The organism is Glycomyces artemisiae (assembly GCF_003002955.1).
In the GTDB taxonomy this organism is placed as follows: Bacteria; Actinomycetota; Actinomycetes; order Mycobacteriales; family Micromonosporaceae; genus Glycomyces; species Glycomyces artemisiae.
The window spans coordinates 1-115,021 of the sequence record NZ_PVTJ01000007.1 but is presented as its reverse complement, the minus strand read 5'-3'; the positions used below and the strand labels follow the sequence as shown (position 1 = coordinate 115,021).

Here is a 115,021-nt window from a genome sequence, read left to right as displayed (position 1 = left end):
CCCGCGTAAGTCTGGAGGGTGCGCCGCAGGTGGCCGGGCTCGCCGTCGTCCCAGATCGCCTCGCCCAGGCGCCCGTAAGGCACCACGCGCCCCGGCGTGAGCGCGAGGATCGCGAGCAGCGAACGGAGCCGCCCCGCCGTCACTTCGACGGTCGCACCGCCGCGGCGGACCGCGAGCGGACCCAGGAGTCCGATCGTGAGCTCGTCTTGGGAATCGTCCATGGTGTCCGCCAAGCCTAGGACCGCAGCACGAACTGCGTACAACGTACCCCCTAGTGTCGCGAACAGCGGCCGGGACCAGGCATGAGGCGCCCGTGAGAGCCGGATGACGCGCGCCGGGGGTCCCATTGGTCCCGATGAACGGCAACGGTACCGGCGCGGCTCCGCCCGAGCGGCGACACGAGGGGCGCACAGGCCCCGGCAGGACGGGGTTCCGCGAGGTCTTCGCGAGCGGCGAGTTCCGGGTCCTGTGGCTGGCGCAGGCCCAGTCGCGCATCGGCGACCAGCTCGCCCGCGTGGCGCTGGCGCTGCTGGTGTTCGACCGGACGTCCTCGGCGGCGATGACCGCACTGGTCTACGCGCTCACGTTCCTCCCGCCGCTCCTGACGGCGCCCCTGCTCGCCGGGCTCGCCGACCGCTACTCGCGCCGCACCGTCATGGTCGCGGTGGACCTGATCCGCGCCGTCCTCATCGCCCTCATGGCCGTGCCCTCGATGCCGCTGCCGGTCCTCATGGTCCTGGTGACGCTCGCGACCTGCCCGCAGCCGCTGTTCTCGGCCGCGCGCAACGCGACCCTCCCGCAGGTCCTGCCCGACGGCCGCTTCGCGGTCGGGATGAGCGTCATCACCGCGACCGACGGCCTCGCCCAGATCGCCGGGTTCACCGTCGGCGGGCTCCTCGTCGCCGCCACCGGCGACCCGCACCTCGTCCTCGCACTCAACGCGGGCACGTTCGCGCTCTCGGCGGGCCTGCTGCGCTGGGGCATCGGCCCGCACCGCCCCGAGCCCTCCGACGAGACCGGGCGCGGCGGGTTCGCGCTCGCCGGCGTGCGGTTCGTCTTGCGCGACCGCACGCTCCTCGGGCTCGCCTCACTCATGTGGATCTTCGGTTGCTTCGTGGTCCCCGAAGCGCTGGCGGTCCCCTATGCGGCCGAGATCGGCGCCGGCGAGGAGGCCGTGGGCTTCCTCATGGCCGGCGACGTGATCGGCATGGCCGTGGGCGCGGTCGCCTTCGCCAAAACCGGGGTCCGTTGGCGACGACGGCTGCTCGTCCCGCTCGCAGCGGCGACGGGCCTGCCGCTCATGGCGACCGCGCTCACTCCCGGCGTCCCGGCCACGGTCGCCCTGTGGGCCGCCGCCGGGTTCCTCGGCACCTACATGGTGATCGCGCAGATCGCGTTCACCGGCCTCGTCCCCGACCACATGCGGGCCCGCGCCATCGCGTTCGCCTCGGCGGGCCTCCAGACCGCGCAGGGTCTCGGGGTCCTGTTCGGCGGCCTGCTCGCCGAGGCCCTCCCGCCGTCCTCGGCGATCGCGGTCAGCGCCGCGGTCGGGACGGCCGCCGCGCTCACCGTCGGCATCGCCGCCCGGCTCGGCCGCGTCGACCACGAAGCGCCCGAACCTGCTGCACCGGTCCGCTCATGAAGGCGCGCGACGACAGCGGGGACACCGGATCTGCCGCACCGAGACTCCCGCCCCGAACCCGGGGCGGGTCCGCCGAGCAGGGGAGGAGGTGCGCCATGCGAGGACGCGACTACTAGTGCCCGGCCGCGGGCGGCCGTCGTGGGTTGACACCGTCCGGCGGCTCCAGCTGCCGACGGCGGGCCGACGCCGCGGCCTTTGGGGACACTCGCCGTCCGCGACGCTGTTCCCGCGGACGCAGATCGGCGGCCCGCCTCGATGAGGCGGGCCGCCGATGTCGTGCGCGGGCCTAGAAACCGCCCGCGGCCAGGACCTCCCGGTGGACGACGGTCCGGTCGTAGTCGACCAGGACCGCCTGCGCCTCGGGCTCGACCACGGCCGTGTCGAACCGCTCGCCCGCGAACGAGCGGATCGCCTCGATCGACTCCCAGAACGTCAGGACGACCAGCTCGCGGACCGGATCGCCCGCGGCGCCGCCCAGGGCGAGGTGGGCGCCGCGGAAGCCGGGCTGCCTGCCCAGCTCGGCGAGCAGCACGTCCTCGAAATAGCGCTGGTAGGCGTCGGCGCCCTCTTCCGTGGCCCGCGCCGACCAGGTCCGCAAGATCATCCCGGTGCTCCGTCTCTCAGGGGGTGTGGACAGCATGATCACTCCTCGTCTCGTCTCAGGGCTCTCAGTGCGTCACGTGACGAAGACCGCCGCGACGCAAGGGCCCGTGCTGATATCGGCCGCCCCGATACTCGCGCCGACCGGTCCGCCGCCGGCGGCGCCCGCGGCCGTCGCGGTGACGCCACCGGACGCGTCGGAGGCGAACTCCTCCACGACCAGGCCGGGCGGGTCGCCGGCCAGCTCCTCGACCGCGGCCTGGACCGCGCTCTCCGAACCCTCGCAGACGAATTCCATCGCTCCGGCGGCGTCCCCGGCGTTGACCGCGTCGACCAGGTCCACGATGACCTGCTCGACCGGTGTGGACGCCGCGACGCCCGAGCCGCTGCCTCCGGAGTCGGCAGGGGCGGACGTCTCGTCGGCGGTCGCGGCCGTGGTGTCCCCGATGCCGCCGTCACTGCTGCCGCCACCGCTCTGCCCGCCGCACGCGGCGAGCACGAGGCCCGCCGCGAGCAGGCAGGCGCCGAGCGGGAGCAGCCTCGCGTGCTTCATGATCGGCACTCGCCGGACGACTACTCGGGCGCCTCTTGCAGCGCCCGGACCTCGATCCGCGAACCCAGCGCGGCCGAGGCCTGCTCCGCCCAGCCCAGCGCCTGCTCCTGGTCCGGGACGTCGATGATCCAGAACCCGCCGACGTACTCGGCCGCCGTCACGAACGGCCCCGGCACGCGCACGGGCACGTCCCCGGTGGCGTCGACGGTGACCGCCGTCGACGGCGGCTGGAGGCCGCCCGCGGAGACGAAGGCCCCTGCCTGCTCAAGGCCGCTGTTGAACGCGCCAACGGCGTCCATCATCGCTTGCAGCTCAGCGGGATCGATATCCTGCATCGACTCCATCGTCGGCTCCTCTTCGGACCCGTGCGGGACGGTGAGGAAGTACTGGGGCATGACGCCGCTCCGTTCTGTTCACTGGAAAGATCCCCGAAGCGAGTCCGAGACTCGCCGGGCTCTGAAAGTCAAGAGCCGACCGCTCTCACACCCGCCTCAAACCGACCTCATCCCAGCTCACAGGCTATATCCGGCGACGCTTGCGGCGCTGGCCCTCGCCAAGTGCGACCTCGCCCGCTGGAGCGGCGACCGCGACGAAGCGTACCGGCAGATCGCCGCCATGACGGCCCTGCTCGGCGCGGACGGCGATGGCAGCCACGTCCGCGTCGTGATCCGCGACCGCCTCGGCTACCTCGCCGAGGGGCTCGGCGAGGCCCGCGCGCACCGCGAAGCGGGCTACCGCGCGGCGTTGGAGACCGGGCACACGCCGCTGATCGCGCTGTCGCTCATCGGCATCGCGGACCTGGCGCTGCGCCGCGGCGACGACGGGGCCGCCGCCCGAATGCTCGCGGCGAGCGACGCGCTCGACGGCCTGCCCGACTACCACTCCCATCCGGACGTCGCCGCGAGCAGGCGCGCCGCCCGGACCCGGCTCGGCGAGACGCGCTTCGCCGAGGCCACCGCTGCCGGACGGCTTGAGGACTGGCGCGAGGCGGCCGAGGCGGTGCTCGCCCTGCTAGCCGAAGCGTCCTCCCGCATCGGACAGGGAGGGGGCCGAAGGGGCAGTGAAGGCGTGACACTTGTTCGTGCCACGCCTTGGATGTCTTGTTTGACCTGGTAGCGGAGCCATAACTCCGTTTGGGTAGCCCGGGAAGGCGGCGGACCCACTCTTTCATTACATTGTGGGCTGAAACAGCGTTATCCGTGTCAGTGCGTTGCGGATCGGGGGGCTGCGGAGGTTTCGTCCGACACCGCTTGTCGGCGAGTTCTGACACCGCCAGGCACGTGTCGGTGCCGCGGATGTTGGTTTGCGTCGACACCACCTGTCCGCCCCGTGTCCCTGGCGCGACGAAGATCTGCTTGCGCGGTAATCGGTCTTCCTGCAACACCTCGCGGGCCCCTCAGTGTTCGCTGCTGAAGAACCGCAGCAACAGCGGGCCGACGATCTGTGGGTCGACGACGTGATCCGGCCCCTTGAGGGTCTCCCGTTGAGCGTGGGGTAGGAGGTCTGCAAGCTCGTCGGCTGCGCGGTCGAAGAAGTCCGAGGGCAGGCCTGCCATGTAGGAGACCGTGATCGGTCCTCCGGTGGTGACCAGGACCGGTTGGGTGACCGTTGCCAGTCGATCGGCCGGCAACTGGTAGCGGTTGAGGAAGAGGCTGTCGTGGACCAGCGTGGGCGCGAGGGCGACCGAATCCGCCCAATGCTCCGTCTGCTTGCCTGCCGCTTTCCTGGCCGCAATGTTGTCGTCGGAGGCGCCGGTCATGCGCATGAACAGTTCGAGAACCTCCTCGTCTCGCCCGGCGTCGAAGGCGCGTTGGGTGTCTGCGACGTACTCCTCGAATCGCGGGCGTATGTCGTCCCCGACCGCGTAGGGCACCTCCCACACGGCGATCGTGTCGATGGCTGACCCGGCCGCGGCGGCTTCCAGCGCCAGCGCGCCACCAGAGGACGCCCCGAACAGGTGTGCCGAGCCGCCCGCCTCCGCGATCAACGCATCCAGGTCCTCGATCTCCTTTTCCACGGCGTAGGGCTCGGTGAAGCCGCTCGCGCCGCGTCCCCGACGGGCATAGTTGTAAACCGTGAAGTGCTCGGCGAGAGCAGGTATCAAGGGAGCGTTCTCGGCCCCGTCGTCCTGTGCGCCGCCTACCAGGATGACAGCCGGGCCGCTTCCCTTCCGGTCGTAGGCGATGGTGGTGCCATCGTTCGATGTCACGCGAAAGGCCATCTCGTTCATCTCACATCTCCGTTCGAGAGGTTTGTCTCAGCGCCTGAGCAGCGTGCCGACGACGACCTCGGTGCGCGACCACCGCGCCCTTGCGATCACGGCCGCCACGACGAGAAGGGCGAGCGGCATCCAAGGGCTCTGCTCGAGCACGAACTGATCGGTGATGACAGCACCGGTCAACAATGCCGCCAACCCGAGACTGGCCAGGCCCGCCAGAGCCGGGATCAGAAGGCCAACCCCTCCCGCGACCTCCAGCGCTCCGACCAGGTACCGGAGCCACTGGCCAGCCCCGATGTCGGCGAACATGTCCACCATGACCGGGTCGCCGGCGAGCTTCGAGATTCCGCCGCCGGCGATGATCGCCGCCAGTGCGACTTGCAGAATCCAGACCCCGATGCTGCTCGCCCGCCCGGGCGTGTGCGCAACGGTTTCCGAGCTGTTCTTGGGGGTGGTGCTCATTCGGCTCTCCTTGCCGCGTCCGGGTCTGGCCAACTAGTCAAGTTTGATTACTTGGTCAAAGTACACGAGGAGGAGCATCTAGTCAAGATTGATTAGGGGACCGTTCGCCACGAACCCGGATCATCGGCCATGGTGTAAGCGCCCTCAGAGAGTCGTTTGCTCAGGCTCTTCGCCCACTCCAGTTCGGTGCGTGCATGTCCCGCCCACAGTTCAGCCTGATCGCGGACGTGCTCGGGGATGTCCCGATTGGGGTGCTCCTGCCACTTGGCCTGTTGTACGAGCTCCGCTTCCAGGCGCGCGATCCGCTCGTTGACGTGCGCGATGGCATCTGTCCTGGTCAGCATGGGCAACATGGCGATGGACGCGTCGAGCATGGTGGGGTCGTGGGTGCGCCGTAGACCGTCGCGGACCAGTTCGACTATCTCGTCACGTCCCCGAGCTGTCAGGCGGTACAGAACGCGCTCCGGCCCGGAGTTGCCAGGCTCGGCATGTTCGGTGAGGAGGCCATCAGCCGCCGCCTTCTTCAGCGCGTGATAAATCGAACCGGGCTTGATCTTGGCCCAAATCTCCGCACGCCAGCTCTGCAGTTCGGACCGCACCTGGTAGCCGTGCGCGCCGCCGGAGAGGTGCACGATACCGAGCACCAGGAGCCTCGTCGCCGACATGCGCCCACCTCCGCTCAACCTGCTCGGACTCGCTCCGGTTGCGCGCCCGCCAGGATAGTGTCAACTCCCACCAACCCTAGGGTGCCCTCCTGGCCCGGGTGGTGTCAGCACTGACCTACCAACGGTGCTGGTGGAGACCTCCAAAACCAGTTGCGTGTGTCTGGGAGAACCGCACCGGCGACAGGAGCGTAATCAGCCCGTCCTCGTCGTCATCGGTCGAGCGAAGTGACGGCCCGTTCGCGACCGAACGCCTCCCAGGCGCTCTCACGCGCCCGGCGCTCAGCGCGGTGGTCCAACAGAACTTGGAGCCCACAAGCTGAACCATGAGGTTTGCGTCGTCGATACACTGCCCCGCTGCAGAAAAACCTGGCATTGCATGGTGAGTGCGCTGACCCTACAAGTGTGCTATCCGCCCGACCTGATCTCGGCTGCGATCTCGTTGCCAGTGGAGTCATATACAGCCCAAACCCGGAAATCTGGAAGATTCTCGTGTTGTTGCAGGTCGTCGGAGGGTGTGGGTCTGTGGTGGTAGCCCGGGTGGGATTCGAACCCACACTGTACGGGTTTTGAATCCGTCTTCTCTGCCAGTTGGAATACCGGGCCGGGGTCCTGCCTGTGCGGGGCGGGGCCGGTGTGAATGATACCTGGGGGGCGGTCGGGACGGGGGATGGGTCAGGTCAGTTGGGTTCTGAGGTCGGCGGCGGCGGAGAGGGTGGGGGCGAGGGCAGTGCGGTCGGCGGGGGAGAGGGGGACGGCGGCGAGGCGGTCGAGGAGTTCGAGGGCGCGGGGGCGGTCGTCGGTGCGGGCGGCGAGGTCGGCGCGGTAGGCGAGGGCTTCGGCGAGTTCGACGGCGGGGGTGTCGGCGGCGGCTTTGGCGAGGGTCGCGTCGAGGACCTTGGCGGCTTGGGCGGTGTCGCCTTTGGCGTCGCCCAGGACGATCGCCCGTTCGAGGAGCTTGCCGAGCTTGCTGACGCGCTGGGGAGCCGCCTCCTCGTCCTCGTCGGCCGGGAAGAAGCGGATCACGTTGCCTCCCGGGTCGACCAGGGAGAAGCCCGCGCGGTTGCCGGTGTTGGCGCGCTTGCGGGGGCGGGTGACGCGGGGGATGCCAGCGACGAGGAGCTTGCCGTGCTCGGCGCGCATGCCCGCGGCGAAGCGGTCGAAGAGGGCGCCGGTGTCGGGGACGATGACGATGCAGGTGCCGTAGGTGTTCTCGGGGTCGAGGTCGTCGACGCCGTAGAAGTGGAGCTGGATGTCGTCCATGACGACCACCGTGTACGGGTTCGGCCGGGTCTGGTGGAGCGTCTCGGTGAAGCCGAGCATCCGGTAGAACGCGGCGGTTTCGTCGATGGATCGGCAGGGGAGCAGGGGGATCGTCTTCTCACCGGTCATGCGGAGGCTCCTGTTCGATTGCGGCGCTGAGGGTGTCGAGGAGGGCTCGGGCGGCGTCGACCGCGTCGGGGTCGAGGCGTGCGGCGAGGCGGTCGGCCCATTCGGCATGGCGGCGTTCGACGTCGGCGAGCGCGCGCAGGCCCGCGGGCGTGGGGGCGATGAGCTTCGCGCGGCGGTGGCGCGGGTTGTCGCGGAGCTCGGCGAGGCCGTCGCGGACGAGGGCGTCGGCCGTCTGCTGGACGCTCTGGCGGCGCAGCCCCATGAGGCGGGCCGCGTCGGCGACGGTGCGCGCCTCGGTGTCGACGACGCCGAGGACCTGCCAGCGCGCGCTGGTGAGCCCCGCGGGCCGCGCGAGGTCGTCCCCGGCGGCGATGAGCGCGCCGTTGGCGCGGAACACGCCGATGATCAGCTCGGACAGCGCGAGCGCGCGCGGACTCAGTTCCTCCACGCGCGCAAGGCTAGCAGCACTTGACAGGTACCTGTCAATCGAGTCGGCGGGCCTCCGGATCGGGCCCCTGGGCGGCCCGGCCGCCGTCCACGGGAAGGACCGCCCCGGTGACGAACGAGGCGGCGTCGGAGAGGAGGTACGCCACGGCGTCCGCGACCTCGGCGCCCTCGCCCGCCCGGCCCAGCGGGTGCAGTTCCCGCATCCGCCGCGCGAAGGCCGCGCGGTCGGGCACGGCGTCCATCCGCTCGGTCGCGATCGACCCCAGCGCGACCGCGTTGACCCGGATGCCGAGCGGTCCGTAGTCCACCGCGAGCGCCCGCGTGAGCCCCTCGACCGCGGCCTTCGCCGTCGCATACGGGAGCGCGCCGCCGACGGCGCGCTGCGCCTGGTGCGAGGACACGTTGACGACCGCCCCGCCCGTCCCGGCGGCCAGGAACGCCCGCACCGCCGCGCCCGCGCCCGCCAGGCACGGCTGGAGGTTCGCCCGGATCAGCTCCGCGACCGCCGCGCCGCCGGCCTCGTGCAGCCACGCGTCGCGGAACACCGCCGCGTTGTTCACCCAGCCGCGCAGCGTCCCCAGGGACGCCGCGGCCTCCGCGGCCCGGGCGGCGACCGCGTCCTCGCCGGCGTCGCCCACGACCACCGCCGCGCGTCCGGCCGCGGCGAGCGGCTCCAGCCACGGCACCGGCGCCGTCTCCACCACCACGACCGCGTCCCCGCCGCCGAGCAGCCGCTCCGCGACCGCCCGCCCGACCCCGCGCCCGCCGCCCGTCACGACCACTGCCCGTCCCATGCGTCGAGCCTAAGCCGACGACGTCGCAGGCGATGCGGGCCAGCGTCCGCGTCGCCCAGCGGGTCACCGCGGGGTTGGACTCCGCGTAGTACCAGGCGGCGCCGATGGACTGGACGAACGCGAAGGCACGGGCGCGGTCCCATTCGGATTCGGCGGGGGCGAGGGCGTCGCGGAAGGTGCGGCGCGGGCCCGCGTCGAGGAGGTGCCAGGCGGCGATGAGGTCCAGGGCCGGGTCGGCGGGGCCGAGGCCGCCCACGTCGAGGACGCCGACGAGGCGGCCCTCGCTCAGGAGCACGTTGCCGGGGATGAGGTCGCTGTGGCTCATCACGTCGGGCGCCGTGCCGCGCGGCAGGTCCCGCATCCCGGACCACAGGCGGCGCATGAGCGCCACGTCGAGCAGCCCCTCGCTTTCGCTGAGGCACCGCTGCACCCACTCCTCATGGGTCGCGAGCACGCCGCCCCGGCCGCTCCCGGAGAAGCGGCGGCCCTCGGTGGGAATCGCCCGCACGTCGCGGACGAACTCGGCCAGGTCCGCCGCCAATCCATGGGACGCACCGGGATCGCCCTCCGCCGTCTCGCCGGGCAGCCACGTCTGCACCGACCACGGCAGCGGATACCCCGCGCCCGGCGCGCCGATCGCCAGCGGCTTCGGCGTCGGGAAACCCGTGCGGCCCAGCAGCTCCCGGGCCGCGTCGGCCTCAGCTTCGAGCGCGCGCCGCGCCTGCGCCGGGTCGGCCGGCTGGAGCGGGAACCGCGCGGCCAGGTCCTCGCCGACGCGGAAGATCGCGTGCACCGTCCCCGACGAGGCCACCGGGGACACCGGCAGGCCCCGCCACCGCGGGAACTGGGCGTCGATCAGCTCCTGAACTGCGGCAACGGGAACGAACAGCTGGTCGTCGTGCATCTGCATGCGCAGAGCCTCGCACCGCCCGGCCCGGGCGGCAACCGGGTTTCCCGGGACCGGAGGATGGCGGGCACAGTGGAGGTGTGGGAGCCTGGAGGAGTTCACCCCTGGGCGTTGAGGAGACCGGAATGTCGTCGGCGCAAGCGAAGGATGAGATCCGACACCGCGTGTGGTCGCTCCTGGAGCGCCAAGGCGCCGCCGAAGGGGACCCGGCCGGGCGCATACCCCGCTTCCAAGGCGCGCGCGAAGCCGCCGAGCGCCTCGCCGCCACCGACCACTGGCGCGGCGCCAACGCCGTCAAGGTCAACCCCGACCGCGCCCAGCACCAGGTGCGCGCGCTGGCCCTCGGCGCCTCCAAGGCCACTTACATGGCCGTTCCGAAACTCGCGCTCGACCAGCCGTTCTACCTGCTGAACTCGCTGCTGCCGAGCTACACGCCCGACGAGGCCGCCACCCGCGACGCCGCCGAGGCGCACAGCCTCCTCGTCGGCGTCGAGGCGATGCAGAGGCTCGACCTGGTCGTCTCCGGCTCCGTCGCCGTCAACCGCGACGGCGCCCGGATCGGCAAGGGCCGCGGGTACGCCGACATCGAGTACGGGATGCTCACCGAGGCCGGGCTCATCGACGACCGCACCGTCATCGCCACCACCGTCCACGACCTCCAGGTGCTCGACGAGCCGATCCCCGAGGAGCCGCACGACTTCCGCGTCGACCTCGTCGTCACCCCGACCCGGATCATCCGCTGCCCCCGCACCCGCCGCCCGCACGGGCTCCACAAAGACCGGCTCACCGCCGAGCAGCTCGCCGAGATCCCGCTCCTCGACGCGCTCATGGCGAACACCCGCGGCGGCCCCGGTGAGGGGTAGTGCGGCTCACGTTTCGGCCCTGGCGTCCGAAACGCTCGCCATAGGAACGTGCGGACGTAACACGCGGCGGCTAAGCTAGCGTCCGGACGTGCCGCGATTCCCGCACGACCCACCGTCCAGACGCGCATGAAAGGTACGGACCCGCATGACGAGCAAGGCCGCCGAGGAGCCGCGCAAGCGCGTGCTCATCGCCGAAGACGAGGGGCTCATCCGCCTCGACCTGGCCGAGATGCTCACCGAGGAGGGCTATGAGGTGGTAGCCGAGGCCGCCGACGGCGAAGCCGCCGTGCGCCTCGCCCAGGAGCACCTGCCCGACCTGGTCATCTGCGACATCCAGATGCCTATCATGGACGGTCTCCAGGCCGCCGAGAAGATCGTCTCCGCGCGCATCGCGCCGGTCGTGATCCTCACCGCCTTCTCCCAGCGCGACCTCATCAGCCGGGCCACCTCCGCCGGGGCCATGGCCTACCTGGTCAAGCCCTTCCAGAAGTCCGACCTGGTCCCCGCGATCGAGCTGTCGCTCACGCGCTTCGCCGAGATGACCGCCTTGGAGAAGGAGGTCGAGAACCTCACCGAGCGGCTCGAAGTCCGCAAGCTCGTCGACCGCGCCAAGGGCCTCCTCATGACCCAGTACGGCATGGCCGAGCCCGACGCGTTCCGCTGGATCCAGCGCGCCGCCATGGACCACCGCCTGTCCATGCGCGCCGTCGCCGAGCGCGTCATCGCCGAAGCCGAGCAGAAGGAAGCCCAGGAAGCCGAGTAGGCGACCCGAGTTCTGAGGGGCCCGCGATCCGCCGGATCGCGGGCCTCCGGCGTGCTGCGGCCACGCCGTCGCCGGACTTGCCCCGATCCTGTCGGACCCACTCGATAGGCTCGGGGGCGTGACCGCTTCGCAATCCCGCCTGCTCCTGATCGACGGCCATTCGATGGCCTACCGCGCGTTCTTCGCCCTGCCCGCGGAGAAGTTCGCCACCGACGACGGGCAGGTGACCAACGCCGTCTACGGCTTCGCCTCGATGCTCATCAACCTGCTCAAGGCCGAGAAGCCCACGCACGTCGCGGTCGCCTTCGACGTCTCCCGCCACTCGTTCCGCACCGACGAGTACGCCGCCTACAAGGACGGCCGCGGCGCCACGCCCGACGAGTTCAAGAGCCAGATCCCCATCATCAAGCAGCTCCTCGACGCCTTCGGCATCGCCTGGCTCACCAAGGAGACCTTCGAGGCCGACGACATCATCGCCACCCTCGCCACCCAGGGCGAGGCCGCCGGGCTCGCCACCCTCATCTCCTCGGGCGACCGCGACGCCATCCAGCTCGTCAACGACGCCGTCACCCTCCTCTACCCGGTCAAGGGCGTCACCGAGCTCGCCCGGTACACGCCCGAGGCCGTCGAGGAGAAGTACGGCGTCACCCCCGAGCGCTACCGCGACCTCGCCGCCCTCGTCGGCGAGAAGGCCGACAACCTCCCCGGCATCCCCGGCGTCGGCCCCAAGACCGCCGCGAAGTGGATCACCAAGTACGGCTCCCTCGACGGCCTCGTCGCGAAGGCCGACGAGATCACCGGCAAGGCCGGGCAGAGCCTGCGCGACCACCTCGACGACGTCATGCGCAACCACCGCCTCAACCGCCTCGTCACCGACGTCGAGCTCGACAAGGCCGTCGCCGACCTCGAATGGCACGGCTGGGACGTCGCCGAGACCAACAGCCTCTTCGACGCCCTCCAGTTCCGCGCCCTCGGCGACCGGCTCAACGCCAACCTCGCCGACAAGGCCGTCGGCGCCGCCGTCGCCCCCGTCGCCGAGACCGCCCAGGTCGAGACCGCCGTGCTCGTCCCCGGCGGCCTCGCCGCCTGGCTCGGCGAGCGCACCGGCGACGTCGCCGTCGCCTTCACCGGCACGTTCGCGTCCGGCGCCGGGTCCTTCGACACGATCGCCCTCGCCGAAGGCGGCCAGGCCCTGTGGTTCGAGCCCTCGCAGCTCGACGCCGAGGACGAGCGGTCCTGGACCGCCTGGCTCGCCGACCCCCGCAAGCCGAAGCTCGTCCACGACGCCAAGGCGTTCCTGTGGGGCGCCGACGCCGCGGGCTGGCCCGAGCCCGCCGGGCTCAAGGCCGACACCATGATCGCCGCGTACCTCCTCAAGCCCGAGCAGCGCTCCTACGCGCTCGGCGACCTCGCCATGCAGTACCTCGGCCGCGAACTGGAGACCGCCCAGACCGCCGCCGACGACGGCGCCCTGTTCAGCGACGCCGCACTCGCCGGCCAGCCCGCGGACGACGACACCGCCCGCGTCAACGCCGACTGCACCGCCGCCGCGGTCGTCGCCGAACTCGCCGCCGAGCAGTCGAAGCGCCTGGAGCAGCGCCACCAGGCCGCGCTCGCCGACGACCTGGAGTTCCCGATCATCGGCGTGCTCGCGCGCATGGAGATCACCGGGATCGCCGCCGACGAGGGCCACTTCGCCGACATCGAGTCCGGGTTCGCCGCGCAGTCGAAGGACGCCACCGACCGCGCCCACGAGATCGTCGGCCGCCCCTTCAACGTCGGCTCGCCCAAGCAGCTCCAGGAGATCCTCTTCGAGGAGCTGAAGATGCCGAAGACCAAGCGCACCAAGACCGGGTACACCACGAACGCCGAGGCGCTCCAGCAGCTCCTGGTCAAGACCGGCCACCCGCTCCTGGAGCAGCTGCTGCGCTTCCGCGACGTCGAGAAGCTCAAGCAGATCGTCGCCACGCTGCGCGCCACGATCCAGACCGACGGGCGCATCCACACCACGTTCCACCAGACCGTCGCCGCCACCGGGCGCCTCTCGTCCGCCGACCCGAACCTCCAGAACATCCCGGTCCGATCCGAGGCCGGGCGCGCGATCCGCGCCGGGTTCGTCGTCTCCGAGGGCTTCGAGTCGCTCATGACCATCGACTACAGCCAGATCGAGATGCGGATCATGGCGAGCCTCACCGGCGACGAAGGCCTGATCGACGCGTTCATCGCGGGGGAGGACATCCACTCCGCGGTCGCCGCGAAGGTCTTCGGCGTGGGCCTCGGCGAGGTCTCCGCCGAGCACCGCCGGAAGATCAAGGCCATGTCCTACGGCCTCGCGTACGGCCTGTCGACGTACGGCCTCAGCCAGCAGCTCGGCATCTCCAACGAGGAGGCGCAGCAGCTGTCGGACGACTACTTCGCGCGCTTCGGGAAGGTCCGCGACTACCTGCACCGCGTCGTCGAGGAGGCCCGCAAGACCGGGTACACCGAGACGATCATGGGCCGGCGCCGCTACTTCCCGGACCTGACCTCCGACAACCGCCAGCTCCGCGAGATCGCCGAGCGCGCCGCCCTGAACGCGCCGATCCAGGGCTCCGCGGCCGACATCATGAAGACCGCGATGCTCGGCGTCGACCGGGCGCTGCGCGAGGCGAAGCTCGACTCGCGGGTCATCCTCCAGGTCCACGACGAGCTCGTGTGCGAGGTCGCACCGGGCGAGGCGGAGCGGCTCGAATCACTCGTGCGGGAGCAGATGTCCAACGCCGCCACGCTCGCCGTGCCGCTGACGGTCGCCGCGGGCTTCGGCTCGTCGTGGGAAGACGCTGCCCATTAGCGGTGTCCGTGGACACCAGCCCCTGGCCCGGACTGGCGTGGCATTATCGCGCACGGTAATCTGGACGGGCCTGGGCTTGTCCGCGTCCTCAGCATGGAGCAGGACGCCGCCGGCGGCAAGGGCGGCCCGGGACTGAACCGCGAGTGCGCGCGTCCCCAGGGCGCGGGCGCGAGCCCACGAATGATACGTATCCGGAGCACCAGCCCACATGACGAGCAGCATCGAGGCCACCTCGAGCAACGCTGAGAACAGCACCACGGTCGACGAGAATCTGTCCGACGAGGAGCTCCTCGCCGCGATCGACGCGACCATCAAATACTTCAACGACGGCGATATCGTCGAAGGTACCGTCGTCAAGGTCGACCGGGATGAAGTCCTGCTCGACATCGGCTACAAGACCGAGGGCGTCATCCCCTCGCGCGAGCTGTCGATCAAGCACGACGTCGACCCTGAAGACGTCGTCGCTGTGGGCGATCACGTTGAGGCCCTCGTCCTCCAGAAGGAGGACAAGGAAGGCCGTCTGATCCTCTCCAAGAAGCGCGCCCAGTACGAGCGCGCCTGGGGCACCATCGAGAAGATCAAGGACGAGGACGGCGTCGTCCGCGGCTCGGTCATCGAAGTGGTCAAGGGCGGTCTCATCCTCGACATCGGCCTCCGGGGCTTCCTCCCCGCGTCGCTGGTCGAGATGCGCCGCGTGCGCGACCTCCAGCCGTACGTGGGCCGCGAACTCGAAGCCAAGATCATCGAGCTCGACAAGAACCGCAACAACGTGGTCCTGTCGCGCCGCGCCTGGCTGGAGCAGACCCAGTCCGAGGTCCGCACCGAGTTCCTGCACCAGCTCGCGAAGGGCCAGGTCCGCAAGGGCACGGTCTCCTCGATCGTCAACTTCGGCGCCTTCGTCGATCTCGGCGGGGTCGACGGCCTGGTCCACGTGTCCGAGCTGTCCTGGAAGCACATCGACCACCCGTCCGAGGTCGTCGAGGTCGGTCAGCCGGTCGAGGTCGAGGTCCTGGAAGTGGACCTGGACCGCGAGCGCGTCTCCCTGTCGCTGAAGGCGACCCAGGAAGACCCGTGGCGCCAGTTCGCGCGCACCCACGCGATCGGCCAGATCGTGCCCGGCAAGGTCACCAAGCTCGTCCCGTTCGGCGCGTTCGTCCGCGTCGAGGACGGCATCGAGGGCCTCGTGCACATCTCCGAGCTGGCCGAGCGCCACGTCGAGGTGCCCGAGCAGGTCGTCAAGGTCGGCTCCGACGCCATGGTCAAGGTCATCGACATCGACCTGGACCGCCGCCGGATCTCGCTCTCGCTCAAGCAGGCCAACGAGGCCTACGTCGAGAACGAGGAGCAGTTCGACCCGACGCTGTACGGCATGGCCGCGCAGTACGACGACCAGGGCAACTACATCTACCCGGAGGGCTTCGACTCGGAGACCGGCGAGTGGATGGAGGGCTTCGACGAGGCCCGCGAGGAGTGGGAGCGGCAGTACGCCGAGGCCCGCACCCGCTGGGAGGAGCACGGCAAGCAGATCGCCGAGCGCGTCATCACCGAGGCTCCGGCCAAGCCCGCCGAGGGCGAAGCCGCACCGAAGGGCGACAAGGGCGCCAAGAAGGCCACTTCCGAGAAGAAGTCGGCCCCCGCGGAGCCCCAGGGCACGCTGGCCACCGACGAGGCGCTCGCGGCTCTCCGCGAGAAGCTCGCCGGCAACTAGCAGCCGTCACTCTTTCAACTGACAGACCACTGCCCGTCCCAGGCCGTTCGCCCGGGGCGGGTAGTGTTTTATCTGTGCTTAACGTCGCATTGACCGGTGGCATCGGAGCCGGTAAGAGCACGGTCGCGAAGCAGCTCGCAGAGCTCGGGGCGCGCGTCATCGACGCCGACGCCCTCTCCCGCGAAGTCGTCGCCCCCGACACGGAGGGCCTCGCCGCGGTGGTCTCACGCTTCGGCCCCGAGGTCCTGACCCCGGAGGGCGCGCTCGACCGCGCGAAACTCGCCGAGATCGTCTTCGACTCCGCGCCCGCGCGGGCCGAACTCGAAGCGATCGTCCACCCGCGCGTCCGCGCCCGGGCCCGCGAGATCACCGACTCCCTGCCCGACGACGCCATCGTCGTCCAAGACATCCCGCTCCTGGCCGAGACCGGCCAGGCGCCCGGCTTCCACCTCGCCATCGACGTGGAGGCGCCGCGAGAGCTCCGGCTCGAACGGCTCGCCGCGCGCGGCCTCGACCGCGCCGACGCCCTCAGAAGGATCGACGCCCAGGCGTCCGACGCCGACCGCCGCGAGGTCTGCGACGTCGTCCTCTTCAACGACCACGACGTCCACGAGCTCGAACGGCGCGTGGCCCTGCTGTGGGACGAGCGCATCAAGCCGTTCGCGGAGAACCTCCAGAACGAGCGGTACGAGCCCCGGCCCGAGAAGCTCCAGCTCGTCGAGACCGACCCGGCCTGGGCGCACCGCTTCGAGCACCACGCCGCGCGCCTGCGCCGCGTCATGGGCCCCAGCGCGGTCCGCATCGACCACGTCGGCTCGACCGCCGTCCCGGGCCTGCCCGCCAAGGACGTCGTCGACATCCAGGTCACCGTGGTGTCGCTGCACATCGTCGACGCGTTCGCCGAGGCCCTCGGCGACGCCGGGTACTTCGGCAAGGTCGCCTACGACTCGCCCAAGCCCGGCCACCCGGACATCGAGCAGTGGGAGAAGCGCTTCTACGGGTCCGCCGACCCCGGCAACATCGCGCACCTCCACTTCCGGTCGATCGACGCGCCCGGCCAGCGGTACGCGCTGCTGTTCCGCGACTGGCTCCGCGCCGACGCGCAGGCCCGCGCCGAGTACGCCCGCGTCAAGGGCGTGCTCGCCGCGAAGTTCGACTCCACGCGCGAGTACACCGAGGCCAAGGAGCCCTGGTTCGACCGCGAGGGCTGGCCCCGCGCCAACCGCTGGGCCGAGGAGCACGGCTGGCACGCGCCGCTCTGCTAGCGACCGGACACGGACAGGACCCGCGAGCGTCTCGCGGGTCCTTTGTCGTGTCCGGTCCCGCCATCGGTGACCCGCGGTGATAGCCGGATGACGGAAAATGCCGTTCCTACTGCGGTGTCCGATTCTGTTACGATGAACAGTCGCGTTCGATTGCCGATCGACGACACCCCTCCCGACCCGGCCGCGGATACCGGCGATTCGCGGGCGAGTCCGGTCCGACTCTTCGACCACCACAGAAAGTCACCAGACCACAATGGATATTCCAGCAGGTCCGGCCGCTCCGACCGCCCCCGCCTCCGGCCCGGGCCGCCGCAGTCGCCACGCCAAGCCGCGCCGCCTCCGCGGCGGCGTGCTCGGAAGGATCACCTTCGGACGGCGGAGCGCCCGTTCGGAGTGCAGGCACATCGACACGAGGATCTCGGAGCCGCGCGACGTGCAGCGCGACGCCGAGGCCACCATCCGCGACATGAAGCAGAACAGCGAGGACCGCGACCGCGCCGTCCACGACCTCGCCCACGGCCCCGGGGCCGGCGAGGCGTCCCGCTGGCTCCTGTGCAACGCGATCCAGAACCACGACCTGAGCCAGGACCACCGCCTCGCACTGGCCGAGGAGTACCTCCGCTGCCTCCCCGAGGAGGCCTCCGAAGCGCTCCTGCGCTTCGCCCTCGACGTCGCCAACGACCCGTTCTCGCGCCTCGCGGCCGCCCGCCGGATCCCCGGCGAGGACCGCCGGCGCCTCGCGATCCTCGTGATCGCGACCGCCGCCGGGCTCGACGTCGAATGCCGCCTCCAGGCCGCGATCGCGCTCGTGCCCCTGGCGCTGCGCGACGCCGAGGAGGTGCTCAAGGGGCTCGCCACCGACGCCGCCCGCGGCTTCGAGATCCGGCTGGAGGCCGCCCGCCGCTGGGCGGAGCTCAACCGGATCGCCGCGATCGAGGTGCTCTGGAGGATCGTGAGCGCGACCGAGGCCCCGTGGCTCTGGCGGATCGCGGCCGCCGTGGAACTGGTGCACCTGCGCGTCCGGGCGGCCAAGGGCCTGCTCCTGGAGTGGATGGAGAACCGGGAGCTCCCCGAGGAGATGCACACGCACCTCATCGCGACCCTCCGCAGGCTCGACCTCCAGCGCGCGGCCTAGCGCCCGACGCGCGACGGGCCCGGCCGATGGCCGGGCCCGCGTCGTCTCGCCTTGCGGCTCAGCCGATCTGGTCGGCGACCTCCCACGGGACGGCGACCATCGGGTAGTCCTCGTAGGCCACCTCGGCGCTCGCGACCCCGTAGTACGTCATCATCTCGACCTCGGTGAGGCGGTCGTCGGCGAGGTGGTACCGGTACGCCGACCGGCCCGCCTCGGCCTGCGCGTCGCCGTTGACGGGGAACTCGACCACGTACTCCGGCTCGTCCTCGGTGCCGTCGGTGCGCAGCAGCCGCGCGTCGGCGGCCATCCGCTCCTCGTCGTCGGGCTCCTCCGCGGCCATCTCCAGCAGCCGGTACACCAGCGACTCGACCGGGCCGAAGCTGTCGGCGACGTCCTCGTCGCTCAGCTTGTGGACCTCCCAGCCCTCCGTCGGCGGCGTCTCGGGCAGCTCGGCGTCCTCGACCGCGAGGGTCGCGAACCCGCCCGGCCGCGCCAGCATGAGGCGCTGCCCGTCCGCGTCCTCCAGGTGCAGGTACGCGGTCATCGTGCGCCAGTCGACCGACCCGAACCCGGTCGCGACCTGCCCGTCGGCGACGGGCACGGACATCTCGACCTCCGAGGACCGCTCCCAGTTCTCGTACCTGACCTCGCTGATCGCCTCCGCGAGGTCTTCGTCCACCGCGGCGGGCGCGATTGCGGGGCCGCCGAGGAGGTCGACCGGGTCGAGCCCGGCGGGGTCGACCGCGACGTCGCGCAGGAAGTCCACGGCCGAGAGGCTCTCGGCGCCCGTGTTCACCTGGAACCGGCGCAGCACGCCCTCGCCGTCGATCGAGTACAGGGCCTCCGGGGCCGCCGCGGCGGTCTCGTCGGCGGCGGGCTCGCCCGTCTCGACCATGATGGGCGCCCGGAACGAGTCCACCGGTTCGCCGTCGATGATCCCCTCCTCGCGCCAGGTCGCGTCCTCGGCCAGCTCGGCCGGGTCGTCAGCGTCCGCCGCGGTCAGCGTGAACAGGGACGACACGAGGATGTCCAGGGTCGTCTCCAGCGGCGACCCGGCGCCCGAAAGCATCGCCCTCGTGGTCCAACCGTCTTCGGGGACGGTCGCGGCCGCGAACGCGGCCTCGTCGTCGGCGCGCGAGGCCATCAGCCCGGGCACGGCCTGGACCAGCGTGTACGAGCCGTCGTCGGCCGGGACGCGCGCGTACACCATCGGCACCCGCCAGTCCATGTAGCCGTCGACGACGAGCGTCTCGCCGTCGACCGGCAGGCTCATCCGCAGCGCGACGGGATCGGCGTCGTGGTTCTTCTGGCGCATCGACGCGAGCAGCGCGGCCTCGTCCTCGCTGACCGGGCGCTCGGCCTGCGAGTTCCCCGGACTGCACGAGACGGCGAACCACCCGGCGATCGCGACCGCGGTGATGATGGCGACGACCCACAGCAGGGCCGACTTGAACGAAATTGAGGTAGTGGAGCTCACGCAGGGACCAACGATCCTGCGCCCGAAAAGTCACCCTCGGAGCGGAGGAGTGTCGGACCCCGGGGTTACCGTTGGGCCGTGGCTTTCGATATTCCGCGCGCCGACGGGCGCTTCGAGGTGGTCAGCGAGTACGAGCCGTCAGGCGACCAGCCGACCGCGATCGCGCAGCTCGCCGACAGGGTCGGCAGCGGCGAGCGCGACACCGTGCTGCTCGGCGCCACCGGCACCGGCAAGTCCGCCACGTCCGCGTGGCTGATCGAGAAGCTCCAGCGCCCCGCGCTGGTGATGGCCCACAACAAGACGCTCGCCGCGCAGCTGGCGAAGGAGTTCCGCGAGCTCCTGCCGAACAACGCCGTCGAGTACTACGTCTCCTACTACGACTACTACCAGCCCGAGGCGTACGTCGCCCAGACCGACACCTACATCGAGAAGGACGCCTCGATCAACGAGGAGGTCGAGCGGCTGCGCCACCGCGCCACCTACTCGCTGCTGACCCGCCGCGACGTCGTGGTGGTCGCCACGGTCTCGGCGATCTACGGCCTCGCCACGCCCGCCGAGTACCTCGAACAGGCCACCGAGGTGAGCGTCGGCCAGGAGTGGGAACGCGACAAGCTGCTGCGCCGCCTCGTCGACGTCCAATACGCGCGCAACGACATCGCCTTCACCCGCGGCACCTTCCGGGTCCGCGGCGACACGATCGAGATCATCCCGGCGTACGAGGAGCTGGCGATCCGGATCGAGATGTTCGGCGACGAGATCGACCGGCTCTACTACCTGCACCCGATCACCGGCGACGTCATCCGCGAGGTCGACCGGGTCCTCATCTTCCCGGGCTCGCACTACGCCACCGGCGACGAGCGGATGCGCCGCGCCATCCGCGACATCGAAGTCGAACTCGAAGAGCGCCTGACGGAGCTGGAGTCCCAGGGCAAGCTCCTGGAGGCCCAGCGGCTGCGGATGCGCACCGTGTTCGACCTGGAGAACATGAAGCAGACCGGCACCTGCAACGGCATCGAGAACTACTCGCGGCACATCGACGGCCGCCCCGCCGGGTCGCCGCCGCACACGCTCCTCGACTACTTCCCCTCCGACTTCGTGACCATCATCGACGAGTCGCACCAGACCGTCCCGCAGATCGGCGCGATGAGCGAGGGCGACGCCTCCCGCAAGCGCAACCTGGTCGAGCACGGCTTCCGCCTCCCCAGCGCGCAGGACAACCGGCCGCTGCGCTTCGACGAGTTCCGCGAGCGCGTCGGCCAGTCGGTGTACCTGTCGGCCACGCCCGGCAAGTGGGAGCTGGAGCAGACCGGCAACAAGTTCGTCGAGCAGGTCATCCGGCCCACGGGCCTGGTCGACCCGCACGTGGAGGTGCGGCCCACGAAGGGCCAGATCGACGACCTCATGTTCGAGATCCGCGAGCGCGCGAAGAAGGACGAGCGGGTCCTGGTGACCACCCTCACCAAGAAGATGGCCGAGGACCTCACCGACTACTTCCTCGACAACGGCATCCGCGTGCGGTACCTGCACTCGGAGGTCGAGACGCTGCGCCGCGTCGAGCTGCTGGGGGAGCTGCGCCGCGGCGACTACGACGTGCTCGTCGGCATCAACCTCCTCCGGGAGGGCCTCGACCTGCCGGAGGTGTCGCTCGTGGCGATCCTCGACGCCGACAAGGAGGGCTTCCTGCGCTCGGCGACCTCGCTGATCCAGACGATCGGGCGCGCGGCCCGCAACGTCTCGGGCACGGTCCTGATGTACGCGGACAACCTCACCGACTCGATGAAGGCCGCGCTCGACGAGACCGACCGGCGCCGAGAGAAGCAGGTGGCCTACAACCTGGAGCACGGGATCGACCCGCAGCCGCTGCGCAAGCGCATCGGCGACATCATGGAGGACCTGTACGACTCCGCGGCCGAGACCGCGAAGCTCGTCGCCGCCGAGCGGCCCGTCCGCGGGAAGAGGACCGACGCGAAGGGCGCGGGCAAGGTGCGCTCCGAGATCGTCCAGCAGATCGACGAGCGCAACGAGCAGATGCTCACCGCCGCAAGGGAACTGCGCTTCGAGCTGGCGGCGGCGTACCGCGACGAGATCGCCGACCTGAAGCGGGAGCTGCGGGAGATCGACGCGGCCGGAGGCTGACACGGCGACGGGCCCGCGCGGGGAATGCGCGGGCCCGTGCCGGTGTTGTGCCGAGGGTGCTAGTCGATGTCGACTGCATGCTCCACGAACGGCGGCTCCGCGAAGAACGGGCCGATCGCCTCGCGCCATTTCGGGAACCGGTCGGTCTCGCGGAAGCCCTGCTCGTGGGCCTCGACGGAGTCCCATTCGATGAGGAGCACGAACCGGGAGGGGTTCTCGACCCCCTGGGTCATGCGGATGGAGCGACACCCGGGGGAGGCCTCGACGAACGCGCGGGCGCCGCGGTACGCCTCCTTGAAGGCGTCCTCCTGCCCGGGGGTGATCTTGATTTCAGCGACTTCCAGAACCATGCGCGGAGCGTCCCACAAGGCTCACGGATCGCCGCAGGTCAGGAGTACTGTCGAGAGAGAAGTCACAAATCCGACTGATGACAAGTCGGGTTCCGGCAGGCAGAATAAGCCTGTCTGTTCAAAATCAGGTATGTGGGGAGTATCCCGCAGCGTGCAGCGCTGTTAGCGTCGTCGTCAATGCACGGGACCGCGATCGGTCCCCGGTGACGCTGGTCCCAGGGGGATCGGGAGAGACCATGTGACCCTCCAAAGACCAAGGAAGGCAACACATTGGAACTCCCGGCCTGGGCATGGGCGCTGACCATGGCAGGACTGGCGTCGGTGGTCGTGTTCGACCTCGTGATGGCAGTCCGCAACCCCCACAAACTCTCCACGAAGGAATCGGCCACCTGGGCCGGCGTCTACGTCAGTGCCGCGCTGCTCTTCGGCGCCCTCATCTTCTTCACGCAGGGCGCGACTTACGGCGGGCAGTTCTACGCGGGCTATCTCACCGAGCTCGCCCTCTCCGTGGACAACCTCTTCGTCTTCCTGCTCATCATCCAGGCGTTCCGCGTCCCGGACAAGCTCCAGTCGCGGGTGCTGCTGGTCGGCATCGTCCTCTCGATCATCCTGCGCGGCGGCTTCATCGCGGTCGGCTCGGTGCTCATCGAGCAGTTCAGCTGGGTCTTCCTGATCTTCGGCGCGATCCTCATCTGGACCGCGTGGGGCCAGCTCAAGGGCGACGACGACCACGAGGAGGGCATGCCGCAGAACCGCTTCATGAAGTTCGCGGAGTCGAAGCTCCGGGTCGCCCCCGACTACGACGCCGGGCGCCTGACCACCCGGATCGACGGCGTCAAGTTCGTGACCCCGCTGCTGCTGGCGATGCTCGCGATCGGCTCCACCGACATCCTGTTCGCGCTCGACTCGATCCCGGCGATCTTCGGCCTGACGCAGGAGCCGTACCTGGTCTTCACCGCCACGATCTTCGCGCTCATGGGCCTGCGGCAGCTGTACTTCCTGCTCGCGGCCCTGCTGAAGTCGCTGCGCTACCTGTCGCTGGGCCTGGCCGCGATCCTCGGCTGGATCGGCGTCAAGCTCATCCTGCACGGCCTGCACGAGAACCAGCTCCCGTTCATCAACGGCGGCGAGCACCTCGACGCGATCCCCGAGATCCCGACCGCGCTGTCGCTGGGCGTCATCGCGGGCGTCCTCATCGCGGTCATCGCGACGAACGGCATCCTCCTGCGCCGCGAGGGCAAGACCTGGAAGGAGCTGTTCGAGGAGGCCGAGCGCGAGCAGCACGTCCCGGCCACCGCGGGCGCCGAGAAGGTCTGACACCAGTACGTGCAACGGCCCGCCTCCCCGAAAGGGAGGCGGGCCGTTCGCGTTGCGTCCGTTAGGCCCTGACGGGCAGGCGGCGGCACGCGGCGATGCGCGCCAGCTCGGCGTCCTTGAGCGGCTCGGCCACGACCTTGCCGTAGACCGGCGAGGAGAAGATCACCTCGGGCAGGTCCGACTGGCTGCGCTCGGCCATGATCGCCGGGGTCTTCGGGTCGCCGCCGTGGTCGAGGAAGACCAGGTCGCCCGGGTGCAGGTCCTCGAACGCGACGGCCTCGCCGGCCTCGATGAGGGCCGGGCCGAAGCGCGGCACGTCGATCCCGAGCTGGCGGTAGACGATCCACACCAGGCCGGGCGCGTCGATGCCGTAGGCGCTGACGCCCCCGTGCAGGTACGGGATCTCCAGGAGCTGCTGGGCGAGCTTGACGGCGTCGAGGCCCGCGGCGACCAGCGCGGTCGAGGGCGCGGACAGCTCCGCGGCGGGCTCGGCCGTGAGGTCGCGCTGGGGGACCCAGCCGGGCTGGCGCGGGCCCGGGAGGGCCACGGGGACCCAGCCGCGGTACGCCTCGCCGACGACGCGCAGGCGCGTCCCGAGCGTGACGCCGGGGATCGACACGTCGCCGCCCGGCTCGTCGCGCACGGCGGTCGCGGTGGCGCTCACCAGGTACTCGGTGCCGCCGGCGCTCCCGTCGGCCGGGTGCGCGAGCTGGTCGAGCGGGACCCAGCCCGAGGTCTCCTGCGAGGGGCAGGTGACCTCCGCCCAGCCGTCGGCTATGCGCTCGACGTCGACGCGGGTGCCGAGGAGGCACTGGGTCCGCACGCGTCCTTTGAGGCCGTTGGCGCGGATGTCGTTGGTGAGCCTGGCGACCCATTCGCGGATGGCGGACGGCACGCCCAGCGCGAGCCGGTCCTCGGGCCCGGCGGCGGAGGGCTGGGCCCAGAGGGTCGCGACTGCCACGGCGATCAACGCCGGTTGTCCAGGTGCGATCGGCAAGGTTGGTTCTCTCCGGATGGTTCGGGCGGTTCACAAGTCGAGACGCGAGCAGGGGGATCTCCACCAGCCCGCCGCGTCCTTCGCAGCACCGACCACCCACTGTAGCAAGTGTAGGCGGATCGCGACGCTCCGACCCGAGCGTGAAGTCGCGGGGGCATACCGCCCGATAACCCCCGCACCATCGGAAAATCCCCTTGCCGCGGCTGTGGCAGGATCGTGCGCATGACCGGACTGCACGACGCCCTCGACCGCCTCGCCACCGCCGCCGAACTCGACCGCGCCCCGGATGCGGCCGACCTGGAGGCCGTCCTCGCGAGCGGCGACGCCGAGCTGATGGACGTGGTCGCCGCCGCGGCGCGGCTCCGCTTCCGCCACTTCGGGAACACGGTCAAGCTGAACTACCTCGTCAACCTCAAGAGCGGCCTGTGCCCCGAGGACTGCAACTACTGCTCGCAGCGCCTGGGCTCGAAGGCCGACGTCCTCAAGTACACGTGGCTCAGCCCCGAGCAGGCCGCCGAGCAGGCGGCCGCGGGCGTCGCGGGCGGGGCCTCGCGGGTGTGCCTGGTGGCGAGCGGGCGCGGTCCGACCGATATGGACGTCGAGCGGGTCGGCAAGACGATCGCCGCGGTCAAGAACGCCGCGCCGGGGGTCGAGGTGTGCGCGTGCCTGGGGCTGCTCAAGGACGGCCAGGCCGAGCGCCTCGCCGACCTCGGCGCCGACGCGTACAACCACAACTTGAACACCTCAGAGGACACGTACGCGGAGATCTGCTCGACGCACACGTTCGCCGACCGCGTCGACACCGTCAACGCCGCCCACGGCGCGGGGCTCTCGCCGTGCTCGGGCCTCATCGCGGGGATGGGGGAGTCGGACGCCGACCTCGTCTCGGTCGCGCTGGGCCTGCGGGACCTGGGGGTCGACTCGATCCCGGTGAACTTCCTGCTGCCCTTCGACGGCACGCCGATGGAGGCGACGTGGGATCTGGACCCGCGCCGGTGCCTGCGCATCCTCGCGATGGTGCGCCTCGCGAACCCCGCCGCGGAGGTCCGCCTCGCGGCCGGGCGCGAGGTCCACCTGCGCACGCTCCAGGCGACCGCGCTCCAGATCGTCAACTCGATCTTCCTGGGCGACTACCTGACCAGCGAGGGCCAGGCCGCGAAGGACGACCTCGCGCTCATCGCCGACGCCGGGCTCGTCCCGCTCGGCCTTGAGGCCGCGCCGGAGGAGGTCCGCGAGGCGGTCAAGGTGCGCCGCCGCGGCGCCGGGACCGACGCCGCGCCCAACGCCTGACTCAGCGGGAGGCGCGACCGCGCGGCCGCAGCGCGAACCAGAGCGCGGCGCCCGCGGCCGGGCCGGCGGCGAGGACGAGCGCGAACGACGCGTCGAACCGCCGTTCGCCGCAGCCGGGCGAGGAGCCGGCGTCCGCCAGCGGCGTGTACTCGAAGCACGACCGGGGCGCGCCCTCGGTCCACATCCACAGCAGCGCCGCGGTCCAGACCGCGGCGAGCAGGACGAGCGCGGCGAGGCGGACTGCCGGGGCGGAACCGCGAGGGGTGTCGCTCATGGGCGCATGCTATCGAGCCCGCGGTCCGGCTCAGCCGAAGGCGGCGGTCGATTCGCGGACGACGAGTTCGGTCGCGAGTTCGAGGCGGGGGGAGTCGATCTCGTTGCCCGCGGCCATCTCCAGGACGGTGCGGGCCGCGAGGGCGCCCATCTCGGCGAGGGGCTGGCGGACGGTGGTCAGGGGCGGGGAGGTCCAGCGGGACTCGGGGAGGTCGTCGAAGCCGACGATGCTGACGTGCTCGGGGATGCGCAGGCCCGCCTGGCGGATCGCCTCGTAGGCGCCGAAGGCCATCTGGTCGGAGGAGGCGAAGATCGCCGACGGCGGGGTCTTCAGGCGCAGCAGGGCGTTGGCGCCGTCGAAGCCGGACTGGTGGTAGAAGTCCCCGTCGACGACCAGGTCCGAGTCGAACTCGATGCCAGCGGCCTCCAGGGCGGCGCGGTAGCCGTCGAAGCGGGCGCGCGAGCACAGGACCTGCTTGGGGCCGTGGATGAACCCGATCCGCCGGTGGCCCAGGGCGATCAGGTGCTCGGTGGCGGCCAGGCCGCCCGCCCAGTTGGTGGCGCCGATCGCGGGGGCGTCCATCGTGGGCCCGCCCGAGGGGTCGAGGACCACCATCGGGACGCCGAGGTGGCGCAGCTGCTCCAGGATCGGCGAGGCGAGCTGCGAGACCACCAGGATGACGCCGTCGGAGGCGCGGGTGCGGAGGTTGTCCATCCACTGCTCGGTCGAGGCGCGCCTGCGGTGCACCGCGGAGACGACCGTGCCGACGCCGGCGGCGTGCGCCGCGTCCTCGACGCCGCGGATGATCTCCACGGCCCAGGGGCTGTCCAGCTCGTTGAAGACCAGGTCGACCAGGCGCGCGCGGCTCGGCGTGCGGGTGGAGCGGCGGCGCTGGTATCCGCGCTCGTTCAGCAGCTCTTCGACGCGTCGGCGGGTCTCGGGGGCGACGTCGGAGCGGCCGTTGATGACGCGCGACACCGTCGGCACGCTGACGCCGGCCTCGTCGGCGATGGCGCGGATGGTGATCCGCCCGTGTTCGGCTTCGCTCAAGGGTCTCCTCCAGGTCCTCTGCGCAATGGTTCGCTGCACATCCTATAGCGCGCCGACGCGGCTCCCGGAGACCGCCTGAAAGTTTCGGACTCAAAGCCTGAAACAAGGGGCTGGGCAAACGCATCCCAGCGTCAGATTGACGCTAGAACTGAGGCTTCATCAATGTTATGGTGTGCGAACCTGTATCGAAAACGATCAGAAAAGTTTCAGAAACTATCGGCCCGGAACCAGCCGCCAAGGCGCGCGCTGGGCCGCTTGAGTGGAGCAGCATGGACACCGACACCCCCGCGGAGACGGCCGAACGAGCCGCCGGGCTGGTCAAGCGGATGACCCTCGAAGAGAAGTGCGCGCAGCTGTCGAGCCTGTGGCACGGCGTCGAGGCCGACGCGGGGGACATGGCCCCCCACCAGAGCGAGCAGACCGGCGGCGCCGTCGCCGCCGAAGACCCCCTCGCCCACGGGCTCGGACAGGTCACCCGCCCCTTCGGATCCGCCCGTGTCGACCCCGCCGAAGGCGCCGCCCGCCTCGCCGCCATCCAGCGCCGCGTCCGCGACACCAGCCGCTTCGGCATCGCCGCCGTCGCCCACGACGAGTGCCTCGCGGGCTTCATGGCATACGGCGCCACCATCTTCCCGACCGCCCTCGCCTGGGGCGCGACCTTCGACCCCGCGCTCGTGAAGGCCGTGGCCCGCCAGATCGGCGACACCATGCGCTCGGCCGGCATCCACCAGGGACTCGCGCCCGTCCTCGACGTCGTCGCCGACTCCCGCTGGGGCCGCACCGAAGAGACCATCGGCGAGGACCCGTACCTCACCGGCGTCCTCGGCACCGCGTACGTCACCGGCCTCCAGGACGCCGGGCTCATCGCCACCGTCAAGCACTTCGCCGGGTACTCCGCCTCCCACGCCGCCCGCAACTTCGGCCCGGTCTACCTGGGCCCCAGGCAGTTCACCGAGACCTACCTGACGCCCTTCGAGATGGCCGTGCGCCTGGGCCGCGCCAAGTCCGTCATGCCCTCCTACGCCGCCAACGACGGCGTCCCCTCCCACGCCAACGTGCGCCTCCTCACCGGCATCCTCCGCGAGGAGTGGGGCTTCGAGGGCACCGTCGTCGGCGACTACTTCGGCGTCAACTTCCTCCACTCCCTGCACGGCATCGCGGGCGACCGCTCCGCCGCCGCGGCGGCCGCCCTCGGTGCGGGCGTCGACGTGGAGCTGCCCGGCGCCGACTGCTTCGGCGAGCCGCTGCGCAACGCCGTCGCCGACGGCCTCGTCGAGGAGAAGACCCTCGACCGCGCCGTCGAGCGCGTGCTCGCCCAGAAGATCGAGCTCGGCCTGCTCGACGAGATCGCCGAGCCGTCCGCTGTGGTCGACTTCGACCCGCCCGAGGCCCGCGCGCTGGCGGCCGAGGTCGCCCGCAAGTCCGTGGTGCTCCTGTCGAACGACGGCACGCTCCCGCTGAAGGCGGCCCCCGCGCGCGTCGCGCTCGTCGGCCCCGTCGCCGACGACCCGGCCGCGTTCCTCGGCTGCTACTCGTTCCCCAACCACCACATGCGGTACGACGCCGAGAGCGGCGAGCCGTACCCGGCCGTCGACACCGGCGTCGCCATCGCGACGATCGCCGACCGGCTCGCCGCCGACCTGCCCGGGGCTGCGATCGAGCACATCGCCGGAGGCTGGGTCCGCGAGTCCACCGACGCCGAGATCGCCGCCGCCGCGAATGCCGCCGCGGCCGCCGACCTCGCCGTCGTCGCCGTCGGCGACCGCTCCAGCCTGTTCGGGCGCGGCACCTCCGGCGAGGGCTGCGACGCCCCCGACCACGCCCTGCCCGGCCGCCAGGCCGAGCTGCTCGAAGCGGTCCTCGACTCCGGCACGCCCACCGTGGTGGTCGTCGTCTCGGGCCGCCCGTACGCCCTCGGCACCGCCCCCGAGCGGGCCGCCGCGATCCTCCAGGCGTTCCTGCCCGGCGAGGAGGGCGCCGCCGCGATCACCGCGATCCTCACCGGCGCCGCCGAGCCCGAGGGCCGCCTGCCCGTGGGCGTCCCGGCCCGCCGCGACTCGCCGCCCGCCACCTACCTGGGCCCGCAGCTGGCCCGCCGCTCCGAGGTGTCCTCGGTGGACCCGACCGCCCGCTACTCCTTCGGGCACGGCCTCACCTACACCGAGTTCGCCTGGGGCGAGCCGGAACTGCTCTCCTCCGCCGAGGTCGCCCCCGACGGCGTCATCGAGGTGGCCGTGCGCGTCGCCAACACCGGCGAGCGCCGCGGCACCGAGGTCGTGCAGCTCTACCTCCACGACCCCGTCGCGAGCACCGTCCGCCCCGTGCAGCGCCTCGTGGGCTTCGCCCGCCTGGAGCTCGAAGCCGGGCAGGCCGCGCGGGCGCGCTTCGCCGTCCCCGCCGACCTCGCGGCGATCATCGGCCTCGACGGCCAGTGGACCGTGGAGGCCGGGGCGCTCGAACTGCGCCTCGCCCGCTCGGCCGCCGACACCGCTCCGTCGTTGACCGTGGAGGTCACCGGCGAGCGCCGCATCGAGCCCGGCACGAGGGCTCTGGAGACCCAGGTCACTGTCGAAACCGGCGTCGTCTAGTATTGTCCTGAACGCTGGAAAACGTTTACCGACTCTTCGTGCCAAAGGAGCCCCCTGTGTCCTCCACCCACCGCCTCGCCATCGTCGGCACCGGCGGGATCGCCAACCTGCACGCCGAAGAGCTCCGGAAACACGTTCCCGGACGCATCGAGCTCGTGGCGGCCGTCGACCCCGACGCCGCCCGGCTCGATGCGTTCAAGGACAAGTTCGGCCTCGACCGCGGCTACGCCACGATCGAGGAGCTGCTGGCGAACGAGGACCTCGACCTCGTCGACCTGTGCAGCCCGCCGGTGGCCCACGCGCCCGGCGCCATCGCGGCCCTCGCCGCGGGCGTCGGCGTCGTGTGCGAGAAGCCCCCGGCGCTGAGCCTGGAGGAGTTCGACCGGATCGCGGCGGCCGCGGCCGCCTCCAGCGCCGACTTCGCCGTGATCTCCCAGCACCGCTTCGGGTCCGCGGCCGAGCGGGTGCGCAACATGATGGCCTCCGGCGTCCTCGGCCGCCTCGCCGTCGCCAAGTGCGACACGCTCTGGTTCCGGCCCGAGGAGTACTTCGCGGTCGAGTGGCGCGGGCGCTGGGAGACCGAGGGCGGCGGCCCCACCATGGGCCACGGCATCCACCAGATCGACACGCTGCTGTCGATCGTGGGCCCCTGGTCCGAAGTGGTCGCCACCGCGCACCGGCACCGCCGCCGCACGAACACCGAGGACGTCTCGCACGCGATCGTCACCCTCGAATCCGGCGCCTCGGCGGTCATCACCAACTCGCTGCTGTCGCCGCGCGAGGTCTCCCAGATCCGCCTCGACTTCGACACGGCCACCGTCGAACTCGACCACCTCTACGGGTACGGCGACGACGACTGGCGGGTCCACCCGGTCGAGTCCGCCGCCGACGAGGTCAACCAGGCCTGGGCCGGGGAGCCGCGCGGGCAGGCCTCGGGCCACGGCGCCCAGTTCAAGCGCATCGCCGACGCCCTCGACGGCAAGGCGACCCCGCCCGTCCCGGTCGAAGAGGCCCGCCGCACCCTCGAACTGCTCGCCGCGATCTACGCCTCGGCGTTCACGGGCAAGCGCGTCCGCGCCGGGGACATCGACCCGACTTCGCCCTTCTACCAGCGGATGAACGGCTCGGGCGCCCCCTGGGCCGACCTCAAGTGACGACGCGCCAGATGCACCAGCACCAGAGCGGAGAGACACCGATGACGCTGCACCTCGACGACAGTGGGACCGCCCTCTCGATCACCACGGGCGACCTTGAGATCCTGCGCTACGTCTACCGGCCCGACAACGACCAGTTCGAGTCCCCCCGGCCCTACTTCGAGCCCCTGCGCGACCTCGCCGGGCGCCAGGTGAGCCTCTACCGGCCCCACGACCACGTGTGGCACAAGGGCATCGCCCTCTCGCTGCCGAACGCGGGCCCCGAGAACTTCTGGGGCGGGCGCACCTTCCGCCGCGGCCTCGGCTACGTCGACGAGCAGAACGACGGCGCCATGGTCCACCGGGAGTTCACCGAACTGACCGCGGACGCCCACGGCGTCAAAGCCGTCGAGCGCCTCGACTGGATCACCCAGGACGGCCGCCACTTCTTCTCCGAGACCCGCTCCTTCGCCGTGGGCGTCCTCGCCGACGACACCTGGGTCCTGTCCTTCACCACCGCGTTCACCAACGACACCGACGACACCGTCGTCATGGGCAGCCCCACCACCGAAGGCCGCGACAACGCCGGATACGGCGGCTTCTTCTGGCGCGGGCCCCGGTCCTTCACCGGCGGCCGCGTCTACACCGCCGACGGCGAAGGCGGCGACGAGCTCATGGGCGTGCGCGGCGACTGGATGGCCTTCCGCGGCGCCCACGACTCCGTCGACGCCGCCTCCACCCTCGTCTTCACCGACCACCCCGACAACCCCGGCGCGCCCGTCAAGTGGTTCGTCCGCTCGAACCCGTTCGCCGCGGTCTGCCCCGCGCCGTTCTTCGACACCGAGCTGCCGATGGCTCCCGGCGACACCGTGACCCTGCGCCACGCCGTCGCGATCGTCAACGGCGACACCGGCGTCGACGGCGCCGCCAAGACCGCCGACCTCGCCGCCGCCGAACTCGCGAAGCTGGTGGCGGCATGAGCGGCTTCCCCGGCGGCACCGCCGTCTCCATCGTCACCGTCTACGACTGGCCCACCGTGGACGGCCAGGCCGGAGGCTCCCCGCACTTCCACACCGCCTCCACCGAGGGCTACGTCGTCACCGGCGGCACCGGCGCGGTCGAGACGCTCTCAAGCAACGGCTACGAACGCCGCGACCTCGCCCGCGGCACCGTCCTGTGGTTCACCCCCGGCACGGTCCACCGCCTCGTCAACCTCTCCGGGGACCTCCAGCTCGTCGTCGTCATGCAGAACGCCGGCATCCCCGAAGCCGGCGACGCCGTCTTCACCTTCCCCGACGAGGTCCTGAACGACCCCGAGGCCTACAACGCCGCCGCCACCGCGCCCGGCGCCCCCGGCCTCACCCACGAGCAGCGCGGCGAGGCCACCCGCGCCCGCCGCGACCTCGCCATCGAGGGCTACCTCGCCCTGCGCGAGCGCGTCGAGAAGGAAGGCCCCGACGCGATGAAACCGGTGTGGGACCGGGCCGCCCGCATCGTCGCCGACCGCACCGCCGTCTGGCGCCGCCTCTGGGCCGACGGGCCCAAGGCCCAGGCCGACGCCACCGGCGCCCACCTCGACGCCCTCGCGGGCGCCGACGCCGCCCACCTCTGCGACGCCCACGTCGCCTCCGCGGGCGACGCGGAAGGCAAGTGGGGCATGTGCGGCCGCCTCGAAACCTGGGACCTCCGCCCCTGACCGACGCCGACACCGGGCCGGGCGTTCACCATGTGAACTCCCGGCCCCACGCGTACGCCCCCGCAGCGTGTCGCTCCCGCTACGATTGCGGCTGGACACGAAGGAGCGCAGTTGGCCGAGCACAACCCGGCGGAACACGGGATCATGATCGACGCCCCCACCACCGCCGACCGCGACGACGCGGTCTGGATCGAACCCCTCGGCGACGGCCCCGGCCCCGAAACCGGCTTCGACGTCTGGATCCACATCGCCCGCGCCGCCGACCACGTGCGCACCGGCGGCCCCGCCGACACCGAGGCCCGCCGCCGCGTCCACACCCGCTACCGCGCCGACCACACCAAGCACATGCTCCCCGCCCCCGTCGTCGAAGCCGCCTCCCTCACCCCCGACCGGCCCTGCGACACCTTCGCCGTCCACCTCCGCATCGACGCCGCCGGACGCGTCCTCGACGCCGAGCTCGGCCCCGGCCGCCTCACCCGCTCCTGGACCATGACCCACGCCGAGGCCGCCACCGCCTCCGGCGACCCCGCACACCCGCTCCACGACACCCTCGCGCTCGCGCTCCGCTTCGCCCAGACCATGCTCGCCGCGCGCCGCAACGCCGGAGCCCTCGCCTTCTACGACCTCCTCTCCGGCTTCGCCACCAACGAAGAGGGCCAGATCGTGCGCCTCGACAGCGCGGAGCGGAACTCCGGCTACATCATCGTGCAGGAGTTCATGATCGCCGCCAACGCGCAGATCGCCGCCTGGGCCGTGCGCGAAGACCTCCCCATCCTCTTCCGCAACCACCGCCTCGCCGCCGTCGCGGGCGACCCCGCCGAACTCCGCGGCGAACTCGACGACATCGCCGCCTCCGGCGACGGCGCCGCCTTCGAGATGCTCCGCACCCGCATGAAGATGGTCTCCCGCGCCGCCACCTACGGCCCCACCGTCCACGGCCACCACGGCCTCCAGCTCCCCGTCTACACCCACGCCACCAGCCCCATCCGCCGCTACCCCGACCTCGTCACCCAGCGGATCCTCCTCGCCGCCGCGCTCGGGCACCCCAGCCCCTACAGCCCCGAGGAGCTCACCGCCACCGCCGACCACGTCAACGAGCACCTCGACGCCGAGCGCCGCGCCAAAGCCGAGTTCTTCAAGCAGCGCGCCCACGCCGAGACCGCCCGCCAGATGGAGACCGCCGACTTCGCGTCCCTGCCCTACAAGCAGTTCGCCCGCGTCCTCCAGTTCGCCGTCGAACGCGGCGAGGCCCCCGCCGGACTCGCCGACGACACCGCCCGCCGCCTCGACGCCCGCGAACTCCAGCTCCGCGAGTTCGCCTCCGTCTACCTCTACGGCGGCGCCGACTTCCAGCCCCTGCGCGAGCGCATGAACCGCCGCCTCGCCCGCGAGCCCCAGCAGGCCCAGTCCGTCCTCAACGTCTACCTCCAGGACCGCCTCGGCGGCCCCGTGAGCAACGAGACGAACGTCCGCTGGACCGTCGAGGCCGAGCCCGCCTACGAAGGCCCCCTCTTCGGCGCCCAGGTCGCCCTCGTCTTCGACGAGACCCGCGTCGAGTCCCCCAAACGCTTGCAGCGCAACAAGAAGGACGCCCGCAACCAGGCCGCGCTGGCGCTGGCCGCGCAGCTCGCGGGCCTGCCCGACCTCTCCTCCGACGCCGCCGCGAAGCCCCGCGCCGACGCGCCGCGCAAGCTCCTCGTGGACGCCGCCGTCAACCCGGCCGAGGCCGTCCAGATCTACGCCGCCCGCGGCGTCGTCGACGGCCTCTCCTGGGACTTCGAGGTCGACGGTCCCTCACACGAACGGGTGTTCACGTGCCGCGGCGAGGGCCTCCTGCGCTCCACCGGCGAGCACGTCGCCGCCGAGGGCCGCGGCCCGACCAAGCAGGCCGCGAAGACCGCCGCCTCGCTGGAGCTGCGGGTCGTCATCGAGGCCGGGCTCGCGCTCGGGGAGACCGGGAGCCGCAGCCCGGCCTAGGGGCGCAGTAGGCGGGGCCACGCGCGCGAACGCACCGCGAAACGCGTTTCCCCCGCTAAGGCACAATGAACCCGTGCACATTCTCGACGATTTCGCATGGCGCGGCCTCATCCAGGACTCGACCGGTATCGACTCGCTCCGCGAGTCCATCGACGCCGGGCGGCTCACGTTCTATGTGGGCTTCGACCCCACCGCTGTCAGCCTGCACGTCGGCCACCTCATGCAGGTGCTCACCGCCCGCCGCCTCCAGCTCGCCGGGCTGCGCCCGCTGCTGCTGGTCGGCGGCGCCACCGGCCAGATCGGCGACCCCAAGGAAGCGGGGGAGCGGTCGCTCAACCCGCCGGAGGTCGTCGCCGGATGGGTCGAGAAGATCCGAGCCCAGGTGGCCCCGTTCGTCACCTACGAGGGTGAGAACGCCGCCGTACCGGTGAACAACCTCGACTGGACCTCCGAGCTGAGCGTCGTGGACTTCCTCCGCGATGTCGGCAAGCACTTCCCGATCTCGAAGATGCTCGCCCGCGAGGTCGTGAAGGCCCGGCTCGACGCCGGCATCTCCTTCACCGAGTTCTCGTACCAGCTGCTCCAGTCCCACGACTACTTCGAGCTGAACCAGCGGCACGGCTGCACCCTCCAGTTCGGAGGGTCGGACCAGTGGGGCAACATCACCGCGGGCGTCGACTACATCCGCCGCCGCACCGGAGACCATGTGCACGCCTTCGTGACCCCCCTCGTCACCAAGGCCGACGGCACGAAGTTCGGCAAGACCGAGGGCGGCGCGGTCTGGCTCGACCCGGAGCTGACCAGTCCGTACGCGTTCTACCAGTTCTGGCTGAACTCCAGCGACTCCGACGTGGTGCGCTACCTGAAGTACTTCTCGTTCAAGTCGCACGAGGGGATCGCCGAGCTGGAGGCCGCCACCGCCGAGAAGCCCGCCGCGCGGCTCGCGCAGAAGGCCCTCGCCGAGGAGCTGACCACGCTGCTGCACGGCGCCGAAGAGACGCAGAACGTCGTCGCCGCCTCGCAGGCCCTGTTCGGCCGCGGCGAGCTGGCCGAGCTGCCGGAGGCGACGCTGCGCGCCGCGCTCGTGGAGGCCGGCCTCGCCGAGCTCCCGAAGCCCGACGTCACCGTCGCGGAGGCGATGAAGGAGGCGGGCGTCGTGGCGAGCCTCGGCGAGGCGCGCCGCGCGGCCAAGGAGGGCGGGGCGTACCTGAACAACATCCGGGTAACCGATGCCGAGGCGGTCATCGACCGCGCTGACCTGCTCCACGGCAAGTACGGAGTGATCCGGCGGGGTAAGAAGACCGTCGCCGGGGTCGAGGTCGTCGGCTAGGACCTACACTTGATTGGTTTTGTCGCGGTGAACAGAGGGGGAGACACAAGTGGCTGAAGACGGCCGCGCCCGCAAGGGTGGAGAAGACCGACGAGGCGGCTACGGCCGTCGCGAGGGCGGCGGCTACGGCGACCGTTCGGGCCGGGGCGGTGGCGACCGCCGCGACGACCGCGGGAACCGGGGCGGCTACGGCCGCAGTGAAGGCCGCGACGACCGCCCGCGGCGCTACGAGGACCGGGACGACCGGCCCCGCCGCTACGAGGGCAACCGCGACGACCGTCCGCGCCGCGACGACGACCGCGGGGGCTACAACCGCGACGACCGCGGCCCGCGCCGCTACGACGGCGACCGCGGTGGGAACCGCGGCTTCAACCGCGACGATCGCGGGGGCAACCGGGGCGGTTTCAACCGCGACGACCGGGGTCCCCGCCGCTATGAGGGGAACCGGGACGACCGGCCCCGCCGCGACGGCGACGACCGTCCGCGCCGCTTCGACCGCGATGACCGCGGCGGCCAGCGCGGGGGCTTCAACCGCGACGACCGCGGTGGCAATCGCGGCGGGTTCAACCGCGACGACCGCGGCCCGCGCCGCTACGACGACGACCGCCCCCGCCGGTTCGAGAACCGCGACGACCGGGGCGGGAACCGCGGCTTCAACCGCGATGACCGCGGCGGCCAGCGCGGGGGCTTCAACCGCGACGACCGCGGTGGCAACCGCGGCGGCTTTAATCGCGACGACCGCGGACCCCGCCGCTACGACGACCGTCCGCGCCGTGACGGCGACGACCGTCCCCGCCGCTTCGACCGCGATGACCGCGGCGGCCAGCGCGGCGGCTTCAACCGCGACGACCGGGGCCCGCGCCGGTACGAGGGCAACCGCGACGACCGCGGTCCCCGCACGTTCGACCGGGACGAGCGTCCGCGCCGGTTCGAGAACCGCGACGACCGGGGCGGGAACCGCGGTTTCAACCGCGACGACCGCGGGGGCAACCGCGGTGGTTTCAACCGCGACGACCGCGGTCCCCGCCGCTACGAAGGCAACCGCGACGACCGCGGCGGCCGCAGCTTCCGCGATGACCGCGGCGGCAGCCGGGGCGGGTTCAACCGCGACGACCGGGGCCCGCGCCGCTACGACGACCGGGACCGGGACGACCGCTTCGGCCGCGACGGCAAGGAGCGCCGGGGCCGGGACAACCTGCGCCCCTTGGAGGAGCGCGAGGCCGGGCACGAGGGCCCGATCCGCATGGGCGAGTCCGACCAGGCCCCGGACCTGCCCGAGGGCGTCGAGTACGGCTTCGACCAGCTCGACAAGGAGACCAAGGAAGGTCTCCGCAGCCTGAACAAGCAGCTCGCCGAGGCCGTCGGCAACCGGCTCATCGCCGCCGCCGCGCTCCTCGCCGAGGACGACGTCCAGGGCGCCCTGGAGCAGGCCCGCTACGCCCGCCGCAAGGCGTCCCGCGTGGCGATCGTGCGCGAGGTGACCGGTGTGGCCGCGTACGGCGCCGAGGAGTGGCAGCTGGCCGTCAACGAGCTGCGCGCCGCGCAGCGCCTGGGCGGCACCCACGACCACGTGGCCCTCATCGCCGACTGCGAACGCGCCCTTGGGCACCCCGAGCGCGCGATCGACCTGTACCGCGAGTTCGGGAGCGACGAGAGCGTCGACCCGGAGGTCCGGGTCGAGCTGCTGATCGTCGCCTCCGGCGCCCGCCGCGACATGGGCATGGGCGAGGCCGCGACCGCGATGCTCAAGGTCGGGGCGCTCAACTCGCCGAAGACCGAGCCGTGGGTGGCCCGTCTGCGCTACGCGTACGCCGAGGGCCTTCTGGCCGACGGCCGCGAGGACGAGGCCCGCGAGTGGCTGTCCAAGGCCGTCGCCGCCGACGAGGAGGGCGAGACCGGCGCCGCCGAGCGCCTCCTCCAGTTGGAGGGCATCGACTTCGAGGAACTCGAAGACGAGGACGACGACGACCTCGATGATGAGGACGACGACGAGGACGACGACCGCGACCTCGACGATGACGACTACGACGACGAAGACGACTTCGAGGACGAGGACGAGGACGAGGACGCCGAGTACGACGACGAGGAAGACGACGACCTCGACGAAGGCGACGAGGACGACGACGAGGACCGCGAGTCCGAGGCCCCGCGTGCGGCGCAGGAGCCGTCCGGGCCGGCGGCCGAGAAGGCGAACCCCGACGCTGAGGAGTCCGATGACCCGACTGAAAGGCGCCCCTGAGGCACTGGCGAGCGCCTACGACCTGGCGCTGCTCGACCTCGACGGCGTCGTGTACCTGCTGCACGAGCCGATCCCGGAGGCGGCCGCGACCCTCGCGGCCCTTCCGGGGCTCGACTGCGACCCGGTGTTCGTCACGAACAACGCCTCGCGCAGCCCCGAGACGGTGGCGGAGTCCCTGCGCGGCATGGACATTCCCGCCGAGGCCGCCCAGGTGCTCACCTCCGCGCAGGTGGTGGCCTCGGGCATCCTCGACCGGATCGGCAAGGGCGGCAAGGTCCTCGTGACCGGCTCGCAGGCGCTGCGCGACGCGGTGACCGGCGCCGGGCTCGTCCCGGTCGACGACCCGAAGGCCGCCGCGGCGGTGGCCTTCGGGTACACGCCGCAGACCTCGTGGCGCTCGCTCGCGGACACCACGATCGCGGTGCGCGGCGGCGCGTTCTGGGCCGTGGCGAACCTCGACGCGACACTGCCCACTCCGGACGGTCCGCTGCCCGGCATGGGCGCGCTCGTGGGCGCGGTGGCGACCGCGCTCGGGCACGGACCCGACTTCACGGCGGGCAAGCCCGAGCAGCCGATCTACCGGATCGCCATGGCGCGCAAGCCGGGCGGCCGGGCGATCATGGTCGGCGACCGTCCCGACTCCGACATCGCGGGCGCCAACCGCGCCGGGATCGACTCGCTCCTGGTGTTCACGGGCGTGGCCTCGCCGCGACTGGCGCTGGGCCTGCCGCCGCAGGAGCGGCCGACGTACCTCGGCTGGAGCCTCGCGGCGCTGACCGAGCCGCACCCGGAGCCGGACTGGAACGAGGCCGTCGACCGGATCGACTGCGGCGGTTGGACGGCCGAGCTCGACGGGCCCGACATCCGCTTCAGCGGGCAGGGCGAGGAGCTGGACGGCTGGCGCGCGCTGTGCGAGTTGAGCTGGGCCGCAGCGGACATGAACGGGTACGACCCGTCGCGCCCGCCCGTCCCGGTCGGCCCGGCCGCCGAGAAGCTCCTGGCGGCCTGACCGGTCCCGCTCCAAGGCAAGCGAAAAGCCCGGACTGCCGCGGTCCGGGCTTCGTCATGTCGTGCGGGTGAAGGGGCCTCGGGGGCTTATTCGACCTTGAGGGCCTTGCGCAGCTTGGCGAGGTCCTTCACGGACGCCTTGATCTTGACCTTGCCGGTCAGGAACGCCTTGGCGGGCTTGAGTTCCTTCTTGGACAGGGCGATGAGGTCGTCCGAGCCGATGATGATCCGGACCTCGGCGTCGGCGGCGTCGCCGTCGAGCAGGTCGGTCAGCTTGCCGCCGGAGAGCTTGGCGCTGAACGCCTGGCCCAGGTCGGTGACCTCGACGGCCAGCGTGCGTTCGAAGTCGTCTTCAAGGTTGAGCTCGTCGGACTTCTTGGCGACCTTGCCCGCCATCTTCTCCAACACGTTGCGGACTTCGTCAACAGTGGCCATGCGGTCCTCCCGATAGTGCATACGAAGCTCGACCCGCTCGTCTGCGAGGCCGGCTGCGCAGAGATTACAACGTGGCCTGAATGCTGTTGCGTCCGACCGGGAGGCATTTGCCCGTCCGCGGGCCGCAGGGGCCGGGGCGGGCCTCACGGCCCGCGCCCGCGCACCCTACGCCGCGTCTCCGGCGCCAAGGAGCGCTAGAGCACCTGGCGGAGCTTCATCAGGTCCATCATGGGGGCCTTGATCTTCACCTGGCCCCCGGTGAACGCCTTCATGAAGTCGAGCTCGCCCGCGACGAGCTTGAGCAGGTCGTCGGAGCCGACGATCATGCGGATCTCGGCGTCGGGGTTGTCGCCGTCGACGATGTCGACGAGCTTGCCCCCGTCGAAGCGGCCGTTGAAGGAGACGGACAGGTCCTTGATGTCCGCCGCGAGGCTCCGCTGGAACCCGGTGAGCTTCTTGACCGTCTTCGGGTTCGAAGCGAGGTTGTCCGCGAACTGCTCCAGGGCGGTCCGGCATTCGTCGATGGTGGCCATGTGGCCCTCCTGTTCGATCGGCGCGGGCGCGGCTGTGCGCCCACGAGTATGTTACCGACCAGTACGACGCGTCGGTCGCGACCGGTCACCGGTAGCTTGGCAGTACCGTTGACGGGACAGGACCCCGTCCCGGGAAACCAGACCCCGAAAGGAGTGGGACCATGGCCGACACCGCCCGCGCCTACTTCGACACCGTCTTCGGCATGGCCGGCGAGCCCGCCCGCCGCGCCCGCGAGTTCGCCGGCAAGGTCCGCGAGGACCTGCGCGCCGGCTCCGAGAGCGCCCGCTCCGGCGCCCAGCGGCTCCGCGAGCACGGCGGCCGCACCGCCCACGACGTCAGGCGCCTCATCCGCGCCGAGCTCGACAACGGCCTCACCCGCATGGGCGTCGCCACCCAGGCCGACCTCGACGACCTCAACCTGCGCCTGGAGCACTCCGAGGAGCAGATCCGCGAGCTGCGCGTGCGCCTCGCCGAGGCCGAAGCGCGCGCCGCCGCCCCCAAGCCCGCCCCCTCGCAGACCAGCAGCGACGACGAAGGGGACGCATGACCGACGCACCGAACCCGGGGGCCGTCGCGGCCCGCCTCCGCGGCGACGCCGACGACGTCGAGGCCGAGGTCGAAGAGGCCCTCGGCAGCCTCGAAGCGCTGGAGGACCTGCCCGTCACCGAGCACGTCGCCGTCTTCGAGGGCGTCCAGCAGCGCCTCTCCGAGATCCTCAGCAACGTCGACGACGCCTGACCCGGACACGTTAGAAAGCCACCGACCGCGCCATGCCGACGCGCTACCGACTCGACGCCGAACTCGTGCGCCGCAAGATCGCCCGCTCCCGCGAGCACGCCCGCGAACTCATCGCCGACGGCCGCATCCACCTGCGCGGCATCCCGGCCACCAAGGCCGCCACGTCCGTCACCGGCGACGACTCGATCCGCCTCGTCGGCGACGCCGACGACTACGTCTCCCGCGGCGCCCACAAGCTCATCGGCGCCCTCGACGCGTTCGGCGTCGACCCCGCCGGCCTGCGCGTCCTCGACGCGGGCGCCTCCACCGGCGGCTTCACCGACGTCCTCCTGCGCCGCGGCGCCGCCGAAGTGCTCGCCGTCGACGTCGGCTACGGCCAGCTCGCCTGGAAGCTCCAGACCGACGAGCGCGTCACCGTGCACGACCGCACCAACGTCCGCCACCTCACGCCCGAGCAGCTCGGCGGCCAAGTGGACCTGACGGTGGGGGACCTGTCGTTCATCTCCCTCGGGCTCGTCCTGCCCGCGCTCGCCGCCTGCACCAGGCCCACCGGGCTCATCCTCCCGATGGTCAAGCCCCAGTTCGAGGTCGGCAAGGGCCAGGTCGGCGCGGGCGGCGTCGTCGCCGACCCCGCGCAGCGCGCCGACGCCGTCTGGAACGTCATCGAGACCGCGCAGGGCCTCGGCTGGACCACCACCGCCGTCGCCGCGAGCCCCCTCCCCGGCCCCAAGGGCAACGTGGAGTTCTTCTGCCGCATGCAGACCGGCGGCGAACCCGTCGCCCGCGAGACCGTGGACGCCGTGGTCGCCGCCGGACCGCCCGCCAAGTGAGATCCGCGGCGACGATCCCCTCCGGGCGCCTCGGCTTCCGGTGTACAGTTCGAGGCCCTGGAACCGTCTGAGAAGGAGCGCGCGTGGGGTCGCAGCAGAAGCCCGGCCGCGTGCTGGTCGTGACGCACCCGCTCCGCGAGGACGTCGCCGAGCTCGCCGAGAAGCTGGCCGCCGCCCTCCGCTCCGCCGACGTGGCGGTCCGCATCATCACCGGCGAGGTCCGCTCCCTCCTCCACCCCGACGCCCTCCTGGTCGTCGAACCGGGAGGCGAGGAGACCGCCGCGACCGCCGATCTCGTGCTCGCCCTGGGCGGCGACGGCACGGTCCTGCGCTCGGCCAAGCTCGCCGCCGAGGCCGACGTGCCGCTCCTGGGCGTCAACTTCGGCAAGGTCGGCTTCCTCGCCGAAGCCGAGACCGGCGAGCTGGAGACCGTCGTCTCCCGCCTCCTGGACGGCGACTACGGCGTCGAGGAGCGCACCGCGCTGGCGGTCGAGGCGACCGGCACCGACGGCGAGCTGCACCGCTCGTGGGCGTTCAACGACATCGCCGTGGAGAAGGCCGAGCCCGCGCGGATGCTCGAACTGTTCATCGAGATCGACGGGACCCGCATCTCCCGCTACGGGTGCGACGGCGTCGCGGTCGCGTCCCCGACCGGCTCGACCGCGCACGCGATGTCCGCGGGCGGCCCGGTGGTCTGGCCCGATGTGGACGCCCTGGTGGTCGTCCCCATGAACGCGCACGCGCTGTTCGCCAAGCCGATGGTCGTGCACTCCTCTTCGGAGATCCGCATCGGAGTGGAGTCGGTCGGCACCGAGGGCGCGCTCATCGCCGACGGCAAGGAGCTCACCCGCCTGACGGCCGGATCGACGGTGACCATCCGCCGCTCGGCCCGCCCGGTGCGCCTGGTGCGCATGTCCGGCCAGCCGTTCGCCTCGCGCCTCGTCTCGAAACTCTCTCTGCCCGTTGACGGTTGGCGTCACGGGCGAATCTAGCTCGCAACGAGCGCCTCTCCACCGCCCGATGTCGGTCCGTGCGGGTACAGTCTTGAACTGTGTTGGAGGAGCTTCGCATCCAGAACCTGGGCGTGATCGCTGACGCCACCCTGCCGCTCGATCCCGGTCTGACCTGCATCACCGGTGAGACCGGCGCCGGCAAGACCATGGTCGTCGCCGGTCTGGGTCTGCTGTTCGGCGGCCGCGCCTCCCGTGCCCCCCTCGGCGCGGACCGCGCCCTTGTGGAGGGCCGCTTCGCCGTGGGCGAGGCCGCGCTCGAACTGCGCGAACGCGCCATCGAGGCCGGCGCCGACCTGGAGGACGGCGAGCTGCTCCTGGCCCGCTCGGTCTCCAACGAGGGCCGTTCGAAGGCCTGGGTCGGCGGCCGCTCCGCGCCCGTCGGCGTCCTCGCCGAACTCGGCGAGCTCGCCATCTCGGTCCACGGCCAGTCCGACCAGATGCGCCTGCTCCAGCCCGCCGAGCAGCGCGCCGCGCTCGACCGATTCGCCGGGGCCGACCACGGCAAGCTCCTCGACGCCTACCGCACCGCGTTCCACGAGCTGGGCGCGTGCGCGGCCGAGCTGTCGCGCCTGCGCACCAGCGCCCGCGAGATGGCCCGCGAGGCCGACATGCTCCGCCTGGGCCTCGACGAGATCACCGCCGTCGACCCGCAGGAGGGCGAGGAGGCCGACCTCGCCGAGGAGGCGCTGCGCCTGGAGAACGCCGAGGCCCTGCGCCTGGCCGCCGCCACCGCGCACGGCGCGATCACCGGCGATCCGACCACCGGCGAAGGCGGCGCCACCGACACCGTCGGGGCCGCCGCGCGCGCCCTGGAGCACGACGCGCACTCCGACCCCAAGCTCGCCGAGTTCGCCGAGCGGCTCGCCGAAGCCGGTGCGCTCCTTGCGGAAGCGGCCGTGGACCTCTCGTCCTACCTCGACGACCTCTCGGCCGACCCGCGGCGCCTGGAGGAGATCTACCAGCGCCAGGCCGCCTTGAAGACCCTGTACCGCAAGTACGCCGAGGACCTTCCCGGCGTGCTCGCGTGGGCCGACAACGCGAGCAAGCGCCTCGGGGAGCTCGACGTCTCCGACGAGCGCGTCGCCGAGCTGGAGTCCCAGCACGCCGAGCTGACCGCCCGCGCCGCCGACCTCGCCACGCAGCTGCGCGCCTCCCGCCGCGCCGCCGCCGAGCGGTTCTCCACCGCCGTCTCCGCCGAGCTCAAGGGCCTGGCGATGCCGCACGCCGAGGTCGTGGCCGCCGTCGAGGCCCGCCCGGCCGGGCGCGGCAGCGTCGACCTCGTCGTGGACACCACGATCTCCGGCGCGTCCGAGGACGGCGCCGACGAGGTCGAGCTGCTCCTGCGGCCCCACCCCGGCGCCCAGCCCGCCGCCCTCCACAAGGGCGCGTCCGGCGGCGAGCTCTCCCGAGTGATGCTCGCCATCGAAGTCGTGTTCGCGGAGATCGGCGGCCCGCCGGTCCTCGTGTTCGACGAGGTCGACGCGGGCGTCGGCGGCGGCGCGGCCATCGAGATCGGCCGCTGCCTCGCCAAGCTCGCCCGCCGCCACCAGGTCCTCGTCGTCACCCACCTGCCGCAGGTCGCCGCGTTCGCCGACCGCCACCTCGTCGTGTCCAAGGACACGTCGGGCGCGGTCACGGTCTCCGGGGTGCGCGTCGTCGACGACGCCGCCCGCGCCCGTGAGCTTGCTCGCATGCTCGCCGGGATGCCCGACTCCCACCTGGGCGTCGCGCACGCGGAGGAGCTGCTGGCCGAAGCCGCGAAGATGAAGTCTTAGAACGGTCCTTACCGCCGTCGAGCGGCGCGCCGCAGCATGAGGCGTGGCCGCAGGATGGCATGATGATGCACGATGCGTGTACCTAGCTTGCGTTTGCCCGGGCGGAACCAGGAGGGCGAGCCCTCCGAGGGCCGGCTCGTCGGCACCGCCCGCCTCGACCGCCGCACGAAGCGGCTCTGCGGTCGCCTCGAACCCGGCGACATCGCGGTGATCGACCACGTCGACCTCGACCGGGTCGCGGCCGACACCCTCGTCGGGACCGACGTGGCCGTGGTCGTCAACGCCGCCAAGTCGATCTCCGGCCGCTACCCGAACCTCGGCCCCGAGGTCCTCGTCAAAGCCGGGATCGTCCTCATCGACGGCGTCGGCGACGAGATCTTCGACAAGGTCCGCGAAGGCAAGACCGTCGCCGTCGAGGACGGCAAGGTCTACCTCGGCACCGAACTGGTCGCCGAGGGCGCCGTGCAGACCGCCGACACCGTGGCCGCCGACATGGAGGCCGCGAAAGAGGGCCTGTCGATCCAGTTGGAGGCGTTCGCCGCCAACACCATGGAGTACCTCAAGCGCGAGCGGGACCTCCTCCTCGACGGCGTCGGCGTCCCCGAGGTGAAGACCTCCTTCAACGGCCGCCACGCGCTCATCGTCATCCGCGGCTACAACTACAAGGAGGACATCGACGTCCTCCGGCCGTACATCCGCGAGTTCAAGCCCGTGCTCGTCGGCGTCGACGGCGGCGCGGACGCGCTCCTCGAAGCCGGGTACACGCCCGACATGATCGTCGGCGACATGGACTCCGTCTCCGACGACGCCCTGCGCTGCGGCGCCGAGATCGTCGTCCACGCCTACGCCGACGGCCGCGCGCCCGGCATGGAGCGCATGGACAAGCTCGGCGTCCCCGCGATCCCGTTCCCGGCGGCCGCCACCTCCGAGGACATCGCGATGCTCATGGCCGACGAGAAGGGCGCGGAGCTCATCTGCGCCGTCGGCACCCACGTCACCATGGTCGAGTTCCTCGACAAGGGCCGCGGCGGCATGGCCTCGACGTTCCTCACGCGCCTGCGCGTGGGCGGCAAGCTCGTCGACGCCAAGGGCGTCTCGCGCCTGTACCGCCAGGACATGTCGGTGTCCGCGCTCCTGCTGCTCATCGTCTCCGGCCTCGCCGCCATGGCCACCGCCGTCGCCATCTCCACCGTCGGCCGCTCCTTCGTGGACGTCATCGCCGACTGGTGGGACGGGCTGCTCTTCCAGATCCAAAGGCTGTTCTCGTGATCAACTTCCGGTACCACCTGGTGAGCCTCACCGCGGTGTTCCTCGCCCTCACCGTCGGCCTCATCCTCGGCACCGCCGCCCTCAACGGCCCCGCCATGGAGGCGCTGGAGACCACCAGCCAGGGCCTGCGCGACTCCAACGAGCAGCTGCGCGCCCAGGTCCAGGAGCTGGAGGACCAGCTCGGCGAGGAGCAGGAGTTCGCCGCCGAGATCGCCCCCGCCTACCTCGCCGGGAAGCTCACCGGGAAGAACATCCTCGTCGTGGCCCTGCCCGGCGCCGACACCGCCGCCGTCGACGGCACGGTCGAGATGCTCGGCTACGCGGGCGCCACGGTCTCGGGCCGCCTCTCCGTGCTCGACGACTTCTTCGACCCGAACAACGCCGACCAGCTCGTCGACCTCGTCGACACGACCACCCCCGCCACGGTCCAGACCCCCGTCACCTACGACGGCGTCCAGGCCATGAGCTACGTCCTCGCCGCCGTGACCACCGGCAAGGCCGCCGGGACCGCCGTCGAGATCACCCCCGGCGACATCACCAAGGTCACCACCGCCCTGACCGACATGTCGATGCTCACCGTCGAGACCACCCCGACCGGCCTCGCCGACGGCGTCATCGTCCTCGCCGGCGCCGGGGCCACCGACTCCGACGCCGACCAGCGCAACACCGGCATGGTCACGATCACCAACGAGTACGCCGCCGACGGCCCCACCCTCTACGGCGCCATGACCTCCACCGGCGACGGCAACCCGATCAACGTGCTGCGCACCGACAGCGCCGAGACCGTCGCCACGGTCGACAACGTCGCCTTCACGCAGGGGCAGATCGCCACGGTCGCCGCGCTCGCCGAATTCGTCAACGCGGGCACCGTGGACCACCTCGGCATCGGGGAGGGCGCTTCGGCCCTGCTTCCCGACGCGGCCTAGTATCGCGCCCATGAGCCAGTTGACGCGAACCGTCGGTAGGGCGTTCCTCGGAGGGGTCGCGGCAGGCGGCACGATCGCCGCGATCGGCGCCATCCGCCGCTCGAAGTGGGCCGCCGACCTGGAACGGATCAACCACAAGGGCGACATCGTGAGCCTGGCCGAAGGCCCCGGCATCACGATCGGCGCCACCGCGGGCGCGGTCCTGGGCGCGAACTCCCCGGCCTACGCCGCGGCCGCCGCCACCGCGGGCGTCACCGCGGGCGCCGTCGGCCTCTACGACGACATCGCCGACTCCAAGGGGGAGAAGGCGAAGGGCTTCAAGGGCCACGTCGGCGCCCTCCTCAAGGGCCGCGTCTCCGCCGGGCTCGTCAAGATCCTCGGCATCTCCGGCGCCGGGCTCGCCGCCGCCGCGCTCATCGACCTTGAGAACGGCGAGCTCACCGACGACCGCCGCTCCCGCCTGCGCCGCATCTGGAACGTCGGCGTCGGCGGCGGCGTCATCGCCGGGGCCGCCAACGTCATCAACCTGTTCGACCTGCGCCCCGGCCGCGCCCTCAAGGTCGTCACCCTCGCCTCCGCCCCGCTCTCGCGCCCCCCGGGGGCCAAGTCCCGCCGCGCGACCGCCGCGGGCGGCGCCAACACCGCGCTCGCCGTCTCGGCCGCGGCCGGCGCCGCGATGTCCGAGGACCTCGAAGGCAAGACCATGCTCGGCGACGGCGGCGCCAACGCCCTCGGCGCGCTCCTGGGCCTCGCCTACGTCGCCCGCACCGGCATGGTCGGCCGCCACGTCGCCCTCGCCGGGGTCGCCGCCCTCATCGCCGCCTCCGAGAAGGTCTCGTTCACGAAGGTCATCGCCGAGACGCCCGTACTGCGCGAGCTGGACGAGCTGGGTCGGACGAAGTCTTGACCGAGACCCGACGCGAAGTCGGTCGTGCCGCCTCGGTCATCGGTGCGATCACCGTCGCCTCCCGCCTGGCCGGATTCGGCCGCACGATGGTGTTCACCTGGGCGATCGGCCTGGTCAGCCTCGGTACCGCCTACCAGACCGCGAACTCCATCCCCAACATCATCTTCGAACTCGTCGCGGGCGGTGCGCTCGCGGCGCTCGTCATTCCCCTCCTGGCCGCCCCCCTCGCCAGGCACGAGCCCGAGCAGGTCAGCCGCATCGCCTCTGCGCTGCTCACCTGGGCCCTGACGATCCTCGTCCCGGCCGGCGTCCTCGTGGCGCTGTTCGCGCGCCCGATCATCGTCCTGCTCATGCCCGGCGAGGAGGTCACGCAGGCGACCGTCGACGTCGGCGTCGAACTCCTCGTCCTCTTCGCCCCGCAGCTGCCGCTCTACGGCGTCGCGGTCGTCCTCACCGGCATCCTCCAGTCCCACCGCCGCTTCGCCTGGCCCGCGGTCGCCCCGCTCCTGTCGAGCGTCGTCATGGCCGGGGTCTACGTCGTCTACGGCGTCATCTCCGGCCGCGGCGACAACGCCGCGACGATCAGCCAAGGCGAGATCCTCCTCCTCGGCCTCGGCACCACCGCGGGCGTCGCCGTCCTCGCGGGCTGCCTGATCTTCCCGCTCCGCGGCCTGCGCATCAGGATCCGCCCGGCCTGGCGGATGGAGTCCCACGTCGCCTCCGGGCTCAAGTCGCTCGCCATCGCGGGAGCGATCACCGTCGGCGCGCAGCAGCTCTGCCAGGCCCTGCTCCTGGCCCTCGCCAACGAGGCCGGGGACGGCCCCGCCGCGATCTTCACCGTCTCCCAGACGTTCTTCCTGCTGCCCTGGGCCGTGCTGGCGGTCCCCATCGCCACCGCCGCCTACCCCGTCCTCGCGGAGGCGTACTCCCTCGGCGAGCACGAGCGCTACCACCGGCGCCTCTCCAACACCGGCCGCGCCGTCCTGCTCCTCTCCGGCCTCGGCGTCGCCGCCCTCGCCGGCCTCGCCGAACCCATCAGCACCGTCCTCGCCTCCGTCTCCTCCGACGGAGACGCGAGCACCCGGACGCAGCTCCAGGCCACCCTGACCGGCCTCGCCTTCGGCCTCTTCGGCTACTCCATGTTCGCGATCTACTCCCGCGGCCTGTACGCCGTGGGCCGCAACAAGTACGCCGCCGGGGCCACCTCGATCGGCTGGGCCGCCGGGGCCGTCGCCGCCATCGTCCTCTCCCAGGCCATGCCCCTCGCAGACCGCACGCTGGCGCTCGCCATCGCCTGGTCGATCGGCATGACCGTCATCGGCCTCGCCCTCACCGCCGCCATCGCCCGCCACACCGGCGCCGCGAGCCTCGCGGGCATCCCGAGGGCCGCGCTCGCCACGGTCGTCGCCGCGGTCGCCGCGGTGCTCGCCGCGCGCGAGCTCATCGCGCTGTGGGGTCACGCGAACACGATCTACACCGCGCTCTTCCAGGGCGTCGTCGTCGGCGCCGCCACCGCCGTGGTCTACCTCGGCCTCGGGGCGCTCATCGGCGGATCCGGTGTCGTGCGCCCGGTCCTGCGGCGCGCTGGCAGAATACGGTCGTCAGCGGAAGACGAAGCACAGCAACCCGACGAAGACGGAGCAGACCAGTGAGCCACCGCCGTATCGCCTTGGTGCTCGGCCCCTCGACCGGCGGCATCGGCACCCACGTCGCCTCGGTCGCCGAGGGATTCGTGGAGCGCGGCGACGCCGTCCTGGTGGTCGGCCCGCCCGAGACCGAGGAGCGCTTCGGCTTCCGCGCGCGAGGCGCCCGCTTCGCGCCCGCGCCCATCACCGCGAAGCCCTCCCCGGAGCTGCCGCTCGCCTGGTGGTCGGCCCGGAACGCGCTGCGCGGCATCACCGGACGCGGCGTCGACGTCGTCCACGCCCACGGCCTCACCGCCGGGATCACCGCGCTCGCCGCCCGCCCCGCGGGCGCCGCGCTCGTCACCACCTGGCACAACCAGCTCATCACCTCCGGAGTCAAGCGCCGCGTCTCCGACGCGATCGAGGGGCGCCTCGCGCGCGGCGTCGACGTCGCCCTCGCCGCCTCCTCCGACCTCCACGAGCACCTGGTCGCCCTGGGCGCCAAGGACGCCCGCCTCGCACCCGTCGCCGCCCCGCCGAAGAACGCCAGCGGCGAGCCCGGCGCTGTCCGCGCCGAACTCGGCATCGGCGACCGCCCCATGCTCCTATCCGTGGGCCGCCTGCACCCGCAGAAGGACTACGACACCCTCATCGCCGCCGCCACCCGCTGGAAGGCCCTGGACCCGGCCCCCGTCGTCGTCATCGCCGGGGACGGCCCCGAGCGCGACCGCCTCCAAGGCCTCATCGACGCTTCGGGCGCCGACGTGCGCCTCCTCGGCCACCGCACCGACGTCGGCGACCTCCTCGCCGACGCCGACCTCTCCCTGGTCACCAGCCAGTGGGAGGCCCGGCAGCTGTTCGCCCAGGAGACCCTCCAGGCCGGCGTCCCGCTCGTCACCACCCGCACCGGCGGCATCCCCGAGCTCGTCGGCGACGCCGGAATCTACTTCGAGGTCGGCGACGTCGACGCCCTCGACCAGGCCGTGCGCGGCCTCCTCGGCGACCCGGACAAGCTGGACAGCTACCGCGAAGCGAGCCTCGCGCGCGCCGCCACCTGGCCCGACGAGGCCCAGATGCTCGACGCCCTCGACGCGCTCTACCTCGAACTGACCGGAAGATAGCCAGTGGTGCGCAACCTGGACGCCGGGCGGCGGGCCCGCAAGGTCCGCAAGTCCCTCGCCCGCTCCCTGTCCGAGCACCGCGGGCCCCTCGGCGTCTGGATCGCCGTCGTGCTCCTCGCCGCGCTCGCGGTCATCCAGCTCCTGCCCGACGAGCGCGAGGACGCCATCCCCGACGCCGTCGACTCGGTGATCGTCCTCGGCGTCGGCGGCCTGTCCTGGACCGACATCGACGCCGAGACCACCCCGAACCTCGCCGCGCTCGCCGAGAACGGCGCGCTGGCCGAGCTGAACACCGACTCGGGCCGCAACTTCACGTGCACGCTCGACGGCTGGCTCACCCTCTCAGCAGGGGCGCCCGCCGTCGCCGGGAACTACGGCGACTCCGCCGACTGCGGGCCCGTGACCGACGAGCAGATCAGCGACGAGGACGGCGCCACCACGGTCGGCGACATGACCGACCTCGTGGCCCTCAACCGCGACCTCGACCAGGGCGCCGAGGTCGGGATGCTCGCCGCCGGGACCTCCTGCGCCACGGGAGTGGGCCCCGGCGGGGCCTACGCCACCGCGAACTCGGTCGGCCGCGTCGGCGAGTACGCCTCCGCGCTCCCGTCCGGCCGCGACCTGGCCGCGCTCCTGAACGAGTGCCCGCTCACCGTCGTCGACGGCGGCGTCCTCTCCTCCGACGCGGAGCTGCGGGCCGCCGCGCTCGACCAGCTCGACGCGACCGTCGCCGCCCTCGACGAGGCCCGCTCGGGCGACAGCGCGCTCATCGTCACCGGCATCAGCCAGACCGAGGAGCCCAACCGGCTCCTCGCCACCGTCGCGAACTTCGGGTCCGCCGACGGCCACTCGCTCCTCGACCTGCCGGCGGAGCGCCCCGGCTACCTGCGCCTGACCGACCTCACCGCGACGATCCTGACGCTCCTGGACGCGCCGCTCCCGGACTCGGTCTCCGGGACCGCCGCGGGGGCCGCCGAGGACACGCTCTCGTACGCCGACCGCCAGGCGGTCTTCGACGACACCGACGTGCGGCTCATCGCGGCCGCGGTCGCCGCGCCCGCCACCCAGTGGCTCCAGGTGTTCCTGTTCCTCGCGTTGACGTTCGTGGCGTGGCCGCTGCTGCACCTGCTGCGCCGTGCCGGGCAGCCCGGCGTCAAGCCGCCGCCGCTGTGGCTCATGCGCCTGAACATCGTCTCGGCGCTCGTGTGCGCGGTGTTCACCGCGGCCGCGATCCTCGCCGACTTCTTCGAGTGGTGGTCGGCCGACCGGCCCGGTGTCGTCGGCCCGCTCACGGCCCTCGGCATCGCCGTCGTGTGCGCGTTCGCCGCGATCCTCATCCCCGGCCGCCGCGGGCCCGCGAGCCTCATGGTCACCGTGTCCGCGTTCGGGATCGTCGTCACCGTCATGGCGATGGTCATCCACACCGAGGACCCGCTCGGGACGCTCCTGGGCGACTACACCGTCGCCGACTCCGCGTCGAACGAGCTCGGCCCGGTCGCCACCGGCATGTTCATCGCCTCCCTGTGGCTCCTGGCCGCCGCCGCGGCCTGGCGGCTCCCGCGCCGCTACCAGGCGCCCGTCATGGCCGCCATCGGCAGCCTCGGCGTCCTCGTCGTCTCCGCCGGGTTCCTCGGCGACTCCGTGCCCGCCGCGGTCGCGATCATCGTGGGCACCTGCCTTGCGGCCGCGCTCGCCACCGGCGGCTGGGTCACGTTCCAGCGGTTCGTGTGGTCGGGCCTGGCGGGCGTCGCGGTCCTGTTCGGCCTCTCGTGGATCGACTACCAGCGGCCCGCGGCCGAACGCGGCGAGCTCGGCGCGTTCCTCGGCGACGTCCTCGGCGACACCAACGGCGTCATCGCCTCCGGGGTCGGCTCGAACGTCGTGTCGGTCTTCACCTCCCCGATGAGCCTCCTCGCCGTCATGGCCGGCGGCTACTGCTGGCTGGTGCTCCTGCGGCCCGGCGGCGGGCTGCGCCGCGCCTGGGGCCTGTACCCGCCGCTGCGCGCCGCGTTCTCCGCGGCCGTGGTCGGATCGGGCATCGCCGGGCTCCTCCTCGGCAAGGGCGTCATGAGCCTCGGCTCGGCCCTCGCGGTCATGGTCCCCTTGGCGGTCATCATGAGCCACCGCGTGCTCGCCCGCGCGCACGTCAAGGACGGCGAGTACTCCGACATGATCGTCGACGCACCCTCGTGGGTCGATGAGGAAAACAGCGGCGAAAGTGTTAGTGTGGAATCCCGTGGATGAAGCGATCCACCGGCTGCTTTCTTAAGCGGCTCGTTCGCCACGAACACCACGGGAGTCCGCCTTGGCCAGCGCTGCGAATGGTCAGATCCGCACTACGAAGCACCTCTTCGTCACCGGCGGGGTCACCTCCGCCCTCGGCAAGGGCATGACCGCCGCCAGTCTCGGGAACCTCCTGACGGCCCGCGGCCTCTACGTGGTGATGCAGAAGATCGACCCCTACCTCAACGTCGACCCGGGCACGATGAACCCGTACGAGCACGGCGAGGTCTTCGTCACCGACGACGGCGGCGAGACCGACCTCGACATCGGCAACTACGAGCGGTTCCTCGACCGGAACCTGTCGAAGCACGCGAACGTCACCACCGGCCAGGTGTACTCCGACGTCATCGCGAAGGAGCGCCGCGGCGACTACCTCGGCGCCACGGTCCAGGTGATCCCGCACATCACCAACGAGATCAAGGCCCGCCTCGCGGCGATGGCCGACCCCGACCCGGAGACCGGGCGCGTCCCCGACGTCGTCATCACCGAGGTCGGCGGCACGGTCGGCGACATCGAGTCGCTGCCGTTCCTGGAGGCGATCCGCCAGTACCGCCACGACATCGGGCGCGACAACTGCTTCTTCCTGCACGTGTCGCTGGTGCCGTACCTGGCCGCGTCCTCGGAGATGAAGACCAAGCCCACGCAGCACTCCGTGGCGCAGCTGCGCAGCATCGGCATCCAGCCCGACGCGATCGTGTGCCGCTCCGACCGCCCGCTCCCGGACGGCCTCAAGGGCAAGATCGCCGGGTTCTGCGACGTGGACGACGCGGCGGTCGTCTCGGCGCCCGACTCGAAGTCGATCTACGAGATCCCCAAGACCCTCCACTCGGAGGGCCTGGACGCGTATGTGGTCCGCAAGCTCGACCTGCCGTTCAAGGACGTCGACTGGACCGCGTGGGACGACCTGCTCGACCGCGTCCACAACCCGCAGGCCATCGTCGAGGTCGCGATCGTCGGCAAGTACGTGGAGCTGCCCGACGCGTACAAGTCCGTCGTGGAGGCCCTGCACGCGGCCGGGTTCGCGCACCGCGCCAAGGTCAACGTCCGCTGGGTCGTCTCCGACGAGTGCGGGAGCCCTGAGGACACCGCGAAGGCCCTCGCGGGCGTCGACGCAGTGGTCATCCCCGGCGGGTTCGGCGACCGCGGCGTGCCCGGCAAGATCGAGGCGCTCACCTGGTCGCGCACCCGCGGGGTGCCGACGCTGGGCCTGTGCCTGGGCTTGCAGTGCATGGCGATCGAGGGCCTGCGCGAGATCGCCGGGCTCGTCGGCGCCGACTCCGAGGAGTTCGACCGCGAGGCCGAGCACCTGGTCATCTCCACGATGGCCGACCAGACCGAGATCGTCGCGGGCCGCGGCGACATGGGCGGCACGATGCGCCTGGGCACCTACCCGGCGAACCTCGCCGAGGGCTCGATCGTCGCCGAGGTCTACGGCGCCACCGAGGTCAACGAGCGCCACCGCCACCGCTACGAGGTGAACAACGCCTACCGCGACCAGCTCGCGAAGTCCGGGTTCGTCATCTCGGGCCTCTCGCCCGACGGGCGCCTCGTCGAGTTCATCGAGCTCGACCGCGAGCAGCACCCGTACTACGTGGCGACCCAGGCCCACCCGGAGCTCAAGTCCCGCCCGACCCGCCCGCACCCGCTCTTCGCGGGCCTGGTCGCCGCGGCCCTGAAGCGCCAGGCCGCCGAACGCCTCGACCTCGAAGCGTAAGCACCACAAGCAGAAAGGGCGGGGCTCCGAGTGGAGCCCCGCCCTTCTCACTTGTCGGTTACGCGTCGCGCGGGTCGTCGCCGTACTGGTTGGAGCCGTGCTGGCCCTCCAGCGCGAGCAGCACGAGCAGGATGATGCTGCCGACGCCGGGCACGAAGTTGATGAAGTACCACCAGCCGGACCGGCCGGTGTCGTGCAGTCGGCGCACGATCGCGGCGAGCGTGGGCAGGAGCACGGCGACGAGGTAGAGGAAGAACGGGATGTAGAGCAGGGGCTCCCGGGTGAGGGAGAACAGCAGGGACAGGGCGATCAGGATGATCGCGTTGATCAGGTAGAACATCCAGAACTCGCGGCGGCCGGCGCGGCCGGAGAAACCGACGTAGTTCTTGAGCACGGCAAGGTACCAGTTCACGCTGGGTCCTTTCGAGGGGGCGATCCGCTGTGGACCGTCAAGGGGATTGAGGGGGAGGCCCTGGGCGAGGGCCGATCGGAAACGTACCACGTTCCCCCAGTTGAGCGCGAGGGGAATCCCCCGCGTCGGCTCCCTTGAGGAGGGGACGGCGAAAGGGCGGGCTCCCGGAGCCCGCCCTTTCCGTGCGCCTTACGGCTGCTTCGTGCGCAAGGTCCGGCCGACCATGACCGTGGCGACCACGACCAGGCCCGCGGCGATGAGCGCGACCGTCTGGAGGCCGTGCGTGAACGCGGTGCGGGCCGCGGCGAGCAGGGCGTCCCCGGCCTCCGCCGGAAGCGCGGCGGCCGCGTGGACGGCCTCGCCGAGCGTCTCGGCGGCCGCGGCGGGCGCGTTCCCGAGTTCGCTCCGGTATATCCCGGTGGCGAGGGATCCCAGCAGTGCGACGCCCATCGCGCCGCCCAGCTCGTACGCGGTCTCCGAGATCGCGGAGGCCGAGCCGGCCCGGTCGGCCGGGGCGGCCGCCAGGACCGCGTCGTTCGTGACCGTCTGCGCCAGGCCCGATCCGGCGCCGATGAGCGCGAACGCGACCGCGACGACGCCTGCGCCCTGATCCACGCCGATGAGCGACATCGCGGCGAAGCCCGCGACCACCAGCACCAGGCCGCCGACGATCGTGCGGACCATGCCGATCCGCTCCGACAGCCGCACCGCGACGAGCCCGGCGACCACCGAGACGCCCATGCCCGGCAGGAGCAGCAGCCCCGCCTCCATGGGGGAGTAGCCGAGCACCAGCTGCAGGTACTGCGTGAGCAGGAACAGCGACGAGATCATCGCGAACACGATCGTGAAGTTCGTGGCGAGCGAGGCGCTGAAGCGCCTGATGCCGAACAGGTTCAGGTCCAGCAGCGGGTGCTCCAGGCGGCGCTGGCGCCGCACGAACAGCACCGCCATGGCGATGCCGAAGGCGATCGCGAGGGCCGCCGTCCACTCCACGCCGTGCTCGGCGATCGTCTTGACCCCGTACACGAACGGGAACATCGCCAGGAACGACATCGCGACGCTGAGGAGGTCGATGCGGCCCGGGTTCGGGTCCTTCGACTCCGGCAGCAGGAACGGCGCGGCCACGACCACGGCGATCGACACCGGCGCGGCCATGAGGAACACCGAGCCCCACCAGAAGTGCTCCAGCAGCCAGCCGCCGATGATCGGCCCGGCGGCCGAGCCCGCGGAGAACCCGGAGGCCCAGATCGCGATGGCGAACTTGCGCTGGCGGCCGTCCTCGAAGAGGTTCCGCATGAGCGCGAGCGTGGTCGGCATGAGCGTCGCGCCCGCCAGGCCCAGGAACGCGCGGGCGGCGATGAGCATCTCCGCGGAGGTCGCGTACGCGGCGATGACGCTCGCGGCGGCGAACGCGGCCGAGCCGATGACGAGCAGCCTGCGGCGGCCGACGCGGTCGCCGAGCGTCCCCATGGTGACCAGGAGGCCGGCGAGCGTGAACCCGTAGACGTCCACGATCCACAGCAGCTGCGAGGAGGACGGTTCGAGGTCCTCGGACAGGAACGGCACGGCGAAGCCGAGCACGGTCATGTCGATGGAGATGAGCAGCACGGGGAGCACCAGCACGGCCAGCGCCCACCCCTGCTTCGCGGTGAAGCGCGGGCGGGGGCCCGCGTGCTGCGGCAGGGTCGTCGTCATGGTGTCTCCTCCTCAGGGTCAGTTCGCGGGCCGAGGGCCGCCGCGGAACGGGCGGCCCGCAGGTGGACACCTGGGGCGCTTCGGCGAAGCTTGTGATCGAATCGACGGTTCAGGGAATATCGCTGTACCGTCCAGACGGTATAGTAGCAAGCGGGAGGGCCCATGACCAAGGACGAACCGAGCACGCGTGACCGGATTCTCAACGCGCTCCAGCGCATCCTCGTCGAGGAAGGCGCCTCCGGCGTGACCCTGGAGAAGGTCGCCGCCGAGGCCGGCGTCTCCAAGGGCGGCCTGCTCTACCACTTCAAGTCCAAGTCCGACCTGTACGACGGCCTGGCCCGCCGCCACCGCCTCCAGGAGGAGGCGAACATCGCCCGCGCCCGCGAGACCGGCGTGGTCGCGAGCTTCCTGGAGGTCTCCTGGGTCGAGTCCGAGGAGTCCGCGGCCGGGCTCTGGGCCCTGCTCACGGCCCTGCGCGGCACCGGCGAGCTCTCGGAGGAGGCCCGCGCCGACGTCCTGTTCATCTTCAACGGCTGGCGCGACCTCATCCACGAGCAGGTCGCCGACCCCGTCACCGCCGAGATCGTGCGCCTGGTCGGCGACGGCCTGTTCCTCTCCGCGCTCGCGGGCGCCCCGCTGCCCAAGCGCGAGGTCGTCGAGCAGATCCTCGCCCGCCTCACGCTTGAGAGCGGCGGGGCGTAACAGAGCCGGGCTAGGGTGGCTCCCGTGCATGAATACCGAGTCCTCGACAGCGACATCGTCCACCGCGGCTGGTGCTACGACCTGACCGCCGAGACCGTCGCGATGCCGGGCGGCACCAGCGCGCGCCGCGAGTTCCTCGACCACTGCGGCGCGGTCGTCACCGTGCCGCTCGACGAGTCCGGCCGGGTCGGCCTCATCCGCCAGTACCGGGTCCCGCCCAAGGAGCGCCTGTGGGAGTTCCCCGCGGGCCTGCGCGACGTCGAGGGCGAGGACCCGGCCGTGACCGCCCGCCGCGAGCTCGCCGAAGAGGTCGACCTCGCCGCCGCCGACCTCGTCAAGCTCGGCGAGTTCTACACCACCCCGGGCATCTCGAACGAGCTCATCCACTACTTCCTCGCCACCGGCCTCACCCCCGTGCCCGAGGCCGACCGGCACGAGCGCACCGACGAGGAGGCCGCGATCGAGCTCGTCTGGTGGGACCTCGACAAGGCCCTCGACGCGGTCGTGAACGGCGAGATCCGCAACGGCGTGTGCGCGCTCGCGCTCAACCTCGCCCGCCTCCACCTCGAACGACGCTGAAGCGCACGCTGCTGTGTTATCGAAAACCACCGGCCCGTCGCGCGATCGTGCGACGGGCCGACTTACGATCACCGCGACGACGCCGTCCGAACCGCTGACCCAGAAGGAATGCCGGTCTCCGGGCACTGCGCGTCTTAGACTGCCCGTGCGGGACGCCGACCGGCCCCGAACTGGCACAACGCTTCGGAAGGAACCCGCAGAGTGAAAGTCGCCGTCCCCCGCGAGATCAAGAACAACGAGTACCGCGTCGCGCTGACCCCCGCCGGGGTCCACGAGCTCGTCGCCGCCGGACACCACGTCAGCGTCGAGACCGGCGCCGGTCTCGGCTCGGCCATCACCGACGACGACTACCGCGCCGCCGGGGCCGTCATCTGCCCGGACGCCGACTCCACCTGGGGCGCAGGCGATCTCGTGCTCAAGGTCAAGGAACCGATCCACGACGAGTTCCACCGCATGGCCCCCGGCCAGACCCTCTTCACCTACCTCCACCTCGCCGCCTCCGCCGAGTGCACCGACGCGCTCCTGGAGCGGCACGTCACCGGCATCGCCTACGAGACCGTGCAGACCCGCGACGGCCGCCTGCCGCTCCTCGCGCCCATGAGCGAGGTCGCGGGCCGCCTCGCCGTCCAGGCCGGGGCCTACCACCTCCAGCGCCCCGAGGGCGGCCGCGGCACCCTCATGGGCGGCGTCCCCGGGACCCCGCCCGCGCGCGTGGTCATCATCGGCGCGGGCGTCTCCGGCATGAACGCCGCCGCCGTCGCCGTCGGCATGCGGGCCGATGTCGAGCTCCTCGACCTCAACATCGACAAGCTCCACGCCGCCGACGACCTCTACCAGGGCCGCCTGCGCACCATCGTGTCCAACCGCTTCGAGATCAAGCGCGCCTGCCGCGAGGCCGACCTCGTCATCGGCGCCGTCCTCGTCCCGGGCGCCAAGGCCCCCACCGTCGTCGACGACGACGTGCTCGCCGAGATGAAGGACGGCGCGGTCCTCGTCGACATCGCCATCGACCAGGGCGGCTGCTTCGCCCACTCGAAGGCCACCACCCACGACGACCCCACGTTCACCTACGGCGGCAAGCTGTTCTACTGCGTCGCCAACATGCCCGGCGCCGTTCCGAACACCTCCACGTACGCGCTCACGAACGCGACGCTCCCGTACGTCATGAAGCTCGCCAACCACGGCTGGGCCGAGGCCCTCCGCACCGACGCGGCCCTCGCCGGCGGCCTCAACACCTACGCCGGGCAGGTCGTCAACGAGCCCGTCGCGACCACGCACCACCTGCCGCTCATGCCGATCGCGCAGGTCCTCGCCGAGAACTGAGGACACACAGGACCCTCGCGTCCCAGCCGGGAGCAAGCGATCCCACACCGGGTGCCTCGGAGTCTCGCAAGCCGTCGACAGCCTCGATACACTGACGTACAGTCGCTATGACAGGCAATGGTGAGACGCCCGGCACCCGGTGCCGACTCGCACCCGGAGGCGGAAATGAGCAGTGTGGACAGCAACGACAAGTGGGCCGCCCTGCGCGGGGCCGCGCAGGTGCCTCCCACTGACGGCGACGGGGACCTGTCCTCGCCCGACCCCGAGACGTACACCGGCAAGCGCGACATCCCGCAGCCGCAGCCGCTGGAGCGCCACGGACCGGCCCGCGTCATCGCCATGGCCAACCAGAAGGGCGGGGTCGGCAAGACCACCACGACCATCAACCTCGGTGCGGCCCTTGCCGAGTACGGCCGCAAGGTCCTCCTCGTCGACTTCGACCCGCAGGGCGCGCTCTCGGTCGGCTTCGGCACCAACCCCCACACCCTCGACCTGACGGTCTACAACCTCCTCATGCAGGAGGACGTCGACATCGACGACGTCATGGTCAAGACCAACGTCGCCGGGCTGCGCCTCCTCCCCGCCAACATCGACCTCTCCGCCGCCGAGATCCAGCTCGTCAACGAGGTCGCCCGCGAGCAGACCCTCGCCCGCGTCCTGCGCCCGATCATCCCCGACTTCGACTACGTCCTCATCGACTGCCAGCCGTCCCTGGGGCTCTTGACGATCAACGCGCTCACCGCCGCCCACTCGGTCCTCGTCCCCCTGGAGTGCGAATTCTTCTCCCTCCGCGGCGTGGCCCTCCTCCTCGACACCGTCGACAAGGTCCGCGAGCGCCTCAACTACGACCTCGAACTCGACGGCATCCTCGCCACCATGTACGACTCGCGCACCACGCACTCCCGCCAGGTGCTCCAGCGCGTCGTGGAAGCCTTCGGCGACAAGGTGTTCTCCACGGTCATCACCCGCACCGTGCGCTTCCCCGAGACCACCGTCGCGGGCGAGCCGATCACCACGTGGGCCCCGGCCTCCTCCGGCGCCCGCGCCTACCGCCAGCTGGCCCGCGAACTCATCGCCGCTACGGACAAATAACAGCACTGCCAAATAGACACCCGAACGCGTTCCACCACAAGAAACCCAGAGTTCACCCCGATGCGCGCGCGGGGCCCGTCTAAGCTTGCGTGCGTGAGCGACCAGCAGCTGCCCCAGCTCCCGACCCAGCGGGAGGGCGAACCGGACGAGGCCGAGACCGGCTTCCGCGTCCGCCTCGTCAACTTCGAGGGCCCCTTCGACCTGCTGCTCCAGCTCATCGGCAAGCACAAGCTCGACGTCACCGAGATCGCCCTCCACGAGGTCGCCTCCGAGTTCATCGCCTACGTCACCGGACTCGACGAGGCCTGGAACCTCGAAGAGACCTCCGAGTTCCTCCTCGTCGCCGCCACCCTCCTCGACCTCAAGACCGCGCGACTCCTGCCCGGCACCGTCGTCGACGACGAAGAGGACCTCGCCCTCCTCGAAGCCCGCGACCTCCTCTTCGCCCGCCTCCTCCAGTACAAGGCCTACAAAGAGGCCGCCGGGGCCCTCTCCGAGCTCGCCGAGGGCGCCGCCACCCGCGTCCCCCGCAACGTCGGCCTCGAAGACCGCTTCAAGGGCCTCCTGCCCGAACTCGTCCTCGACCTCACCCCCGACGCCCTCGCCGCCCTCGCCGGGAAGGCCATGAAGCCCAAGCCGCCCCCCACCGTCGGCACCGGCCACATCCACGTCCAGCGCGTCTCCGTGCGCGAGCACGCCGTCATCCTCTCCCGCCGCCTCCAGCGCGTCCAGACCGCGACCTTCCGGGCCCTCACCTCCGACTGCGAGACCCACCTCGAAGTCGTCGCCCGGTTCCTCGCGCTCCTGGAGCTCTACCGCGAGGCCCTGGTCGGCTTCGAGCAGATGCAGGCCCTCGGCGAGCTGACCGTCCGCTGGCTCGGCGGCACCGGCAACACCGAGATCGAGGTCGACGAGTACGCGGGCACGCCCGCAGAGGCCGAAACCGCGTCCGCGGACGCACCCACGGGGGAGGACACGCGCGAATGAGCGAGCGAACCGAAGACCTGGAAGAGGGCCTGGCCTCCTGGCGCATGCCCAGCGCGCGCCAGGAGGCGGCGCCGCTGCGCGCCGACACGCCCGCCGACGAGCCGGTCGGCGACGTCGACGAGTACGCGGCCGCGCTGGCCGCCGTCCCGGCCCAGCCCGAGCCCGAAGCCGACGACGAGCCCGAACCCGAGGCCGCGGCCCCCAGCCCCGTCCCCGAGGACGTCGACCTGGGCGCGGTCCTGGAGGCGATCCTCATGATCGCCGAGGAGCCGCTCTCCGAGGAGTTCCTCTCCTCGGTCCTGGAGCGACCGCGCTCACAGGTGCGCGAGACGCTCGGACGGCTCAGCGCCGAATACACTGGTGACGGACGCGGATTCGATCTGCGTCGCCAAGCCGGCGGCTGGCGCTTCTACACCCGGGCCGACTACGCCCGCTACGTGGAGCGGTTCGTGACCGACGGCGCCTCCGCCCGCCTCACCAAGGCGGCGCTGGAGACGCTCGCCGTGGTCGCCTACCGGCAGCCGGTCACCCGCGGCCGCATCTCGGCCATCCGGGGGGTCAACTGCGACGGGGTCATCCGCACGCTGCTGGCGCGCGGCCTGGTCGAGGAGTGCGGGACCGACCCGGACTCGACGGCGACGCTCTACCGCACCACCACCCTGTTCTTGGAGAAGATCGGGCTGGACTCGGTCGACCAGCTCCCCGAGCTGGCCCCGTTCCTGCCCGACGACGTGACGGATATCGAGGAAGATGAACAACGCTGACGCAGAGGGCGTACGCCTGCAAAAGGTCCTGTCGCAGGCCGGGATCGCCTCCCGCCGCGCCGCCGAGGAGCTGATCTCCCGCGGCAAGGTGAAGGTCAACGGCGAGCCCGCCCGACTCGGCCAGCGCGTGGACCCCGCCAAGGACGTCATCCACGTCTCCGGCAAGCGCGTCGTGACCGACGTCGACAAGGTCTACTACGCGATCAACAAGCCGCGCGGGATCGTCTCGACCATGGAGGACGACGAGGGCCGCCCCTCGCTCGCGAACTTCGCGCAGGGCCTGGACCACCGGGTGTTCCACGTGGGGCGCCTGGACACCGACTCCGAGGGCCTGATGCTGCTCACCAACGACGGGGAGCTCGCGAACCGGATCATGCACCCCTCGCACGGCCTGCCGAAGGTCTACCGGGCGCAGGTCAACGGGATCATGGACCGGCCCACCTGGAACCGGCTGCTCAAGGGCGTCGAGCTGGAGGACGGGCTCGCGAAGGCCGAGAAGCTGAAGATCATCGACGAGCACGCCGGGCAGTCGTTGATCGAGATCACCATGCACGAGGGCCGCAAGCACATTGTGAGGCGCCTCATGGACGAGGTCGGGCACCACGTCTCGCGTCTCGTGCGCACGGAGATCGGCCCGATCCAGTTGCGGAACCTGAAGCCGGGGACGCTGCGGCGGCTCACCCCCAACGAGGTGGGGGAGCTGTTCCGCGAGGTCGGGCTCTAGCCTTGTACAGCCTGCTGTAGCGACGGGATGGGCAAGGCCCGGTTAGGGTCTCATCATGAAGACGATACTGAACATCATCTGGTTCGTGCTCGCCGGGCTGTGGCTCGCGATCGGCTACTTCGTTGCGGGCCTGGTGTTCTGCATCTTCATCGTGACCATCCCGTTCGGGATCGCGAACATGCGGCTCGCCGGGTACGTGCTGTGGCCGTTCGGGCGCACCGTGGTCTACGACCCGCAGGCCGGGTGCCTCACGCTGGTGGCGAACATCCTGTGGCTCATCCTGTTCGGGTGGGAGCTCGCGCTCGCCCACCTGGTGACCGGGTTCCTCCAGGCGATCACGATCATCGGCATCCCGCTGGCCGTGGCCAACTGGAAGATGATCCCGCTCGCGCTGTGGCCGCTGGGGGCGCGCGTCGTCGAACGCTAGGCCGTCCGCGCATAGACTGTGGACCGGCCCCGTTCGCCACCCCAGCTCGCCTGACCCGGCATGATGTAGGTTTGCGGGGTTTGCACATGAAGAACGGAGCCGACAGTGCCTGAGCAGAAGAGCGGACCGGTCGTCGCTATCGACGGCCCGTCCGGGGCCGGGAAGTCGACGGTGTCCAAGACCCTCGCGACCGCGATCGAAGCGGCGTACCTCGACACCGGTTCGATGTACCGGGCGGCGACCCTCGCCGTCCTCAAGGCCGGCGTCGACCCCTCCCAGACCGCGCAGGTCACCAAGACGGTGAAGAACGCCAAGCTGGAGTTCGGCACCGCGCCCGAGGACCCGTTCACGCGCGTGGACGGGGAGGACGCCGACCAGGCGATCCGCTCCGACGAGGTCACCAAGGCCGTCTCGGCGGTCGCGGGCAACAAGACGGTGCGGAAGTTCCTCATCGACGAGCAGCGCCGCATCATCGCGAACGCCAAGCGCGGCATCGTGGTCGAGGGCCGCGACATCGTCGAGGTGGTCGCCCCCGACGCCGACGTCAAGGTCTACCTCACCGCGGACCCCGTCGAGCGCGCCAAGCGCCGCGCCGCCGAGAACGGCGCCGACGCGACCGCGACCGCGAAGGACCTCCAGCGGCGCGACACCGCCGACTCGAAGACCACCAAGCCCCTGGAGGCCCCCGCGGGGGCCGTGGTGATCGACTCCACGGCGCTGCCGATCGTGGAGGTAGTGGCCAAGATCCTGGCCTTGCTGAACAACAGGGACATCGATGAGTGACGAACCGACCTGGGCCGACGACGACTTCGAGTTCGACGAGGACGACCTCGCCGAAACCTCGCAGGACCGCGGCCCGGTCCCGACGGTGGCCGTGGTCGGCCGCCCCAACGTGGGCAAGTCGACCCTGGTCAACCGCATCCTGGGCCGCCGCGCCGCGGTCGTCCAGGACGAGCCGGGCGTGACCCGCGACCGCATCGCGTACGACGCCGAGTGGTCCGGGAAGCAGTTCAGCCTGGTCGACACGGGCGGCTGGGACCCCGACGCGGACGGCATGGCGAAGGCCATCGCCTTCCAGGCCGAGCTCGCGATGCGCACCGCCGACGTCATCGTCTTCGTGGTCGACTCCCGCGTCGGCCCCACCGACGCCGACGAGGCCGCGGTCCGCATCCTCCGCTCGACCCGCAAGCCGGTCATCCTCGTCGCGAACAAGGCCGACTCCGAGCGCCAGGAAGCGGAGGTCCACGACCTCTGGAGCCTCGGCCTCGGCGAGCCGTTCCCGATCTCGGCCCTCCACGGCCGCAACTCCGGCGACCTGCTCGACAAGATCATCTGGGCGTTCCCCGAGGAGCCCACCGGCAAGCTCAAGGAGCGCGGCCCCCGCCGCATCGCCCTGGTCGGCCGCCCCAACGTCGGCAAGTCCAGCCTCCTGAACCGCATCGCCGGCGAGGACCGCGCCGTCGTCGACAACGTCGCCGGCACCACGGTCGACCCGGTCGACTCCGTCGTCGAGATCGACGGCGAGGACTGGATCCTGGTCGACACCGCGGGCCTGCGCAAGCGCGTGAAGTTCGCGTCGGGGACGGAGTACTACGCGGCCCTGCGCACCGAAGCGGCTGTAGAGGCCGCCGAGGTGGCCCTGGTGCTCCTGGACGCGTCTGAACCGATCAGCGAGCAGGACCAGAGGGTCCTCACGCAGGTAGTGGAGAGCGGCCGAGCCCTGGTCCTGGCGTTCAACAAATGGGACCTGGTGGACGAGGACCGCCGCTACTACCTCGAAAAGGAGATCGACCGGGAGCTGGGCCAGGTGAGCTGGGCCCCGCGGGTGAACGTCTCGGCGCTGACGGGCCGCGCCGTGGAGAAGATCGCCCGATCACTCCGCGTCGCCCTCGAAGGCTGGGGCCAGCGCATCACCACCGGCGAGCTGAACCAGTGGATCAGCACCCTCCAGGCGGCCACCCCGCACCCGACCCGCTCGGGCAAGGCCCCGAAGGTCATCTACGCGACCCAGGCCGCCGCGGAGCCGCCGCGCTTCATCCTCTTCACGAACGCGCCGTTCGAGAAGCAGTACCTCAAGTTCATCACCCGCAAGCTCCGAGAGGACTTCGGCTTCCCGGGCACGCCCATCGAACTCGTGGTCAAACCACGCGAATCCCGCAAAAAAGACAAGCGCAAATAGCCCGCCTCACACGGGGGACCTCGCCTCAGAGGCCCCCGACCCCATAAGCTAAAGTTGTCACCGCCGCGGCAACGCGGCAAAACGGGCTGTGGCGCAGCTTGGTAGCGCACTTGACTGGGGGTCAAGGGGTCGCAGGTTCAAGTCCTGTCAGCCCGACAGACGGACACCGGGAACATCATTGATGTTCCCGGTGTTTTCGTATGCGTCCGTGATGTAGTGGAGCTACCGGGCGATAATTTCGGGCGGCCGGGCACGATCGAGTAGTTCCTGGTGACTACCGGCAAGTCGGATTCGCGAATGTCATGGGTGTTGTTGGGTTTGTCCTAGGTTCGAGTGAGGCCTTTTGTGGTGTGCGAGGGCGCAGAGAACAGCGACGACATTCTCAGCGAGTTCTCCTCTCGCGCATGTAAATGGGCCGGGTGGACCGTGGCCGCGTCATCGATGTCTCGAGAGCCGATGCTGCCCGAGTCCTTCAGGACCAAGGGCCCCAAACACAAGCTTGGGGCTCTTGGTTTCGAGAGGTTACGCGGTCGTCAGACCGGTGATCGCTTCGCCGAGATCGTCAGCGGCGGCGTCCACCTCCTCCTGGGTGGCGCCGTTGTCGTCGTTGACTGCGGTCGCTGCGTCGCGGGCGGAGAGCAGCGCGGCCCAGGTGTCGGCGGTCCAGCCGGTCTCAGAGAGCGCGGGAGTGTCGACCAAGTGGACAGCGAGCCGGATTTGTCGATGGCTTGGACGATGAATTGGAGCTCGGCGACGTTGCAGTAGCCGTTGCCGCCGCTGATGCGCAGCGCGTCGAACGAGACGGGCTCAGTCAGGCTGACGGTGTTCCAGCCGCGCACCGGGGTCCCCGTGCTCGCGAACTTCGTCCAGGTCGCGCCGCTGTCGTTCGAGCCGTCGATGGCCAGGCCGGTCAAGCGCGAGATCGCGTTGTCCCGCGGGAAGTACCTGATGCCGACGATGGTGAACGCGGTTCCGTCGGTCGGCAGCACGGTGTTCGTGCACGACTTCGTGGTCGTGTCAGTCCAGGTGCCGGTGTTCCCGTCGAACATGCGCCAGCCGTTGGCAGCAGCGCTGGTCGCTCCGTCGGCGGTCGCGGTGCTCGCGGCGACCCAGGCCGGGTCGAGGGTCGCGGGCTTCTCGGTCACCAGCGGGTCCAGGAGGTCCCAGGCGCGGATGAGCCGTCGGGCGAGCGCGGCCTCGTCGGCGCCGGCCTCCTCTCGGGCCTCGCGGACCGCGGCCACTTCGCGCGGGCAGAGGATCCGCGAGCCGCGCGTGTACTGGGTCAGGTCGGTCGGGTCGGTCAGCGTCGTCCAGTTCTGGAGGTCGTTCGAGCCTTCGATCACCTGGTCGACCATGCGCCACATGCCCTGGTCGTCTTGGCGGGCGAGGAAGTCCTTGCGGTCGAGCGCGATGCCGCGGCCCTCGCCGAAGTCCCAGGTCAGGGAGTACTGCCCGTCGACCGCGGCTACCCCGACCGGTACCTCCGCCACTACGACTACCTGCTGAAGCTCGACCCGATCAGCGATGCGACCGGCCGCGCCGACGCGACCTTCCGCATCGCCTGATGCGGCTCGATGAGGTGGGGCGTGCAGGGGCCGGCTTTCGTCGGCCCCTGCACGATCCAGCAGTCTCGGACCGTCAGAGGACCAGGCGCAGTTCGGCACGGTTGTACTCCCCGCTCACGGATGCGACCGCCGTATCGCGCCAGCCTGCGCCCGGCGCGGCGAGGCGGGCCCGGATGCGGCGCCGCTCGGGCATGCCGGGGTAGTCCCCGTCGGGTTCGGCGATCGTGAGTGTGCGCTGGGAGTCGTTCCAGCGCATGCGGATCCAGGCGCGGGCACCGTTTTCGTAACCCCAGCCGTCCGCTTCGTCCTCGTAGAGCGCGAACTCGCCGTCCGCACCGGGGACGACCACGACGTCGAGGTCACCGGGATCGCCGTCCGCCGCGGCCATCGGCACGATCGCGCCCGAACGGGCGAAGACCGGGATGGTCGCCAGCGGGGCCGGGGCGTCGATCCACTGTCCGCCTGCAAGGCGGTCACCGCTCCAGCAGTCGACCCACTCGCCCGCGGGGAGGTAGACCGGCCGCGTCTCCGGTCGGCCTTCCAGTTGGGTCGAGTCCGGGCCGAACCGCTGCGGCTCGGTGACCGGGCAGACCATGAGGGAGGGACCGAGGAGGAACTGGTCGGCGATGCCCAGTGCCGCAGGGTCGTCGGTGAAGTCGAACGCGAGCGGGCGGATCATGCTCTCGCTGTCGAAGTACACCTGGCCGGCGGTCGAGTACAGGTAGGGCACGAGCGCTTTGCGGAGGCGGATGAACGCCACGAGGGCGTCGTACACCGCTTCGCCCGGCTCGCCGAACTGCCAGATCTCGCGCGGGGTGTCGGTGCCGTGGGCCCGCATCATCGGCAGGAACGCCGCGTACTGGAACCAGCGCAGGAACAGCTCGCGGTAGCCCAGGTCGGCTGCGCCGCCGTCGAAGTCGCCGGCCCAGAACCACTGCTCGCCGCGCTTCACGAAGAACGCGCCGATGTCGCAGTTCCAGTACGGCTGCCCGGCGGCGGCGAAGTTGAGGCCTTCGGGAATCTGGCGGCGCAGCGTCTCCCAGGTGGCGCTGATGTCGCCGGACCAGGGAACGGTGCCGTACCGCTGCTGCCCGGCCCAGGCCGAGCGGGTCAGGTTGAACACCCGCTTGCCGCTCCCGCTTGCCCTCTGGTGGTCCCAGAAGCCCTGGGCGTGGGCGAGCGGGTATCCGTTGGCGCGCAGCGGTCCGATCTGCCGTTCGGCGGCTTCGACGTTGACTCGTCGGCGTTCGGTCCGGGACGGCTCGACCTCGCCGTGCCAGTCGGCGTCGAACGGTTCGGAGCTGTCGGCCCACCAGGCGTCCATGCCCGTCTCCCACAACCGCCCGGCCTGCTTCCAGAACATGGCCCGGGCTTCGGGGTCGAAGGCGTCGTAGGTGGTGCCGTTGGCCAGCAGTTTCCCGGCGGCGGCGAACTCCCGCCGGTCGTCGCCGTCGCCGGACAGGTGCGGCCAGACCGAGATCATCAGGCGCGTGCCCATCTCGTGGAGCTCGTCGCACATGGCCTTGGGGTCGGGGAAGCGTTCGGCGTCGAAGGACTTCTGGCCCCACAGGCCTTCGTTCCAGTACTGCCAGTCCAGGACGATGCATTCGAGCGGGAGGCCGAGCCGGGCGTAGCGGCGGGCCGCTTCGAGCAGTTCCTCTTGGCCCGCATAGCGTTCCTTCGACTGGATGTAGCCGAACGCCCACCGCGGCGGGATCGGTGCCGCGCCGGTGAGGCGGCGGTAGCCGCGCACCGCGCCTGCGGGGCCGCCGCCGGCGATCACGAAGTACTCCAACTGCCGGACCGCGTCCGCCGCCAGGAACGAGCCCGCGTCGTCGTCGTGGAAGTCCATGGCCGAGTAGCCGTTCCACAGCAGGCCCCAGCCGCGCGAGGACACTAGGAACGGCAGCCCGATCTTCAGGTTGTGCTGGTAGATCTCCTGGCTGCGGCCCCGGTAGTCGAGGAGCCCGTCCTCGTGCTGGCCGAGTCCGTAGATCGCCTCACCGTCGGAGAAGCGCAGTCCAAGCCGCGCCCGGAATGCCTTGTCGGGGCGGGGATCGAGCCCCTTGCCATCCTCTTCGAACAGCGTCCGGCCTTCGTGATCGAGCCAGGTGAAGCGGCCGGTCGACAGGTCGATGTGCACCGTGAGCGAGCCGCCGGACGTGGAGAGAACGTTTTCTGACTCCCACGCCTGGAACTCGACCGTCTCGCGGGTCCGGGAGGGGTCCAGCATCGGCCCCTCGTCGAACTCCGGCCCGCCGAGCCCCGCAGGGAGCGCGGCGACCCGCGCGATCCCCGGAGCCTCCCAGGCCAAGCGCATGACCAGGCCATCGGCCTCCAGGACCACCCCGTCATCGCGGCGCTCCCACGTGATTGCAGGCAAGATCCGCTTCCTTCCGTTCAAGACCGGCGATCGACACCGCCGCTTTCGAGAACCTTCACGGTAACGAGACCGCTGATCGAAGTCAAGAAATCGTTATCCTCATTCTTCTGGATTCCTGACGTGGAGGGGTGCGCGCTTGGTGATGCGGGCCGGCCCGTGGTTGCAGTGCGACGATGTGCCCTCACGGGATCCCTCGGCGCAGCCGCGGCAGCGGCCGGTCGAGTCCGGAATCAAGGCCTTGACAGATATCGATTTCTATGAATGATACTCCGAGTGTCACTTGCGGCGATTTCCTCGCCACTGCTGGATGCGGCGAGCCGTTATCCGATCGCTCAGACCAGGAACCACGCGTAGGCGGCCGCCACGGCCGCGACGATCAGTGGAATCGCGATGCGGCGCAGGCCGTCCCGGTGCACGGCATGGGCACCGGTGGCGCCGAGCATGAGCAGGACGAGGCCGACCGCGGCGGCGATGCCGGTCCAGGGCACGGCGAGGCCGAGCGCCACCCCGGCCACGGCGGCGAGTTCGAGTGCGCCGAGCAGCCGGTACTGACCGGCGGTGAAGCCCAGGTGGGCGGCCGCGTCCCGCATTGCCGGGACGGCGAGGAGCTTCGCCGTGCCGAGGACGCCGAAGACGGCGATCAAGACGACGGCGAGGACGATGGTCACGATGGGTCCTCCTGGTACATGGATTCGATTGCTTCGGCGAAGTGGTGCGCGACCACCGCGCGCTTGATCTTGAGGCTCGGCGTGATCTCGCCGGCTTCGACGCTGAGTTCGCGCGGCAGGATGCGGAACCGCTTGACCGTCTCCCAACGGTTGAGTCCGGCGTTGACGTCGGCGACCGCTTGGCCGAGGGCGGATTCGATCTCCTCTCGACTCCGCCCGTCGATCGCGTCCGGGTCGAGTGTGACGAGCAGGCTCGCGAACTTGCGGCCTTCGGCGATGACGATCGCATTGCCGATGAGTGGACATGCCGCCTTGAGGGCGGACTCGATCGCGGTCGGCGCGACGTACTTGCCGCCGCTGGTCTTGGCGAGGTCCTTCTTGCGGTCGGTGATTCGCAGGTAGCCGTCAGCGTCGAGTTCGCCGATGTCGCCGGTCGCGAACCAGCCGTCGGCGTCGATGACCTCGACGGTGGCCTCGGGCAGGCGGTGGTAGCCGCGCATGATGCCTCCGCCGCGCAGCAGGATCTCGCCGTCCGCGGCGATGCGGACCTCGGTGCCCGGCAGGGCCGGGCCGACGGTGCCGATGCGATGGCGACCGGGCCGGTTGACGAAGGAGACGCAGGTGGCCTCGGTCAGCCCGTAGCCCTCCAGCAGCGGCAGCCCGGCGGCGGCGAACCATTCGGCGATCGGCGTCGCCAGGGCCGCACTGCCGCAGACGAGGATCTCTAGGCGGCCGCCGAGCCGTTCGCGGATCGCGTGGAACACAAGCCGGTCGGCGACCGCGAGCCGAGCCCGACCCCAGAAGCCGACCGCCTGCCCGCCTTGGCGTCGGCGCACGGCATCGACACCGATGCGGAAGGCCCACTTGAAGATCACGGCGCGGATGCCGCCGCGGGCGGTGGCCGAACTCTGGACGCGGCCGTGGATCTTCTCGAAGATGCGAGGGGCGGCCGCCATCATGGTGGGCTGAACGGCGGCGAGGTTGTCGACGATCCGGTCGATGCGCCCGTCGATCGCGGTGCTGAAGCCGACCTCGTACTGGACGGCGAGCAGCATCTTGCCGAACACGTGGGACAGCGGCAGCCACAGGAGCTGGACGTGATCGCGCCGCAGCACGTCCTGGGAGGCGACCGCCTCGACCAGGTACCGCCAGTTGGCGTGCGTCAGCTCGACGCCCTTGGGACGGCCGGTGGTCCCGGAGGTGTAGATGATGGTGGCCAGATCCTCCGGGCCGACCGACGCCACGGTGTCGCGGACGCAGGCCGGGTCGGTGCGCAGGCGTGTGCGGCCGAGTGCGGCGAGGTCGTCCCAGCCCAGGGTGTCCTCGTCGCCTCGTCTTCCGAAGGTCACTACGGTGCGGACCTGGCCGACCCATCGACCGTCCGCGCGAAGCTTGGCCACTTGATCGGTGTCCTCCGCGAAGACGGCGACAGCACCGCAGTCCTCAAGGATGTAGGCGACGTCCTCGGCGTTCGTGTTCGGATACACCGTGGTGGTGACCGCACCTGCGAGCGCGACCGCGAGGTCGGCGAGCACCCATTCGATCCTGGTCGAGGCGGCGATGGCGACCCGCTCGCCCGGAGCGATCCCGAGTTCGATCAAGCCTGCGGCGAGCGCGGTGGCTCGGTCGGCCATTTCGTTCCAAGTCAGCCCCACCCAGCCCTCGGCCGACGGATGGCGGAAGGCCACCGCGTCGCCGAACCGGGCACAGCTCCGCAGGAACCGGGAACCGACTGAGGCCGCCTCGGCGGCGGTCGAAAGCGTGGACATTGCGGTCGCCTTCCCGGGAGCCGGCATCGCGGCATCCCTAAGAATGATTACATCATCGTAACTGATGTAATTATCACTTTACGGGAACGACCTTGTCAAGGCCGAGTCGTTCGCGGCCTTGCGTCGAGTAGGAGTCGGCTAGCCGGCCGCCGGGAGCGGTCGTGCGGCGATCTCGCTGGCTTCGTCACCGGGCAGGCCGAGCATGCGCAACAGGTTCGCCGCGAGTTCGTCGGCGGCGTGGTCGATGGCCGCGGGTTCGGGCTGGAGCAGGCCCAGGTGGATGACGCCGAGCACGGCTCCGCCGGCGCACGCGATGGTCACCTGCGGATCGCCGAAGGCGAAGCGGCCGACGTCCTTGGCGTGCTGGAGGTCGCGCAGCGCCCGGGGGGCGAGCCCGGTCGGTGCGGTGAGGTAGCCCGGGCCGACGCGCTCGATGATCTTGGCCATTTCCGGCTGGGTCTTGGGGAAGCGCGCGGTCAGGCGCACCGAGGCGGCGAAGACTTCGGCGGGGTCCCCCAGGGCGGCGGTGACCTCGTCGAGCATCGCGCCGTGTTCCTCGACGACCTCGGCGACGGCGGTTTCGAAGAGCTCCTGTTTGGAGGCGAAGTGGTTGTAGAAGGAACCGAAGCCGACGTCGGCGGCGTCGGTGATCTCCTGGATGCTCACCTCCGCGGGGTCGCGGGTGGTGAGGAGTGTCCGGCCCGCCGCGATGAGGGCGGCGCGGGTGCGGGCCTTGCGGCGGTCGAGGCGGTTCGCGGTTCCTGACTGGGCCATGGGGAGATCGTAGTCGACATCAGTTCTGATGGGGATTCCACGATCTCCCCGGTTGCGGCGTGTCGTCACTGCGGGAGCTCGTCGATGCTGGACGGCTCGTGTTCGGCGATGCCGTTGTAGGTATGGCGGAATTCGCTGGAGCGCGGGTAGGCGCGGCGGCGCGAGCGCATGATCGATCCGAGCGGCCGGTGCGCCTCAAGCGCATGCCAGGGATTGAACGAGAGCACGTCGTCGGCCCATCGCCGCCGCTCGTCGCTGTACGCCTCCTGCGCGGGGAAGCTCAGGACGGCGATGCTCTGGTGCGGCGACAGCTCCTCGGGCCACAGCACCGAGGCGTCCTCGACCGGCATCCGCTCCACATCGGTGCACAGCTGCGCCCGCAGCTCGTACTCGGCGCCTTCGCGGCGGAAGAACTCGGTCACGATGTCGCGCAGTGCCGATTCACCGTCGCGTTTGGCGACGGGCTTGCCGGTGAGGCTCCTGACGTTCGCCGACCGCGGCGCGGCCGAGATCTTGGCGACGTAGTCCCCGTACCGCACGGCGGCCATCGAGTGGAAGGTCTCACCGAGGATGTTGTGGTTCGCCGCGGCGAGCGTCTCGACCGCCGGCGGCAGCGGGCGGTGCGCGGCGGTCAGCGCCTTCGCGGCCGCGCGGGCGGCCAGCCCGGCGCGCTGGAGCTGCTGGTCGCTCTGCTGCGGCTGCTTCTCCAGGAGGCCCTGGAGCTTGGCGTACTCGGCGATGTTCCCGAACGGCAGCGTCGGGTGGTTGACGAGCAGGAAGTCCTGCGTGGTGAAGCCGTCCTCCACCGCCCGCGGGCCCTCCGCGCCGATCACCTTGAGGGCGAAGCCGCGCTGCACCGGCACCTGGTCCGAGCGCAGGTCGCCCGGCGCGGTGGAGAGCCGCAGGACCACCGGGTAGGTGCGCGGCCGGGCGAACAGGCCCTGAGCGAGGTGCTCGGGCAGGTCCGGCAGGACGCGCAGCTCCCCGGCGAGCACGCCGTGGCTCTTGGCGTGCGCGTCGCGCAGGCCGTGCCGGTGCTTGGCGGCGACCTGCTGGTTCGCGTGCAGCATCGCCTGGACGACCTGGCGGGTGAGCTCTTCCTCGTCCGGGAAGGGCACTTCGAGGTCCGGCCGGTACCGGACGTAGCTCGTCGGCATGGTTGCCTCCTTCATGGACTCCGTCACCGGCTGAGCCAGTCGATGGCGGACAGGCCGGGCATGAAGAAGTACTCCCCGCCCAGCAGCGTGTTGAAGCTCTGAATGTTCTGGATCCGGCGCGGCGGCGAGCCGGGCACGGTGAAGTAGGCGCCCTTCTTGTCCTGCAGGGAGATCATCGGGTCCTTCTCCTTGCCGAGACCGACGAAGTTGCCGGAGTTGACCCATTCGCTCTGGAGGAACTCGACGTTGTCGATCGCTCGCGCGCCCAAGGCGATGAAGTCGAGGCCGCGCGGGCGACCGTCGTCGGTGAGGGCGTCCGCGGGCAGCGGCTCGCCGTAGGAGGTGCTGCGCCGGATGATCCGGCGGATGTTGACGTCGGTGAGGACTTCGAGCTTCGTGTCGCGCGGGTTCATCCGGCGGATGTGCGAGCCCAGCGGCGTGTGCAGCCCGCGCGGGTCGTCGGCGTAGTCGAAGTCGTTGATCCGCTTCGGGTCGGCCCCCAGCGCCGCATCGTCCCGGTCGGGTGCCAGCGCCAGCGGTGCGCCGCTGCGCCAGCGCCCGACCAGTTTCGCCGCCAGCAGCTCGCGCTCGGCCTTGGTGCGGCCGTTGTCGTGCAGGTACCGGTTGAACGCGTCCACGTGCGAGTGGTACTTGCGGAAGACGACATAGGTGCCGTTGCGGCCGAGGACGTCGGGCGCGGGCGTCGCCAGCGGGCTGCCGGTCTCGCTCGGATAGCCGAGCACGAACTCCCCGGCCTTGATCGGCCGCCCGTCGCCGGGCAGCGGCTCGGCGCCGCTGCCTTCGACGACAGGCTGGCTGAACCCGTCCCGGTACCCGAACACGTTGAACCCGTCCGCGCCGAAGTCCTGGTGCGACAGCAGGTTCACCCCCGGAACCTCGCGCAGTTCCCGCTCGTACGCGGCGACCTCGGACTGCCAGTCGGCCTCGTTCTCGGCGAAGACGGTCACGGCGACGTGCACCCGCGCCGTCCCGAAGGGGAACTCCCAGTGCTCGGGCGCGTTCGGTCCGGTGTCGCGCAGGCGCTCGGCGCGAGCGGCCATGCCGGCGCGGAAGTTCGCCGGGAACGAACTCAGCGAGGATTCGGGGACGCCGAGGGCGACCAGGCCCTGGTAGGTGACGGCCAGGGCCATCCAGGAAGGCTGCGGCTCGTCCCACCGGGCCGCCGAGGTCACCCGCGGCGCGAGCCGCCGCAGGAGCTCCTTGCCCGCGGCGGGGTCGGTGATCTCCAGGATCGCGTGGGTCCCGAAGTACGGTTCGGGACGCGCGCGCAGCACCGTGGCCTGGATGTCCTCCAGCTCCAGGGTCGGCTTGCGGCGGATGCGCCGGAACAGGTCCATCGTCGGCTCCCTTCTCTGCGCCTAGTTGAGGTCGGCGAGGAACGACTGCACGGTCTCGTCCTGGCGCTTGAGCCGGTTGGCCTCGGCGACGGTGAGGTTCGGGTGCGACACGAACCAGGCCTCGGCGGGGATCTGGTACTTGACGATGAAGTCCTTGACGTCGGGCGAGGCGATGCCCGGCCAGCCTTCGACGTTGCGGAACAGGTAGTCCATGAACTCCGGGATCTTCGTGGCGAAGTCGTCGATGTACGGGTCCCACTCGCCGTCGTAGGCGGTGGCGAACAGCAGCTTCGTGTCGTTCTCAAGGAACACGAAGCGCATGTTGTGGAGCGTGCCGACCTGCCCGGCACCGGCGAGGTTGCCGTCGATGACCTTGAAGAACTTGCGCAGCCGCGCCGCGCCGTCGCTCTTGAGCGGCATGATCACCGTCAGCTCCGACACCTCGCCGCTCTTGGCCCCGACCCGGCCGGCGGTCGTGACCTTGTGCTCGGCCGTCTCCTTCTGGTCGGCGAGCATCAAGCCGACGCGGAGCTTGAGCTCGATCTTCGCGTCCGAGATGGCCGTCTCGACCTTCTCCCGGACGGCGGCCGGCAGGGTCTGGAACTTTTCGAGCGCACTCTGCTCACTCATGGTGGTTTCCCCCTTGATTGGCGGTGTCGGCCTCGCGACCGGCACCGGTGGAACGGCTCGCAGCGAGCCGGCCGGTCTGATCATGCATTGCCGCTGACCAGTCCGGACTGGATTCTTGATAACCGCATCGCTGGTGATGCGGTCCCGCCGTGCCGGGCCGGATGCCCGCGGATGCGAGCAGGCGACGCCAGGCGCGGAAGTCGGTGCGGTCGGCGCTCGCGGCGACGACGCGGTCGGGGCGGATGAGGAGCGCGTCGGCGCCCGCCCGGTCGAGCAGGTGAGTGAGGGAGCCGTCGAGATCGACGGTGCCGGGGGTGCCGAGATGGACCACGGTGGTGCCCAGGGCCGCGAAGTGCTGGCGGAGCCCCGGTTCGTACGCGTCGAGCACGCCGCCCCGGTCACGGGTGACGACGGCGAATCCGTTGCCGAGCAGCCGGTCCAGTGGCACGGGGCCGTCGGCGGTCGCCATGAGCGGCTGCGGGCAGGGCCGTCCGACGGCCCAGCTCGCGCGGGCGCTCAGCGGGCCGGTCCCGAGCGCGGGCCAGACGAGATCCACGGCGCGCTGCTCGGCGCCCGGGAGGATCGAAGCGGCGCGCATGGCGGCACGGCGCAGGCCGATCGTGAAGGCGTTGCCGCCGGTCATCATCGATCCGATGAGGATCGCGATCCGGACCAGGCGCCTCGTGTATGGCCTGCGCTCGGCCTCATAGGTGTCCAGAAGCCGGTCGTCGGCGCGGCCGGTCAGCACCAAAGCGAGCTTCCATGAGAGGTTCGCGGCGTCGCGGATGCCGGCTCCCATGCCCTGACCGATGAACGGCGGCGTCAGGTGCGCGGCGTCGCCGAGCAGGAACACCCGGCCCTCGCGCCAACGTTCGGCCACGGCGCCGCGGAAGGTGTACCAGGTGCGGCGCACGACGGTGAGCCCGGCGGCGTCGACGTCACCGAGCCAGGGCCGGATCCGCTCCACCACCTGCTCATCGGTGATCTCGTCGGGATGTTCGCCGGGGCGCAGCCGGAACTCCCACCGGTAGCGGCCGGGCGTGACCATCATGAACGTCGCGGCACGGGCGTGGTCGCAGACCTGCTGCACACCGTCATAGGCGTCCAGCGGTTCCGGGCTCCGCACGTCGACCACGAGCCAGCGCTGCTCGAACCCGAGATCCTCCATCTCGACGCCGAGTCCGGCGCGGGTGAGGCTGTTCGCCCCGTCGCAACCGAGGACCGCGTCAGTCCACACCTCGGACTCGATGCCCGATGCGATGTCGCGGAACCGGACCCGGGCAGGAGCGGGGCCGTCTGCGGGCTGGTCGACCTCAACGACCTCGACACCGCCGAGGAACACCGCGGCATCCAGTTCCGCCAGGCGTTCTCGAAGGACGCGTTCGAGGTCGGGCTGGTCGAACATGTTCGCCTGCGGGTGGCCCATGCTCCGACGGTCGCGTGTGAACTCGGCCAGGATTCGCAGGCGGGTGTCGACCAGCTGCATGCCCGGCGCGGGCCGCGAGATCGCGCGGACGCGGTCGGCGACGCCGAGGTCGGCCAATGTCCGGAACACCTCGTCGTCGAAGTGGACGGCCCGCGGCTGCGGGTACACCTCGGGCCAGCGGTCCAGGACCAGGCACTCGATCCCGCGTTGGGCCAGGCCGATCGCAGCGCTCACACCGGTCGGACCGGCGCCGACGACCACCACGGGGACGCGTCGGATCGCATTCACGGCGCTCACCGGACCGTGTTCCGCTGGACGCCGAGGTCCAGCTCGCCGTCGTCGGTGCGGATCGCGGCCTCGACGCGGTCGCCGGGCTTGAGGTAGGCGCCGCTCTTGGCCTGGCCCTTGACGAACAGCTCCCACTTCTTGTCCTCCGGCAGGAGCGCGCTGATGCGCTGCACGAGCGCGCCGGGCGGCTGGAGCGCGACGCCCCCGGGCGTTCCGGTGAGCAGCAGGTCGCCGACCCTGAGCAGTTCGAGACCGGACCATTCGGTCAGCGTCGCGGCCGGTCCGAACGCCATGTCGCCGGCCAGGCTGTCCTGGCGGGCCTCGCCGTTGACGGAGAGGGTGAGCCGCAGGTCCCTCCAGCGGGCGACCTCGTCGCGGTCGGGCACGACCAGGTACGGCCCGACGGGGCAGAACCCGCGGTAGCTCTTGCCCTTGTACCACTGCCCCTGCGGCAGTTGCACATCCCGGGCGCTGACGTCATTGGCGACGACGAAGGCGCCGACGTAGTCGGACAAGGTCTCCTCGGTCACGGTGACCGGGCCGGTGATCGCCTTGCCCAGGACGATCCCGAGCTCCACTTCGTAGTCGAGCAGCCGCACGTGGCCGGGCCGGACGATGTCGTCGTCCGGTCCCGCAAGCGACGCGGTCGACTTGGTGAACAGTATGTTGAACGCACGGTCGGGGTCCATGCCGGACTCGATCATGTGCGAGCGGTAGTTCGCTCCCTGGCACAGGATGCGGGCGTCCGGAACCGGGTGCAGCAGCCGCAGCCCGGCCAGTCGCATCCGGTGCGCGCCGGAGCCGACGAGCAGCGCCCGCGCGGCCGCGGCCCCGTCGGCGAGGACGTCGGCGGTCGTCTCGTACTCCTCGGGCAGGGGGAGTACATCCGCGCCGTCGAGGACGCCCCAGCGCGGGCCGTGCTCGCCGTCGAAACGGACCAGGTTGATGCTCATCGCGTCGCCACTTTCAAGAGGCCGACCAGGCGTCGGACGTCGAATTCGTTGTCGTCGTCGCGCAGCGCCGCGACGAGGTCGCGGATCATGTGCGCGGAGGGCTTGGCGCCCAAGAAGTTGGCGGTGACCGACGGCCCCCACTGGGCGAGGCCGCTGGCCGACATCTGGGTCCAGCCGACCTCGACGGAGTCGTCGAACATGTCGCCGTCGGCGAAGTGCTCGACCATGACCGAGTCGGGGTCCCGCCAGTAGTCGAAGATCTGCGAACCCTGGATGTGGCGACCGATCCCCCACGCGCGCTTGTACCCGCGGTCCTTCAGGAACTCGCCGCCGGTCGCCACCGCGTCCAGGTCGGCGACCTGGTACGCGGAGTGGACGTAGCGGCGGCTCGGGCCCAGGTGCATCGCGAGCGTGTGGTGGTCGGCCGGGGTCGAACCGCGATCGCAGCGGATGAACGCCATGGTCGCGCCGCGGTCCCGCTGGCCGGGGAAGTACAGGAAGTCGGAGACGATGAGGCCCAGGTGCTCCTGGTACCAGTCCAGCGTCCGATTGAACGTCGGCGTCTCCAGTACGACGTGCCCGAGCCGCTCGACCCAGGCCGGCTCGCGGACGGGCCGCTGCGTCGCGTTGACCCGTGTGACGCGACCGAAGTTGAGGTCGAGCGGGGCGCGGTGCGGCAGTTCGGGCAGCTGGTCGATCTCGGCGACGACTTTCAGGGCCATCCCCGAGGGGTCGGCCAGGCGGAGCATCGCGCCGCCGCCGGGGCCGCGGCGCTCCTCGACGTTCGCGCCGGTGGCGCGGGCGAGCCGTTGCAGGTCGGCCCGGGAGGCGGCACGGAACGCCGGTCCGAGGAACCGGGAGGACCTGCCTCGGCGGATGACCACGCACTGCGACCCGGCCAGGCTGCCGCGCAGGTGGATCGCCTCGTCGTCGCGGTAGGCGGTGACGAGCCCGAAGTCGTGGGCGAAGCGCTCGGCCGCATCGAGGTCGGGCTTCTCGAACTCAAGCCAGGCCAGGTCTTCGACCTTGATGACCGGGTTCTTCGCCCGGTCGGCCCGGTCGCCGCGGATCGCGCCCTGCTCGCTGTGGAGGTCTTCGTGGGCGGTCTTAGGAGTGGACATTTCTGATCACCTCAACATTTCTGATGATGTCATCAGATTATGCCCACTCGATTCCCTTCGCAAAAATCAGAGCTGATGATTTCGTCACTTTCTTCAGATCAGGGGACTGAGCTGGGAAAACGCGAACAGGGCCGAGTTTTCCCGCCCATACCGCTGCTTGTCAGATGGTGAACGACTCGGGGCTGAACCGGCCCCAGGCCACGAACGCGGCCACAGCGAGGAGGACGAGGCAGAGCGCCACGTTCTTGTAGTGCCCGTAGCGGGCGTGGGTCACCATCCCGCCGATCATCAGCAGCATCCAGCAGGCGGCGGTGATCGGCACCATCGCCGGTGCGATGTCGAGCGCTGCGGGCAGGGTCAGGCCCGCTGCGGCCAGGATCTCCAGGACTCCCAGGGATCTGACGAAACCGGTGCTTGAGTCCGCGGTCCAATCAGTGGATTCATCCAGCTTGGACTTCGGCAGGAGCACCTTGGTGGCGCCGCTGAACAGGGCGAGCGCGGCGAGGAGCCCGGCGACGATCCAGAGGGCGAGGTTCATGAGCTTCTCCTTGCGGGGTGCGGGTGCAACCGGTCGGGCATGAGACACCGCCGGTCGCAGTTTCCTGACGGCCCCGATCGATGATGTGGGTCACATATGCGGCCCCATCGGGCTGACGGTCCCGTATCGAGGCCGTCGGCGGGCCGGGCCGGGCACTCGACGCACCGACCGGAGTATGGTGTGATCTGCTCCACTGGATGTCAGGATTTCGGCCGGGGCGGTGTCTAGTGCTCGACCCTCTCGGATCGAAGGAGACACCAATGGGCAAGAACCTCGAAGTCGTCGTGATCGGCGGCGGATACGCCGGAGTGATGGCGGCCAACCGGGTACGGGGCCATGACGACCTGAAGGTGACCGTGATCAATCCGCGGCAGGTCTTCGTGCCGCGGCTGCGACTGCACCAGCTGGTGGCCGGAACACACGATGCGGTCGTCGACTACGGGGAGGTCCTCGCCGAAGACGTCGACCTGGTGGTCGACAACGCGACGCACATCGACGCGGCCGGGCACACCGTGACCCTCGCCGAGGGCGGCGGCATCGGCTACGACTACCTGATCTACGCGGTCGGCAGCCACAGCGGCGGACCGCAGGTGCCGGGCGCGGCCGAGTTCGCCCATCCGGTAGCGACGCTGGAGGCCGCACAGAGGCTGCGGTCGATGCTCCTCGACCAGCCCACGGCGGCAGTGGTGACCGTCGTCGGGGGCGGTCCGGTGGGCATTGAAACGGCCGCCGAACTCGCTGAGCAGGGTCGCAGTGTCAGGCTGGTCTGCGGCGCCGTCGTCGGCCCGTCACTGCACCCCAGCGCCCGGCGCACCGCCCGCAAGTACCTCACCCGACTGGGCGTCGAGGTGATCGAAGGCCCCGGAGCATCGGTCACCGAGGTGAGGCCGGAGGCCGTGGAACTCGGCGACGGCCGCACCCTGTCCAGCGCGGTCACCGTCTGGGCGGCGGGTTTCGGCGTGCCCGAACTGGCCCGCCGCAGCGGGTTGCGCACCGACGCCGCCGGGCGCCTGCTCACTGACGAGACGCTGACCGGTGTCGACAGCGATCGCATCGTCGCAGCGGGCGACGCTTCGGCGCCGTCGGACCTGCCGTTCCGGATGAGCGCCTACATCGCCGGGTGCCTGGGCGCCCACGCCGCCGACACGGTGCTGGCTCGGATCGCCGATGAGCGGCCTGCGCCGATCGACCTGTCGTTCCAGGCCATGTGCTTCAGTTTCGGCCGCGATGCCGGGATCTTCCAGCTCCTCGACAAGGACGACTCGGCGAAACGGTGGTACTTCCCGGGGTTCATGGGCCGCAAGCTCAAGGAGTTCTCGTGCGCCGCCAGCGTCAAGCACCTGGTGACCGAGGCGGACAAGCCCGGCTCGCACCACTGGCCGAAGGACGGCGTCCACCGACCGGCTCTGCTCCAGGCCCGAAGCACGAGCGCGTCGGTACCGAACGCGTAGCCGCCGGCTTCGCCGCCATGACCAGCGGCACGGTTTGCAACGGTGAACGGGGCCGGAAACGCCGCGCTCCCAAGACGATCTACAAGAGAGAGGCCTCATGCACACCGCGAATGCGTCCGGTGAGGGACCGGCGGCCGAGGGCACGGGCCCCGGCGACGGCGGCAACGCCGCCATCGCGGCAACGGAGACGTTCGTCGCGCACCGGAACCTGCTCTTCACCATCGCCTACGAGATCCTCGGATCCGCGGCAGACGCCGACGACGTCCTGCAGGAGACCTGGCTGCGCTGGGTCGGCGTCGACGCTTCGCTCGTCGGCAACCATCGCGCCTACCTGGTTCGCATCACCACACGGCAGGCGCTCAACCAGCTGTGTACGACCAAGCGCCGACGGGAGTCGTACGTGGGCTCCTGGCTGCCGGAACCGCTCCTCACCACCGCGGATGTGGCCGCCGATGTGGAACTCGCCGAAAGCGTCTCGATGGGCCTGATGGTCGTGCTCGAAACCCTGACACCGACCGAACGAGCGGTGTTCGTGCTCCGCGAAGCGTTCGGGCTGGGCTTCGACGAGATCGCGGCCGCAGTGGAGAAGACCCCCACCGCCGTGTACCAGATCGCCCACCGCGCCCGCCGCCACGTCGAAGCCCGCCGCCCACGCCGAGCCGTCAGCGCGCGCGAAGCGCAAGCGGCCGTCGAGGCGTTCCGGCGCGCACTCGAGACCCGGGACTTGCAGGGCCTGCTCGACGTCTTCGCCTCCGACGTGGTGGCGATCAGCGACGGCGGCGGCGTCAAGCAGGCCACCCCATGGCCTGTGGTCGGCGCGGACAAGGTCGCGCGGTTCATGGTCGGAGGCCTCACCAGGCACGACGTCACCCTCACCCTCGAACCGGCCGCGATCAACGGCAGCCCCGCATTGGCGGTGCACGTCGAAGGGCAGCTCGAGGGCGTCATCGCCGTGCGGGTCGAGGACACCCGCATCGCCGGTCTCTACTTCGTCCGCAACCCGCACAAGCTGACCCGTGTCGACACCGAAGTCCCCCTCACCCTCCATTGACTCCGACCTCACCCGCTCGCTCGATCCGACCAGGCATGGCCAAGCGGCGAGCGCTGGCGCGAACATCGCTCTCCAGGACGACACCGTCTCCGAGCCAGAACCTGCTTCCGACGCCAGAACCATGAACCTCACGATCACGGATGAAGTACTAGCCCGGAGTGGAGCGGAGACGGATCTTGGCGATCGCGTTTCGTTTGATCTCAAGGACTTAGGTCGACCGCGGGCCCGTTCCGCAGCTTGTGACTAAAGGTTGTCCCGGAAGTTGTGGTGGGTTAGTGGTGGCGGGCGAGTTTGGTCGCTGAGATCAGCAGGATGAGTGCCAGGATCGGAATCAGGGCCATGTCGGGGACGATGCCGAGCAGCAGCCCGCCGAGCACGACTCCGGCGATGGACCCGGCGGCGATGACTGCCACGAATCGGCGGTTGGCGGTCAGGACTTTGAAGCCGCCGCCCCTGCTGTAGCGGCTGAAGGCCACCAGCATGGTCGGCAGCGACACGACCGGGGAGAGGTTTCCGGCGGTCTTGATGTCGATGGCGAACAGCAGCACGATGGTTGGGATCAGCAGCTCGCCCGGAGCACGGTGGTGCGCATCCGCATCGCCGTCTTCGCCCTCGTCGGCGCCACCGAAGGCGCCGCCCAGCTCGCCTGCTTCGACCCCGCGACCTACAGCGCCCCAGTCCAGGAGGCCATGCTCGACTCGATCCTGGACGTCTACGGCTTCGCCGGAGCGGCGACAGTGGACCGCAGTTGCCACGAGACCGTATGTTGAAGGCCCAGCGAAGCCAAGTCGATCGGAGCCCCCATGCGTCGACCACTCTTCGAGCCGTGGCCGGAACCGAGCCGCTCGGACGCCGCCATCAGCCTGGCGATAACCCTGGGGGCGGTGCTCCTCGTCTGCGCGTTCCTGCTGCTGGGCCTCGCCGTCTCGGCGAACGCCGCGACCCCGGCGTACCTGCGGGGCATCGACCCCGAAATCGCCCACACCTACCCGCCGGTCATCGACGCGGCCGTGCGGTGGCTGCTGCTCTATCCGGGGATCGCGTGCCTCGTCCTCGCAGGCGCCTTCGGGGCGCTGGCGCTCGCCGCGAAATCCGGGCCGAGGTGGTCGGTCGTGGCCAGCGGAGTCGCCTGCGGTGCGGGCGCACTCGCCCTGCTCGTCCTCTTCGCGCTCCGCGCCGCGCGGACCAACCTCGAGTTCTACACCGTCTACATGTGGCTCAGAGACATGTCGCCGACCCAGTTCGGCACCTCGATGGAAATCGCGCTCCTCGCCACCGTCATCGGCCTGCCGACCATCGGCATCCTGCTCATCCGCCGGCACCTGCGCAACGCTGATGCCGCGGAGCAGCACGCCCGCCAGGGCTCGCCGGGCTGAGCGATCCGTTCGGCAACGCCCTGCGGTTCAACGATTATCAGTAAGGACCATCGTAGATTCGTTAGAGCGCATGGCGTCATGCCTGCGTGGCGAACGTAGTCAGCGCAGCGGATGCAACCTTGGTGGAGCTGTTCAGCGGGCTGCGGCCGCGGGTGTTCGCCAAGCTGGTACGCCAGCTCCGACGCGAAGGGGCCGACCCCTGGTCGCGGGGCCGGCCCTGGAGTCTCGACTTCGAGGACCGGGTGCTGCTGGTCGCCGCCTATTGGCGCACCAACCTCACCATGCGCCAGCTCGCTGCTCTGTTCGGGACCTCGAAGTCCGCCGCCGACCGGATCATCGACGACCTGGGGCCGAAGCTCGCGCTCCGGCCTCGCAAGCGCTTCGCGCCCGGGACGGTGCTCATCGTCGACGGCACCCTGGTACCGACCAGGGATCACGCGGTGGCGGCGAAGTCGAAGAACTACCAATACTCGACCAACTATCAGGTCGCCATCGATGCTGACGCCCGACTGGTCGCCCGCGTCGAGCACGCTTTCGCATCGATGAAGGTCTGGAAAGTCTTGCGCGACTGCCGCCTCCGTGGCAACGGAGTCAGCTGTGACGCGGTCGCGGTCAGAGCCGTCGGTACTCGTTGAGGAAGGGGCATTCGAAGGGGTCGCGGGCGGCGAGGCCGACCTCGTTGAGGTAGGCGATGACGATGCCGTAGGAGCGCAGGAGGGTCGCCTCGGTGTAGGGGACGCCGGTCGCGCGGCAGTGCGCCATGACGATCTTGCGCGCCTTGGCGAGTCCGGGTCGGGGCATGCTGGGGAACAGGTGGTGTTCGACCTGGTAGTTGAGACCGCCCATGAGGACGGTCGCCCACCAGCCGCCGGAGACGTTGCGCGAGGTCAGCACCTGCTTGCTGAAGAAGTCGAGCTTGGAGTCTCTGCGGACCACGGGCATGCCCTTGTGGTTGGGCGCGAACGAGGCGCCCATGTAGAGCCCGAACACCGCAAGCTGCACGCCGGTGAACGCGAGGGCGAGTCCGAGGGGCAGGATCAGGAACACCGCGGTCGGGAAGATCGCGAAACGCGTCGCCAGCGAGGCCAGTTCGATCCAGCGGTCCTTGACCGGTTCCCGCGACAGCAGGTGCCGCAGGCCCAGGAAGTGCAGGTTGACGCCTTCGAGCGTCAGCAGCGGGAAGAACAGCCAGCCTTGGCGGCCGGTGACGAGCCGCCGCAGTCCGGTCGATGCGGCGGCGTCCTCTTCGAGGAACGAGATCGTGTCCACGTCGATGTCGGGGTCGCGGCCGACCCGGTTCGGGTTCGCATGGTGGCGCGAATGCTTGCTGTCCCACCAGGAGTAGCTCATCCCGGCGATGGCGCCGAGGACCTGGGCGAGGCGGTCGTTGGCGGGGCCGCGGCCGAGGATCTGCCGGTGGGCGGCCTCGTGAGCGAGGAACGCGGTCTGGGTGAGCAGGATGCCGAGCACTCCGGCCACCAGCAGCTGGAGCCAGCTGTCGCCCAGCAGGACCAAGGCGATTCCGCACGCGGCGTAGCCGATGGCGATGGCCGCGGCGACCAGGGCGTAGAACCAGGGGGTGCGTCGCAGCAGTCCGGCGTCGCGCACGGCTTGGGCGACTTCGGTGTAGGCCCGGATCGAGGGAGTGGGCGACGCGCTCGGAGGGCGAGCGGGCGGAGCGGCGGCTGAGGGAGCCGGTGTCGACGCGGGGGCGATGGCAGTGATGGCGGTCCTTCTGTTCGGTTGCGGTCTCGTCGGCGTGCCGGGCGCGGCGCCCGTCCAGGAGAGCCGGGTCGAAGCGGCGGATCGCCCGCCGCTTCGACCGTCACGTTCGGGTCAGAGCGCGCTGATGTTCGCGGCCTGCATGCCTTTCTGGCCCCGCTCGATGTCGAACTCGACGTGCTGGTCTTCTTCGAGGCTTCGGTGCCCGCTGCCGTTGATCGCCGAGAAGTGCGCGAACACGTCTCCGGAACCGTCGTCGGGCGCGATGAAGCCGAAGCCCTTGTCGGCGTTGAACCATTTCACGACGCCAGTGGCCATGTCGTGTCTCCTTCATTGTGTTGGACCGCGGTGCGATCCCTACGAGCGTCGGCGGAGCCGACGCCAGGTCATGGTGATCAGGTACGGGGGCCGGCGAGGCGTTCGCCGGACGCGATCAGCTCGAATTCCAGTGCGAGGGACGCGTCCTCAAGCGATGGGTGGACGCCGAGGGCCTGCGCGCACGGACCGTGCAGCACGTATCGGCCGTCGTCGACCGATGCGAATCCGGCGAACTCTCCGTCCATGGTGGCGGCGTAGAGGTCGTCCGCGGCTCGTTTCCAGAGGATCTGGCCCTGAGAGACGGCGTGTGGTGAAATTGAAGAGATGACTACCTGATTCGTTGAAAATGTTGAAACGTCGTGCTGCCGAGCAGCGGATGACGTTGGGAATGCCCGAAGCATGTCGAGCGGATGAGAATCGTCAGCTGGTCTTGGTCGCATCTGACGATCAAGTTCGATTGCGGTCGGAGAAAATCGAATAATGACCGCGGAATACTCAGTGTACACCACCGCAAACACGGGAGTGCCACCCGCACCGGATCCGGACGGAATGAGGCTCGTGACCTCCCCTGAATCGACTGCGATGTCGTCGTGGGGAGGCCGGACGCCGATCCGAAGGCGCGCTTACCGACGCGTCGCCCGGTGCAGGACCGCCCGGCCGCGTTCCGGCAGCTCTGCCGCCACAGCCAGCAGCGTCTCCCTCGCGTCCTCCAGGTGATGGAGCACTCGATTGCGGCTCCTCGCGGCCTTGCGGCGGTCGTAGGCGATCTTGACGCCGACGACAGCGGCGGCCACACCGGCGGTGACAGCCGCAACGACGACTGGGTGGGACTTGACCGCCCGCAACAAATCTTGTCCACATTCGACAGTGAGATTTTGATCCGTTGGTCGCTCGTCGACACCGGATTCCTTACTCGGCGACAGCCCCGAGTCGGACTCGGCAGAGTCCTCGTACAGGAAATCCTCATGTGAAGCCATTATCGGACCTTTCCTGCAGGAGCATGCTCGTGATCCGACCTTATCCCCAAAGCCCTGCTACCACAACACTCCACGAGCCACCGGCAACGGCTCGTCCGTTTCAGGGTTGCGGCGCCGCCGAACGACCTCGTGCGTGGTTGTGGTTGGCGCGCAACGCTTCTTGTGGGGACCCCCGCTCCCGAAGACGACATCTGCGACTACGCAGGCAAGAGGACTGATGTTGTCGCTCTCGGTGGGACGGGCTCCAGGTCGCGAATCCCCGGGACGCCGCGTCAAAGTGAAGCGGAACCCCTTCGACCGCCGGCGGACCGGCGTGTCGAAGGGATTCCGTTCACTCCTCGGTCTCTATCTCGTCTTTCTTGTTGGGGCTTCTGCGCCACAGGTCGGCCAGCGCCGTCAGAATCGCTGGCCGCTCGCTGGGGCGGCTGCCCCTGAGTGCCATGTGCGCGAGAAGGAGAAGGGTGGCGAAGGAGGCGAGGACGGTAACAACTCCCACTGTTGTGTATCCCAGCACGGCCTTGCGATCCTTTCGTGCGGGGCCCGCCGCTTTTGCCAGCAAAAAGCAACAGACCGGATGATGTTGTTTAATTCGGGCATTTCTATCCCTAGCATCGTGAAGTCACTTTCGTGTCGACCTGTGTTGGAAATCGACTGGCAACTCCGTTTGAGGAATTTATACAGGACCACGTTGCGTAGTTGCACGGGAGGATGCGCGCGCAAATGCACGTGCATTATCTCGAAAAGATAACGCCGAATTTCGGTGAGGCGTCCCGTATCAGCCTCTCTGGGAGGGCTCCGCCGCCACGGCGCAGTGTCCCCGCCCCGCCGCCGATCGTTCGGCTAGCTGCCGTAGAGCAAGTCGCCGAGGATCTCGGCGAACTGGTCGAGGTCGAGGAGGTCGATGCCGAGGCACTCGGCTTTGGCAAGTTTGGTGCCGCAGTTTGCGCAGGTCCACATCCATCGACCCTCCGGGGTAGCGGTGATCACCGGTGGATCGACCGGCCTGGACCGATCAGCGGCCTTCACGCCCGCGAGCCGGAGGTCCTCACCGGCCTAGCCGAAGCCATGCGCAACCGCGAGATCGCCCAGCGGCTGCGCCTGAGCGAGCTCGCCGTCAAATTCCACGTCTGCAACATCCTGGCCAAACTCGGCGTCGCCACCCGAGGCCAAGCCGCCGTCCTCGCCCGAGGCGACCGGCCCGGAGCCGACTGACCCCCTCGGTCCACAAGCCAACGCCGGATGAATCCTTCTGGAGGCGGCGAGGGCTCAGTGCAGGCCCGCTGCGTCGAGCAGTGCGGCCACGGTGGGGGCGAGGAGGCCGTCGAGGTGTTCGGCGCCGATCCCGGCGCGGGCGCTGGCGCCGTCGAAGATCAGGGTGAGCTGCCGGGCGAGGAAGTCGGGGTCGCTTGCGCCGCCCTGTTCGGCTTCGGTGCGGAAGTAGGCGGTCAAGTTTCCTTTGACCTCTCGCGCCACGCGGCTCGCGGGGTGGTCGGGGTTCTTGAGTTCGATCTCGGCCGACAGGTAGGGGCAGCCCCGAAATTCAGGACTGGCCGATTGCGATGCCACCTGGTCGAAGACGTGCATGATCCGCTCGCGGGGGCCGAGGTCGCTATCGGCTGCGGGCAGGAGCCCTGCCACGTAGGCGGAGGCGCGCCGTTCGAGGCTCGCGGCCAGCAGCTCGTCCTTGCTTGGGAAGAGCTGGTACATGGAGCGCTTCGACACACCCGCGGCCTTGCACAGCGCGTCGATGCCGATGTTGACGCCCTCGCGGTAGGTGAGCGCGGCCGCGGCGTCGAGCAGGCGTTCGCGGGAATTGGGCTTGAGGTCCGTGGTCATCGTGCCAGGTTAGCGCGATTCAGAAGCATCGTAAACCGATCGGTTTCAGATCCTTGCACTTGGAAACAGATCGGTTTACCATGGTGGAAACCGATCGGTTTTCTCACTATCAAAACCGGCTAGGAGCAGCAGCGATGTCCACCGAAGCACCGTATTCCACGATCCAGATCCCGGGTGCCGCCAGCCACACCGTCCCCGCCCGGGAAGGCCGCACCCGGGAGGGGGCGTTGCGCTATCTCAAGGCCGGGCGCGGCGCGCCCTTGGTCCTGCTGCACACCGTTCGGACGCAGGCCGAGCACTTCCGCCATCTCATCCCGCTGGTCGCGGACCGGTACGCCGTGTACTCGCTCGACCTGCCCGGTATGGGCTTCTCCGAGATCGTCCCCGGCGCCTCCTACGAGGAGCCCGCGATGCGGGCCGGGGTCGAGCGGCTCCTGACCGAGCTCGACCTCCATGACGTGACCCTGCTCGGCGAGTCGATGGGCGCGACGCTCGCCCTGACCGCCGCTGCCGACCTGCCCGAGCGCGTCCGCCGAGTGATCGCGGTGAACGCCTATGACTTCCGCGGCGGGATCTCCCGGTCGGGCCCGCTCGCCCGCGTGGTGATCGGCGGCGTCCTCACGCCCGGGATCGGTCCGGTGATCGCCGGAGTCGAGCCCAAACCGGTCCTCCGCGCCATCCTGCTGGGCGGGCTGGGCGACAAGACCGCCCTCCGTGAGGACTACGTCGACGAGCTGCTGCACGTCGGCGCCCGCCCGGGCTACCCGGTCGTGGCCCGCGGCGTGTACCGGAATCTGCCGAGCCTCATCGCCGCCCGGGCCCGCTATACGGAGGTCAAAGCTCCGATCCACCTCGTCTACGGGGAGCAGGACTGGTCCCGACCCTCGGACCGGAAGGCCAACCGGGAACTGCTCCCTGACGCCGAGTTCACGCAGGTCCCCGGGGCCGGCCACTTCATCGCCCTTGAGCGCCCCGACGTACTCGCCGACCTCCTGGATGCGCGTGAAGCAGCCGCCTAACCGAGCCGGCACGAGTTGCCTGCGACACAAATGCTTTGCAGTAAAAACCGATCGGTTTACTGTTGCTGAAACCGATCGGTTTCCACGGATCGGAAGCCACCTTCAGGAGGTAGTCATGACATCCATCAAGGGCGCCAACGTCCTCGTCACCGGCGGCAGCCGGGGCATCGGCAGGGCACTGGTCGAGGAGCTCCTCGCACGCGGGGCCGCCAAGGTCTACGCCACCGCCCGCGATCCGCGCACGATCACGCACCCGGGCGCGGTCGCGCTGGCCCTCGAAGTCACCGACCCCGCATCGGTGGCGACCGCCGCCGCGCACGCGCAGGACGTCACCATCGTCATCAACAACGCGGGCGCCATGAGCGGCGCCTCGTACCTCGACGCCTCGGTCGACGACATCCGCCGTGACCTGGAGGTCAACTTCTACGGGCCGCTTCTGGTCACCCGGGCGTTCGTCCCGGTCATCGAGCGCAACGGCGGCGGCCGCATCCTCAACGTCCACTCCGCACTGTCCTGGCTCGCCGACGGCACTTCCTACAGCGCCTCCAAGTCCGCCCTGTGGTCCCAGTCGAACTCTCTGCGCCTGGCTCTCGCGCCGCGCGGGATCGGCGTGACCGGGCTCCACGTCGGCTATGTGGACACCGACATGGCCGCGGGTGTCGAGGCGGCCAAGGCCGACCCTCGCGACGTCGCCGCGGCCGCGCTCGACGGCATCGAGACCGACGCGAGCGAAGTGCTCGCCGACGACCTCACTCGCTGGATCAAGTCCCAGATCTCCGGCGACCTCGACGCCCTCTACGCCCAGCTGCAGCGGTAGCGCACCGCCGAGGCCAACGCCGCACCCGACGCCGTCGGCCGCGCACGCCTTGGGCGCGGCCGCCCGCTGCCCCATCGCCATCCGCCCCCACACGCTCCAGGACTGGGCCCGCGGCGCCGCGGCCGTCGCGATCCAGTCGCTCGTCCGCTCCTGAACGGCGGCGACGTCGCCGACTCCGGCCAGGCGGCTCCAAGGGGCGGAACCCCTGGAGCCGTCTCGGCCGGAGTCGTCACAGCCGCGGAGGCGTCGGACGCGCCGAGGTCACCGGGATCTCGCCCCGCAGCATCCGGCCGCCGTCGTTCGTCAAGCGCAGGTAGTAGTCCGAGGAGCAGGCGGTGCCGTCCTCGTCGAGCGCCCAGATGCCCGACCCCGAAGGGACCTGGCCGGCGTTCTCAGCGGTCTTGGCGATCTGGTTCCCCTCGTTGTACTCGTCGAACATCGAGATGTAGGTGCTGGTCACGCCCGCGCGCGCGTGGTTGTAGAACTGGCGCCACATGAAGTCGCCGTGCACCCGCTGCCGCTCCTGGAGGTCGCCCGGCAGCGTGCACGGCTGGTAGTCGATCCCCAGGCGGCCGCATTCGGCGAGATCCGGAACGGTCGCGACGTTGTAGAAGTTGTCGGCGTCGCCGACACTGCCGATCCGGCCGACGAGCCACGGCGAGATCATGTCGAACGAGCGGTACACGTCCGCGAAGCCGGGCCGCGAGTCGTCGCCCAGGGTGCGCCACCAGGTGGGGACGCCGCCCATGAGGTACACGCCCTGGCCCTTGAACCAGTCGACGACCTCCTGGCACTCCTGCGGAGTGAACGGACGCTGCGCGTCGTTGAACCCGAAGCCCCAGATCCCGACCACCGGCCTGCCGTTCTGCCGGGCGTAGGCGGACGAGCCGGTGTGGGCCGACATCTTCGCCGCCCAGTCCTGCGTGATCTGCGTGCGCATCGAGAGCCAGTCGCTCACGTCGTACATGATGTAGTACTTCCTGCCGCTGCGCTCCGCGGCGGAGCGCACCCGGTCGGCGACAGCGTCGCGCGTCGGCCCCTCGGACCCGAACGGGTTGAACCGCTGCAGCGCCGCCGTGTGGATTCCGTTCTCCGCCATCCAGCGGAAGTGGACATCGACGGACTGCTGGTCGTACGAGGAGAACAGGTGCGCCAGGCGCCCGTCGCCCAGCGGGGGGAAGCCCGTCCCATAGGTCTTCGCGTACTCGCGGTGGTCGGGCCAGGACTTGATCGCCGTGTTGGAGAGCGAGGGCGGCTGGTCGGCCTGGCGGGCCCAGTGCCACCAGGCGTCGATCGGCGCGCCGTCGCCGCGGCACGCGAACCAGCCCTGGTAGCCGGCCGTGACCTTGCCGACGACGTCGCCTGGCGCGCTCGCAGCTGCGCCAACTGTCGGCTCGCCCAGGGCGGCGTAGGCTCCGGACACGGTGGCGGCCGTCGCGGCGGCGGCCGCGGTGACACCGAGGAAGGTCCGTCGGGAAATGCTCATTGCAGCGCTCCTTTCATCGAGTGCGGTTGCTCAGTCGCGGCACTCGGCCGCTTCGAACGGCAGGACGAGGGCACCGGTCGCGCCGTCGGCGTTCGTCACCTCCACCTCGACCGCACCGGCACCGACCGCGGCGGAGCGGGTCGGGAACTGCCGGAACGCGTATGCGCCAGGGCCGAACTCGCCGATCCGACGCTCACCGAACGGCGACGACAATGAGACGGCGAGCGCCTCGGCCGCCGTATTGCGCAGGTACACCGCGATCCGGACCTGCCGACCCGCGCACAGGCTCACCGCCTCCGCCTCAAGCCATGTCTCCGGCGCGGGCGCGAACACCGCGGTGAGCTCGGTGTCCCCTTGCAGCGCGAACGTGTACCGGGCGTCGGTCGAGACGACCTCACCGGAACCGTTGCGCCACTCGGCGAACCGCGAACCCGCCGCCGCCTCGGCCGCCACCGTCACGGTGCTTCCGGTCTCGTACCGGCCCGGTGCGACCTCGTTGCCCTCGATCGCGGCGGTCCCGCCGTCACCGGCCGCCGCGGTCAGCGCCGAGGTCGCCATGTTGATCGCCATCGGGTTCACGATCGTCACCGGCCCCCGGCTCGTCGTGCCGTTGTAGCGCATCAGGTTGACGACCGTGACCGCGCTCGCCGCATCGGCGTCCACTGTGTATCCGCCCGGCCCGAGGTTGTCGGTGCCCAGGTTGAAGGCCGTCACCGTCGCGCCGTCGCTCGCCGCGATCCCGTCGTGCGAGCCGTACGCGAACGTGTTGCGCACCTCCAGGCCCTCGGCCCCGACCGCGCGCACGAGTACCTCGCGCTCGCGGCTGACGCCGTCGATGACCTGCGCGAAGAGGTTCGCCTCCTCGACCCAGCCCGGAATCCCGTACGCGTTGCGGGTCATGACGTTGCCGTTGGACAGCACGCCGTCCACGACCCCGTCGGAGGCCCCGTCGACGCGCACGCCCTCGGACAGGAAGATGCCGAGCGCGCGCCGCACGAGGAACCCGTCCGCGTCGGCGGTCAGGTCGATCGCGTTCCACGCGTTGTCGAGGCCGATGTTGACCGCGTACACGCCCGGGGCGTCCCCTCGCACCGCGAACGGGTAGGCCACGGCGCCGTCGTCGGAGGCCGGGTTGTTCTCCGGGAACAGGACCCGCAGGCCCCGCACCCCGGCGTCCGCACCTGCGAGGGTCACGACTGCGGGCGCTTCGAGCGCGGCCTCCACCGACGCCTCGTCGGCGCCGTCCTGGCGGCCCTCGTAGGCCATGAGGACCGTGCCCGAGGACTCCACGAGCGAAGTGCGGTTCGGCACCGCCGAAGCTCCGCGCAGCTCGACGCCCGCGGGCACGGTCAGGTGCCCGCGCACGGTGTACCAGCCTGCGGGCAGGTACACGACGCCGCCGCCAGCAGCGCCCGCGTCGTCCAATGCATTCTGGATCGCCTGCGTCGCATTGAAGTCCGCGAACTGCTTCGGTGTGCGCGGCACGTTGTACGGCTCCGCAGTGACGTCGAAGAGGCGTTCGGCGGGCCGGGGCGCGTCGCGCGCCGCGGGGAGCGCGGGGACCTCGTCCGGACCCGCGAGCACCCGCACCTCGCCTTCGAGCGCGCCGTCCACTTCGGTGTCCGTGAGGTTCACGTACCCGTCGGAGCCGTTGCGCACCGCGGCCTCCGAGCCTTCGAGGACGCTCGACGCGAACGAGGCGCCCCAGCGCGCGTCGGCGTCCTCCACGAGGACCGCGACATCGGTGTCCGTGATCTCGGCGTCCACGAAGACCCCCGTGAACGAGGCCCGCGGGCCCTTGACCGCCTTGATGCCCACCGCGTAGTCCGCAGCGTGCAGCCCGGTGAACTGGTCCCATTCCAGATCGGCCAGGACGAAGCCGGTGCCGTGCGCGCGGGTCCACGCGTCCAGGACCGCCCGGTCGGGCGCGTGGTACTCGGCGCCCGCCCCGGCCCAGTACATGTTGTCGAAGCGCACGTCCTCCCACACGCCGACGTCGGCGCCGTTGTACCCGGCAGCGCCCTCGAACAGGACGGTGCCGGACACGTTGCGCACGTTCGCGAGCTCGTGGCCCTGCGCGCCGGGGCCCTCGCCGCGGTCGTTGCGCGTCGTGGAGATCCCGATGCCGCGGTAGGAGTTGAGGAACGTGACGTCCTCGACCGTGCCGAGCATGTAGTTCTCATTGCCGATCCACGCGAGCCCGGGGATCTCCACGGTCCACCCGTACGGCACCGGGTCCGCGGCGTCCTGCTCCGGGTAGTACGTCGTCAGGCCCACGACCCCGGCCGAGCCGCCGACGCGCAGCAGCGCCGGACCGTCCTCTCCGGACGGCAGGCGCGCTTCGAGCACCGTGCCCAGCCCTTCGGGCGCGTCGGGGTCGCCGAGCGGCTGCTCGTCGAGGTCGCGGTGGTCGCCGCGCAGCGTGCAGTACGCGGACACCTCCAGGGTGTCGCTCACGACGTAGGTCCCGGCCGGGGCCCACACGGTGCCGCCGCCCGCGTCGCGGCAGACGGCCAGGGCCTCCCGGATCGCGGCGGTCGAGTCCTCGGTACCGGTCGGGTCGGCCCCGAACTCGGTGACGTCGAGGTCCGCGACCACGACATCGCCGCTGGGGAAGACCGTGTCCGCGATGCGCGGCTCCAGCGCCGCGTCCGCGACGTCGCGGACCTCGAACGCCGTGAGCCCGTAGGCGCCGCGCTGCGTCGCGCGCTCATCGAGCGCGAGACGCACATACCGGGCCTCGGTCTCCGCGAAGCGCGTGCGGATCGGCCCGCCGCCGAGCGCCCCGGAAGTCGCCACGGTGGTGAACTCCTCGCCGTCGCCGGACACCTGGATCCGGTACACGTGCGCGTAGTCGGCGGTCCATTCCGCGATGACCTCATCGAACACGGTCGGCCCGCCCAGGTCCACCTGGACCCAGGCGCTGTCCTCGTCGCGCCCGGACACCCACGCGGACCCGGTCCCGTCGGTGACCGCGCCGGGCTCGCCCGCGCTGGTGGAACTCGCGGTCGCGGCCGCGCCGCGGGCGAGGTCGGTCGTGATCTCGGCGGCGAGGAACGCCTCCAGTGCGCCCTGCAGTGCGTCGATGGCGGCGTCGATCTCGGCCTCCGTCGCTTCAGGATCGTCGAGGACGGCCTGCGCCGCTTCGATCGCGTCGTGCAGCACGGCTTTCGAGCCCGCCGGATACTGGCCGTCGCGCCTGCCCTCGCGGGCGGCGTAGTGCGCGATGTCGGCCTGCTCCACCAGTTCGCGGAGTCCCACGGTCGGGTCGATCTCGCGCGGCACCACGGTTACGGCGAGGCCGTCGAGCCGCACGTCCTCAGTGGAGCCCTCGACCGAGACGCGGAAGTCGGACCCGTTGGAGCGGTTGGTGAGGATCGCGTCCTCCAGCAGCCACGACTGCGAGCCCCACGACCCGTCGTCGCCCAGTTCGCGCCGCTCGGAGGGCTTGAACATGTCGGGGATGGTGTCGCCCGGCGAGTCGTACTGCAGGAACAGCGATCCGCCGCCCTCCTGCACCGTCGCGTCGACCAGCACCCGGTCGCTGGTGTCGAGCGCGTACGTGTTCGACACGTTCGCGTAGACGAAGTTCGTGCCCTGGGCGCGGCCGGTCTGCCAGTAGCCGCGGTCGCCGTCGGTCCCGGTGACGAGCCCGGCGGTGTCGTCGCCCGCGCGCACGGCGATGCCGTGCTCGGCCACGGTCGGGCCGAGGTCCACACTGGTCCCTTGGGCCACCACGCGGACCGACGCGACCGTCAGGTCCCCGTCCGCGGCCGCGAGCGCGACCTCCGGGTCAGCGGCGGCGCCGAGCGCACCCGCGGGGAGGGCGACGACGGTGGTGGTCCAGCCGTCCCCGTCGCCGTCCTCCTCCGCGTTCCCGGCGTCGAGGGTCTCGGCGCCGCTCGTCGCCACGACGACCTCTCCCGCGAGGTGGTCGACGACGAGGTATCCGGGGGTCGCGTCGAGCCGGTCCACATACTCGTCGGCCACGTCGAGCGCGAGCCGCTCGGCCCCTGCGGCGGCGTCGGTGCGCCAGTACTCGCGCCCCGCCTGCTCACCGGTCGCCTGCGCGTCCGCCGTCGGTGCGGTGGCGACGGCGATTCCGTGGGTCCGCGGGAGCGCCGACAGGTCGGCGCCGACCCCGGTCGGGTACCGGTCCACTTGGACAGCGGGGGCGGCGGCTGCGGCTGGCGCTGCCGGCCACGTCACCGCCATCGCGAGGGCCGCGGCAATGACGACCGCGCGGCTCATCAGTGAGGAGCGCGCAGTCCTCAGTCGGGTTGTCACCGGCGGGTATCTCGACGGCAGTAGGGGGCTGCAACGCTCCGATGTCGACAGTCGAGGCGATAGCACCGACCGATCCGGTTGCAGCGCATGCCAACATGGCAGTTTCCTCATTGAAACTCCTGTGGGGGGTGGCGATCCGCGGGCCGATGGGGGGTCGGTCACGGTGTAGCCAACAAAGTAACGCAAAGAGTGTTATTAAGTCAAGCTGCCAGCGCGCGTCGCGGTGATGTCGAGCTGCCCGGCGGGGGAGATGTTGCGGCACAAAGGATCACGAAGTCGGTATGAGCCTCGGGGGTCGTGTCGGCTGTTCCAGGATGCCTCTAGGGGTGTGGGAGGCCGGTGAGTTCGGCGAGGCGACGGTGGGAGTCGAAGAGGGCCTTGCGGTCGTGGGACGAGGTGCCGATGAGGAGTTCGTCCCCGCCGGTGGCCCCGACCAGGTCGGCCAGGCGCGGCGGCGTACTCCCCGCCCGAGCCGACCGCGAGGACGAAGGGGTCGGGGCGCAGCCCTTCGCCGGGCCGGGCGTGCACGCCCGGGTGGGCATCCTGCTAGCCGGTGAAGTAGCCGAGGAGCTCGGTCAGGAGCTCGTCGAAGTCCTCATATGATGCCGCGCAGCGCCAGCGCGGTCCCGATTGTTTCGCGATCGTGCCGATCGTGCCCGGCTTCACCGGCTCGGCTGAGCCCGAGGTCCGTCGCGGGTCGCCGACTACCGCCGGGGATACGGGCCCGCGCCACCGGCGGTGCTGTCCCACGACTCAGCGGTTCGCGGCGTGCAACCCGGGGGCGTCGAGCGTGTGCCGGGCGTCCTCCAGTGCGGTGAGGACCGCTTGCGCAGCGGCTCGGAGGCGGGCCGGGTTCGGGGGACCGGCGGGTTCGAGGGCCGTCCGGATGGTGTGGGCGAGGAGGTCGGCTCGGTGCTCGGTCGGATAGTCGGAGTTGTCGAGGCCGGTGACGACGCCGCCGGTGACGGCCCCGTGCAGGGCCATGTCGATGATGAACACCTGGTCGGCCGCAGGAAGCGCCTCCGTCAGGAGTCCGTGGGCGCGCCAGATTTCGACTAGGCGTGCAAGTAGTTCGCCGAACCCGAGCTCCCGGATCACCGGCAGGCCGGTCCCGGAGACGGCGAGTGCGCCGAGGAGTTCGTCGTCTCCGGCGAGCATCGCCCGGTGGATCGGCGCGCGGGCCTGCTCGGCGAACACCTCCCGGGCGACCCTGCTCGGCCGGGCGGCGTCCGGGTCGCGCTCGATGCCCGTGGCGACGGTGTGCACGTGCTGGCGCAGCTCGCGGCGCAGCAGCGCGGTGAACAGCTGCTCTTTGGTCTTCCAGTGGAGGTAGACCGTCCCCTTCCCGATGCGCGCGCGCCGGGCGATCTCGTCGACGGTGACGCGCTTGTAGCCCCATGCCATGAGCAGTTCGCGCGCCGCGTCGAGGATGCGTTCGGCGCGTTCGTGTTCGGGCTGCGGTGCTGTGGCCGGGCGGTCGTGCGTCATGGGCCCAGTATCTCACGCCACAATTCTGATTGACCAAATTTCAAATCTGGTCAACTGGTACTCAAGTGGGGTAGGGTCTGGCCATGAACTCCCACAAAACGACCACCGCACACCCCGTGCTCTTCGACCTCTCCGCAGACCTCGCTCCCACCGCCTCGGACGCGGGCGACTCCTGGTGGTTCGCCTCCAGACTGCGCGACGACGACGGCGACATCTACTGGACGAAGACCCACGTCATCCAGATGGGCGAGTCGTACGTCAGCACCGTCTCGGTGCTCCGCGACAGCGACAGGCGCGCCGACGAGCGCCACACCGCCGAGCCCGCCGCCGAAGTCAAGGCCGCCGCCGACCGCCTTGACGTCCAGACCTCCCTGCTGGACATGAGCGGCGGCCCCGACAAGTTCACGACCTCGGGCGCCACCGACGACGCCGCGTTCCGGCTCACCCTGCGCCGCACCGAACCCGCGCTCTACAACGGCGGCAGCGGCGTCTTTCCCTTCCTCGGCGGCCGGACCGGGCAGCTCTCCCTGCCCGGACTCGCCGCCACGGGGACGATCACCATCGACGGCGTCGAGCGGAACGTCAAGGGACGCACCTGGTTCGACCGCCAATGGATCGCCGGACCCGCCGACCCGCCGCGCTTCCTGTGGTTCGGCCTCGACCTCGGCGACGGACGCTACCTCAGCGTCTGGGACACCACCGGGGACGGCGTTTCATGGCTCACCGCCCTCAAGCCCGACGGCACGCATGTCATCACCGGCGCACAGCGGACTGCGCACGAAGGCGGCTACCTGCTTGCGATTCCCGATCTGGAAGCGTCGCTGGAGATCACCTACCGCCGCCTCGACGCCACCGAAGGCGACTCCACCAACGTGTGCACGGTCGCCGGAACCTTCGCCGGACGCGAGGTGACCGGACATGGCTACCACGACATCGTCGGTGCCAGCGGTCCCGAGACGGCCAGGCACCACGCCTGAATCCGAAAGGAGCAATGCAATGGGAAACCTCAATGGACGCCCCCGTGCGCTGGTGGTGGGCCTCGGGATCGCCGGGATCGCGACCGCGTTGCGGCTGCGGCAGATCGGCTGGGAGCCGGTCGTGATCGAACGCGCCCCCGCGCGCCGCTCCGGCGGATATTTCATCATGCTGTTCGGCGCCGGGATCGCCTCCGCGCAGCGACTGGGCGTCCTCGACGCCATCGGCGACCGCAGCGGCCCTGACGTGCGCCTCGACTCGGTCAACCGCGCCGGGCGCCGCAGAACGGGCTTGAACCCGGCCACCCTCGGCCCCAACCCGCCTCGGACCCTGCTGCGCGGCGACGCCGAACGGGCCCTCTTCGACGCCCTTCCCGACGACGTCGAGATCCGCTATTCGACCGTCCCGACCCGCATCGCACAGGACGCCACCGCCGCCGAGGTCGACCTCCACGACACCGCCGCCGACACGACCACCACCGAGCGGTTCGACCTGGTCGTCGGCGCCGACGGCATGCGCTCCACGGTCCGTCGGCTCACCTTCGGCCCCGAGGACTTCCTGCACCCGCTCGACTACATGATCGGCGTGACCCTTCTCGACCGGCCAGTCACCGGCTACGGCACGGGCGAGGGCATGATCCTGGCTGAACCCGGCCGCTCGGCCTGGATGTTCCCGTTCAAGGACCACCCGCCGAGCCTGCTGTTCTCCTACCGCACGCAGAACGTCGACGCCGAGTTCAGCCGCGCCCCGATCGAGTCCATCAGGGCCGCGTTCGGACCGCAACCGCCCGGCCCAATCCTAGAGGAGCTGTTCTCCCGCTTCGAATCTGCCGACGAATTCCTCTTCGACTCGGTCAACCAGGTGCGGATGCCGCGCTGGCACGACGGCCGGGTCGTCCTGGTCGGCGACGCCGCCTGGTGCGTGACCCTGTACGCGGGCATGGGCGCCTCCAGCGGCATCGCGGGCGGCGAACTGCTCGGCACCATGCTCGAACGCCACGTCGGCGACGTCCCCGCCGCGCTCCGCGAATGGGAAGCCCGCCTGCGCCCGTTCATCGCAGTGGAGCAGGAGTCGGCGTTCACCACGCGGAGCCTGTTCACGCCCCACGACCGCAAGGAGTACCTCGCGCGAGCCGTGATGACACGGCTCATGGGCTCACCGGTCCTCAGCAGAGTCCTCGGCAGCCGCGCCCAGCCTCCGGGCATGGAGCACAAGGCAATCGACATCGCCGCCGTCTGAGGACCGGCCTCGGCATCCGAGCCCGCCCGGATCGGGCGGGCTCGGATGCCGAGGGTCGCCGCCTGCAACCGATCTCAGTCCTGTCCCCGCCAGCGCTTCCGGAGCACGCGAGCGGCCGCTTTCGGGCGGCGGTCCCGCGTGAAGACGCCCTTCTTGTTGCCGTCGACGCGGAAGACCCCGGCCATGGTCTGGAAGTCGGCGAAGTTCCACACCTGCTCGCCGATGACGGCAGGGACGCGGTCGAAGACCCGGTGGTACGTCTCCAGCAGCGCGGTCTGGAAATCCTCGGTCCACAGCTGCGCGTTGACCGAGTGGAGCCCGGCGAGGGTGTCCGCGCCGTACTCGGTCATGACGAGCGGCTTCCCGAACCGCGCCTCCCAGCCGCGCAGCTCCGCCTCCAGATGCGCTTCGGCGCTGGCGAGGTCGCCGGTGTCGTTGTACCAGCCGTAGTAGCGGTTCAGGCAGATCACGTCGAACAGGTCGGCGATCGTGTCGGTCTCGAAGGTCGCGAAGACGAGATTGGCGTACGTGACCGGCCGCGTCGCGTCGAGTTCGCGGGTCAGGTCCACCAGCGGCGCGAAGTAGTCGCGGGCGCCGTCCTCGAACGAGGCGGGCTCGTTAGTGATGCACCACATGACGACCGACGGGTGGTTCTTGTCGCGCTGGATCAGCTCCCGGATCGCCTGCGCGTGGGCCTCGCGGGTCGCCTTGCCGAAGCCGTCCTCGCCGAAGGTCCGCTCCACCGCACCGGTGCGCATCCCGCCGCCGATCGCGAGGTTGAGACCCACCGCGGCGGTCTCGTCGATGACCACGATCCCGTGCCGGTCCGCGTAGTCGAGCACCTCTTCGGCGTACGGGTAGTGCGAGGTGCGGAACGAGTTTGCGCCGCACCAGTCCATGAGCCGGAAGTCGTGCACCATGTACGCCGGGTCGTGGCCCTTGCCGCGCACCGCGGTGTCCTCGTGCTTCCCGAAGCCCTTGAAGTAGAACGGCTCCCCGTTGATCAGCAGTTCGGTGCCGCGCACTTCGACCGTGCGGATGCCGACCGGCTGCGAGTACGAGTCCACGACGGCCCCGTCCTCGACGACTTCCGCGACCAGCTCGTACAGGTACGCCGCCCCCGGACGCCACAGCCTCGCGTCCGGGACCCGGAGCTCGCCCGAGGCGCCCTCCCGCTCGGCCACGGTCGCGCCCTCGGCGTCGAGCAGCCGCACCCGCACCGCCGCACCGGCCGCGACCTCGTACTCGACGACGCCCGTCGTCCCGTCGAGACCGGAGACCACCGTGACGTCCTCGACCGACACGGCCGGGACACTGTAGAGCCACACCGACCTCGCGAGGCCCGCGTAGTTGTAGAAGTCGTGCCGGTACAGCTGCTTGCGGCGGCCGTCGTCGGTCGTGGTCGTGAACCCCGGCGGGATCGTCGTCGGCGTCAGCTCGTTGTTCACCCCGATCGTGAGCCTGAACTCACCACCCGGCTCGACCAGGTCCGTGACGTCCGCTTCGAACGGCGTGTACCCGCCCACGTGCTCGGCCACCAATGAGCCGTCCACATAGACACGACCCTCGTGGGTTGCCGCATCGATGCGGACCCGCACCCGTTCACCGGCCCACCCGCGCGGCACCCGCACGGTCCGCTGGTACCAGACCCAGCCCACGTGGTCGCGGATCGCGTCGTCCGCGAACACGTCGTTGTAGCTCGCGGGAACGGGCGCTTCGAGGTCGGTCCGAAGGACGCCGGTCCACGGCTCAGGTCCGGCGTCGTCGTCCAGGGCGAAGCGCCAGAGCCCGTCCAGGTTCACCAGCTCGCGCGTGGGTGAGTTCTGCGGTCGTAGCATTCAGATCACTCTCTCCTCAAGGGACGATTCGGTCAGTCGGCGGCGTGCTTCCCGGCGCCTCGCCTGCTCCTCCGGGTCGGCGACCGGGGACGCGAGCAGGAGCCGCCGCGTGTACGCGTGCCGCGGCGAGGAGGTCACCTCCGCGGCCGGACCGGTCTCCACCAGGTCGCCCCGGTACAGCACCGTGACCCGGTGGCTGATGCGCCGGATCACCGCGAGGTCGTGCGAGACGAACAGGTACGCGACGCCCGTCCGCTCCTGGATGTCCACCAGCAGGTCCAGGACCAGTGCCTGCGTCGACAGGTCCAGCGCCGACACCGGCTCGTCGCAGACGATCAGCCGCGGGTCCGTGGCGAGGGCCCGCGCGATGGCGATGCGCTGGCGCTGGCCGCCGGAGAACTCGCGGGGGAGCCGCTCGGCCGCCCCGGCGGGGAGCCCCACTTGGTCGAGCAGGGAGCGGACACGCGACCGCGCCTCGGTCGTCTTGGCGCCCTGGACGATCAGGGGCTCGCTGAGGATGTCGCCTACGGCGAGCGAGGGGTTCAGGGAGGTGTACGGGTCCTGGAACACGACCTGCACGTCTTTGGCGAGGCCGCGCCGAGCGCGCCGCGTGAGGCCCGTGGTCTCGCGGCCGTCGAAGCGGATGCTCCCGGAGGCGGGCGCGACGAGGCCGAGCACGGCGCGGCCGATCGTGGTCTTGCCCGAGCCGGACTCGCCCACGAGGCCGAGGGTCTCGCCTTCGGCGACGTCGAGGGAGACGCCGTGGAGCACTTCGACCGGGGCGGCGCGGAAGCCGCGGCCGGGGAAGGCGACGCGCAGGTCGGCGACTTCGAGCAGGCTCATGTCAGGCTCCGTTCGGCGGCGGGCCGGTCCTCGCGGACTGCGGACCCGTCGAGGATCGAGTCGAGCAGCATCCGCGTGTACGGGTGCCGCGGTTCGCGGAAGACGTCCCGCACGTCGCCGGATTCGACGATCGCGCCCTCGCGCATGACCGCGATCCGGTCGCACAGGTCGGCCACGACCCCGAAGTTGTGGGTCACCAGCAGCACCGCCATGCCCAGCTCCGACTGGAGGTCGCGGAGCAGGTCGAGGATCTCGGCCTGCACGGTCACGTCGAGCGCCGTGGTCGGCTCGTCGGCGATGAGCAGCTTCGGGCGGCTCGCGACGGCGCCGGCGATGAGGACGCGCTGCGCCATGCCGCCGGAGATCTGGTGCGGATAGGAGTCGAAGCAGCGCTTCGGGTCGGCGATGCCGACGCGTTCAAGGAGGGCCAGGACCCGTTGGCGCGCTTCACGGGCCGAGACGGGGAGCGCGGCTCGCACGCCCTCCACGAGCTGCGCGCCGACGCGGTACGACGGGTCGAGGTTCGACATGGGCTCCTGCGGGATGTATGCGATCTCCTTGCCGCGCAGGCGGCTCAGCGCGTGGTCGTCCAGGCCGACGAGTTCGCGGCCCTCGAAGCGGATCGAGCCGCCCGTGACCACGGCCTCGGCGGGCAGGACCCCCAGTGTCGCGAACGCCGTCTGGGTCTTGCCGGAGCCGGACTCGCCCACAAGGCCGAGCACCTGTCCCTTCTCGACGGTGAGCGAGACGTCCTCGACGACGGTCTTCAGGCTCCCGTTCGGGGCCGGGTAGGCGATGGCGAGGCCGCGGACCTCCAGGAGCGCGCCCTCGCCGTCGCCGTCCTCCGGAGCGACCGCGACCCGCTGGCCGGAGCCGATCTTGAGCGGCTTCGGGCCGGTTCCTTCGAGGGCGTCGCGCAGTGCGTTGCCCAGCAGTACGAACGAGGCCGTGGTCAATCCGAGCGCGAGGCTCGGCCACAGGAACTGCGCGGGCGCGATGTAGAGGTTGCGGAACCCCGAGGAGATCATGGCGCCGAAGCTCGGGATCTCCAGCGATCCGACGCCGAGGAACGCGAGCCCCGATTGGACCGCGATGCTGGAGCCGAGCATGAACGCCGCGGCGATGATGACGGGCCCGCGCACGACCGACAGCACGTGCCTGCGGAGGATGCGCGCGTCGCCGAGCCCGGCGACGCGGGCGGCGTCCACGTACAGCTCGTGCTTGACGCCGAGCACGAGGTTCCGCACGATCCGGTACAACCCGGGCGCGAGGAGCACGCCGAAGATGAGCATCGTGGCCCGGTAGTCGCCGCCGGTCAGCGGCATCAGGACGATGAGCAGCAGCACCCCGGGGAAGGTCATGACGAGGTTGAACAGCCACTCGGTGGCGAAGCGCACGCGCCGCCCGAAGTAGCCGCCGACGAGGCCCGCGGTGACGCCGATCGCGAGCGCCACCCCGGTGCCGATGAGCGCCGAGACCGCGGCCGTGCGGGCCGAGTGGAGCAGGCGCGCGAGGATGTCGCGGCCCGACTCGTCGGCGCCCAGCGGGTGGCCCGGCGAGCCGACGGGCGCGTTCACCGCGGACAGGTCGGATTCGTTGGGGCCGTGGCCGGTCACGAGCGGCGCGAGCAGCCCGAGAGTGAAGATGACGAAGAGGACGGCGAAGGCGGCGACCGCCTGCGGGTCCTTCGCGAGCCGGCGCCAGGCCGGGACGCGGGCCTCGGGGGCGGCGGTGTCCGATGTGCTCACTGGACCCTCGCTTTCGGGTTGAGCCAGCCGTTGGCGAGGTCGGTGGCGAGGTTGACGACCGTGACCAGTGCGACGCCGAAGGCCGTGATGCCGAGGATGACGGGGATGTCGCCTTGCAGCGCCGCATTGAACGCGTAGCTGCCGTAGCCGGGGAGGGCGAAGACGTTCTCGATGATGAGCGCGCCGCCGAGCATCTGGATGAACTCCAGGGAGAGCACGGTGAGCGCGGGGCTCCCGGCGTTGCGGAGCGCGTGCTTGACGATGATGGCGGTGGACGAGACGCCGCGCGTGCGCAGCGTCCGCACGTAGTCCTTGCGCAGCTCGTCGATCATGCGGCCGCGCACCTGCGCCGTCAGGTTCGCGACGCCGCCGATCGTCAGCACCACGACGGGGATGGTGATGGACCGGAGCCAGCCGACCGGGTCGTCGGCGAGCGGCGTGTACCCGGTCGCGGGCAGCCATTTGAGCTGCACCGCAAGGAGGACCACGAGCCCGATGGCGAGCAGCAGGCCCGGGACGACGTACCCGGTGAGCGACAGGCCCTGCGCGATGCGGTCGGCCGCGCCGCCGCGGGAGGCGGACCAGACGCCCAGGCACACCGAGATCACGACGGTGAGCAGGAGCGCGGGGACGATGATCGACAGCGTCACCGCCAGCCGGTCGGCGACTGCCGGGCCCACGGGCAGCGAGGTGTAGACGGACTGCCCGAAGTCGCCCTGTACCGCGGCGACGAGCCAGTCCCAGTACTGGACGGGCACCGGCCGGTCCCATCCCTTGGCGGCCATGAGGGCCGCGGTGGTCTCGGGGGTGGCGGACTGGCCGAGGATCGTGCGCGCCACGTCCTCGACCATGGTGCCGATGAGCAGGAAGGTGATGAAGACGACCAGGAGTGCGAGGACGATGCCCGTGCCCAGGCGCTTGGCGATGTAGGAGATCATGGTTGCCCCTGTCGGACCGGGAGGGGACGGCGCCCCTCCCGGGTCGGGTTCAGGATTCGACGTCGAACAGGCGGACCGTGGAGATCGTGGACGCGCCCGTGGTGGTCAGGGAGATGCCGTCGGCGGTGGCCCACAGGCCGCCGGTGAAGACGATCGGCGCCTCGAACGCCTGCTCCACCGCGTACGCGTTGAGTTCGCGGTAGGACGGCAGCGCCTCCTCCAGGTCTACTGTGGAGTTGATCTGCTCGAACAGGGCGTCGACCGTGGCGTCGGTGTAGCCGCGCGGGTTCGAGTAGCCGCTCGCGCCGAAGTGGGAGACCGAGTCGGCCTCGGGGGAGTTGAAGCCGGTGACCTGGAACGAGAGCGGGTAGTCGCCGGAGAGGTGCGCGGACTGCGCCTGCTGCGGCGGCACGGCCTCCCATTCGAGGCCGAGGCCGATGTCCTCGAACGCCTGCGAGAGGACCGACTCGTACGAGGTCGACAGGAACGTGCTCGGGATCGTGAACACGGTCCCCTCGTACCCGGCCTCCTCCACGAGCGCCCGGCCCTTGTCGGGGTCGTACGGGTACGCGTCGTTGAGCGACTCGTCGTAGACCTCGCCGTAGGGGCTGTAGATCTGGGTGGTGGCCATGCCGACGCCGGCCATGATCGAGTCGAGGATGCCCTCGCGGTCGATCGCGTAGTTGATGGCCTGGCGCACGCGCACGTCGCCGAGCGCGGGCCACTGCTCCCCGCCGCGGTCGAGGATGTCGAGGTACGCCGTCGCCTGGGCGTCGATCTGCTGGAGCGCGAACCTGTTCTGGTCGAGCTGCCCGGAGACCTGGGCCTGGACGGTCGCGGCGTTGATCTCGCCCGCCTGGAGCGCGTTGAGCGACGCGGTGGGGTCCTGGAGGACTCGCACGGTGACCTTCTCGAAGTCGTACGCGTCGGCGTTCCAGTAGTCCTCGCGCTTCTTGAGCACGTACGTCGTGCCGGGCACGGTGTTCGCGGTGTCGAGCGTGTACGGGCCCGAGCCGATCGGGTCGGTTGCGGTGCGCTCGTCATCGAGGGTGTCGGGGTCGCCGATCGCGCCGGTGCTCAGGGCCAGGTTCGGCAGGAACTGGGGGTCGTTGTGCGTGAACGCCACCGTCACCGTGTGCTCGTCGACGGCGGTGATGCTCTGCACCGCGCCGTACTTGACCTGCACGATCCCGGCGGTGGTCCGGTTGCGTTCCATGGTGGCGGCGACGGCCACGGCGTCCACCGGGTCGCCGTCGCTGAACGTCATGTCGTCCCTCAAGTGGAGGGTGAGCTCGGTGCCGTCCTCGTTGTACTCCCAGGACTCGGCGGCGTTGGGGATCAGCTCGCCGGTCTCGTAGTCGCGGGCGAGGAGCGTGTCCAGGATCGAGGACCACACGAACATCTGCTGGCCGTCCACGAGCTGGGCCGGATCGAGGGAGTTGGGGCCGGAGAAGGCGGCCAGGGCGAGTTCGGTCGCCCCGGACCCGTCAGAGGAGTCCTGTCCGCCGCAGGCGGCCAGGAGCGAGGAGAGGACCGCCGCGGAGGCGATCGCGGCCGCCCCGCGGCGGTGAGAGGTCGTTGGCATCTTTTCAGACTCCTTCGTGTGAAAAGGCAATCCGGCAACCGATTGACGGTTTGAGGGAACAGCCGGGTTGTCAGGTAGTACATCAGCTGTTGATTGAAGTTGTCAATCGATTGCCACGACATTCTCAGGCTGTGGCCCGTTCGTTACGACCCGGACCGTGGTCCCGGGAGCGATCCCGCCGCCGTTGAACGCGTCCACGGCGACCCAGTAGTCCGTGTCCGCGTTGAGGGTCCGCAGTTCCAGCTCGTTGCGCCCATGCACCAGGCGGCTCTGGTAGAGCTTCTCGGGATGGGCGCCGTACCTGACGTTGTAGCCGTCCGCGCCGGGCGATTCGGGCCAGTCGAGCCGCGCGGTCAGGTCGTCGGTTCGGACCGCCGTCACGGCAACCGGTTCCGGTGCGGGGCCGCCGCCGATCCCGAACACCCGCAGCCCGCTCACCGCGAACACGGCGTCGAAGGGCTGTCGCCCGGCCGTGACGCGCACGTGCCGGACCTGTCGCCCGCCTTCGAGGACGACGAGCGCGTGGGGCCCGTCTTCGCCGGTGCCGCGCGTGTCCCGCACGGCTTCCCAGGCGGCGCCGTCCGCCGACACCTCCACGAGGAACTCCGCGGCCTGGTGCTCGGCAAAAACGCCCCGCCACGAATGCCCGACGTCCACGCCGTCAGGGCACTCCGGCGCGTCCACCCCGTGGGCGGCCAGGTTCACCTGGATCGCGTGGACCCGCTGGGTCGCACCGAGGTCGAGCGACACCCACTCGCCGGGCTCCCGCGATCCGGCCGCCCACCACGTGCGGATGTCCTCGTCCGCCGCCAGCGCCGGGCCGTGCCCGGCCAGCGATGACGAGGCGGTCGCCTCGGCGCGGTAGGACAGGAGCATCCACGGCGGATCGGCCCACGGGTCGGCGGACCCGGCCGGGACGGGCCGCGGGTAGTCGCCGAAGTGCTGGTTGCAGAAGAGCACGCCGTCCGCGTCGAACCCGGCCGGGAAGATCCCGACCCGCCGCTCGAACGGGTCGTTCACCGAGATCCGCATGGTGGCGGCGTGCCACCAGTTGCCATGCGCGTCTTGGAAGGTGCTGCCGTGCCCGGCGCCGGTTGCGAAGCCACCGGGTTTGGAGGAGAACGGGCTGTGGGGTGAGTACGCGAACGGCCCGAGCGGCGACGGACTCGTGAAGTACCCGTCCGCGTAGGTGTTCCACTGCGTCCCCGGCGCCGCGTACTGGAGGTAGTACGTGTCGCCGCGCCTGGTCATCCAGGCGCCCTCGATGTACGGCTCGCCGGATTGGAACTGCGCGATCTTCCGCTCCAGCTCGGTGCGCGGGACCGCCTTGACGTGGTCCTCGCCGGTCCGCTCCCAGCCGCGCGCGGTCGTGTCGGCGGCGACGAGGTCCACCGGCTCGCCCAGCGGCGTGAAGCTCTCGGGATCGACCTGCACGCCCCGAACGGGTACGGTGCTGCTGCATCCCCAGTAGAGGAACACTTTGCCGTCCTCGTCCTGGAACAGGTTCGGGTCCCAGAACGGGAACGTCCCGGGCGCGACCTCGGTGAAGTCGCCGGTGAGCGGGTCCTCGCTCCGGAAGAACGGGCACGGAGCGTCCTTCTTGGAAGCGCATACGATCAGCGCTCCGTCGATCACGCGGGCGTCGGGCGCGTAGTCGTAGGCGGGCAGCGCCTCGCTCGCGCGGTACTCCCAGTCCACGAGGTCGGCGGAGTGCCAGAACCCGCGCGACATCGACGCGAACAGGTAGAACCGGTTCCGGAAGCGCACCACCGAGGGGTCCGCGCCCTCACGGTGGACGCTGCGCCGCGGCTCGCCGAAGACGACGCCCTGCACGACCCCCTTGAACCGGAGGTCCTGGTACCGGTACGCCAGGTCCAGGGGGTTGCAGTAGTGGCCGAGGTCGTCCATGTCAGTGCCCTTCGTCCAGGCGGCAGGCCGCGCGGTGGACGCCGGGCGCGGCGGTGCGGGTCGTGCCGTCGGGGAGGGCCATCGTCGCGGAGGTCCCGGGCGGGACCTCGACGGTGAGGGCGAGTTCGCCGCCCTCGACCGCCCAGTCGACCCTGATCGTCCCCTGGGGAGTGTCGAGGTGTCCGCGCGCCCACGTCAGCGACGCGTGCGGGAAGGGCGCCACGGTGAACGACTCCCATGCCGCCGAGTCCTCGTCCTGCCGCAGCCCGAGGGTGTGCGTGTGCAGGAAGCGGATCACCGCGCCCTTGCTGTAGTGGTTCAGCGATTCGTGCGCCTCGCCGTCCTCGTCCACGCCGTCCCAGTTCTCCCAGATCGTCGTCGCGCCGCGGTCGAGCATCCCCAGCCACGACGGCTCGGTGCGCTGGAACAGCAGCTCGTACGCGAGGTCGGCGCGGCCGTGGTCGGCCAGGACCGGCAGGAGGTCCGCGGTCGCCAGGAACCCGGTCGTCAAGTGCGTGTCCGCCTCGCGGATCAGCGCCGCGAGCCGGTCCACCGCGCGCTCCCGCAACTCGTCGGGGATCAGGCCGAAATGCAACGCCCGCACATAACTCGGCTGGTTGTCGACCGCGGTGTGGCCGTGCTCGTCGAGGAACTCGGTGCGCCACGCGTCCAGCACCCGCGCCGCGGTCGCCCCGTACCGCGCGGCCTCTTCGGCCCGCCCGAGCAGGCCCGCGATCCGCGCCAGGACGCTCGTGGACCGGTAGAGGTACGCCGTGCCGATCTCGCCTTTGTCCGAGGTGAACCATGCGGTCGGGTTCACCTGGATCGGGTCGTACGACTTCCCGTCCGGGCCTTTCGGCTTCGGCTCGCACCACTCTCCCCAGTGGAACGATCCGTCCCAGAGGTACCGTTCGTGCGGCAGCGGCTCGGCCGAGCGCTCGATGCGCGAGGCGTGCCGCGCCGAGGCGGCATTGCCGAGGGCCCACTCGACCCACCGGACCATCGCCTCCCAGTTCTCCGCGAGCACTTCGGAGTCGCCGTATGCGGTGTACAGCTCCCACGGCACCAGCACGATCGCGTCGGCCCACCCTGCCGAGCCGGTCATCATCGCGAGCCGCAGCTGCGGGTTGAGCTTGGTGCGCCGCCCGTCGGGGGAGAAGCTCGCGATGCGCCCGTCGTCCCACTGGTCGTCGCGCACGCTGCGCAGCCATTTGCGGCTGAACCCCAGGACGTCGTACAGGCGCGTGGCGGTCGGTGCGAACACCTGGTAGTCGCCGGTCCAGCCGATGCGCTCGCGGGTCGGGCAGTCCGTGGGAATGTCCACGGCGTTCCCGCGGAAGCTCCATTTCGCGACCTCGTGCAGCCGGTTGAGGTCGTCGTCGCTGCAAGCGAAGTCGCCCGCCGGCGCCAGATCGCTGTGGACGACCCGCATCGCCACCGCGTCCGCGTTGAGCGGCGCGTCCCGGGTGATCCGGGCGTACTGGAAGCCGTGCACGGTGTGCCGCGGCTCGAACACCCCGGGCGCGCCGGAGGAGACGACCTCGTCGCGCTGGCGGAACACCACCTCCTTGCCTTCAGGCGAGGTCGCGTCGAGGTGCGCGGTCGTCAGGTCGCCGTCCGGGCCGAGGTGCTCGCCGTACTCGATGACGGTGCGGGTCCCAGACGGGCCGAGGTCGCTCAGGGCGATCCACCCGGAGGCGTTCTGGCCGAAGTCGGCGATCCAGGTGCCGTCATCGATCTGCTTGAGCGACACCGCGGGCCGCGTCTCCACCACCCGGACGGGCGGAGCGGGGGACCAGTCCACAGGCGGCGCCTCGGCCCGGCCGGTCAGGACCGGCACCGGGTCCTCCTGCGGCGCTTGCAGATCCACGGTCTGGCCGTCCATCAGTCCCGCGCGGACCACCTGGGAGCGGTGGCTCGTCCACGACCCGTCGCTGCGAACCACTTGCCGGGTGCCGTCCTCGTACGCGACGTGGAGTTCGAGCCGCACGCCCGTGGGGCCGTCCCAACCGGCGGGTTCGCGGAAGGCGCCGACTTCGCCGCGCACCCAGCCGTCCGACAGCAGCACTTCGATCCGGTTCGCGCCCGGCAGCACCGCGGCCGCGGCCGCCTGCGCGTACAAGGTTCGGTCGTAGGAGGTCGACCCCGGCGACAGCTCCGCGGTCCCGACCCGCACGCCGTTGACGAACGCCTCGTACACCCCCAGCGCCGTCGAGTACAGCCGCGCCGATCGCACGCCTTCCCGCGCTTCGAAGTCCGTGCTCAACGTGTACGCCGGTCGCTGCCCGAACGGCTCGTTGCCGGTCTCGACCGGGGAGATCCACTCCGCGGTCCAGTCGGCCTCGAACAGTCCGCTCTCGAACGCGTGCCAGTCTGAGACCGCGTCGCCGGTCCGCACCCGCCAGCGCACCCGCCGGGCGCTGCCCAGCGGCGCCCACGGCCACGGCACGAACCGGTGCCCGTCCACCTCGACTTGCGTCTGCGCCTCGCCGTCGACCTCCGCTTCGAGCCGGTACCGGCCGGCGCCGGCCACCGGCAGCCAGGAGAGCCGCGGCGCGGGCCCTGACACGGGGAACTGGTCACCGCCGGAGTCGATCCGCAGGCCCTGGGGTTGCTGAGTCATTGCGTGCCTTTCGCTATCGGACGGACTTGATCTTGGTGGCGATGACGAGGCCGCCCGCGAGCGCGAAGACCGCGCCGCACAGGTACAGCAGCGTGTAGTTCTTGTCGCCGCCGCCCGCGCCGACGGTGATGATGAACGGCGCGATGAGCGGCGCTATCGCGCTGGGGATCTTCTGCGCGAAGGCCACCACCGCGAGGTAGCGGCCGGCCTGGGCGCGGTCGGGGAGCACGGCGAAGGCGATGGCCTGGTCGACCGTGGCGAACACCGCGATGGCGAGCTGCATGAGCACCATGCCCGCGATGAGCTGCGGCAGCGAGTACGCGAACGCCTCGGTCACCGCGCCCGCGACGAAGATCCCCGCGCCGATCAGGGCGAAGAGCTTGCGGCGCTGGAGCTTGTCGGAGAGGAACCCGCCCGCGACGGCGCCGCCCGCGGCCGCGGCCACGCCGATGATCCCGATGACCGCGAGGACTCCGGCGACTTCCTTGACGGGCAGGTCGAGGCGCTGCGCGTAGAAGAACGTGCTGAACGTCGTGTTGAAGTACAGGCCCATGAAGAAGATGAACCGGCCGAGCCAGTTCCAGCCGAAGTCCGGGTACTTCCGCGGGTTGAAGCCGTAGCTGGTGATCAGGCCCTTGACCGTGACGTGGGCGCCTGCGCCCACGAGCGCGCGCGAGTCGCCCTCGGGCTTGAACACCGGGAGCAGCAGCATGAGGGCGACGCCCACGGCCGCGGGGACCATGAACACGAGCAGTTCATTGGAGGCGAACGCGTAGGCGATCCCGATGCCGAGCACCGGCGCGACCTGGACGGCGACGCCGGTGAGCGCCGAGACGCGCCCGCGCTGCTCCTCGGGCACCCGGTCGGCTTGGAGGTTCTGGATCGCCTGGCCCGCAACAGACCAGCCCGCCATGCCGATCACCCAGAACAGGCCCACGAGGAGCACGTTCCCGGCGAGTGCGATGCCGCCCATGGCGACCAGGCCGAGCAGGGCCCCGGCGGCCATGAACGGGGTGCGGCGGCCGAACCGCGACCGCAGCCGGTCGCTCCACAGGCCGATCAGAGGGCTGAGCGCGAGGTAGGTGAACTGTGCCGACCCGGTGACGAAGCCGAGGAGCTCCTCGCGGCCGGGCGCGATCTCGTCGATCCGCAGGGCGAGGGAGTAGGAGAGCGGCACCATCATGGCGAGCGAGCCGCCGAAGGCCGCGACGGCGAGCCAGACGAGGTAGGCAGTGCTGACGCGCTGGAGGGGCGGGGCGGCGATCGCCCCGGGTGCGGCGTCCGGAAGGGACTGCGCCGCCGGTTCCCGAGTGTCTTCGGGCATGTCGACTCCTTTGTCGTGGTTTGCGAGCGGTGCGCCGGGTGCCGGTGGCGCCCCGCTCGCGGTGAGGGCGTTGTGAAGTTGGAGGGCGAGGGGGCCGACCGGTGCTACTGGACGGACCAGCCGCCGTCGGAAGGGAGGACGGCGCCGTTGATGTTGACGCCGTCGTCGCTGAGCAGGAACGTGATCGACGCCGCCAGCTGTTCGGGCACGGCCAGTGAGGGGATGGCCTGCTGGAACGGCGCGATGCGGGCGTGTCCGGCCGCTGAGATGTTCGCGGGCATCGCGATGCCGGAGGCGACCGCACCGGGTGCGATCGCGTTGACGCGCACCCCTTGCGGTCCGTACATGAACGCCGCCGACCTGGTCAGGCCCACTACGCCGTGCTTGGAGACGGTGTAGGCGGTGCCCGCGGAGTTCCCGCGCAGCGCCGCCTCCGAGGCCACGTTGACGATCGAGCCCCTCCCTGCGGCGAGCATGACCGGTGCGACGGCGCGCGTCAGCTTGAAGCTCCCGGTGAGGTTGATGCCGAGCACCCTGTCCCACATGGCATCGGTGGTCTCGTGGACCGGTGAGTAGTCGTCGGTGACGCCCGCGACGTTCGCCAGGCCGTCGATGCGCTCGCCCGCGACCGCCGCGATCCGGTCGATGTCGGCCTGATCGGTGATGTCCGCTCTGACGGCGGTGACCGACGGCAGCTCCTCGGCGAGTTCATGCAGGCGGTCGGCCGTCACGTCGACGGCGACCACACGGCCGCCCTCCCGTGCGATGCGCGACGCGGTGGCCCGGCCGATCCCGGAGGCGGCTCCGGTGACGATCACGGTCCTGCCGCCGAATCGCCCGGGCACGACGGTCTCGTGCCATCGGCCCGAGTCCGCGGTCTCGGTCGGGGCGACGCCGTCGTTCGCCCGCAGCACCAGGTCGTCCACGACCGACTGCGGCATCTGCCCCTGGCTGACGGCCACGAGCTGCTGGAGCGGCAGGTTCCGTACGGGCGCCAGCATGTCCTCGGCGACACCGGACTGCGCGAGGAGGCCCTTGATGAGCGGCTCGCCCTTCGGATGCCGCAGCCAGGCGTCGATGGTGCTCTGCGCGGTGAGCGGCGCTGGATCGTTCATGCGGGGCTCGCTTTCCTTGCGTCGTCCAGGCGGAAGGCGATCGCCTCCGCGGTTGCGTCGGGGCTGCCGTCGATGGCGACGGCGAAGCCCGGTTCGTCCGGCTCCAGCGGTTCGAGGGTCGCGAACTGCGAGTCGAGGAGTCCGGTGGGCATGAAGTGCCCGGCCCGCGCGGCCATCCGCGCGGCGATGAGCTCATGCGCGCCGTCGAGGTGCGCGAACTGCACCGGCGTCCCGGCGCCGGCGGTGATCGATTCGCGGTAGACGCGGCGCAGTGCGGAGCACGCGACCACGACGGGCCGTCCGGCGGCGAGGCGCTTGCGGATCGCCGCGCCCACCTCCGCGAGCCAGGGCCACCGGTCGTCGTCGGTGAGCGGGGTGCCCGCGGCCATCTTGGCGACGTTCGTGGCGGGGTGGAGGTCGTCGGCGTCGACGACGTCGCCGCCGATGCGGGCGGCGAGCAGAGCGGCGATGGTGGTCTTGCCGGAGCCCGCGACTCCCATGACCACGATCGCTTGGGGCGCTTGAGTGTTCACCAGTCGTGGATGGTGCCGTCGTGGAGGCGGTTGAAGGGGAGGTACGCCTGGACGTAGGGGTACTTCCCGGCTTCGTCGGTGTCGAGGTCGACGCCGAGCCCGGGTTGGTGGCCGGGGTGGAGGTGGCCGTCGGTCCACGTGAACGACTGCTGGAAGACCTGGTCGGTCTTGGCGCCGTGTTGCATGTACTCCTGGATGCCGAAGTTGTGGATCGCCAGGCCCAGGTGCATGGCCGCGGCCATGCCCACCGGCGAGATGTCGGTGGGCCCGTGCATCCCCGACTTGATCTGGTACTGCGCGGCGTAGTCGAGGACCTTCTTCAAATGCGAGATGCCCCCGGTGTGGGTGACCGCGCTTCGGACGTAGTCGATGAGCTGCTCGCGGATGATCTGCTGGTAGTCCCACACCGTATTGAAGATCTCCCCGATCGCCAGGGGCGTGGTCGTGTGCTGGCGGACCAGGCGCAGGGCCTCCTGGTTCTCGGCGGGGGTGACGTCTTCAAGCCAGAACAGGTCGAACGGCTCCAGGGACTTGCCGAGCTGCGCGGCCTGGATGGGGGTGAGGCGGTGGTGGGCGTCGTGCAGCAGTGGGAGTTCCGGCCCGAACTCGTTCCGGACGGCTTCGAAGACGGTGGGCACGTGGCGGAGGTAGGAGCGGGTGTCCCAGTCCTCCTCGGCCGGGAGCGCCCCGCGCTGGGCCGGCTCGTGGTCGTAGCGGACCCCGGCCATCGCCTCGTA

Annotated in this window: 103 protein-coding genes, 2 tRNA genes and 3 pseudogenes (1 of these 108 cut by a window edge); 53 read left to right on the top strand and 55 right to left on the bottom strand. The window is 70.8% G+C overall.

Features of this window, described 5'->3' with window-relative positions; genetic code table 11:
- Positions 1–221, bottom strand: the beginning of a protein-coding gene (locus tag B0I28_RS18170; RefSeq protein ID WP_181245847.1) for an AfsR/SARP family transcriptional regulator. Its footprint begins 2,518 nt before the window's first position; the window shows 221 of its 2,739 coding nt (coding positions 1–221); the start codon lies at positions 219–221; its stop codon lies off the left edge, out of view.
- A 134-nt stretch (positions 222–355) separates the two neighbouring features.
- Here B0I28_RS18170 and B0I28_RS18165 point away from each other — a divergent pair, with 134 nt between their 5' ends.
- A complete protein-coding gene (locus tag B0I28_RS18165; protein ID WP_106365261.1) occupies positions 356–1,642 on the top strand; it encodes an MFS transporter in 1,287 nt (428 codons plus the stop codon).
- A 286-nt stretch (positions 1,643–1,928) separates the two neighbouring features.
- On the opposite strand, the gene B0I28_RS18160 is transcribed toward B0I28_RS18165, so the two are convergent.
- The 3 genes from B0I28_RS18160 to B0I28_RS18150 form a co-directional block, all read right to left on the bottom strand.
- Positions 1,929–2,246 (bottom strand): antibiotic biosynthesis monooxygenase family protein, encoded by a 318-nt coding sequence (locus B0I28_RS18160; RefSeq protein WP_181245846.1) that lies wholly within the window; start codon positions 2,244–2,246, stop codon positions 1,929–1,931.
- A 72-nt stretch (positions 2,247–2,318) separates the two neighbouring features.
- Complete coding sequence (locus B0I28_RS18155; RefSeq protein ID WP_146148153.1) at positions 2,319–2,795, bottom strand: hypothetical protein; 477 nt, start codon at positions 2,793–2,795, stop codon at positions 2,319–2,321.
- A 20-nt stretch (positions 2,796–2,815) separates the two neighbouring features.
- The gene (locus B0I28_RS18150) at positions 2,816–3,190 is read right to left on the bottom strand and encodes a YciI family protein (protein WP_106365258.1); all 375 of its coding nucleotides are present in this window, start codon (positions 3,188–3,190) and stop codon (positions 2,816–2,818) included.
- Between the two features lie 220 nt (positions 3,191–3,410).
- On the opposite strand from B0I28_RS18150, the gene B0I28_RS18145 reads away from it, so the two are divergent.
- Positions 3,411–3,911 (top strand): hypothetical protein, encoded by a 501-nt coding sequence (locus tag B0I28_RS18145; protein WP_146148152.1) that lies wholly within the window; start codon positions 3,411–3,413, stop codon positions 3,909–3,911.
- Positions 3,912–4,191: 280 nt separating this feature from the next.
- Here the strand turns inward: B0I28_RS18145 and B0I28_RS18140 are convergent, their stop codons facing one another.
- The 8 genes and pseudogenes from B0I28_RS18140 to B0I28_RS28510 all read right to left on the bottom strand — a co-directional run.
- Entirely contained in the window at positions 4,192–5,025 is an 834-nt protein-coding gene (locus tag B0I28_RS18140; RefSeq protein WP_106365256.1) for an alpha/beta fold hydrolase, read from the bottom strand.
- 27 nt (positions 5,026–5,052) lie between these two features.
- Positions 5,053–5,475 (bottom strand): DoxX family protein, encoded by a 423-nt coding sequence (locus B0I28_RS18135; protein WP_106365255.1) that lies wholly within the window; start codon positions 5,473–5,475, stop codon positions 5,053–5,055.
- Positions 5,476–5,567: 92 nt separating this feature from the next.
- A complete protein-coding gene (locus B0I28_RS18130; RefSeq protein WP_106365254.1) occupies positions 5,568–6,140 on the bottom strand; it encodes a PadR family transcriptional regulator in 573 nt (190 codons plus the stop codon).
- Positions 6,141–6,666: 526 nt separating this feature from the next.
- Positions 6,667–6,743 (bottom strand) — tRNA-Leu (locus B0I28_RS18125).
- Between the two features lie 69 nt (positions 6,744–6,812).
- A complete protein-coding gene (locus B0I28_RS18120) occupies positions 6,813–7,529 on the bottom strand; it encodes a VOC family protein (protein ID WP_181245845.1) in 717 nt (238 codons plus the stop codon).
- Positions 7,519–7,977, bottom strand: coding sequence for a MarR family winged helix-turn-helix transcriptional regulator (locus tag B0I28_RS18115; protein ID WP_219926847.1), 459 nt, complete (start codon positions 7,975–7,977; stop codon positions 7,519–7,521). The genes B0I28_RS18120 and B0I28_RS18115 overlap by 11 nt, the downstream gene beginning before the upstream one ends.
- A gap of 34 nt (positions 7,978–8,011) precedes the next feature.
- Positions 8,012–8,770 carry an SDR family NAD(P)-dependent oxidoreductase gene (locus tag B0I28_RS18110; protein WP_106365253.1) on the bottom strand — a complete coding sequence of 253 codons (759 nt, stop codon included), beginning with the start codon at positions 8,768–8,770 and terminating at the stop codon, positions 8,012–8,014.
- Positions 8,771–8,792: 22 nt separating this feature from the next.
- A pseudogene (locus B0I28_RS28510) lies at positions 8,793–9,674 on the bottom strand (aminoglycoside phosphotransferase family protein); the annotation flags it as partial.
- A gap of 128 nt (positions 9,675–9,802) precedes the next feature.
- Here B0I28_RS28510 and B0I28_RS18100 point away from each other — a divergent pair.
- The 6 genes from B0I28_RS18100 (at position 9,803) to B0I28_RS18075 (ending at position 18,241) form a co-directional block, all read left to right on the top strand.
- A complete protein-coding gene (locus B0I28_RS18100; RefSeq protein ID WP_106365252.1) occupies positions 9,803–10,540 on the top strand; it encodes a 5-formyltetrahydrofolate cyclo-ligase in 738 nt (245 codons plus the stop codon).
- A 145-nt stretch (positions 10,541–10,685) separates the two neighbouring features.
- Positions 10,686–11,303 (top strand): ANTAR domain-containing response regulator, encoded by a 618-nt coding sequence (locus tag B0I28_RS18095; protein WP_106365251.1) that lies wholly within the window; start codon positions 10,686–10,688, stop codon positions 11,301–11,303.
- Positions 11,304–11,421: 118 nt separating this feature from the next.
- Positions 11,422–14,133: a DNA polymerase I gene (gene polA, locus B0I28_RS18090; protein WP_245889027.1), complete on the top strand. Its 2,712-nt coding sequence runs from the start codon at positions 11,422–11,424 to the stop codon at positions 14,131–14,133.
- Between the two features lie 208 nt (positions 14,134–14,341).
- Entirely contained in the window at positions 14,342–15,841 is a 1,500-nt protein-coding gene (rpsA, locus tag B0I28_RS18085; protein ID WP_106365250.1) for a 30S ribosomal protein S1, read from the top strand.
- A 74-nt stretch (positions 15,842–15,915) separates the two neighbouring features.
- Positions 15,916–17,106: a dephospho-CoA kinase gene (gene coaE, locus B0I28_RS18080; protein WP_106365249.1), complete on the top strand. Its 1,191-nt coding sequence runs from the start codon at positions 15,916–15,918 to the stop codon at positions 17,104–17,106.
- A 253-nt stretch (positions 17,107–17,359) separates the two neighbouring features.
- The gene (locus B0I28_RS18075; protein ID WP_146148151.1) at positions 17,360–18,241 is read left to right on the top strand and encodes a hypothetical protein; all 882 of its coding nucleotides are present in this window, start codon (positions 17,360–17,362) and stop codon (positions 18,239–18,241) included.
- Between the two features lie 58 nt (positions 18,242–18,299).
- On the opposite strand, the gene B0I28_RS18070 is transcribed toward B0I28_RS18075, so the two are convergent.
- Positions 18,300–19,718: a hypothetical protein gene (locus tag B0I28_RS18070; protein WP_106365247.1), complete on the bottom strand. Its 1,419-nt coding sequence runs from the start codon at positions 19,716–19,718 to the stop codon at positions 18,300–18,302.
- Between the two features lie 78 nt (positions 19,719–19,796).
- Between B0I28_RS18070 and uvrB the strand changes: the two genes are divergently transcribed.
- Positions 19,797–21,854, top strand: coding sequence for an excinuclease ABC subunit UvrB (gene uvrB, locus B0I28_RS18065; RefSeq protein WP_106365246.1), 2,058 nt, complete (start codon positions 19,797–19,799; stop codon positions 21,852–21,854).
- A gap of 59 nt (positions 21,855–21,913) precedes the next feature.
- On the opposite strand, the gene B0I28_RS18060 is transcribed toward uvrB, so the two are convergent.
- Complete coding sequence (locus tag B0I28_RS18060; RefSeq protein ID WP_106365245.1) at positions 21,914–22,204, bottom strand: antibiotic biosynthesis monooxygenase family protein; 291 nt, start codon at positions 22,202–22,204, stop codon at positions 21,914–21,916.
- A 270-nt stretch (positions 22,205–22,474) separates the two neighbouring features.
- On the opposite strand from B0I28_RS18060, the gene B0I28_RS18055 reads away from it, so the two are divergent.
- Positions 22,475–23,521, top strand: a complete 1,047-nt coding sequence (locus tag B0I28_RS18055) for a TerC family protein (protein WP_106365244.1) — start codon at positions 22,475–22,477, stop codon at positions 23,519–23,521.
- Between the two features lie 61 nt (positions 23,522–23,582).
- On the opposite strand, the gene B0I28_RS18050 is transcribed toward B0I28_RS18055, so the two are convergent.
- Positions 23,583–24,482 (bottom strand): C40 family peptidase, encoded by a 900-nt coding sequence (locus B0I28_RS18050; protein WP_219926845.1) that lies wholly within the window; start codon positions 24,480–24,482, stop codon positions 23,583–23,585.
- A 258-nt stretch (positions 24,483–24,740) separates the two neighbouring features.
- Between B0I28_RS18050 and bioB the strand changes: the two genes are divergently transcribed.
- Positions 24,741–25,808 carry a biotin synthase BioB gene (bioB, locus tag B0I28_RS18045; protein WP_106365242.1) on the top strand — a complete coding sequence of 356 codons (1,068 nt, stop codon included), beginning with the start codon at positions 24,741–24,743 and terminating at the stop codon, positions 25,806–25,808.
- Between the two features lies 1 nt (position 25,809).
- Here bioB and B0I28_RS18040 read toward each other — a convergent pair whose 3' ends face one another.
- Both B0I28_RS18040 and B0I28_RS18035 read right to left on the bottom strand, forming a co-directional pair.
- Positions 25,810–26,082 (bottom strand): hypothetical protein, encoded by a 273-nt coding sequence (locus B0I28_RS18040; RefSeq protein ID WP_106365241.1) that lies wholly within the window; start codon positions 26,080–26,082, stop codon positions 25,810–25,812.
- Between the two features lie 30 nt (positions 26,083–26,112).
- Positions 26,113–27,132 (bottom strand): LacI family DNA-binding transcriptional regulator, encoded by a 1,020-nt coding sequence (locus tag B0I28_RS18035; protein WP_106365240.1) that lies wholly within the window; start codon positions 27,130–27,132, stop codon positions 26,113–26,115.
- Between the two features lie 269 nt (positions 27,133–27,401).
- On the opposite strand from B0I28_RS18035, the gene B0I28_RS18030 reads away from it, so the two are divergent.
- The 8 genes from B0I28_RS18030 (at position 27,402) to B0I28_RS18000 (ending at position 39,104) form a co-directional block, all read left to right on the top strand.
- Complete coding sequence (locus B0I28_RS18030) at positions 27,402–29,720, top strand: beta-glucosidase family protein (protein ID WP_181245843.1); 2,319 nt, start codon at positions 27,402–27,404, stop codon at positions 29,718–29,720.
- Positions 29,721–29,776: 56 nt separating this feature from the next.
- Positions 29,777–30,874, top strand: coding sequence for a Gfo/Idh/MocA family protein (locus tag B0I28_RS18025; RefSeq protein ID WP_181245842.1), 1,098 nt, complete (start codon positions 29,777–29,779; stop codon positions 30,872–30,874).
- A 41-nt stretch (positions 30,875–30,915) separates the two neighbouring features.
- Positions 30,916–31,833: a DUF6807 domain-containing protein gene (locus tag B0I28_RS18020; protein ID WP_106365237.1), complete on the top strand. Its 918-nt coding sequence runs from the start codon at positions 30,916–30,918 to the stop codon at positions 31,831–31,833.
- A complete protein-coding gene (locus B0I28_RS18015) occupies positions 31,830–32,549 on the top strand; it encodes a cupin domain-containing protein (protein WP_106365236.1) in 720 nt (239 codons plus the stop codon). The genes B0I28_RS18020 and B0I28_RS18015 overlap by 4 nt, the downstream gene beginning before the upstream one ends.
- A gap of 111 nt (positions 32,550–32,660) precedes the next feature.
- Complete coding sequence (locus B0I28_RS18010; RefSeq protein ID WP_106365235.1) at positions 32,661–34,526, top strand: RNB domain-containing ribonuclease; 1,866 nt, start codon at positions 32,661–32,663, stop codon at positions 34,524–34,526.
- A gap of 73 nt (positions 34,527–34,599) precedes the next feature.
- Positions 34,600–35,856, top strand: coding sequence for a tyrosine--tRNA ligase (gene tyrS, locus B0I28_RS18005; RefSeq protein ID WP_106365234.1), 1,257 nt, complete (start codon positions 34,600–34,602; stop codon positions 35,854–35,856).
- Positions 35,857–35,905: 49 nt separating this feature from the next.
- Positions 35,906–38,095: a tetratricopeptide repeat protein gene (locus B0I28_RS27340; protein ID WP_181245841.1), complete on the top strand. Its 2,190-nt coding sequence runs from the start codon at positions 35,906–35,908 to the stop codon at positions 38,093–38,095.
- Positions 38,070–39,104: an HAD-IIA family hydrolase gene (locus tag B0I28_RS18000; RefSeq protein ID WP_181245840.1), complete on the top strand. Its 1,035-nt coding sequence runs from the start codon at positions 38,070–38,072 to the stop codon at positions 39,102–39,104. Before B0I28_RS27340 ends, B0I28_RS18000 begins: the two co-directional genes overlap by 26 nt.
- 86 nt (positions 39,105–39,190) lie before the next feature.
- On the opposite strand, the gene B0I28_RS17995 is transcribed toward B0I28_RS18000, so the two are convergent.
- Together B0I28_RS17995 and B0I28_RS17990 are read right to left on the bottom strand one after the other, a co-directional pair.
- Positions 39,191–39,538 (bottom strand): SCP2 sterol-binding domain-containing protein, encoded by a 348-nt coding sequence (locus B0I28_RS17995; protein WP_181245839.1) that lies wholly within the window; start codon positions 39,536–39,538, stop codon positions 39,191–39,193.
- Between the two features lie 194 nt (positions 39,539–39,732).
- Positions 39,733–40,071 carry an SCP2 sterol-binding domain-containing protein gene (locus tag B0I28_RS17990; RefSeq protein ID WP_106365231.1) on the bottom strand — a complete coding sequence of 113 codons (339 nt, stop codon included), beginning with the start codon at positions 40,069–40,071 and terminating at the stop codon, positions 39,733–39,735.
- 161 nt (positions 40,072–40,232) lie between these two features.
- Here B0I28_RS17990 and B0I28_RS17985 point away from each other — a divergent pair, with 161 nt between their 5' ends.
- The 12 genes from B0I28_RS17985 (at position 40,233) to B0I28_RS17930 (ending at position 54,273) form a co-directional block, all read left to right on the top strand.
- Positions 40,233–40,619 carry a hypothetical protein gene (locus B0I28_RS17985; RefSeq protein ID WP_106365230.1) on the top strand — a complete coding sequence of 129 codons (387 nt, stop codon included), beginning with the start codon at positions 40,233–40,235 and terminating at the stop codon, positions 40,617–40,619.
- Entirely contained in the window at positions 40,616–40,810 is a 195-nt protein-coding gene (locus B0I28_RS17980) for a hypothetical protein (RefSeq protein WP_106365229.1), read from the top strand. Before B0I28_RS17985 ends, B0I28_RS17980 begins: the two co-directional genes overlap by 4 nt.
- 32 nt (positions 40,811–40,842) lie before the next feature.
- Positions 40,843–41,640 carry a TlyA family RNA methyltransferase gene (locus B0I28_RS17975; RefSeq protein WP_106365228.1) on the top strand — a complete coding sequence of 266 codons (798 nt, stop codon included), beginning with the start codon at positions 40,843–40,845 and terminating at the stop codon, positions 41,638–41,640.
- Between the two features lie 83 nt (positions 41,641–41,723).
- Positions 41,724–42,632: an NAD kinase gene (locus B0I28_RS17970; RefSeq protein WP_106365227.1), complete on the top strand. Its 909-nt coding sequence runs from the start codon at positions 41,724–41,726 to the stop codon at positions 42,630–42,632.
- 59 nt (positions 42,633–42,691) lie between these two features.
- On the top strand, positions 42,692–44,428 hold the full coding sequence (gene recN / locus B0I28_RS17965) for a DNA repair protein RecN (protein WP_106365226.1): 1,737 nt from the start codon (positions 42,692–42,694) through the stop codon (positions 44,426–44,428).
- A gap of 72 nt (positions 44,429–44,500) precedes the next feature.
- A complete protein-coding gene (gene steA / locus B0I28_RS17960) occupies positions 44,501–45,697 on the top strand; it encodes a putative cytokinetic ring protein SteA (protein ID WP_106365225.1) in 1,197 nt (398 codons plus the stop codon).
- Complete coding sequence (locus B0I28_RS17955) at positions 45,694–46,623, top strand: copper transporter (protein WP_181245838.1); 930 nt, start codon at positions 45,694–45,696, stop codon at positions 46,621–46,623. The genes steA and B0I28_RS17955 overlap by 4 nt, the downstream gene beginning before the upstream one ends.
- Before the next feature lie 10 nt (positions 46,624–46,633).
- Positions 46,634–47,530, top strand: coding sequence for a hypothetical protein (locus tag B0I28_RS17950; RefSeq protein ID WP_219926844.1), 897 nt, complete (start codon positions 46,634–46,636; stop codon positions 47,528–47,530).
- Entirely contained in the window at positions 47,527–49,182 is a 1,656-nt protein-coding gene (gene murJ, locus B0I28_RS17945; protein WP_106365223.1) for a murein biosynthesis integral membrane protein MurJ, read from the top strand. The genes B0I28_RS17950 and murJ overlap by 4 nt, the downstream gene beginning before the upstream one ends.
- On the top strand, positions 49,179–50,276 hold the full coding sequence (locus B0I28_RS17940; RefSeq protein WP_106365222.1) for a glycosyltransferase family 4 protein: 1,098 nt from the start codon (positions 49,179–49,181) through the stop codon (positions 50,274–50,276). The genes murJ and B0I28_RS17940 overlap by 4 nt, the downstream gene beginning before the upstream one ends.
- A gap of 3 nt (positions 50,277–50,279) precedes the next feature.
- A complete protein-coding gene (locus tag B0I28_RS17935) occupies positions 50,280–52,520 on the top strand; it encodes a hypothetical protein (protein ID WP_106365221.1) in 2,241 nt (746 codons plus the stop codon).
- A 61-nt stretch (positions 52,521–52,581) separates the two neighbouring features.
- Positions 52,582–54,273, top strand: coding sequence for a CTP synthase (locus B0I28_RS17930; RefSeq protein WP_106365220.1), 1,692 nt, complete (start codon positions 52,582–52,584; stop codon positions 54,271–54,273).
- A gap of 58 nt (positions 54,274–54,331) precedes the next feature.
- On the opposite strand, the gene B0I28_RS17925 is transcribed toward B0I28_RS17930, so the two are convergent.
- Positions 54,332–54,685 carry a DUF805 domain-containing protein gene (locus B0I28_RS17925; RefSeq protein ID WP_106365219.1) on the bottom strand — a complete coding sequence of 118 codons (354 nt, stop codon included), beginning with the start codon at positions 54,683–54,685 and terminating at the stop codon, positions 54,332–54,334.
- Positions 54,686–54,874: 189 nt separating this feature from the next.
- Complete coding sequence (locus B0I28_RS17920; protein ID WP_106365218.1) at positions 54,875–56,380, bottom strand: MFS transporter; 1,506 nt, start codon at positions 56,378–56,380, stop codon at positions 54,875–54,877.
- Positions 56,381–56,542: 162 nt separating this feature from the next.
- Between B0I28_RS17920 and B0I28_RS17915 the strand changes: the two genes are divergently transcribed.
- The 11 genes from B0I28_RS17915 (at position 56,543) to B0I28_RS17865 (ending at position 65,313) form a co-directional block, all read left to right on the top strand.
- Positions 56,543–57,082: a TetR/AcrR family transcriptional regulator gene (locus B0I28_RS17915; protein WP_106365217.1), complete on the top strand. Its 540-nt coding sequence runs from the start codon at positions 56,543–56,545 to the stop codon at positions 57,080–57,082.
- 24 nt (positions 57,083–57,106) lie between these two features.
- Positions 57,107–57,661 (top strand): NUDIX domain-containing protein, encoded by a 555-nt coding sequence (locus B0I28_RS17910; protein WP_245889025.1) that lies wholly within the window; start codon positions 57,107–57,109, stop codon positions 57,659–57,661.
- A 201-nt stretch (positions 57,662–57,862) separates the two neighbouring features.
- On the top strand, positions 57,863–58,984 hold the full coding sequence (gene ald / locus B0I28_RS17905) for an alanine dehydrogenase (RefSeq protein ID WP_106365216.1): 1,122 nt from the start codon (positions 57,863–57,865) through the stop codon (positions 58,982–58,984).
- 165 nt (positions 58,985–59,149) lie between these two features.
- Positions 59,150–60,076, top strand: coding sequence for a ParA family protein (locus tag B0I28_RS17900; RefSeq protein WP_106365215.1), 927 nt, complete (start codon positions 59,150–59,152; stop codon positions 60,074–60,076).
- A 93-nt stretch (positions 60,077–60,169) separates the two neighbouring features.
- Positions 60,170–61,063: a segregation and condensation protein A gene (locus tag B0I28_RS17895; RefSeq protein ID WP_245889024.1), complete on the top strand. Its 894-nt coding sequence runs from the start codon at positions 60,170–60,172 to the stop codon at positions 61,061–61,063.
- Positions 61,060–61,827, top strand: a complete 768-nt coding sequence (gene scpB / locus B0I28_RS17890) for an SMC-Scp complex subunit ScpB (RefSeq protein ID WP_106365213.1) — start codon at positions 61,060–61,062, stop codon at positions 61,825–61,827. Before B0I28_RS17895 ends, scpB begins: the two co-directional genes overlap by 4 nt.
- A complete protein-coding gene (locus B0I28_RS17885) occupies positions 61,814–62,551 on the top strand; it encodes a pseudouridine synthase (protein WP_106365212.1) in 738 nt (245 codons plus the stop codon). The genes scpB and B0I28_RS17885 overlap by 14 nt, the downstream gene beginning before the upstream one ends.
- A 55-nt stretch (positions 62,552–62,606) precedes the next feature.
- Positions 62,607–62,978: a YccF domain-containing protein gene (locus B0I28_RS17880; RefSeq protein ID WP_106365211.1), complete on the top strand. Its 372-nt coding sequence runs from the start codon at positions 62,607–62,609 to the stop codon at positions 62,976–62,978.
- A gap of 105 nt (positions 62,979–63,083) precedes the next feature.
- A complete protein-coding gene (cmk, locus tag B0I28_RS17875; RefSeq protein ID WP_219926843.1) occupies positions 63,084–63,761 on the top strand; it encodes a (d)CMP kinase in 678 nt (225 codons plus the stop codon).
- Positions 63,754–65,157, top strand: coding sequence for a ribosome biogenesis GTPase Der (gene der, locus B0I28_RS17870; protein ID WP_106365210.1), 1,404 nt, complete (start codon positions 63,754–63,756; stop codon positions 65,155–65,157). Before cmk ends, der begins: the two co-directional genes overlap by 8 nt.
- Positions 65,158–65,239: 82 nt before the next feature.
- Positions 65,240–65,313: transfer RNA gene (locus B0I28_RS17865), tRNA-Pro, on the top strand.
- Positions 65,314–65,690: 377 nt separating this feature from the next.
- On the opposite strand, the gene B0I28_RS17860 is transcribed toward B0I28_RS17865, so the two are convergent.
- Positions 65,691–66,647 (bottom strand): hypothetical protein, encoded by a 957-nt coding sequence (locus tag B0I28_RS17860; RefSeq protein ID WP_181245837.1) that lies wholly within the window; start codon positions 66,645–66,647, stop codon positions 65,691–65,693.
- Here B0I28_RS17860 and B0I28_RS28505 point away from each other — a divergent pair.
- Positions 66,624–66,722: pseudogene (locus B0I28_RS28505) on the top strand (AbfB domain-containing protein); the annotation flags it as partial. The gene B0I28_RS17860 and the pseudogene B0I28_RS28505 sit on opposite strands and share 24 nt — an antisense overlap.
- Positions 66,723–66,795: 73 nt before the next feature.
- Here the strand turns inward: B0I28_RS28505 and B0I28_RS17850 are convergent.
- The 11 genes from B0I28_RS17850 to B0I28_RS17800 form a co-directional block, all read right to left on the bottom strand.
- A complete protein-coding gene (locus tag B0I28_RS17850; protein WP_146148150.1) occupies positions 66,796–69,105 on the bottom strand; it encodes a glycoside hydrolase family 31 protein in 2,310 nt (769 codons plus the stop codon).
- Positions 69,106–69,437: 332 nt separating this feature from the next.
- A complete protein-coding gene (locus tag B0I28_RS17845; RefSeq protein WP_106365206.1) occupies positions 69,438–69,773 on the bottom strand; it encodes a DoxX family protein in 336 nt (111 codons plus the stop codon).
- Positions 69,770–71,542, bottom strand: a complete 1,773-nt coding sequence (locus B0I28_RS17840) for an AMP-dependent synthetase/ligase (protein WP_106365205.1) — start codon at positions 71,540–71,542, stop codon at positions 69,770–69,772. The genes B0I28_RS17845 and B0I28_RS17840 overlap by 4 nt, the downstream gene beginning before the upstream one ends.
- A gap of 138 nt (positions 71,543–71,680) precedes the next feature.
- Positions 71,681–72,316 (bottom strand): TetR/AcrR family transcriptional regulator, encoded by a 636-nt coding sequence (locus B0I28_RS17835; protein WP_106365204.1) that lies wholly within the window; start codon positions 72,314–72,316, stop codon positions 71,681–71,683.
- A 65-nt stretch (positions 72,317–72,381) separates the two neighbouring features.
- A complete protein-coding gene (locus B0I28_RS17830; protein ID WP_106365203.1) occupies positions 72,382–73,473 on the bottom strand; it encodes a catalase family protein in 1,092 nt (363 codons plus the stop codon).
- 23 nt (positions 73,474–73,496) lie between these two features.
- A complete protein-coding gene (locus tag B0I28_RS17825) occupies positions 73,497–74,831 on the bottom strand; it encodes a Dyp-type peroxidase (protein ID WP_106365202.1) in 1,335 nt (444 codons plus the stop codon).
- 21 nt (positions 74,832–74,852) lie between these two features.
- Positions 74,853–75,461, bottom strand: coding sequence for a hypothetical protein (locus tag B0I28_RS17820; protein ID WP_106365201.1), 609 nt, complete (start codon positions 75,459–75,461; stop codon positions 74,853–74,855).
- Positions 75,454–77,184 (bottom strand): bifunctional 3-(3-hydroxy-phenyl)propionate/3-hydroxycinnamic acid hydroxylase MhpA, encoded by a 1,731-nt coding sequence (mhpA, locus tag B0I28_RS17815; RefSeq protein WP_219926842.1) that lies wholly within the window; start codon positions 77,182–77,184, stop codon positions 75,454–75,456. Before mhpA ends, B0I28_RS17820 begins: the two co-directional genes overlap by 8 nt.
- Positions 77,181–78,128: a fumarylacetoacetate hydrolase family protein gene (locus B0I28_RS17810; RefSeq protein WP_106365200.1), complete on the bottom strand. Its 948-nt coding sequence runs from the start codon at positions 78,126–78,128 to the stop codon at positions 77,181–77,183. Before B0I28_RS17810 ends, mhpA begins: the two co-directional genes overlap by 4 nt.
- Positions 78,125–79,249 carry a VOC family protein gene (locus B0I28_RS17805; protein WP_106365199.1) on the bottom strand — a complete coding sequence of 375 codons (1,125 nt, stop codon included), beginning with the start codon at positions 79,247–79,249 and terminating at the stop codon, positions 78,125–78,127. Before B0I28_RS17805 ends, B0I28_RS17810 begins: the two co-directional genes overlap by 4 nt.
- A 160-nt stretch (positions 79,250–79,409) precedes the next feature.
- A complete protein-coding gene (locus B0I28_RS17800; protein ID WP_106365198.1) occupies positions 79,410–79,787 on the bottom strand; it encodes a DoxX family protein in 378 nt (125 codons plus the stop codon).
- A gap of 260 nt (positions 79,788–80,047) precedes the next feature.
- Here B0I28_RS17800 and B0I28_RS17795 point away from each other — a divergent pair, with 260 nt between their 5' ends.
- Positions 80,048–81,238 (top strand): NAD(P)/FAD-dependent oxidoreductase, encoded by a 1,191-nt coding sequence (locus B0I28_RS17795; RefSeq protein ID WP_106365197.1) that lies wholly within the window; start codon positions 80,048–80,050, stop codon positions 81,236–81,238.
- Positions 81,239–81,335: 97 nt separating this feature from the next.
- A complete protein-coding gene (locus B0I28_RS17790) occupies positions 81,336–82,289 on the top strand; it encodes an RNA polymerase sigma-70 factor (RefSeq protein ID WP_106365196.1) in 954 nt (317 codons plus the stop codon).
- Between the two features lie 272 nt (positions 82,290–82,561).
- On the opposite strand, the pseudogene B0I28_RS17785 reads toward B0I28_RS17790, so the two are convergent.
- Positions 82,562–82,867 (bottom strand): annotated as a pseudogene (locus B0I28_RS17785) (sulfite exporter TauE/SafE family protein); the annotation flags it as partial.
- Between the two features lie 6 nt (positions 82,868–82,873).
- Here B0I28_RS17785 and B0I28_RS27335 point away from each other — a divergent pair.
- From B0I28_RS27335 to B0I28_RS17775, 3 genes are all read left to right on the top strand, one after another.
- Positions 82,874–83,059 carry a hypothetical protein gene (locus B0I28_RS27335; protein WP_181245863.1) on the top strand — a complete coding sequence of 62 codons (186 nt, stop codon included), beginning with the start codon at positions 82,874–82,876 and terminating at the stop codon, positions 83,057–83,059.
- 33 nt (positions 83,060–83,092) lie between these two features.
- Positions 83,093–83,665, top strand: a complete 573-nt coding sequence (locus B0I28_RS17780) for a hypothetical protein (protein WP_146148149.1) — start codon at positions 83,093–83,095, stop codon at positions 83,663–83,665.
- 86 nt (positions 83,666–83,751) lie between these two features.
- Positions 83,752–84,300 carry a transposase family protein gene (locus tag B0I28_RS17775; protein ID WP_106365194.1) on the top strand — a complete coding sequence of 183 codons (549 nt, stop codon included), beginning with the start codon at positions 83,752–83,754 and terminating at the stop codon, positions 84,298–84,300.
- Here B0I28_RS17775 and B0I28_RS17770 read toward each other — a convergent pair.
- The 5 genes from B0I28_RS17770 to B0I28_RS17755 form a co-directional block, all read right to left on the bottom strand.
- Positions 84,278–85,381 (bottom strand): fatty acid desaturase family protein, encoded by a 1,104-nt coding sequence (locus B0I28_RS17770; RefSeq protein ID WP_106365193.1) that lies wholly within the window; start codon positions 85,379–85,381, stop codon positions 84,278–84,280. The genes B0I28_RS17775 and B0I28_RS17770 overlap by 23 nt on opposite strands.
- A gap of 120 nt (positions 85,382–85,501) precedes the next feature.
- Positions 85,502–85,705, bottom strand: a complete 204-nt coding sequence (locus tag B0I28_RS17765) for a cold-shock protein (protein WP_106365192.1) — start codon at positions 85,703–85,705, stop codon at positions 85,502–85,504.
- Positions 85,706–85,782: 77 nt separating this feature from the next.
- Positions 85,783–85,950, bottom strand: coding sequence for a hypothetical protein (locus B0I28_RS27330; protein ID WP_181245836.1), 168 nt, complete (start codon positions 85,948–85,950; stop codon positions 85,783–85,785).
- Between the two features lie 378 nt (positions 85,951–86,328).
- Complete coding sequence (locus B0I28_RS26920) at positions 86,329–86,682, bottom strand: hypothetical protein (protein ID WP_146148148.1); 354 nt, start codon at positions 86,680–86,682, stop codon at positions 86,329–86,331.
- A gap of 331 nt (positions 86,683–87,013) precedes the next feature.
- Positions 87,014–87,196 carry a hypothetical protein gene (locus B0I28_RS17755; protein WP_106365190.1) on the bottom strand — a complete coding sequence of 61 codons (183 nt, stop codon included), beginning with the start codon at positions 87,194–87,196 and terminating at the stop codon, positions 87,014–87,016.
- 479 nt (positions 87,197–87,675) lie between these two features.
- Between B0I28_RS17755 and B0I28_RS27960 the strand changes: the two genes are divergently transcribed.
- Positions 87,676–87,894 carry a LuxR C-terminal-related transcriptional regulator gene (locus B0I28_RS27960; RefSeq protein WP_281260945.1) on the top strand — a complete coding sequence of 73 codons (219 nt, stop codon included), beginning with the start codon at positions 87,676–87,678 and terminating at the stop codon, positions 87,892–87,894.
- 54 nt (positions 87,895–87,948) lie between these two features.
- Here B0I28_RS27960 and B0I28_RS17745 read toward each other — a convergent pair whose 3' ends face one another.
- Entirely contained in the window at positions 87,949–88,518 is a 570-nt protein-coding gene (locus tag B0I28_RS17745) for a TetR/AcrR family transcriptional regulator (RefSeq protein ID WP_106365189.1), read from the bottom strand.
- 134 nt (positions 88,519–88,652) lie between these two features.
- Between B0I28_RS17745 and B0I28_RS17740 the strand changes: the two genes are divergently transcribed.
- The gene (locus B0I28_RS17740; protein ID WP_106365188.1) at positions 88,653–89,537 is read left to right on the top strand and encodes an alpha/beta fold hydrolase; all 885 of its coding nucleotides are present in this window, start codon (positions 88,653–88,655) and stop codon (positions 89,535–89,537) included.
- Positions 89,538–89,652: 115 nt separating this feature from the next.
- Positions 89,653–90,354 (top strand): SDR family oxidoreductase, encoded by a 702-nt coding sequence (locus tag B0I28_RS17735; RefSeq protein WP_106365187.1) that lies wholly within the window; start codon positions 89,653–89,655, stop codon positions 90,352–90,354.
- A 229-nt stretch (positions 90,355–90,583) separates the two neighbouring features.
- Here the strand turns inward: B0I28_RS17735 and B0I28_RS17730 are convergent, their stop codons facing one another.
- The 4 genes from B0I28_RS17730 to B0I28_RS17715 form a co-directional block, all read right to left on the bottom strand.
- Positions 90,584–91,840: a glycoside hydrolase family 99 protein gene (locus tag B0I28_RS17730; protein ID WP_106365186.1), complete on the bottom strand. Its 1,257-nt coding sequence runs from the start codon at positions 91,838–91,840 to the stop codon at positions 90,584–90,586.
- A gap of 30 nt (positions 91,841–91,870) precedes the next feature.
- On the bottom strand, positions 91,871–96,001 hold the full coding sequence (locus tag B0I28_RS17725) for a glycosyl hydrolase family 28-related protein (RefSeq protein WP_146148147.1): 4,131 nt from the start codon (positions 95,999–96,001) through the stop codon (positions 91,871–91,873).
- Positions 96,002–96,447: 446 nt separating this feature from the next.
- A complete protein-coding gene (locus B0I28_RS28635; protein ID WP_219926839.1) occupies positions 96,448–96,669 on the bottom strand; it encodes a hypothetical protein in 222 nt (73 codons plus the stop codon).
- 211 nt (positions 96,670–96,880) lie between these two features.
- Positions 96,881–97,615: a TetR/AcrR family transcriptional regulator gene (locus tag B0I28_RS17715; protein WP_106365184.1), complete on the bottom strand. Its 735-nt coding sequence runs from the start codon at positions 97,613–97,615 to the stop codon at positions 96,881–96,883.
- Between the two features lie 83 nt (positions 97,616–97,698).
- On the opposite strand from B0I28_RS17715, the gene B0I28_RS17710 reads away from it, so the two are divergent.
- Positions 97,699–98,592, top strand: coding sequence for a lipocalin-like domain-containing protein (locus B0I28_RS17710; protein ID WP_106365183.1), 894 nt, complete (start codon positions 97,699–97,701; stop codon positions 98,590–98,592).
- 19 nt (positions 98,593–98,611) lie between these two features.
- The gene (locus B0I28_RS17705; protein ID WP_106365182.1) at positions 98,612–99,829 is read left to right on the top strand and encodes an FAD-dependent monooxygenase; all 1,218 of its coding nucleotides are present in this window, start codon (positions 98,612–98,614) and stop codon (positions 99,827–99,829) included.
- 74 nt (positions 99,830–99,903) lie between these two features.
- Here the strand turns inward: B0I28_RS17705 and uidA are convergent, their stop codons facing one another.
- From uidA to B0I28_RS17650, 11 genes are all read right to left on the bottom strand, one after another.
- Positions 99,904–101,667, bottom strand: coding sequence for a beta-glucuronidase (gene uidA, locus B0I28_RS17700; RefSeq protein ID WP_106365181.1), 1,764 nt, complete (start codon positions 101,665–101,667; stop codon positions 99,904–99,906).
- Positions 101,668–102,510 carry an ATP-binding cassette domain-containing protein gene (locus B0I28_RS17695; RefSeq protein ID WP_106365180.1) on the bottom strand — a complete coding sequence of 281 codons (843 nt, stop codon included), beginning with the start codon at positions 102,508–102,510 and terminating at the stop codon, positions 101,668–101,670.
- Positions 102,507–104,258, bottom strand: coding sequence for a dipeptide/oligopeptide/nickel ABC transporter permease/ATP-binding protein (locus B0I28_RS17690; RefSeq protein ID WP_106365179.1), 1,752 nt, complete (start codon positions 104,256–104,258; stop codon positions 102,507–102,509). The genes B0I28_RS17695 and B0I28_RS17690 overlap by 4 nt, the downstream gene beginning before the upstream one ends.
- Positions 104,255–105,196 (bottom strand): ABC transporter permease, encoded by a 942-nt coding sequence (locus tag B0I28_RS17685; protein WP_106365178.1) that lies wholly within the window; start codon positions 105,194–105,196, stop codon positions 104,255–104,257. The genes B0I28_RS17690 and B0I28_RS17685 overlap by 4 nt, the downstream gene beginning before the upstream one ends.
- 49 nt (positions 105,197–105,245) lie before the next feature.
- Positions 105,246–106,781: an ABC transporter substrate-binding protein gene (locus tag B0I28_RS17680; RefSeq protein ID WP_106365177.1), complete on the bottom strand. Its 1,536-nt coding sequence runs from the start codon at positions 106,779–106,781 to the stop codon at positions 105,246–105,248.
- Between the two features lie 102 nt (positions 106,782–106,883).
- A complete protein-coding gene (locus B0I28_RS17675; protein ID WP_106365176.1) occupies positions 106,884–108,689 on the bottom strand; it encodes a family 43 glycosylhydrolase in 1,806 nt (601 codons plus the stop codon).
- Between the two features lies 1 nt (position 108,690).
- Positions 108,691–111,312 carry a family 78 glycoside hydrolase catalytic domain gene (locus tag B0I28_RS17670; protein WP_106365175.1) on the bottom strand — a complete coding sequence of 874 codons (2,622 nt, stop codon included), beginning with the start codon at positions 111,310–111,312 and terminating at the stop codon, positions 108,691–108,693.
- A gap of 13 nt (positions 111,313–111,325) precedes the next feature.
- Entirely contained in the window at positions 111,326–112,636 is a 1,311-nt protein-coding gene (locus B0I28_RS17665; protein WP_106365174.1) for an MFS transporter, read from the bottom strand.
- Between the two features lie 104 nt (positions 112,637–112,740).
- Complete coding sequence (locus B0I28_RS17660) at positions 112,741–113,751, bottom strand: SDR family NAD(P)-dependent oxidoreductase (protein ID WP_106365173.1); 1,011 nt, start codon at positions 113,749–113,751, stop codon at positions 112,741–112,743.
- On the bottom strand, positions 113,748–114,284 hold the full coding sequence (locus tag B0I28_RS17655; RefSeq protein WP_219926838.1) for a gluconokinase: 537 nt from the start codon (positions 114,282–114,284) through the stop codon (positions 113,748–113,750). The genes B0I28_RS17660 and B0I28_RS17655 overlap by 4 nt, the downstream gene beginning before the upstream one ends.
- On the bottom strand, positions 114,281–115,021 hold a 741-nt coding region (locus B0I28_RS17650; protein ID WP_281260940.1), incomplete at its 5' end, for an enolase C-terminal domain-like protein. The genes B0I28_RS17655 and B0I28_RS17650, both read right to left, overlap by 4 nt.

What these genes read in the sequence shown, in the direction of transcription:
- B0I28_RS17710 (WP_106365183.1), top strand. Translation starts at nt 97,699, where the DNA reads ATGAACTCCCACAAAACGACCACCGCACACCCCGTGCTCTTCGACCTC.
- B0I28_RS18135 (WP_106365255.1), bottom strand. Translation starts at nt 5,475, where the DNA reads ATGAGCACCACCCCCAAGAACAGCTCGGAAACCGTTGCGCACACGCCC.
- B0I28_RS18160 (WP_181245846.1), bottom strand. Translation starts at nt 2,246, where the DNA reads ATGATCTTGCGGACCTGGTCGGCGCGGGCCACGGAAGAGGGCGCCGAC.
- B0I28_RS18130 (WP_106365254.1), bottom strand. Translation starts at nt 6,140, where the DNA reads ATGTCGGCGACGAGGCTCCTGGTGCTCGGTATCGTGCACCTCTCCGGC.
- B0I28_RS17715 (WP_106365184.1), bottom strand. Translation starts at nt 97,615, where the DNA reads ATGACGCACGACCGCCCGGCCACAGCACCGCAGCCCGAACACGAACGC.
- B0I28_RS17705 (WP_106365182.1), top strand. Translation starts at nt 98,612, where the DNA reads ATGGGAAACCTCAATGGACGCCCCCGTGCGCTGGTGGTGGGCCTCGGG.
- B0I28_RS17950 (WP_219926844.1), top strand. Translation starts at nt 46,634, where the DNA reads ATGAGCCAGTTGACGCGAACCGTCGGTAGGGCGTTCCTCGGAGGGGTC.
- B0I28_RS17685 (WP_106365178.1), bottom strand. Translation starts at nt 105,196, where the DNA reads ATGATCTCCTACATCGCCAAGCGCCTGGGCACGGGCATCGTCCTCGCA.
- B0I28_RS17660 (WP_106365173.1), bottom strand. Translation starts at nt 113,751, where the DNA reads ATGAACGATCCAGCGCCGCTCACCGCGCAGAGCACCATCGACGCCTGG.
- rpsA (WP_106365250.1), top strand. Translation starts at nt 14,342, where the DNA reads ATGACGAGCAGCATCGAGGCCACCTCGAGCAACGCTGAGAACAGCACC.
- B0I28_RS18040 (WP_106365241.1), bottom strand. Translation starts at nt 26,082, where the DNA reads ATGAGCGACACCCCTCGCGGTTCCGCCCCGGCAGTCCGCCTCGCCGCG.
- B0I28_RS17985 (WP_106365230.1), top strand. Translation starts at nt 40,233, where the DNA reads ATGGCCGACACCGCCCGCGCCTACTTCGACACCGTCTTCGGCATGGCC.
- B0I28_RS17835 (WP_106365204.1), bottom strand. Translation starts at nt 72,316, where the DNA reads ATGGCCCAGTCAGGAACCGCGAACCGCCTCGACCGCCGCAAGGCCCGC.
- B0I28_RS18020 (WP_106365237.1), top strand. Translation starts at nt 30,916, where the DNA reads ATGACGCTGCACCTCGACGACAGTGGGACCGCCCTCTCGATCACCACG.
- B0I28_RS17740 (WP_106365188.1), top strand. Translation starts at nt 88,653, where the DNA reads ATGTCCACCGAAGCACCGTATTCCACGATCCAGATCCCGGGTGCCGCC.
- B0I28_RS17670 (WP_106365175.1), bottom strand. Translation starts at nt 111,312, where the DNA reads ATGACTCAGCAACCCCAGGGCCTGCGGATCGACTCCGGCGGTGACCAG.
- B0I28_RS17790 (WP_106365196.1), top strand. Translation starts at nt 81,336, where the DNA reads ATGCACACCGCGAATGCGTCCGGTGAGGGACCGGCGGCCGAGGGCACG.
- B0I28_RS17840 (WP_106365205.1), bottom strand. Translation starts at nt 71,542, where the DNA reads ATGTCCACGCTTTCGACCGCCGCCGAGGCGGCCTCAGTCGGTTCCCGG.
- B0I28_RS17695 (WP_106365180.1), bottom strand. Translation starts at nt 102,510, where the DNA reads ATGAGCCTGCTCGAAGTCGCCGACCTGCGCGTCGCCTTCCCCGGCCGC.
- steA (WP_106365225.1), top strand. Translation starts at nt 44,501, where the DNA reads ATGCGTGTACCTAGCTTGCGTTTGCCCGGGCGGAACCAGGAGGGCGAG.
- B0I28_RS17810 (WP_106365200.1), bottom strand. Translation starts at nt 78,128, where the DNA reads ATGAGCATCAACCTGGTCCGTTTCGACGGCGAGCACGGCCCGCGCTGG.
- B0I28_RS18150 (WP_106365258.1), bottom strand. Translation starts at nt 3,190, where the DNA reads ATGCCCCAGTACTTCCTCACCGTCCCGCACGGGTCCGAAGAGGAGCCG.
- B0I28_RS17680 (WP_106365177.1), bottom strand. Translation starts at nt 106,781, where the DNA reads ATGCCAACGACCTCTCACCGCCGCGGGGCGGCCGCGATCGCCTCCGCG.
- B0I28_RS18120 (WP_181245845.1), bottom strand. Translation starts at nt 7,529, where the DNA reads ATGACCGGTGAGAAGACGATCCCCCTGCTCCCCTGCCGATCCATCGAC.
- B0I28_RS17820 (WP_106365201.1), bottom strand. Translation starts at nt 75,461, where the DNA reads ATGAGTGAGCAGAGTGCGCTCGAAAAGTTCCAGACCCTGCCGGCCGCC.
- B0I28_RS18075 (WP_146148151.1), top strand. Translation starts at nt 17,360, where the DNA reads ATGGATATTCCAGCAGGTCCGGCCGCTCCGACCGCCCCCGCCTCCGGC.
- B0I28_RS18030 (WP_181245843.1), top strand. Translation starts at nt 27,402, where the DNA reads ATGGACACCGACACCCCCGCGGAGACGGCCGAACGAGCCGCCGGGCTG.
- B0I28_RS26920 (WP_146148148.1), bottom strand. Translation starts at nt 86,682, where the DNA reads ATGGCTTCACATGAGGATTTCCTGTACGAGGACTCTGCCGAGTCCGAC.
- scpB (WP_106365213.1), top strand. Translation starts at nt 61,060, where the DNA reads ATGAGCGAGCGAACCGAAGACCTGGAAGAGGGCCTGGCCTCCTGGCGC.
- B0I28_RS17735 (WP_106365187.1), top strand. Translation starts at nt 89,653, where the DNA reads ATGACATCCATCAAGGGCGCCAACGTCCTCGTCACCGGCGGCAGCCGG.
- B0I28_RS27330 (WP_181245836.1), bottom strand. Translation starts at nt 85,950, where the DNA reads ATGGACGGAGAGTTCGCCGGATTCGCATCGGTCGACGACGGCCGATAC.
- B0I28_RS17975 (WP_106365228.1), top strand. Translation starts at nt 40,843, where the DNA reads ATGCCGACGCGCTACCGACTCGACGCCGAACTCGTGCGCCGCAAGATC.
- B0I28_RS18165 (WP_106365261.1), top strand. Translation starts at nt 356, where the DNA reads ATGAACGGCAACGGTACCGGCGCGGCTCCGCCCGAGCGGCGACACGAG.
- B0I28_RS17995 (WP_181245839.1), bottom strand. Translation starts at nt 39,538, where the DNA reads ATGGCCACTGTTGACGAAGTCCGCAACGTGTTGGAGAAGATGGCGGGC.
- B0I28_RS17665 (WP_106365174.1), bottom strand. Translation starts at nt 112,636, where the DNA reads ATGCCCGAAGACACTCGGGAACCGGCGGCGCAGTCCCTTCCGGACGCC.
- B0I28_RS17885 (WP_106365212.1), top strand. Translation starts at nt 61,814, where the DNA reads ATGAACAACGCTGACGCAGAGGGCGTACGCCTGCAAAAGGTCCTGTCG.
- B0I28_RS18060 (WP_106365245.1), bottom strand. Translation starts at nt 22,204, where the DNA reads ATGGTTCTGGAAGTCGCTGAAATCAAGATCACCCCCGGGCAGGAGGAC.
- B0I28_RS17765 (WP_106365192.1), bottom strand. Translation starts at nt 85,705, where the DNA reads ATGGCCACTGGCGTCGTGAAATGGTTCAACGCCGACAAGGGCTTCGGC.
- B0I28_RS17915 (WP_106365217.1), top strand. Translation starts at nt 56,543, where the DNA reads ATGACCAAGGACGAACCGAGCACGCGTGACCGGATTCTCAACGCGCTC.
- B0I28_RS17675 (WP_106365176.1), bottom strand. Translation starts at nt 108,689, where the DNA reads ATGGACGACCTCGGCCACTACTGCAACCCCCTGGACCTGGCGTACCGG.
- B0I28_RS17880 (WP_106365211.1), top strand. Translation starts at nt 62,607, where the DNA reads ATGAAGACGATACTGAACATCATCTGGTTCGTGCTCGCCGGGCTGTGG.
- B0I28_RS17745 (WP_106365189.1), bottom strand. Translation starts at nt 88,518, where the DNA reads ATGACCACGGACCTCAAGCCCAATTCCCGCGAACGCCTGCTCGACGCC.
- B0I28_RS18110 (WP_106365253.1), bottom strand. Translation starts at nt 8,770, where the DNA reads ATGGGACGGGCAGTGGTCGTGACGGGCGGCGGGCGCGGGGTCGGGCGG.
- B0I28_RS17920 (WP_106365218.1), bottom strand. Translation starts at nt 56,380, where the DNA reads ATGACGACGACCCTGCCGCAGCACGCGGGCCCCCGCCCGCGCTTCACC.
- B0I28_RS17800 (WP_106365198.1), bottom strand. Translation starts at nt 79,787, where the DNA reads ATGAACCTCGCCCTCTGGATCGTCGCCGGGCTCCTCGCCGCGCTCGCC.
- B0I28_RS18155 (WP_146148153.1), bottom strand. Translation starts at nt 2,795, where the DNA reads ATGAAGCACGCGAGGCTGCTCCCGCTCGGCGCCTGCCTGCTCGCGGCG.
- B0I28_RS17795 (WP_106365197.1), top strand. Translation starts at nt 80,048, where the DNA reads ATGGGCAAGAACCTCGAAGTCGTCGTGATCGGCGGCGGATACGCCGGA.
- B0I28_RS17830 (WP_106365203.1), bottom strand. Translation starts at nt 73,473, where the DNA reads ATGCCGACGAGCTACGTCCGGTACCGGCCGGACCTCGAAGTGCCCTTC.
- der (WP_106365210.1), top strand. Translation starts at nt 63,754, where the DNA reads ATGAGTGACGAACCGACCTGGGCCGACGACGACTTCGAGTTCGACGAG.
- uidA (WP_106365181.1), bottom strand. Translation starts at nt 101,667, where the DNA reads ATGCTACGACCGCAGAACTCACCCACGCGCGAGCTGGTGAACCTGGAC.
- B0I28_RS18095 (WP_106365251.1), top strand. Translation starts at nt 10,686, where the DNA reads ATGACGAGCAAGGCCGCCGAGGAGCCGCGCAAGCGCGTGCTCATCGCC.
- B0I28_RS17805 (WP_106365199.1), bottom strand. Translation starts at nt 79,249, where the DNA reads ATGTCCACTCCTAAGACCGCCCACGAAGACCTCCACAGCGAGCAGGGC.
- B0I28_RS17825 (WP_106365202.1), bottom strand. Translation starts at nt 74,831, where the DNA reads ATGGACCTGTTCCGGCGCATCCGCCGCAAGCCGACCCTGGAGCTGGAG.
- B0I28_RS17900 (WP_106365215.1), top strand. Translation starts at nt 59,150, where the DNA reads ATGAGCAGTGTGGACAGCAACGACAAGTGGGCCGCCCTGCGCGGGGCC.
- B0I28_RS17730 (WP_106365186.1), bottom strand. Translation starts at nt 91,840, where the DNA reads ATGAGCATTTCCCGACGGACCTTCCTCGGTGTCACCGCGGCCGCCGCC.
- B0I28_RS28635 (WP_219926839.1), bottom strand. Translation starts at nt 96,669, where the DNA reads ATGCCCACCCGGGCGTGCACGCCCGGCCCGGCGAAGGGCTGCGCCCCG.
- B0I28_RS17980 (WP_106365229.1), top strand. Translation starts at nt 40,616, where the DNA reads ATGACCGACGCACCGAACCCGGGGGCCGTCGCGGCCCGCCTCCGCGGC.
- B0I28_RS18145 (WP_146148152.1), top strand. Translation starts at nt 3,411, where the DNA reads ATGACGGCCCTGCTCGGCGCGGACGGCGATGGCAGCCACGTCCGCGTC.
- B0I28_RS17990 (WP_106365231.1), bottom strand. Translation starts at nt 40,071, where the DNA reads ATGGCCACCATCGACGAATGCCGGACCGCCCTGGAGCAGTTCGCGGAC.
- B0I28_RS18140 (WP_106365256.1), bottom strand. Translation starts at nt 5,025, where the DNA reads ATGAACGAGATGGCCTTTCGCGTGACATCGAACGATGGCACCACCATC.
- bioB (WP_106365242.1), top strand. Translation starts at nt 24,741, where the DNA reads ATGACCGGACTGCACGACGCCCTCGACCGCCTCGCCACCGCCGCCGAA.
- B0I28_RS18100 (WP_106365252.1), top strand. Translation starts at nt 9,803, where the DNA reads ATGTCGTCGGCGCAAGCGAAGGATGAGATCCGACACCGCGTGTGGTCG.
- B0I28_RS18015 (WP_106365236.1), top strand. Translation starts at nt 31,830, where the DNA reads ATGAGCGGCTTCCCCGGCGGCACCGCCGTCTCCATCGTCACCGTCTAC.
- B0I28_RS17780 (WP_146148149.1), top strand. Translation starts at nt 83,093, where the DNA reads ATGCGTCGACCACTCTTCGAGCCGTGGCCGGAACCGAGCCGCTCGGAC.
- B0I28_RS18000 (WP_181245840.1), top strand. Translation starts at nt 38,070, where the DNA reads ATGACCCGACTGAAAGGCGCCCCTGAGGCACTGGCGAGCGCCTACGAC.